The following is a 115343-nucleotide window of genomic DNA, read 5'->3' on the forward strand; positions in this document are numbered from 1 at the left end:
GAGATCTCCGTAGACTTCGGTCTGTGAGGCTCCCAGTAGATGACTGGGTTGATAGGCCAGATGTGGAAGCGCGGTAACGTGTGGAGCTGACTGGTACTAATAAGCCGATGACTTGATATTCTCCCTCCCTTGGATGGGTGGGGCATGAGTATGGAAAATCTTAAACGATATTGTTCGCGTTCACTTTGTGGTTCTTGATGTACGAGAAGCCACGCCAGACAGCATGTCTGATTCGCTCTTGAGTGGGTGGGTTGGGTATTCTGGTGTGGTTGATATGTTCATAGAGTTACGGTGGTTATAGCGTCAGGGAAACGCCCGGTTACATTCCGAACCCGGAAGCTAAGACTGACAGCGCCGATGGTACTGCACTCGGGAGGGTGTGGGAGAGTAGGTCACCGCCGGACACCTTTTGGTGGGTGAGAGGGGAACACTGTTTCAGCAATGAGTGCTGGGGCGGGGTTTCCCTTTCACTGTTTTGGGGGGTTCGCTTCCTTTGGTTTCTTTCCCTTTTTTGGGGGGAGGGGCTAGAGGGGCGGGCCCCTTTTTTGTACCCAAAACCGGGCACACGCCCACCGCACCGAGGCTTGGCGGGTTGCCGCACTGCGCCTAGTACGATTGCTATTTCGATGCCCCATGGCTCCGAAAAGGCGATAAGTGGTCGCGATGTAGCCGTCGCTCCCAGTAACACGGGTATCTGACAGGTTCGGGTTCGCTAGACTGGTAAAAATGATCTGACTTACGCCGTGGTAACGGCAGCAGGGGAGCCACGCCTATGGGTGTTATGACGTTCATGCTCTTGGGGCTGGCCCTGGTATCTACCGTCACTCACTTATTGGCTTCTCGTATTCGTTGCCGCGCGTTCTACGTGCTTGCTGCCATCATGGCGATCGTCTTCGCTGTGCTCGCGTCTTTCGGTCCCGCCGTGCTGAGTGGCGAGGTATTTGTTGAGTCCATTCCATGGGTTCCGCAGCTTGGCTTAGACATCGTATTGCGGCTTGATGCCCTCGGCTGGTTGTTCTCCTTGTTGGTGACCGGTGCGGGCGCTCTCGTGCTGTTCTACTGCGCTTCGTACTTCGACGACACAGATATTGGCCAACCTCGTTTCGCAGCTGTATTCATGGGTTTCGCCACCTCAATGCTCGGTCTGGTGCTTGCAGATAATCTGTATCTGCTCTTTATCTTCTGGGAAGGGACCACGGTCTTCTCCTTCCTGCTTATCGGCCATGTCTTCCGTCTGCGTACGGCTAATGTCGCGGCACTGCAAGCGCTCATGGTGACGACCTTCGGTGGTCTGGCAATGCTTGTTGGCTTCGTGTTGCTCGTCAATTCCACCGGTCTGACGCTGTTGAGTGAGCTCGTCGCAAACCCCCCTTCAGGGGTGCTCACGACAGTGGCTATCTACCTTGTGGTTGTCGGTGCGCTGACTAAGTCTGCTATTTTCCCAACGCACTTCTGGCTGCCCTCAGCAATGGCAGCCCCAACACCGGTAAGCGCGTATCTGCACGCCGCGGCGATGGTGAAGGCGGGCGTCTATCTGTTGATTCGTCTGAGTCCAGGTTTCAGTGATGTCCCAGGCCTTCGCTGGGCGCTCGTGATCCTCGGCGCTATTACGATGCTCAACGGTGGCATTCGTGCGCTTCGACAGAACGATATAAAGCTCATTGTCGCTCATGGCACCGTCAGCCAGCTCGGCTTGCTTGTCATGGTCGTCGGGGTTGGCGATCCCGTGACAACGTTTGCGGCCCTGGTCATGCTCTTTGCGCACGCCGCTGCGAAGGCCCCGCTCTTCTTGTCCGTTGGCATTATTGACTATGCGACCGGCGTACGTGATCTTCGCAGGCTTTCAGGCATTTCCAAACGGTTCCCGGTGCTCGCAGTAGTGAGCGCTGCCGCGGCTGCTTCAATGGCTGGGTTCCCGATCTTCTTTGGCTTCGTGGCAAAGGAGTCAGTCTTCACCGAGCTTCTCGAAGCAGCGCACCGCCAGCCAGTGGCATGGATCGCACTGAGTGTTGCCTTCGTTGGTAGCTTGCTCACGGTCGCCTACATGATTCGTTTCTTCTGGGGCGCATTCATGACGAAACCGGGCTGTGCGCCTACCCCGGTCACACACACTCCCAAGCGCTCGTTCTTCGTCGCACCGTCGGTGTTCGTAGCGATCGCTCTTGTGTTCGGCATCATTGCTCCGCTCTTGGATCCTGTGTTCCAGTTGGCAGCACCGAACACCCCAGGTGCTGACATGACTGCGGAACACCTCAGCCTGTGGCACGGATTTACGCCTGCACTGTGGATCTCGCTGGCAGTGATGATCTTTGGCACGTTGCTCTTCTTCCCCGCACGGAAATTGCAGGCGAAGTTGCCGCCTGCCTCTGAGCGCTGGTCTGCTTCGCACTTCTACTGGTTGATCACGCACTGGCTCGACGCGTTTGCTGTGCGGATGACCGCGATCACGCAGCGTGGCTCACTTCCGTTCTATCTCGCGGTAATTCTGCTTGTGCTGATCTTCGGCGTTGGTGGGACAGTTCTCACACTGCGGCCGTGGCCGCAGGAGTGGGAGCTAGTGTCATCACCAGTACAGATTCCCATCGCGATCATCGTGATTCTTGCGGCAATTTACTCGCTTCGAGCCCGTACTCGTTTTAAGGCTGCGCTACTTGTCGGTGTGACCGGCTATGGAATGGCCGTGATCTTTGCGCTGCACGGAGCTCCAGATCTTGCCCTGACGCAGCTGCTGGTTGAAACCGTCACCCTCATCGCGTTTGTGCTCGTCATTCGTCGGCTCGCCCCTCGCTTTGGGAATCGCGCGTCGGTCAAGGTGCGTTGGGCTCGCGCTGGCATCGGTATCGGAGTCGGCCTGGTACTCGGCGCGGTCGCACTCATCGCGCTTGGCTCGCGAGTCGCGGAACCGATTTCCCTGCAACTGCCAGACCTAGCCGTATATGGCGGTCACGGCCACAACGTCGTGAACGTCATGCTGGTTGATATCCGCGGCTGGGACACGCTCGGTGAGCTTTCTGTAGTGCTCGCAGCCGCCACTGGCGTTGCTTCTCTCGTCTTCTTGAGCACTCGCGTCGATACAAAGCCAAAGCTCAGCCGCCGTGAAGCGCGCAGCGCTGTGCAAGACCACATGATGCGCGTGATTGATCCGAAGGATCCCGAGCGTCGTCTGAGCTGGCTTCTTTCAGGTCGAATGCTTGATCCGGATCGCCGCTCGATCATTCTCGAGGTCGTGGTTCGCCTGATCTTCCACGCCCTCATCATCCTGTCGATCTATTTGCTCCTTGCAGGCCACAACTTGCCGGGTGGTGGGTTCGCAGGCGGTCTTGTCGCAGGTCTTGCTCTCGTCGCGCGGTACTTGGCCGGTGGCCGGTATGAGCTCAGGGCAACGGTCCCGCTTGATGCTGGTCGCATCCTCGGTACGGGGCTCGCGCTTGCCGTCACCATGGCGATCCTGCCGATGTTCTTCGGGCAGGCCGCGCTTGCTTCGGCTTGGGTAGATGTTGATCTTGGTCCATTCGGCACGCTGCCGTTCGTTACCTCAACCCTCTTCGACGTTGGCGTGTACCTCGTGGTCTTCGGGCTCGTTCTTGACGTGATTCGAAGCCTCGGCGCAGAGATCGACGAGCACGAAGAAGAAGACGAAGAGTTTGGCTTCGATTCCGGCCAAGACTTATCGGATGATGATGCCCCGACCGAAGAGACTCGAACAACTGACACGACCGCAACGGAGGTGAAGACACGATGACAATGCCACTCATTCTGGTACTTGTGATGGTGGTGCTGTACGCGTGCGGCATCTACCTCATGCTCGACCGTGCGCTCACTCGTCTGCTGCTTGGCTTCCTGATGGTGGGCAATGCGACGAACTTGCTCATCTTCCTGATGTCTGGGTCGTTTGGTGATGCTCCAATTGCCGACGGCACAGCTGCTGAAGATATGAGTGATCCGCTCCCGCAGGCTTTCATCTTGACAGCAATCGTGATCACGTTCGGAGTGAGTGCGTTCTTGCTTGCGTTGATCTACCGTTCCTGGCGTCTCGCGCAGGGCGCACATGACCGCCTGGAAGACGATGAAGCGGATCTCGGTCTTGCTGACGCAGAGATGCTTACAACTGAGGAGCTCACTGACGAAGACCTCGAGGACGCACCTGAGTTCGAAGATGAGACGCCAGAAGATTCTGACGGCCGGGATCGATTCGTGACGGGGGAGCGCAACGCATGATTCAGCTTGTCCCGCTCGTCGTCCTGATCCCGCTCGCTGGTGCTGCCCTCGCGTTGGCGTTGCCTGGCCGCCGCCGAATCCAGCAGGGCATTACCCTGCTGGTCCTGACCGCAGTCTTGGTCATTGGCATTGCATTCATGTTCTTGGTGCATGAGAACGGCACCCTCATCATGCAGGTCGGTGGCTGGGCCGCCCCGTTTGGCATCTCACTGGTCATTGACAGCGTGTCGGCGATCATGATTGCTGTGTCTGCGGTCGTATTGCTCGCGGTCTTCCTGTTTTCGATCGGCCAGGGTTTTGCCGATGGTGACGATGAGACACCGGTCTCGATTTACTACCCGACCTACATGGTCCTCGGCGCGGGCGTCTTCAACGCCTTCATCGCGGGCGACCTGTTCAACCTCTTTGTTGGCTTCGAGATCTTGCTCGTCGCCAGCTACGTGTTGATTACGCTCGGCGGTACCGCGCAGCGGATCCGCGCCGGCGTGACGTATGTGGTCGTGTCGCTCGTGTCCTCGACCCTGTTCCTTGCCGCAATCGGAGTCATTTATGGCGCGACCGGCACGGTGAACATGGCCCAGCTCACGGTGCGGATCGCAGAGCTCCCCGATGATGTCCAGCTCATATTGAACTTGCTGTTGCTCATTGCGTTCGGGATTAAGGCGGCAGTGTTCCCGCTCGCATTCTGGTTGCCTGACTCGTACCCGACGGCTCCGGCTCCCGTGACCGCGGTCTTCGCTGGCCTGCTCACCAAGGTGGGCGTCTACGCGATTCTGCGCACGCAGACGCAGCTGTTTCCTGAGTCGAGTATCGACCGCCTCCTCATGGTGATCGCGGGGCTGACCCTCCTCGTCGGAATTCTCGGCGCGATCTCGCAGCTCGATGTGAAGCGACTCCTCTCCTTTACGCTGATCAGCCACATCGGTTACCTCATCTTCGGCATCAGCATGGCGACTGGTCTCGGCTTCGGGGCCACGATTTACTACATGGTCCACCACATCATCGTGCAGACGACGTTGTTCCTTGCAGTGGGCCTGCTTGAACGGCACGGTGGCACGACTTCGCTGTCGGGGCTCGGTGGCGTGCTGCGATCCGCGCCCGTCATTGGTGTGCTCTTCTTTATTCCAATGTTGAACCTTGGCGGGATCCCGCCGTTCTCCGGCTTCATCGGCAAGATCGGTCTGTTCACCGCGGGTGCGCAGTTAGGCTCAGCCGGCGCATACTGGCTCATCGGTATCGGAACCCTCGTATCGCTCTTGACTTTGTACGCTCTCGCACGCACCTGGGTGCTTGCGTTCTGGCGCCCCAAGGCGCGTAAGGACGCGGATCGTGGCAGCGCCAAGCAGCCATCGACCGAGGCAATGATTCTGCGTCGTCGTGAAGAACAGATGTTCGAACAGCTGCAGGACGCTCCCGACGCACAGCCGACGCAGGAAGAAAAGGACATTCCGAAGCTCATGACCGGCGCGACAGCTGGCATGGTCGTCGTGAGTCTTCTGCTCACCGTGTTTGCCGGCCCGCTCATGGCGTACGCGGAACGCGGTGGCAACGACCTTATGGCGCCTAAATCGATCGTGCAGCAGGTGTTGAACGGCGACCCCGCATTGCCGGGTGGCTCAGGCGAGACTACATCGACCGATGAGGGAGGTGCCCATTGAATTCAGCGAAGCGTTCAGCAGAGCGAAACGCACGTCGCATTGAGTGGCGGATCCGCCTGCACGAGATTCCCCTCATTGTTGGCCTCGTCATTCTCTGGATGATGCTCTGGCGTGAAATTTCGCTGCTGTCAGCGGTGAGCGGTCTCGTCGTTGCTTTCGTCGCGATGCGAGTGTTTTATCTACCGCCGGTTGACCTCGCTGGTCGATTCAACCTGTGGTGGGCGATCCGATATCTGGCGCACTTTTTCTCACAGCTTGCCATCGCCTCTTGGAACGTGGCATGGCTCTCGGTGAAGCCTGGGCCCGCCCCGAAGACCTCAATCATTGAGGTACCTCTACGCACCAGGTCTGACTTCATCCTCACGATGGTGGGGCTGACGATTTCGCTCATTCCTGGCTCCCTCGTCGTTGAGGTTGATCGCTACCGATCCACGCTGTACCTCCACGCGATCGATACGCCGACCGGGGTAGAGGTTGCCGCAATGCGTGCAGAGGTTGCTCGAATTGAACGGTTGCTCATCCTGGCGGCAGGGTCGAAGGAAGAAATGGGGAAGGTGCGATGACCACATTCACGATGATCATGCTGATCGCAGTGTGCGCCGGCCTCTCGCTTACGGCCCTCGCCGCTATCATCCGAATCATGCGAGGTCCTTCAATCCTCGACCGTATGGTTGCGTCCGACGTGCTACTCACGACGGTCATGCTGGCTCTGGGCGTTGATATGGTGGTGCGCGGTCACACGCACACGGTCCCGCTTATGATCGTGATCGCAGCAACCGCAACGTTTGCCACAATCGTGGTGGCGAAGTTCGTGCGTCGTAAGGCAGAGCTCGAGACCTCGCAAGCAACCCCGATCGAACCATCGGTTCCCGAAGGAGAAGTCACTCATGATTGAAGATGTTCTCCACGTCATCTCGATGTGCTGCTTGCTGGTTGCCGCCATCCTTTCGGTGGCTGCAGGCATTGGCTTGTTGCGGTTCCCTGACGTATTGAGCCGGTTGCATGCTGCAACGAAACCGCAGATCTTTGGCCTGCTACTCGTGATTCTCGCGATCGCTCTCGAGCAGCAGTCATTTATGACTCTATTTGCATTGGTGCCGGTCTTTGTCTTCCAGTCGCTCACGGCGCCTGTTGCCGCGCACATGGTCGGTCGTGCGGCCTACCGCACCGGAGAGCTCGACGATGAGAGTCTCGTACTTGACGAGCTCGAACCAGCCATTGAACGCGCAAACGCCGAGGCATAACCAGCACCGGTTCTGCCTCGGCGTTTGCCGTGACGCGTATGGTTACGCGTCTACCAAATACCTGCTGTAAGCAGGAAGCGTGAGGAACGTCGGGAAATCGTCTCCGAGCGAGACTTCCGCGAAGAGTTCAGCTGCCGCGTCATAGCGGTCGCCATCGAAGCGCTCGAAGCCAGCGACGGCTTCGTCAAGCAGCTCTTGGACCCATGCGCGGGTGATGCGCGTGCCCTCTGCAGTGGTCTGGTCTTGGTGGATCCACTGCCAGATCTGCGAGCGGCTGATCTCGGCGGTTGCGGCGTCTTCCATGAGGTTGTCGATGGCGACGGCACCAAGGCCGCGCAACCACGCCTCGATGTAGCGGATGCCGATCGACACATTTTCGCGAACGCCAGCCTCAGTAATGTCGCGTCCGATGTGAACGTCAAGGAGCTGCGCAGCGGTAACCTCAACGTCATCGCGCTGACGATCCACCTGATTTGGGCGATCGCTGAGCACCGCATCGAATTCCGCACGTGCGACCGGAATGAGGTCGGGGTGCGCCACCCAGGTGCCATCGAAGCCGTCGGTGGCCTCGCGGCGCTTGTCAGCCGTGACCTTCTCCTCGGCACGTGCGGTGACCTCTGGGTCACGACGGTTCGGGATGAACGCGCTCATGCCGCCGATAGCGTGTGCGCCGCGCTTGTGGCACGTCTTCACGAGCAGCTCCGTGTAGGCCCGCATGAACGGCACGGTCATGGTGACTTCACTGCGGTCGGGGAGCACGAAGCGTGCGCCGCGGCCACGGTAGTTCTTGATGATCGAGAAGATGTAGTCCCAGCGACCTGCGTTGAGACCGGCGATGTGGTCGCGCATGACGTAGAGAACTTCTTCCATCTCAAACGCTGCGGGTAGCGTCTCAATCAGCACAGTTGCGCGGATCGTTCCATGCGCGAGACCGAGCTCTTGCTCCGTGTAGGTGAAGATGTCGTCCCACAGCTTTGCTTCTTCGCTCGATTCAAGCTTGGCAATGTAGAAGTACGGGCCGCGGCCGCGAGCGATGAGCTCGCGAGCGTTGTGGAAGGCGTAGAGGCCGAAGTCGACCAGGCTGCCAGAAGCCGCCCCGGCTTGACCCTGCGCGTCAACGAAGCGCATGTGCTTCTCGACCAGGTGCCAGCCGCGGGGGCGCATCACAATTGTCGGAGTTTGCTCGGCCGTCACACGGTACTGCTTGCCCTCGGGGCTTGTGTACTCGAGCTGTTCGCGGATCACGTCGTAGAGCGAAAGCTGTCCGCCGATGACGTTGTGCCAGGTGGGACTCGTGGCATCTTCCTGATCCGCGAGCCACACCTTGGCGCCGGAGTTCATCGCGTTGATCGTCATCTTGGGGTCGGTTGGCCCCGTGATCTCGACGCGGCGATCTTCCAAACCAGGACCAGCACCCGCGACCCGCCAGCTCGGATCCTCGCGGATGAGCTGGGTGTCCGCACGGAACTTCGGGTCGCGGCCGTTGCCGATTTCGTAGCGTCGACGCTGGCGGTCTGCAAGGCGTTCGTGGCGGGTGCTTGCGAACTTCTCGTGGAGGGCAGTGACGAACTCGAGTGCCTCTGGTGTGAGGATCTCATCGAATCGTGGCTGTGGCCGGCCGAGCACCTCGATGCGGGGGCCGGAGTTGGTGGCGGTGCGCTGCGGCGCGGCCGCCTGCATGGTGGTCATGATCTGTCCGTTTCTATGCGGTAAGTGTCTGCGTTGCTGAGCAAGCGGGGATTAGTGGAACTGGCCTTCCTCGGTCGAGCCCACGAGCGCGAGGGTCGATGCCGAGGGGTTGAGTGCGGTCGAGATCGCATCGAAGTATCCGGTGCCAACCTCACGCTGGTGCTTGGTCGCGGTGTAGCCGCGAGCCTCGTCAGCGAACTCACGCTCCTGGAGTTCGACGTACGCCGACATGCCGTTTCGGGCGTAGCCGTGAGCGAGGTCGAACATTGACGAGTTAAGTGAGTGGAAACCAGCCAGGGTAATGAACTGGAAGGTGTAGCCCATTGCGCCGAGCTCGCGCTGGAACTTTGCGATGGTGTCATCGTCGAGGTGCTGCTTCCAGTTGAACGAGGGCGAGCAGTTGTACGCGAGCATCTGGTCGGGGAAGTCTTTCTTGACTGCCTCAGCAAACTCGCGAGCGAGCTCGAGATCGGGGGTGCCGGTCTCCATCCAGATGAGGTCTGCGTAGGGTGCGTATGCCTTCGCGCGAGCGATCGAGGGCGCGAGACCATTCTCGACCTTGAAGAAGCCTTCCGCGGTGCGCTCACCGGTGATGAATGGGCGGTCGCGCTCATCGACGTCGGAGGTGATGAGGGTTGCTGCCTCCGCATCGGTACGAGCGATGATGAGGCTCGGTACATCTGCCACGTCGGCAGCGAGGCGGGCTGCGTTCAGGGTGCGGATGTGCTGCTGGGTCGGAATGAGGACCTTGCCACCGAGGTGGCCGCACTTCTTTTCACTCGCGAGCTGGTCCTCCCAGTGAACGCCCGCTGCGCCCGAAGCGATCATTGACTTCATGAGCTCGTATGCGTTGAGTGGGCCGCCGAAGCCTGCCTCCGCGTCCGCGACGATCGGTGCGAGCCAATCCTCAACCGTGTGGATGCCTTCCGAGAACTCGATCTGGTCGGCGCGCAGCAGCGCGTTGTTGATGCGGCGCACGACCTGGGGTACTGAGTTTGCGGGGTAGAGCGACTGATCTGGGTAGGTCTGGCCCGAAATGTTGGCGTCGGCCGCAACTTGCCAGCCCGAAAGATAGATGGCGCGGAGGCCGGCTTTGACCTGCTGAACTGCCTGGTTGCCGGTGAGGGCGCCGAGCGCGTTGGTGTAGTCTCCGGTGGCAGCCTCCTCAGCGAGCTGCTTCCAGAGCCTTTCTGCACCGCGGCGGGCGAGCGTGTGTTCTTCCTGTACGCGGCCGCTGAGCTTCACAACGTCTTCGCCTGTGTAGTCGCGGGTGATGCCCTGCCAACGTGCGTTCGTTGCCCAGTCCTGCTCGAGCTCTACTGCCCTTGCGATGTCGTTCGTCACGATGTGCTCCTTCGGTTAGCCCGCTGAAAGTGAGAGGGTTTTCTGTGCGGTACCCCCATCTTGCGTGCAATGTACGGGGGAAATATCGGTTTGGTTGGGTGAAGAATCGCAATATTTCTGCTTGCGCAAACTTTCGTGATGCTGTCACGATGAGGGGAAGCCTGAACGAAAGGACCTGACAATGCCGTCAGTAAGCCCAGACCCTTCAATAACTGAGATGAGTGACGCGCTCGTGCTTGGCCGACGCATTCGCGAACGTCGAATGGAACTCGGCATGACACTTGACCATCTTGCAAAGCGCGTGGATCGGGCCCCCTCGCAGCTTTCTGCTATTGAAAATGGCAAACGTGAGCCGCACCTGCCGCTCCTGCGCGCCATAGCGGCAGCGCTCGGCGCATCGCTCGATGAGCTACTCAGTGAGGAAGCGCCGAGCGAGCGCGCGGCGCTTGAGATCGCCGTAGAGCGAGCACAGCGCGGCCCGGTGTTTCAGGCGCTCGGGCTGCAGCCGATCCGCGTCTCAAAGACCGCGAGTGATGAGGTGTTGAAAGCGATTCTTGGCCTGCACCAGGAAGTTGAGCGGGTGCACCGTGAGCGGGCAGCGACGCCGGAGGAAGCGCGGCGTGCGAACACCGAGTTGCGTTCAGAGATGCGTGCGCTCAATAACTATTACCCAGACCTGGAACATATTGCCCGCGAGCTGTTGGAGCGGGAAGGATATACCGAGGGGCCCGTGTCTCAACGAACGGTTTCTGGAATCGCGGAACAGTTGGGATTCAGCCTGCACTATGTGGGCGGGATGCCGCACTCGACAAGATCCGTGATTGATCGCCGCAATGGCAGAATCTACTTGAGCAGCACGCTGCCTTCACGCGACGCACGCGCACCGATTCTGCGGGCGCTGGCAGGCATCGTGTGTGGCCATGAAGAGCCGAAGAGCTACGGTGACTTCCTCCGCCAGCGGGTCGAGTCAAACTATCTCGCTGGTGCGATCCTGCTGCCTGAACAGTCGACGCTGCGCACGCTGCAGGAAGCGAAGGCGGCGCGCGATATCTCCATGGAGGATCTTCGCGACGCCTACGCGGTGTCGTACGAAATGGCCGCGCACCGCTTTACAAACCTTGCTACGAGTCACCTGGACCTTGAAGTGCACTTCACCAAAGTGCATGAGTCGGGAACCTTGATCAAGGCGTATGAAAACGACGGCGTGCGATTCCCGTCAGACGCGCTCGGCAATCTCGAGGGTGCCATGATCTGCCGCAACTGGACCGCCCGCACGATCTTTGCGCAGCCAGATCGGTTCAATCCCTGGTACCAGTACACGGACATGGCGAGTGGCGGTACCTACTGGTGTACATCACGAGTTGAAAAAGCGAAGGAAGGGCTGTACTCGGTCAGTGCTGGCGTGCGATTCGAGGATGTGAAGTGGTTCCGGGGGAGAGACACCTCGCATCGGACCGCGTCCAACTGCCCAGACGATCGCTGCTGCAGGATGGCCTCGCCCGAGCTCACTGAGAAGTGGCGCGACCTTGCATGGCCGGAAGCCGCCACCCCGACAAGCCTGCTTGCTGCGCTGCCAACCGGGGCATTTCCTGGTGTTGATAACCACGAAGTATTTGCGTTCTTGGAGGCCCACGAGCGCGCGGCAACAAATATTCCGTAATATGTCCGTGATAAATGGTGTTGTGGGGTGCGCCCAGCTACTCGCCTGCGATAGCGTAGAGGGTGCAACGCATCGACGGAGTCCCGCGGTGCGAGTTCGAGCGACGAGATCGGAATGGTGAAGCCATGAGCAGCGAAAATCGCCAGCGCGCAGCAGACGACACTGAGGTGCGTGCAACGCAGCAATTCCGAGATGACCTTGGCGCGATGATTCGTGCCCGCGCTACCGACCTCACGGTCGATGAGCGTGAAGCGGTCGAAGCCCTGCCCTCGGGTGCGGCCCTTCTCGTGGTTCGCCGCGGCCCTGACCAGGGCGCTCGCTTCCTGCTTGATCAGGCAAGCACCGTCGCTGGACGTCACCCCGCGGTAGACATTTTCCTTGACGACGTGACCGTCTCGCGACGTCACGCGGAATTCACGCGCGAAGGCACTACGTTCTTCGTGGCCGACCTGGGCTCGCTGAACGGCACGTACTGTGACGGTACGCGCATCGTTGGGGCACGTGAACTCGCTGATGGTGATGAGGTACAGGTCGGTAAGTACCGCTTCACGTTCTTCGCCTCACGTTTCGACCTTTCGGACCTGATCTAGCGTGTCCGTCGCGGTTGCCCGCGAGCAGCCGGAGCGCCTGCTCAGTATTGGGCAGGTGCTTTCGGTACTTTCAGAGAGCTTTGCGGACCTCACTCCGTCAAAGCTGCGATTCTTGGAGGAGCAAGGCCTTGTCGCGCCCGAGCGCACCAAGTCGGGCTACCGCAAATTCTCTCAGGAGCACATCGAGCGGGTACGTCTCGTGCTGACTCTGCAGCGTGATCACTATCTTCCGCTCAAGGTCATTGCTGACATCCTTGAAGAGCTCGATGCTGGCGGAGACCCAGTCATCCCAGGCGCAACCGAGCGAAGCGTGTCGAGCATGCTCGCTCCAACACTCGTGCTCAGCAGTGATGAGCTCTGCCGCAAAGCTGGTACCGACATGCGATTCCTCGGTCAGGTGATCGCAGCTGGCCTGCTGCCAGCTGCAGAGGTGTTCCCCTTCGAATGCATCGCTCAGCTCACGGCACTCGTGCGTCTCGCGGAGCAGGGTCTTGGCCCGCGCCACCTTCGCGCAATGCGGATCGCGGCTGAACGTGATGCCGAGCTTATTGAGCGCGGCGTTGCGGCCCGACTCGGGAACGCGGGCGCGCATGCTGGGCATGAAGCTGCCCTCGCGCTTGCGGAAGATCTCGAAGCGGTTCGCTCTGGCGTGTTGCGACGAGCGTTGAGCGATATTTAACAGGGCAAAAATTCGCGGGAAATCGCGGGTGAAAACCCGTTGAACCGTGGGTGGGAAATATTGCCGCGTGGCGGTCGTTGCGCGGTGAGAAAAGCAGGGATACCTTTGACTGTGTCCACCCCACCCGAAAGGATCGTCATGGAGCAATCGGAGCCTTCAGTCGAAGGAATGCACTTCAGTTCGCTGGGTGCTGATCTCCTGTTCGATGACGGTCTACCCAAGCCGAACACCGACGGCGGGTTTAAGGGTGCCGTGGCGGCTCGTGCCGCTGGGATCACCTATCGCCAGCTCGACTACTGGGCTCGTACCGGTCTCGTTGAGCCGACTGTTCGTAGCGCGAAGGGTTCCGGCTCGCAGCGTCTCTACGGTTTCCGGGACATTCTCGTATTGAAGCTCGTGAAGCGACTGCTCGATACCGGCATTTCGCTGCAGCAGATTCGTACCGCCGTCGAGCAGCTGCACGAAGCGGGTGTACATGATCTCTCGCAGACGACGCTCATGAGTGATGGCGCTGGCGTATACCTCTGCACCTCGAGTGACGAGGTTATTGACCTGGTAAGCCAGGGGCAGGGCGTGTTCGGTATCGCTGTTGGCAAGGTGCTCCGTGAAGTTGAGACCACGCTCGTAGACATGGACGACCACCGTGAAAAGGGCGAGTCTGACCCCGTTGATGAACTTGCGGTGCGCCGCAAGTCACGCCGCAAGATCTCCTAGGTTTTCTGCAGCGCTGTGAGGCACCTCGCCGCACTGTGAACTGCAAGAGAAAGGCCCCGCGCTTCTGGTCGAAGTGCGGGGCCTTTCTGTGATGCCCAACGGGGCTAGAAAGCGTTTGGCTTCTAGCCCTCGGCGACAGCGGTCTCGGTAGCGCCGCGCTGCGGTGCAGCGGGTGCCTCGATCTCTGCGGCGCGCAGAACACGGTCAAGTACCTGGTCAAAGTTCGCAGCCATCTCCTGTGCAGCCTCGCCTGGCCACAGGTGAACGGGTTTTGCGGCACCCTGCGCTTGCTGGAGTGCAGGACGCTCTGGGAGCTGCGGGTTCAGTACGAGCGGGCCAAACATCTCGCGTAGCTCACGGATGCGGAACTGGTGCTCCTGCGACTGCGGCTGCGACCGGTTGATCAAAACGCCAAGCGGCTGGAGACGCGGGCTGACGCCACGGCGGATCTCTTCGATTGCGCGAAGTGCGCGGTCTGCAGCTGCGACAGCGAACAGGCTTGGCTCGGTCACGATGATGACACGGTCACTCGCGGCCCACGCAGTACGCGTCAGTGCGTTCAGCGAGGGAGCCGAGTCGATGAGGACGAGATCGTACTCGGACTCGAGCGAAGCGAGCGCTTCTTCAAGCTTCCAGATGTCGCGAGTCGAAGGATGGGGGCCGTCAAAGTTGATGGCTGAGGGGCTGCCGACGAGCAGGTCGACCTTGCCTCCCTCGTGCAAGCCATTCCAGCCACTCGGCGCGATCGCAGCGCGAACAGTTGCGGGCTTTGGGCTCTCGAGAACGTCAGCGACGTTGGAGAAACCTGCGGGATTTACTGCGAGGCCAGTCGATACGTCGGACTGGGGGTCGAAGTCGACAACCAGGGTACGTAGACCACGCGAGAACGCAGCAGAAGCCAGGCCAAGGGTCACCGTTGTCTTGCCTACGCCGCCCTTGAGGGAACTCACACTCAATACATGCACGTTGACAGTCTACTTGATCTCGGTGTGAGCGGGATGAAAACTGATTGGAATCGCTCTACGCGTAACTGATGGCTTAGCATCGTACGGTGGACTTTCCGTGGTTCACAGGAGGAGCTCAAAGGTATGGCGATCCGCGAAATTCGCGTGTTTGGTGATCCGGTGCTGCGTACGGTCTGCACTCCGATCGAGACGATCGACGAGGGCGTTCGCGCCATGGTGCAGGACCTCGTCGATACCGTTGCATTTGATGGTCGGGCAGGTTTGGCATCGACGCAGATCGGCTACACGCAGCGCGCGTTCAGCCTGCACATTGATGGCAAGGTGAGCTACGTGTTGAACCCTGAGCTTTTCGACCTTGAGGGTGAACCCGTGCCGACTGGTGAAGGCTGCCTGTCGGTTCCTGATCTCTGGTTTGACGTTTTGCGATACCCGCGTGCGTCGGTACGCGGTATCGACCTTGATGGGAACCCCGTGGTGATCCGCGGTGAGGGTCTCATGGCGCAAGCACTCCAGCACGAGTGCGATCACCTCGATGGCAAGCTCTACATTTCGCGTCTCGAGCGTGAGGCTCGTGGTGAGGCGATGCGCCAGATCCGCACATCAACCTGGTTCTAATTCTGGGTTGGCGATCCGCGCCAACACTGGTAAACGCACTGTGGGGCGGCACGAGTCATATCGTGCCGCCCCACAGTGCGTTTTGCCGGTGTCAGTGCCAGGCGGCCTTAGTGTTCGTAGATTGCGTTGATCTCGTCAGCGAAGTCGCGCAAAATCGCGTCGCGCTTGATGCTGAGCTTCGGCGTAATATGGCCGTTCTCTTCGGTGAAGGTCATCGGCAGTACCGTGAACTTGCGAATCGACTCAGCTCGCGAGACGTATAGGTTTGCGCGATCGACCGCGTTCTGAATCTCGGCCCGAACCTTTGGATTGCGTGACGCTTCGGCGAGTGACATATTTGCATCTTCGCCGTTGTTTGTGAGCCACGCAGGAAGCATCTCGGGGTCGAGCGTGACGAGGGCAGCGATAAATGGGCGCTGATCGCCAACGACGACGACCTCCCCGACAATCGTGTTGCTGCGAATCGGGTCCTCAAGCGCTGCAGGGGAGACATTCTTGCCGCCCGCGGTGACGATGATTTCTTTCTTGCGGCCGGTGATCGTGAGGTAGCCCTCGTCATCGAGTGAACCGAGGTCGCCTGTGCGGAAGAAGCCGTCGCTCGTGAATGCCTGTGCGGTCGCTTCAGGGTTCTTCCAGTACTCCTTGAATACATCGAAGCCCTTGACAAGGATCTCTCCGTCATCAGCAATGCGAATGGTGTGGCCAGGCAGGGCAGGTCCGACTGTGCCGATCTTGAAGTGATCTGGCAGGTTCACGCTCACTGGCGCCGTGGTCTCGGTGAGACCGTAGCCCTCGAGAATCTTGACGCCGAGGCTGCGGTAGAAGTGGCCAAGGTAGTTACTCAGGGGTGCAGAGCCTGAGATGGCGTAGGTGACGTGGCCGCCGAGCTTCTCACGGAGCTTCGCGTAGACGAGCTTGTCAAACAGCTTGAACTTGGCGTTCAAAACGAATGGAACCTTGCCCTCATCCAACGCCTTCGAGTGCGCCACTGCGACCTTTGCTGCCGCGCGGAAGATCTTGCCCTTGCCATCAGCCTCGGTCGACTGTTCTGCTGAGTTGTACACCTTCTCGAACACGCGGGGGACCGCGAGAATAAAGGTCGGGTGGAACGTGCCAAGCGCAGGGAGCAGCTTTGAGGTGTCAGCCTGGTGGCCGACGCGCACGCCCTCTGAAACTGCGAGCACCGAAATGAAGCGCGCGAATACGTGCGCGAGCGTCACAAACAGCAGGGTAGAAGCGCCGGGCTGCTGCACGACCTCGCTGAGGCCTGCCGAAGCGTTGTTCGAAAGGTCAACGAAGTTCGAGTGCGTGAGTACGCAACCTTTGGGCCGACCCGTCGACCCCGAGGTGTAGATAAGCGTAGCCATGTCGCCGCCGACGGCGATAGAACGGCGTCGGTCGATCTCGGCATCGGGTACCTCTGCGCCGGCGTTGAACAGTTCAGCAAGCGCGTCACGGTCGAGACGCCAGACGAGATCGAGGTTTGGGAGTTCAGATTGCACCTCGTGGAAGCGCGCAGCCTGATGCTCAGTTTCCGTCATCAGCCCTCGTGCGCCCGAATCTTGCAGAATCCAGTGCAGCTGCAGCGCGGAAGAAGTCTCGTACACGGGCACCATAATGACGCCGGCGTAGTGCAGAGCGAAGTCGACGAGTGTCCACTCGTAACTCGTCTTGGTCATGAACGCGACACGGTCGCCTGGCTGGAGGCCGCTCGCAACAAATCCCTTTGCGAGAGCGACAACCTGGCGGCGGAACGCCGAAGCCGTGATGTCATTCCAGCCCCCGACACCGTCTGGCGTTGCGAACAACACGCGGTCGGGGGTGAGCGCAACACGCTTCTCAAGAAGATCGGCAATGTTGGTCTCCGGTGAAGACGGGACCAGTGCTGGGGTTTCGGCTTGTTTCACGGCAACTCCTTGGGACGGCGTGTGTTCCGTAATGGGACGAATCTGCTAATACTCGCCCGCGTAATTGGATACAGCTTATATGTATGGCCGTATTCCGCCAGGGCTCTTGTATCCTTGGAAGCAGCGAGGAAGGGATGCCGTCGACTGTGCTCTATTGGATTTTTAAACACCTACTTATCGGCCCACTGCTGAAGACGATCTATCGTCCGTGGGTCGAGGGCTCAGAGAACATCCCTGAGAGCGGTCCGGTCATTCTGGTGGGTAACCATCTCTCGGTGATCGATTCCTTCGTGCTTCCCGTCATGGTTGACCGCCGTGTGTACTTCCTAGCGAAGAGTGACTACTTCACCGGCAAAGGTCTCAAGGGCTGGTTCGTGAAATCGTTCATGCTTGGCGTTGGCCAGCTGCCGATTGACCGCTCAGGCGGCAAAGCCTCAGAGGCCTCGCTCAACACTGGTCTTTCTGTACTGGAGCGCGGCGATGTGCTCGGCATCTATCCCGAAGGCACTCGTAGCCCTGACGCGAAGCTCTATCGCGGACGCACGGGCGTTGCACGTCTCGTGCTTGAGTCTGGCGCGACCGTCGTTCCCGCGGTCATGATCGATACCGAGAAGGCGATGCCGATCGGCGTGAAGATCCCTCGCATTCGGCGGATCGGCACGGTCATCGGTAAGCCTCTCGACTTCAGCCGTTTCGCTGGCATGTCTGCCGACCGCTTCGTATTGCGAAGTGTGACGGATGAAATCATGCTTGAGATTCAAAAGCTCAGCGGCCAGGAATATGAGGACGTCTACGCCTCGAGCGTACGCAACCGCGCCCCAGTGCGCTAAAACCTCAGCGCTCCCACTAGGCTGAGGGAAACGCATAGCTGACATCTGTGTCTGCGCGTTGATTTCAAATGTCTTTGAGCACCAAGGAGAGCAGAGAACGTGACTGGTCGACAGCAAAACGTTACCGATGAGCAAATCTTCGCGGAGCTCGATAACTATTTGAAGCTTGAGGCCAAGCAGCAGCCCAGCTGGCCGGATCTCGACGCTCTCGACGCCGCAAAGCGTGAACTCGGCACCCAGCCTCCGTTGGTCTTTGCCGGTGAGGTTGACGCGCTCCGTGCTCGCCTCGCCGAAGCAGCACAGGGCAAGGCATTCCTGCTGCAGGGTGGCGATTGCGCTGAGACCTTTGAAGCGGCTACTGCTGACAAGATTCGCGATCGCGTGAAGACGCTGCTGCAGATGGCCGTCGTGTTGACATACGGTGCGTCGCTTCCGGTGATCAAGGTCGGCCGCATGGCTGGTCAGTTCGCAAAGCCGCGCTCGAGTAACGAGGAGACCCGTGAGGGTGTCACGCTGCCGGCATACCGCGGTGATCTCGTCAACGGCTACGACTTCACTGAGCCATCGCGCACCGCTGATCCCTCGCGACTCGTGCAGGGCTACCATGTGTCGGCTTCGACCCTGAACCTCATCCGCGCGTTCACGCACGGTGGCTTCGCAGACCTGCGCCAGGTGCATGCGTGGAACCGCGGCTTTGTCGCGAACCCTGCAAACCAGCGCTACGAGTCTCTCGCGGCCGAGATTGATCGTGCGCTCCGGTTCATGGAAGCGTGCAAGGTTGATCACGCCGCACTCTCGCAGACTGAGTTCTACGTGAGCCATGAGGCGCTGCTGCTCGATTACGAGCGTCCGCTCGCGCGCATCGACTCACGTACCGGTGAGCTCTACGGCACCTCAGGACACATGCTCTGGATCGGTGAGCGTACGCGCGAGCTCGATGGTGCACACGTTGACTTCCTGTCGAAGGTGCGCAACCCGATCGGTGTGAAGCTCGGCCCGACCGCCACCGTTGAGGACGCAGTGCGCCTCATGGACAAGCTCGATCCCGAGCGCGAGCCCGGTCGCCTGACCTTCATCACTCGTATGGGTGCTGGCAAGATCCGCGACGTTCTGCCCAGCATCCTTGAGGGCGTTAAGCGTGAGGGTTCGACTCCGCTGTGGATCACCGACCCGATGCACGGCAACGGCATCACCTCGTCGACCGGATACAAGACTCGTCGGTTCGAAGACGTCATGGACGAAGTGCTTGGCTTCTTCGAAGCGCACCGCGAGGCAGGCACATTCCCGGGTGGCGTACACGTTGAGCTCACCGGTGATGACGTCACCGAGTGCCTCGGCGGTGCGGAGAACATTGACGAAGAGGGTCTCGCGACTCGCTACGAGTCGGTGTGCGATCCCCGCCTAAACCACCACCAGTCACTCGAACTGGCATTCCAGGTCGCAGAAGAACTCAAGCGCTCGGTCTAAGACCACACGCGTTTCGACGCTCGGCGCGTACCAATAGGGCGCGCGCCGAGATGGCGCTCAAGTACATGGCCTAAATGTACTTGAGCGCCACTTTCGTTCCAGCGGGATGCTTGCTGCCAGCCTTGGGTTTCGTGCCCTTGACCTCGACAAGATCGCCCGCGATGCCCTCGGGGATTACGCCCGTATCAACCTCGAAGCCGGCGCCGCGCAGCGTCTCGAGGGCCTCATTTACGCTTTCGCCCTGAACGTCGGGGATCTCGAAAAGCTCAGGACCGAGTGACAGCGTGATCGAGAAGGAGTCACCAGGGCGTACCGGATCCGCGCTCATTCGGACAGAAAGCACGCGGCCTTCCTTCATCGTGGGATCGTACGCCTCGTAGTCGTCAGAGTCGTCGTGGACGAGTCCTGCATCCTCAAGCGCTTTGACGGCTTCGTTTTCTTCCATGCCGACGATGTTTGGGAGCGGGCCAGCAGACACGACAAGGTTGATTACGCTCTGTTCAGGCAGGGTTTCGCCAACGACCTCTTTTGCCTCATTGAGGGCAGCGAGCACTGTGCCTGCCGCGGCCTCATCGAAGCGGGTATCGACGACCTCACCAAAGGTGAAACGCGCATCGGTGATCGCAGTCTTTGCCTTGTCAGTCGTGAGGCCAACGACCGAGGGGATCGGGAGTTGCTCAGGCCCAGTTGACAAGCACACTTCAACCGTAGAGTCGCGGTCTACGCGGGTCCCTGGTTCGGGAATGGAACTGACGACATTGCCAACGGGTATGTCAAGACTCGAGCACTCGGCCGTCTGCATGACAAGGTCGCGGCTTTCGAGCATCTGCTCTGCTGCCGCAGGCGTCTCGCCGACAAAGCTCGGAACAATGACGCGCGAACCAGGGCCCTGGCCGAACCAGAAGCCGAGACCGCCTGCAATCACGATGGTGGCGGCGCTGGCCAGGGCAACGGTACGGCCGCGGCGGCGGCGGCGTTCTGCGCTCTGCTGCGCTGCAGCGATCGGGGTCGCGGGAGATGTCGGGGAAGGCGTCTCGTTCGCGTGGTTCTCGACGAAAATCGGGGTGACTCCAGCGAGCGGCTCTGCGGCGACGGGATCGAGGACTGTTGTCGCAGGCGTCGGATTGTCTGCCTCAGGCAGTTCGTGGAGTACGAGGGTGTCGGGCGTGCGGTACGGATCCGCGCGCAGATCACGCAGCACCTCAAGCGCGACGCCGGCGTCAGCCGGTCGCTCTTCTGGAGTGCGACGAGTGAGCCAAACGACGAAGTCGTCAATTGCTGGCGTCGACGTTGCCGATGCCTCGGACGGGCGCGGCACGGTGGAGTGCGCGTGCTGATAGGCAATCTGCATCGGCTGGTCGCCGGTGAAGGGCTGCGCCCCGACGAGCATCTCGTAGAGCATGATGCCGAAGGCGTAGAGATCACTCCGGGCGTCGGCAATGCCGCGGGTCACGAGCTCGGGGGAGAGATACGCAATCGTGCCGAGCAGTGCCTGACCGGTCGTCGTGTTCGCGCTGACTTCGCGAGCGAGACCGAAATCACCGATCTTGATACGACCGTCATCGACGAGCATGACGTTTTCTGGTTTGACATCGCGATGCACGATGCTCGCATCGTGGGCCGCAGCGAGGCCGGCAAGCACTGCTTCAGAAATCTCGAGCGTTTCATCGAGCGTGAGACTCTTGCGGCTCTTTAGGAGATCGCGAAGCGTGATGCTCGGAAGATACTCCATGATGAGGTACGAGCGACCGAGATCTTGCCCCTGATCGAAAACATTGACCAAGTTTGGGTGTGACAGCTGGGCAGCGCTGCGCGCCTCGCGGTCGAACCGCTTGGTGAAGTTTTCGTCCTCAGAGAGGTGCTGATGCATTACTTTGACCGCAACTTTGCGATGCAGTCTGATGTCATCAGCGAGATAGACCATAGCCATGCCGCCGCGGGCGATCCTCGACAGGATCGTGTAGCGGTCCTCAAAGGTTTGCCCGATGAGCGGGTCCGTAGGGTGGGTGGTCACTGTCAAAGTCTATGGAACAATCGCACGTTCTTTGGCATGCGCGCCGCGGGTTCCGCGCGTTGCTCTAATTGCGTCATTGGGAGACGAGTGGCAAAGTTGTATCTGTGAGTGATCAACGTTATTTGGCAATTCCCGACCTTGTAGAGATGTTTGGCGTGACTCCGGGTCGTGTACGCCGGATGATTGAGGAGCGATACCTCCTCGCCGTGCGCGTTGACGGCGTGCTCAGCGTTCCAGAGGAATTCGTTCTCAACGACGAGCCCGTCGTTGGCTTGCGCGGCACCGCGCTTGTGCTGCTGGACGCTGGTTTCACGGAGACCGAAGCTGTTGAGTGGATGCTTACGCCGAACGAGGAACTTGACGCCCGTCCCATTGACGAGCTGCGACTCGGCCGTAAGGCCGGTGTGCGCCGCGCGACCCAGGGACTCGCGTTCTAATAACTTTCATATTGGCCCCGTCGCACGCTGTGCGACGGGGCTTTTGTTTTGGCGGATCGCCGACGCGCCGTCTGCCCCAACCCCGCGAGATCGGGTGTTTCTGCCGAAAAAGGTAGTTGCAGTCGGTTGAAAAGGTGGATCTCGGGAGAACGGGCCCGTTTCGAGGGGTTGACCGCTCGGCGCGGATGCGCTGGTCAGGGTTCCTCCTGACCGGCGCGAGTAGGCTTATTCGTGAGCCGAATCGGCACAGAAGTTTTGCCCATGCGGGCACCAAGAGAAGGGCAGTTCATGGCACCTGAGACTGGCACCCATCCGCGCGAGGCCGCGATCCGCGCCTACGTACGCGAGAACTTTGACGACACGATCGAAGATCTGAAGCGACTCGTGCGTATTCCTTCGGTGTCGTGGCCGGCATTCGACCATGAGCCGCTGCAGCGCACGTCGGCTGAGATCGCAGAGATGCTCCGCGAAACGGGCATCTTTGACATCGTTGACGTTCGCCGCGCGCCGGTCGATGTGCAGCCTGAGGGGGCGACCGAGCCTGAGCTCGGCCAGCCCGCAGTTGTTGCTCGCCGCGAGGCGAAGAACGGTCGTCCGACCGTGCTGCTCTACGCGCACCACGACGTCCAGCCTCCCGGAGACGAGAAGGAATGGGAGTCGCCCGCCTTCGAGCCGACCGAGCGTAACGGCCGCCTGTACGGCCGCGGCGCTGCAGACGACAAGGCCGGCGTCATGTCGCACGTTGGGGCGATCCGCGCCCTTGCCGAGACCATTGCGGCCGATGGCGGCGATCTCGATCTCGGTATTGCGCTCTTCATCGAGGGCGAAGAGGAGTGGGCTTCGCAGTCGTTCGGCACGTTCCTTCGCGAGAACCGCGACGTGCTTGCTGCTGACGCGATCATCGTCGCTGACTCGGGCAACTGGGACGAGAAGACCCCGGCGCTCACCGTCGCGCTGCGCGGTGCGGTTGCATTCAACCTGCGTGTGCGCACGCTCGGTCATGCATCGCACTCCGGCATGTTCGGTGGCGCGGTTCCCGACGCGATGCTCGCCGCAGTGAAGCTGCTCTCCACCATGTGGGACGAAGACGGCGCTGTCGCAGTCGAGGGGCTCACCTCGGCAGACATCGCATCGCCTGAGTACGACGAGGCACGCCTGCGCGAGGAGTCGGCGCTGCTTCCCGGCGTTTCGACCATCGGCCGCGGCGAAATCCTCTCGCGCATCTGGGCACAGCCCGCAATCTCGATCACCGGCATCGATGCACCGAGCATCGAGAATGCGTCGAACACGCTCATCCCCGCAACTCGCGTGCGCATCAGCGCTCGCGTCGCACCGGGTCAGGACCCGAACGAGGCGTACGCGGCTATCCGCAAGCACCTCGAGGAGCGCGCACCCTTCGGTGCAGAGCTCGAGTTCGAGGACGCGGGCCTTGGCCAGGCGTTCCTCGTCGACACGAGCGGCTGGGCCGTCTCGGAGGTACGCGGCGCGATGGCTGACGCGTGGGGCGTTGACCCCGTTGACATGGGCGCGGGCGGTTCAATTCCGTTCATCGCCGAGCTCGTCGATGAGTTCCCTGAGGCGCAGATTCTTGTCACGGGCGTTGAAGATCCCGACGGTCGCGCACACAGCCCCAATGAGTCGCTACACATCGAGGCATTCGAGAAGTCGGTCCTCACTGAGGCGCTGTTCCTCTCGCGCCTGAACGAGCGCGGCGCGTAACCCGCGCGCCCACACGACGAAGCCCCTGCTGCTCAGCTGAGCGACAGGGGCTTCGTCGTGTGGGCGCCTCGTGGGGCACGCGGATCGGCTACGCGGATCGCTTGCCAGCTTTATCTGCAAGCTGTGCGAGTCGTATCGAAGCTTCGGGGTCGATGGGGGCGGTGCGGATCGTCTTCAGCGCGCGCTCGAGGTTGCCAGCGATCATGTCTTCGACGTCTGCAACCGCGCCACTGTCGTGGATCGTACGCTGGAGCATCGAGACCTGCTCTGCGTCGAGCTCGGTGCCGAGGAGATCGTCAAAAATGCGCTGTTGCGTCGGGGCGAGCCCGCGGCGCGCAAACGCTACGAGAACCGTACGTTTGCCCTCGATCAGGTCGTCACCGCTCGGCTTGCCGGTGAGTTCCTCGTCGCCAAACACGCCAAGGATGTCGTCGCGCAGCTGGAATGCAATGCCGACGGGCAATCCGAACTCAGCGAGTGCCTGTTCTTGATCTGCTGAAGCGCCAGCAAGCGCTGCGCCAATCAGCAGGGGAGCCTCGACGCTGTATTTGGCGGACTTGTACACGAGCACGCGGGTGGAGCGAGCGATCTGTTCGTCGTGATCCGCGAACCCGGGGCGCTGTTCTTCGACGATGTCGAGGAACTGGCCAACTGCAACCTCAGACCGCATACGGTTGAAGTGGCGGCGCACGGCACGTGCAGCGCCAATGTCTTGGATGTCGTAGCACGCACGATCCATGAGCTCGTCAGACCACGACTGCAACAGATCGCCGAGCAAGAGTGCACCCGAAATGCCGAAGTGGTCGGCGGATCCGCGCCACGACTTCAACTGATGCTGCGCAGCGAACTGCTGGTGCGTCGATGGGCGGCCGCGACGGGTATCGGAGCGGTCGATGATGTCATCGTGAATAAGAGCAGCCGCGTGGAACAGCTCGAGGGAGCAGGCGAGGTCGAGCAGAGCACTGAACTCGCGGTCGATGTCCTTGTGCACCGAGAAGGGGCGTACCGCGCGGAATCCCTGCACAGCGAAGAGTGCTCGGAAGCGTTTTCCGCCGGTCAAAAAGCCGAGTGCCTCGTCGAGGAGGGGAGTCGCGTCCGGACCGAGCGCGCTAAGCGCTTCACGGTGGCCGGCGACCGTGTCATTCAGGCGCTCCTGGAGAAGGCCTGCGAGTCTCGTTGTTTCATCCACGGCAACTAGCCTAGCTGCACGTCCGCGGCGTAGACTGGTGATGCTGACATGAGTCAGCATTTACGCGGGAGGTACAGGGAGATGGCCCTTTCTGAGCACGAGCAGCGTCTGCTCGATGAGATGGAGCGTCGCTTCTATCAGAGTGAAGCAGATGTGCTTCCAACAACTGGCGCGAGCCGCCCTGCCTTGAGCTACCGGATGATTGTTCTCGGTACGCTCCTCACGCTCCTTGGCATTGGTGTCATGGTGGCTGGTGTTGCAGGGCAGATGCTCTGGCTCGGTCTCGTAGGTTTCGCCGCAATGGTTGGCGGCGTGGTGCTGTTCTTCACACGTCGCGAGAACGACCCTGAAGCGGTCGTGAGTGGCAAGGCTCGCGCAGGTGCTGCACCGAAGGCGGCCGCGGCGAAGGAAACGCTGAGCGACCGCATGGAGCGTCGCTGGAACGAACGTATGGAGGGGGAGCGCTAAGCCGCTGCCACCCTCTAGCCCGGGCAACTCGCAGGAGTTGCCCGGGCTTTTTGTTTGTCTGGAGCGCCGTAGCTGCCATAGGCGGTGCGGGCGCTGCAGTAGCCGCGAAGATACGGCTGGGCGACCTCCACTTTGCCCCACGGCCCTCCGTGAGTAGCTGGCGGAGGTGTCAACCCTTCGAAACGGTCCCCTTCTCTCGAGATCGATAGTTTCTGCACGCTGAAAGGGGTGCTTTCGAGAGAAAGGGGTGCTTTCGAGAGAAAGGGGTGCTTTCGCGTGGTTGGGGAGGGGCGGCGACAGCGCCGGCCACCGCGCCACGCGGAGGGGCGGCGTGTCGACACGGCGGCGTGTGGCGCGACCGTGTCGCGTTCCCCGAACGCCTCCACTTAGCTCCACACGTGCGCCATTGTCGAACCCGCAAAGAACCAAAACCGCGAAATTCTGCGGTTTTCATGTCACGAGATCACTGCCGAGTTGTCATGTCACGCAGCAAATTCGTGCGCCAGCACGCACTTAATTGCGCCTTGAAGCCGCACGAATTCAACCATGTTTCACTCATTTCAATTCTTATTCCCAAATGTTGGTGACTAGTGGAGTGAAGTGGAGTACTGTGGGGTCAACGCAACGGTGAGGAAGGGAGAAGGGACTATGTTCCTTGGTACTTTCACGCCGCGCTTAGATGAGAAAGGACGCCTCATTCTTCCGGCGAAATTCCGGGCTGAATTGGCTGACGGCCTCGTCATCACTCGCGGGCAGGAACACTGCCTGTACGTGTTTAGTGAGCGCGAATTTGCGGAGATGCACGACCGAATCCGGCAGGCGCCGGTGACGTCTAAGCAGGCCCGCGATTACCTGCGCGTGTTTCTGTCCGGAGCGCACCCTGACTCGCCTGATAAGCAGCACCGGGTGACGATCCCACAAAGCCTTCGTGATTATGCGGGGCTCGACCGCGAACTTGCCGTTATCGGCGCTGGTTCACGTGCCGAAATTTGGGACGCCGAAGCATGGACGCGCTACCTGTCAGCACAGGAAAGCGCCTTCTCTGAGATCGAGGAAGAGGTTATTCCCGGAATGTTTTAGCCGGGAGCTCAATCATGAACCACATCGAACAGGATCCGCGCGACCTTCATATCCCAGTCATGCTCGATCGGTGCATCGAGCTCTTGGCCCCCGCAATCGGCGCAGACGGCGCCGTCGTAGTGGATGCAACCCTCGGCATGGGTGGCCACAGCGAAGCGTTGCTGGAACGATTCCCGAACCTCATCGTCATCGGTCTTGACCGCGACACTCAGGCGCTTACGCTCGCTGGCCGTCGCTTGGAACGGTTCGGTGATCGCTCGATCCGCGTCCACGCCGTGTACAACGAGATCAGCGACGTTGTTCGCCGCCTTGGTTTCAAGCACATTGATGGCGCACTCTTCGACCTTGGCGTCTCCTCGCTGCAGCTCGACGCCGCAGAGCGTGGCTTCGCCTACGCGCAGGACGCGCCGCTCGACATGCGCATGGACCAGTCAACCGGCATGACGGCGGCAGACATTCTTGCGCAGGCCCCGGAAGGCCGCCTCCGCGAGATCTTTGAACGTTACGGCGAAGAGCCGCTCGCGGGTCGGTATGCTCGCGCAATCGTGGCGGCGCGCGAAGAGGAACCCATCGAGCGCAGCGGCCAGCTCGTCGACCTGCTCCAGGAGGCAACTCCCGCCGCAGTTCGCAGCCAGCGCCACCCGGCAAAGCGCGTCTTCCAGGCGCTGCGCGTTGAGGTGAACGCAGAGCTTCGTGTGCTGGCAGAGGCGATTCCGTCGGCAATTGACTCACTGCGCGTGGGCGGCCGCCTCGTCTCGATGGCATACCAGTCGCTTGAAGACCGCATCGTCAAGCGCGAGCTCGCACAGCGTGCGAAGTCGACCACTCCGGCGGGATTGCCCGTGGAACTGCCCGAACACAGCCCGGAGGTCAAGCTCTTGACCCGTGGTGCTGAAAAGGCAAGTGAAGAAGAACAGCAGCGAAATCCTCGTGCGATCCCCGCGCGTCTTCGTGCAGCTGAAAGACTGAGGGAGCGTTCATGAGTGCACAGCCCGCACGCCTGTCGGTAGCTTCGGTTGCCTCACTTCCGCAGCGTAGGAGCGAGGAAGCCCAGCAGCACCTCCGCTCGGTCTCGGCCGCGCCACGAAAGAAGCCATCACGCGTCGTCCTCGTGTCGGCCGTGCTTGTCGGCGTCTTTCTTGGACTGCTCGGCATTCAGCTCGCCCTGAGCATCGTTATCTCGAGCGGCGCATACGAAGCCCGTGCGCTCAAGACTGAGGAACGCGATCTCCTGCGCGTCGAGCGTGTGCTCTCGCAGAACATGGACAAGCTCTCCTCACCGCAGAACCTCGCAGCAAATGCTGCGCAGCTCGGCATGGTTGAGAACCTGCACCCTGCAACGCTTCGCTTGAGCGACGGCGCGATCCTCGGCTCGCTGGAAACAGCGACCTCTGAAGTACGTGCAAACAATGTGCCGAACGCAACGCTTTCGACGCTTACCCCCGTTGACGCCGCCGGTCTCTCTGCAGATCAGAAGCCTGCAAAGTCTCAGGCCGCAGTGACGTCAGCCCCAGTACGCTGGAAGGGCAAGCTTCCTGCGCCTGCAACTCACTAATGTGTGTCAACACACGCTGGTAACCCGCTTCAGGAGGGGAAGAGTATGAGTCGTACCTTTCGAGGTGTTCCTGCTCGGAGCGCGTCCGTGCTTGTCGTCATCGTGTTCATGGCCTTGCTGTTTGCGATCCAGCTCATCAACCTGCAGGTGGTATCAGCCGCTGCGATGAACGAGGAATCGGCTTCGAAGCGTGCGGTTCCCGATGTGATCAAGAGCGTGCGCGGCGACATTGTCGACCGCAATGGCGAAGTGCTTGCCACAACCGATGAACGTTACGACGTGCAGCTTTCCCCCAAGAACACGAAGGTGAATGGCGGGACCTTCTACCGCAAGGTAGAGGGCGGCGGCATTGGTACTGTGGAGGTCACCTCGGCGCAAGCGTTCGAGGAGATTGGGGCGATCACTGGTCAGTCGGGTGCTGAAATCCAGAAGATTGTCGACGATGCACTTGAGGAAGACCCGAAGTCAGACTTTGCCTATGTCAAGCGGGGTATCGACCTCTCGCAGCTCCAGCAGCTGAAGGCGCTCGACGTTGATTGGCTGACCTTCGCTTCGCACCACAAGCGGGTGTACCCGAACGGCGCAGTAGGCGGAAACCTCGTGGGCTTCTCTGGCGCCGATGAGGAAGCGCAGGCCGGTATTGAGCTTTCGCAGGACGAGTGCCTTGCCGGTGTTGACGGCGAGGAGCACTACGAGCGCAGCATGGACGGAGTCCCGCTGCCCGGCAGCGTCGTCACGACGCGCGAAGTGCAGAACGGTGGCACGGTCGAGCTCACGATTGACCGAGATCTGCAGTGGCAGGCGCAACAGATCATTAACACGCAGACCGAGAGCGTCGGTGCCGAGTGGGGCTATCTGACGATCATGGATGCGAAGACGGGCGAGCTTCTCGCGGTTGCAGAAGATGGCTCAGTCGATCCCAATGACGTTGACGCTTCAGAACCTGACAAGCGTGACGCACGCTCATTCATTCGTCCGTACGAGCCTGGTTCGACGTTCAAAGCGGTGACGGCCGCGGCGCTCGTTGATTCAGGCACGGCGACGCCGACTTCCCAGCACCTCACCCCGATGCGCTGGGTGCCAGAAGAGGGTGTGACGTTTGGCGACTCGACGATTCACGACGAGATGCCCTGGACGCTGACCGGAATTTTGACCGAGTCATCAAACGTCGGTACCGCGTACTTCGGCACGCAGATGTCGAATGAGGAGCGCTTCGAGTACTACCAAAAGTTCGGGTTTGGTATTTCGACGGAATCCGGTATGCCGATGGAAGATTCGGGCTTGCTGTACGAGCCAGCTGAGTGGGATCGCCAGAGCGTCTACAACATCACCTTCGGTCAGGCGATTTCGAGCACGATCATTCAGACCGCGGGTGCATACCAGGCACTTGCGAACAATGGTGTGCGGATCCCGCCGACGCTCGTCAAGAGCTGCACGTCTGGCGACGGCACGGTGACCACGTATGATCACGGCAAGCCGGTACGCGCCGTGTCCGAAGAATCTGCGGACACCGTGTTGCGGATGTTAGAAACCGTGGTGACACACGGTTGGTACAGCGACCTCGCGGTGATTCCTGGCTATCGAATCGCCGGAAAGACGGGTACGGCAGAGCAGTCTGACGGCGAGGGCGGCTACCGCCCCGACTACGTGAATTCGTTTGCGGGTATCTTCCCTGCTGACGATCCGCAGTATGTAGCGGTAGCATCTATTGCGTTCCCATCGTCGGGCGACGGCGGTACAGCGGCCATTGCTGCGTTCACTGAAAGTGCGGAGGCAACGATCCGCGCATTCCATGTACCGCCCTCGACAGGATCTCTCGATCCGTACCCCATTGAGTACTAGACCCGCGCTTCGCGCACCAGGAGATATTGATAGTGACCAGCGGACCCGCGGCAGCAGGCAATCAGACGAACGGCACGACGATCCGCCCCACGCGACAGCGTGAGACAGATCTGAAGCAGCTCGCCTCGCAATTTGAGCTTGCTATCAGTGGTGTTGAACCTACCGCCGATGCGGGGGTAGTGACCGGTATCACGCTGGACTCACGTGATGTCCGCCCCGGTGACCTGTACGCTGCGCTGCCTGGCGCGAAGCGTCACGGCGCAGAGTTCGCGGCGCAGGTGGCTGAGGCTGGCGCCGCGGCGATCCTCACCGACGCGGCAGGCCTCGCGCTCATCCAGGCAGCTGGCGTCACGCTGCCCGTGCTGGTGAGCGAAGAGAACCCGCGCGAAGTTATGGGCGATGTTTCGGCCGTGGTCTACGGCACTGCCGAGCTCAACAGCAAGTTCTTCGGTGTGACCGGCACTAACGGTAAGACAAGTGTGGTCTACCTCATCGCAGAACTACTGCGTGCGGCTGGCTATACGCCCGGCCTGAGCTCGACCGCTGAACGTCGCGCGGGCGACACCGTCATGCCCTCGGGCCTGACGAGCCCAGAGACCCCTGAACTGCACGGCCTGCTGGCTCGCATGCAGGAGGTAGGTGTCAACGCGGTAGCACTCGAGGTCTCAGCGCACGCCGTCTCACGACGCCGCATCGACGGTGTCCACTTCGACGTCGTCGCCTTCAACAACTTCTCGCAGGACCACCTCGACGACTACGGCGACATGGAGAGCTACTTCGCTGCGAAGCTCGCGCTCTTCTCGCCGAAGCACGCCGCGCACGGTGTGGTTGTCGTCGATTCCCCCTACGGTCAGCGCATCGCTCGCGAGTCGCAGATTCCTGTGACGACCCTCGCGACCGAGTTCGGCCAGACCGCTGATTGGCACCTGGCCATCACCTCGCAGACACTCGACGGTGTCGCGTTCGTGCTGCAGGGTCCCGAGGGCGCATACTTCCGCGGCCGCGTTCCGATGTTTGGCCGCTTCATGGCTGAAAACGCCGCGCTTGCGCTCATCATGTTGCACGAGGCAGGTATCTCCCTCGCAGATGTCGAGAACGGACTCGATAGCGGCCTGATTCCCGTGTATATTCCGGGCCGTCTCGAAGCGCTGAATCCCGAGCTACCAGCTGCACAGGGCCCGCGCTTCTACGTCGACTACGGACACACACCCGGCGCGTTCGAAGCAATGCTCGATGCCCTCGGTGATGTCGCACCCAGACGGATCATCTTTATGTTTGGTGCTGATGGCGACCGCGACACGACCAAGCGCGAAGAGATGGGGCGGATCGCCGCAGCCGGCTCCGATGAACTCGTGATTTGCGACTACAACCCGCGCACCGAAGACCCTGCCGCGATCCGCGCCCAGCTCATTGCTGGCGCGAAGGAGGGCAAGCGTGCAAACGTGCACGAAGTTGCCGATCCGCGTGCTGCGATTGACACGGCCATTTCGCTTGCGGGGCCGGGTGACGTTATTCTGTATGCCGGTCCCGGACACGAGGATTATCAAGAAGTTGCCGGACGGCGTGTGCCGTTCTCGGCGCGTGATGAGGTACGCGGTGCACTCCGCGAGGCAGGATTGCTTGCGTGATTGACCTGACGCTCACCGAAATTGCTGAGGCCGTCGACGGCCGACTGGTGCTTGGTGCCAGCGGAGCCGACGCGGCCACGGTGGTGACCGGAATTTCCCAGACAGACTCTCGCGAGGTTGGCCCCGGCCAGATCTTCTTCGCCCGTCGTGGCGAAGAGACTGACGGTCACCGCTTCGTTGGCTCAGCGATTGATCTGGGGGCTGCGCTCCTCGTCGTCGAACGCGAGATTGACGATCGCGTGCCGCAGATCGTCGTCGCAGACAGCACCGACGCTCTCGGTGCGCTTGCGACCGAGGTCATCCGCCGGGTTCGCGCGGCTGGTGCGCTCACGATCGTGGGCATTACCGGCTCGAACGGCAAGACCACTACAAAGAACCTTGTCGCAGCGATGGCTGAAAAGCTTGGCACCTCAGTGGCTTCCGAGAAGTCGTTTAACAACGAGGTTGGTGGCCCGCTCACCATGCTGCGGGTCGAGGCAGACACGCAGACGCTCGTCGCCGAGATGGGCGCCAGCGGCATTGGTGAGATCCGCCGTCTGACCACTATGGCCCCGCCCCACATTGGTGTCGTGCTCTCGGTCGGCCTGGCTCACGCAGGCGAGTTTGGCGGCATCGAGGGAACCTTCATCGCGAAGAGTGAAATGGTCGAAGACCTTCCCGAGACGGCAACGGCCGTGCTCAACCGTGATGATCCCCGTGTCGTGCTCATGGCAGACAAGACTGCAGCGCAGGTTCGCTGGTTTGGCTTGCATCCCGAGGCTCACGTTCGCGCGACCGATATTGAGTCGTCGGCAGCTGGCACCACGTTCACTATCCACGCTGACGGCGAATCGGCCGCTGTGACGTTCCGCGTCCTCGGTGAACATCACGTCATGAATGCACTTGCCGCGACCACGATCGGTCTGCAGCTCGGCCTCTCGCTCGAGAGCATCGTCGAGGTCCTCGAAGCGGCAACGCTCGCGGCACCCGGCCGTATGCAGGTACTCGGTGGTCGCGATGGCATCACGATCATCAATGACGCGTACAACGCGAGCCCTGACTCGATGAGTGCCGCGATCCGCACGCTCGCGCAGATTCGCAAGCCGGAGGGGCGTTCGGTCGCCGTGCTCGGCGCGATGAGTGAGCTCGGTGAATTCAGCATCCAGGAGCACCTGCGGATCGGTCTGCAGGCAGTGCGCCTCGGAATTTCAGAACTTGTTGCAGTGGGCAAGGAAGCTCGTAACCTGCACATCAGTGCCATCAATGAGGGTTCCTGGGATGGTGAGAGCGTGTACTTCGAGACGAAGGACGAAGCGTTCGACTATCTTGCCAAAACGCTCCGTCCGAACGACACCGTCCTGGTGAAGTCATCGAACGCGGCCGGGCTCCAGGCTCTCGGCGACAAGCTTGGGGAGGCTTACGCATGATCGCGCTGCTTATTGCGGGCGGTTTTTCACTGCTGTACACGCTCGTTCTTACGCCACTGTTTGTGCGTGGGTTTAAGAAGCTGCACTGGGGGCAGTTCATCCGTGAGGATGGGCCCGAGTCGCACTTCGCGAAGCGTGGTACGCCCACCATGGGCGGTCTAATTTTCATTTCCGGTGCCGTGATTGCCTACTTTGTTGGCAAGCTCGTCATGGGGGAGACGCCTTCAGCTTCCGCGCTGCTCGTGCTCCTCATGGCAGTGGGCGCCGGTGCTGTCGGCTTCATTGATGACTTCATGAAGACACGCAAGCAGCAGTCGCTCGGTCTTGGCGGCTGGGCGAAGATTGCAGGCCAGGTGCTCGTCGCCGTCGCCTTCGCTGCGCTCGCGCTGAACTTCCCGAACGAGCAAGGATTGACGCCAGCGTCGACGCACATCTCGTTCTTCCGTGATCTGCCCTTCGACTTCATGTCGCTCGGCACCGTCATCGGTATCAGCCTCTTCGTGCTGTGGGTCATCGTCATCGTGGTGTCGACCTCGAACTCGGTCAACGTGACCGACGGCCTTGACGGCCTCGCTGGCGGCGCATCAATCATGGTCTTTGGCGCGTATCTCGTTATCGGCTTCTGGCAGGCATCGCAGGCGTGTGTTGACACCGCGAATGAGGCCGGTTGCTATTTGGTCCGCGACCCCATGGACCTCGCAGTTGTTGCCGCGGCGTTCATCGGCGGCCTCGCTGGCTTCCTGTGGTGGAACACCAGTCCCGCGCACGTGTACATGGGCGACACTGGCTCGCTCGGTCTTGGCGGCGCAATCGCTGCCTTCGCGATTCTCTCGCGCACCGAGCTTCTGCTCGTGTTGCTCGGTGGTCTCTTCATCATCGAGTCGGGCTCGGTTATTATTCAGCGCGTCTACTTCAAGGCGACCAAGGGTAAGCGCATCTTCCGCATGAGCCCGATCCACCACCACTTCGAGCTGAAGGGGTGGCAGGAGGTCACCGTCGTGGTCCGCTTCTGGATCATCGCCGCGCTCTTCGTCATCGCCGGCATCGGCGGCTTCTACGCAGAATGGCTGTTGAACCAGTGACCGAACGTAACATGGCAGAGATTTCTGAGCGCGTACAGGCGCTCACGAGCTGGCACCACGACTGGACCGGCCTGCGTGTCGCTGTGCTCGGCCTCGGCGTGACCGGCTTCTCGGTTGCTGACACGCTCGTCGAGCTTGGCAGCCGTGTGCGTGTGATCTACGGCGCACCCGACAACGACCGTGAGCGCCTGCTCGACGTCATTGGTTCGGAGCGTTATCTCGCGGCAGATACCGACGAACAGCTCGTCGACCTGCGTGCCTTCGAGCCCGACCTCGTCATCGTTTCGCCAGGCTACGCACCCAACCACCCACTCACCAGTTGGGCGACGGAACAGGGCATCACTGTCTGGGGCGATATCGAGCTGGGCTGGCGCTTGCGCGATAAGACCGGTCGCATCGCCGACTGGATCTGCGTCACCGGCACCAATGGCAAGACGACGACGACGCGCCTCACCGCGCACATGCTCGTCGAGGGTGGCCTGCGCGCGACCCCCGCTGGCAATATCGGTGTACCCATTCTTGACGCGCTCCGTGACCCGCAGGGGTACGACGCGATCGTCGTTGAGCTGTCGAGTTTCCAGCTCGAGCGCATGGGCACGATCTCGCCCTACGCGAGTGTCTGCCTGAATTTCGCGGCGGATCACCTGGACTGGCACGGTAGTACCGAGGCCTACTGGGCGGCGAAGGCAAAGGTCTACGAGAACACGCAGATTGCCTGCGTCTTTAACCGCGCTGACGATGAGACCATTCGCATGGTGGAAGGCGCCGACGTCGTTGAGGGTGCTCGCGCTATCTCGTTCGGCCTCGACAGCCCGCCCCCGAGCGGATTTGGCGTCGTTGAGGGGCTGCTGGTCGACCGCGGCTTCCACGCTGAGCGTCACGGCCAGGCGTTCGAGCTTGTGACCGTTGAGGAGCTTGCCGAGCGCGGCCTCAACGCACCGCACCTCGTCCAGGACATCCTCGCAGCAAGCGCACTCGCGCGTTCGCGTGGCGTCGAGCCAGCCGACATTGCTCGCGCGGTACTGAGCTTCGTACCCGATCCGCACCGCCTGCAGCAGCTTGGCGAGACCACGCGCCGCCCAGGCGTGCGCTGGATCGACGATTCGAAGGCAACGAACGCACACGCGGCCGACGCGGCTCTGCGCGGTATGCATGATGTCGTCTGGATTGTCGGCGGATCGCTGAAGGGCGTCGACATCGCAGACCTCGTTGAGCAGCATGCTGCCCGTCTGCGTGGCGCGGTCGTCATTGGCGTAGATCGTGAGCCCGTGCTCCGCGCGTTTGTCGAACATGCTCCCAAAGTGCCCCTCGTCGAGATCGATGAGGCTGACGGTACCGCTACGATGCACGCGGCTGCGGCCGCTGCTGGCGAGATTGCGCAGATGGGTGACACCGTCTTGCTCGCGCCCGCTGCTGCATCGTGGGATCAGTTCCGTGACTACACTGAGCGCGGCCGTGCGTTCCAAGCTGGCATGATTGCCTGGGACGGCCAGGGTGGCGCCGGGGGCGAGTAGTCCCGAGCAGGGCTCGGGACGGCTGGCGCAATCACGCATCAGCCTCGGATCGTCGTTCAAACTGAGCGGCGATAAGACGACGACAGCGCTGTGGACTGCCACACTGCTGCTCGTCGGTTTCGGGCTCATCATGGTGCTCTCTGCATCATCGATCACCTCCTACCTGGACGACAAAGGCTTCCTCGGCGGTTTCAAGAGCCAGCTTCTGTACGCGGCCGTAGGCATCCCCATCATGGCGTTTGCGGCGTCGCGCTCACTCGACTTCTGGAAGAAGTGGGCCTGGGTGTTCTTCGGTGCGGGTCTTGTGCTGCAGGCACTCGTATTTACGCCTCTGGGCGTTGAAGTCTGGGGCAACCGTAACTGGATTCAGATTGGCCCCTTCAATGGCCAGCCGTCTGAGGCGCTCAAGTTGGCGTTGATCGTGTGGATCGGCGTGGTACTGCTCAAGAAAGAGCCGCTCCTCGGCCAGATGAAGCATGAGCTGATTCCAGTCATCTTCCCAGGCGCACTGCTCGCGCTCGGTCTCGTATTGCTCGGCAAAGACCTCGGAACTGCAATGATCATGGCCGCGGTGGTGTTTGGCGCGATGTACTTCGGTGGCGTCCGACTGAAGACGCTTGGTGCGTTGGTGGTAGGCGCTCTCGTGGCACTCACCCTTTTCGTGGTGACGAGTGAGAACCGCATGAATCGTCTGTTCAGTCACGCCTCAGGCAACGAAGACTACAGCGGCCTCGGATGGCAGACGAGGCACGGACTGTGGGCGATTGCCGATGGTGGCCTGTTCGGCGTCGGTCTCGGAAACTCGAAAGCCAAGTGGTCGTGGCTGCCCGCGGCAGACAATGACTTCATCTTTGCCATCATTGGCGAAGAACTCGGCTTTGTTGGTGCGTTCGGCGTCATTCTGCTCTATCTTGTCCTCGCTGTCGTCATGCTGCGTGTGATTGGTCGTGCGCGAGATCGCTTCGGTCGCGCGGTCGTCGGCGGTATCCTCGTATGGGTGGTCGGCCAGGCGTTCGTCAATATTGGGGTCGTTATTAACATCTTCCCCGTGCTGGGCGTGCCACTCCCGCTCGTCAGTTCTGGCGGTACAGCCCTCATCGTCGGTCTTGCCGCTATGGGCGTGGTGATATCGGTTGCAAAAGACAACGCGGCCTATGCCAAGGAGCTCGAGGAGGGGTCATTCGTGGGACGATAGTTCCATGACGACTTACCTGCTCGCAGGCGGTGGCACCGCCGGACACGTGAACCCGTTGCTCGCCCTCGCTGATCTCATCACGAAGCGCGACCCGAATGCGGAGATCGTGGTCCTCGGCACCCAAGAAGGCCTCGAGTCCCGTCTCGTACCTGAGCGCGGCTACGAGCTCACCACCATTGCCAAACTTCCTTTCCCGCGCCGCCCGAGTGGGTACGCACTCAAGTTCCCCGCACGCTATGCCAAGGCGGTTAAGCGCGTGCGTCAGGTGATCCGCGAGCGCAACGTTGACGTCGTTGTTGGTTTCGGCGGTTACGCCTCGGCGCCCGCCTACACGGCTGCCAAGCGTGAGGGCATCCCTACGGTCATTCACGAGGCCAACGCGAAGCCTGGCATGGCGAACAAGCTGGGTGCTCGCAGCGCGGCTCGCGTTGCCGTGACATTCGCTGGCACGCCGATTCAGGGTGCGATTGTCACCGGTATGCCGCTGCGTCCAGAGATTGAGTCACTCGACCTCGCGGCACTGCGCGCCGAGGCGCGTGCGCACTTCGGGCTCGATCCGCACCGCACGACCCTGCTCGCAACCGGTGGATCGCTCGGCGCGCGCGCAATCAACGAGGGACTGTCGGGATCGGCAGCCGAGATTGTCGCGTCTGGCGCTCAGGTGCTCCATGTTTGGGGTGGCCTGAACGAGCTCGTAGATCCCGGCGTTGAAAGCTACAACGTGATCGAGTATTGCGACCGCATGGATCTCGCGTTTGCGGCGGCGGATCTCGTAGTTTCGCGCGCGGGTTCCACTACGGTGAGTGAGATTGCTGGCCTCGGACTGCCCGCCGTGTTCGTGCCCTATGCCGTCGGCAACGGTGAGCAGCGATTCAACGCTGCCGGTGTTGTCGAAGCCGGGGGAGCACTGCTCGTTGAGGACGAAGAGATCACTGCAGCATGGGTGTCGTCTGAGCTCATCCCGTTGCTGCAGAACGAAGCCCGACTCACCGAGATGTCGAGGCGTGCGAGCGCCGCGGGCAGCCTTGACGGCACGGCACGACTTCTTTCGCTTGTAGATGAAGTCCTGCGCGAACGCGCAACCGGCAACGGTAGTCTGTAACGCGAACACCCACCGCTAAGGAGCGCAGATGATCTATCCCGATCTCGACCTGGAAATTCCTGAAGACCTCGGCCGCGTACATTTCGTTGGCATTGGCGGATCAGGAATGAGCGGCATCGCGCGCATGATGCACGAAGCCGGCGTCCAGGTGACGGGCTCTGACCGCAGTTCGACCTACTCGACCGCTGCGCTCGAAGCGATTGGTATCCCCGTGAAGATCGGCCACGACGCCGCACACGTCGGCGACGCAGATACACTCGTCGTGACTGGCGCACTGTGGCAGGACAACCCCGAGTACCAGCGCGCGCTCGCAGAGGGCAAGCCCGTACTCCACCGCTCACAGGCACTCGCGTGGCTCGCACGCGGTCGTCGCGTGGTCTCGGTTGCTGGTGCGCACGGGAAGACGACGTCGACAGGCATGGTCGTGACCGGTTTGCTCGGCACTGGCGCTGACCCCAACTTCGTCAACGGTGGCATCATCGAGTCGCTCGGCGTCAGCTCGAGCGCTGGTCAGGACGACCTGTTCGTCATCGAGGCCGACGAGTCGGATAAGTCGTTCTTGCTTTACGACACCTCGGTCGCGCTCATTACCAATGTCGATCCCGAACACCTTGACTTCTACGGTTCGCGTGAGGCGTTCATGCAGGCGTTCGTCGACTTCGCAAGCGCGGCTCGCGAGCTCGTCGTGATCTCGTCGGACGACCCTGGTGCGCTTGAGGTGCTCGCCACCCTGCGTGCGAACGGGGTTGAAGTGCCAATCCGCACCTTCGGCGAGGCGGTAGACGCTGACGTGCGGATCGTGTCCGTCGATGATTCTGGTCCCGTGAAGTTCACCGTTGAGGTTGCCGGGGAGCGCTACGACGCTCAGCTCTCGGTCTTTGGCAAGTACAACGCGATCAACGCGGCAGGCGCACTCGCCGTGCTCGTCGGCCTTGGTGTGGAGCCTGGCCCAGCCCTCGAGGCAATCGCAACGTTTGGTGGCACCAAGCGACGTTTTGAATTCCATGCAGAGGTTGCTGGCGTGCGCGTCTACGACGATTATGCACACCACCACACCGAAGTACAGGCGCTGCTCGAGGCGGCTCGCGCAGCAGCCGGTGCCGGACGCGTGATCGCGATCCACCAGCCGCACCTGTACAGTCGCACGTCACTCTTCCACAAAGAATTTGCGCAGGTGCTCGAAGCTGGTGCTGACCACACGGTTGTACTTGCGGTTGACGGGGCGCGTGAAGATCCCGTTGCAGGAGTCACCGGAGAGCTCGTTGCGAACGACTTCGTTGATCCTGCCAACGTCGCGTACCGCCCCGAATGGCAGGACGCTGCTGATTACCTCGCAGAAATCGCGCAGCCTGGTGACCTCATGGTCACGATGAGCTGCGGCACGGTCTACCAGATCATTCCGCAGGTGGTTGAAGCATTGACTCGTCGTTTCGAGACCGAACGCGCGTGAAGCGACCCGACGGCTTCGATGGGGGTTTCCATACGGAACCCGGAGACCAGCGGGCGCACGTAGCGCCGCCGGTCAGCGAAGCCGTGCCCGAAACACCTGTCGCGCCCCAGCGATCGGCTGACTCGGGGCCAGTTTCTGGTGTCGGTGAATCTTCGCCTGGCTGGGACGCTGAATCACCGGCACCCGCCACTGCGCCCACCGCGATCGCAAAAGCCTGGCTTGGAGATGTGGTGCAACGTGGGACGCAGGCGCTCGAGGCGCGTTCGGCGGATCCGCTGCGCGATGCCAAACGACGCGTGCGCGACGCCGAGCGGAGCGTAAAGCGCCGCGAGCGCCGGGAGCGAAAGCGGTTCTCAGCGGCCGGCCGCCGCAAGCGGATCAGGCTCATGATCGTTGGTGGGTCGGTCGTCGCGCTTGCGCTCTTCGTACTGATTGGGGTGTTTACGCCCATCATGTCGGTGCGCAATATTGAGGTGACCGGCACGACAACGCTTGATCCGGTCGCGGTCACTGAGCAGCTGTCGAAGCTGCAAGGGGAGCCGCTCGCGCTCGTCTCGAAGGGCGACGTGTTCGCTGTGCTCGAAGAGTTCCCGCTCATTGAGCGCTTCGGTATCGAGCTCATCCCGCCGAGCACGATGATCGTGCGCATTCAGGAACGTACGCCCGTGATCTCACTCAAGGGTGACGGTGGATTCACGCTGTACGACGCCGCTGGCGTCGAGGTCGGTACTGCTGCCGAACGCCCCACCGGCGTGCCGCTCGGCAGTGAGCAAGTAAGCGATGTCACCACGCCGGCGTTTTCTGAGGCCGCACGCATCGTTCGTGATCTGCCGGATGATCCGCGCAACCGCATTGTGTCGGTAGCGGCAAAGGGTGCACAAGACGTCAGGTTCACGCTTGATAGTGGTGTCGAAGTCTTCTGGGGCAATCGAGAGCGTTCGCAGGCGAAGGCAGCAGTGCTCGTGAAAATGCTCGCATCACTTCAGGATCGCGGCGTGTCTTACATTGATGTCTCATCTTCGGAGGCTCCGGTCTTCCGTTGATCCGGCAAATCGGCGTGTCGATAGAAGCAGAACGCAGTACCCGCATAACTTTGGTGAGAAGCGTATACGTCAATACTAACTTTAAGGTTCAGGTTGAACTTTAAGGTTTGAGCGGAGGAACTCAGGTGGCAACCAACCAGAACTACCTTGCGGTCATCAAGGTCGTAGGTGTCGGCGGCGGTGGCGTGAATGCCGTAAACCGCATGATTGAGCTGGGTCTTCGCGGTGTTGAGTTCATCGCCGTGAACACCGATGCGCAGGCGCTTCTGCTCAGTGACGCTGATGTAAAGCTTGACGTCGGTCGCGAGCTGACTCGTGGTCTTGGCGCAGGTGCCGACCCCGAGGTTGGCCGTCGCGCGGCAGAAGACCACGCTGAAGAGATCGAAGAGGCTCTCGCAGGCGCAGACATGGTCTTTGTTACCGCAGGTGAGGGTGGCGGCACCGGTACCGGCGCTGCTCCCGTCGTCGCGCGCATCGCAAAGTCGATCGGCGCGCTGACCATCGGCGTCGTCACTCGTCCCTTCAGCTTCGAAGGAAAGCGTCGTGCGGCTCAAGCGGACAACGGCGTGAACACGCTTCGCGAGGCAGTCGACACGCTTATCGTTGTGCCCAACGACCGACTGCTTGAGATCAGCGATCCCGGAATCAGCATGATCGAGGCATTTGCCGCAGCCGACCAGGTGCTTCTTGCCGGGGTTTCGGGCATTACTGACCTCATCACGACTCCCGGCCTCATCAACCTTGACTTCGCAGACGTCAAGTCTGTCATGCAGGGGGCTGGCGCAGCGCTCATGGGTATCGGTTCGGCGCGGGGTGCGGATCGCGCAATCAAGGCGGCAGAGCTCGCGGTTGCCTCGCCGCTTCTTGAGGCCTCGGTTGAGGGAGCGCACGGCGTGCTGCTCTCGATCCAGGGTTCCTCGAACCTTGCCCTGAGTGAGATCTACGAAGCGTCCACCCTTGTGCAGGACGTCGTCCACCCAGAGGCAAACATTATCTTCGGTACGGTCATTGATGACACCCTGGGTGATGAGGTCCGCGTGACGGTTATCGCTGCAGGATTCGATGCTGATAACGGTGTTTCGAAGCAGGTCAACGATCGCGGCCGCCGCGGCAGCCATCACGAGACACTCGATGAAGCAAAGAGCAACGGACGTTCGGCCGATGCCGGCGGTGAAGCGACTGGCCTTGGGTTCCCCGGCTTCTCTGCAGCACGCGAGCCTGCCGTTGCGGCAGAGCCCACGCTCTCGTCGCAGTTCGGCGAGGTGCTCTCGAGCCCGCCCGTTGAGGCGCAGCTCAACGACCCCGCGTTCGATGGCGATGATGACGATGATCTCGACATCCCGGAGTTCCTGAGGTAATCAGTGGAACAGCAGATCGATACCGTAGCTCTCGCGGAACGCCTGACGGGCGTTCAGTCTGATGTGGCTTCCGCTTGTGCGGCTGCTGGCCGAGTAGCAGAGGATGTCACGTTGATCGTCGTGACGAAGTTCCATCCGGCTGCTCTCGTAACTGCGCTCGCCGATCTTGGAGTACGTGATGTTGGTGAAAATCGCCATCAGGAGGCCCGCGATAAGGCGGCAGAGCTTGCCGCCCTTGATCTGAACTGGCACTTTATTGGTCAGTTGCAGACCAAGAAGGCGCGCCAGGCTGCGCAGTACGCAAGTGCGATCCATTCGATTGATAGCGAGCGCCTAGTAGAAGCACTTGCCCGGATTGAGCGCAAGGTCGATGCGTTTGTGCAGATCAACCTCACCGACGACCCTGGACGCGGTGGGGTGGCACCTGAGGGTATTGAGTCGCTTGCTGAGCGAATTCTCGAAACACCCTCATTGAACCTTCGTGGTGTGATGGCTGTTGCGCCGCTTGAAGAAGACCCCGCTCGTGCTTTTGAGCGTCTCGCCGGCTACTCCGAGCGTGTGCGCTCGCTTGACGCCGGTGCCACTGCGATTTCTGCGGGCATGACCCACGATTTCGCAGAAGCGATCGCCGCAGGGGCGACACACCTGAGAATTGGAAGCGCAATTACCGGGAATAGGCCGCCCCAGCGGTAACCTCGGAGCAAGCATTGTAGGGAGTAACAAATGGGTAACCCGCTGAAGAAGACGATGGTATTCCTGGGTCTCGCCGAAGAGGACCTTGCTGCAGAGGCAGCTGAGCAGGCTGCGCCTGTTCAGCGTCCCACCACTGCTGCGGAGACCACCCCGGCGAAGGCTGCACCGCGCCCGACTGTCGCGCCATTGCGTCGCGTGACGCCGGTCCGTCACCAGCCTGCTCAGCCGATGAGTGAAATCCTCACGGTGCATCCCACCGAGTACAAGGACGCTCGCGCAATCGCTGAGAGCTTCCGCGAAGGTGTTCCCGTGATTCTCAATCTCTCCCGCATGGGGGAGTCGGAGGCAAAGCGCTTGATCGACTTCGCGAGCGGTTTGACGCTCGGTTTGCACGGTCGTATCGAGCGTGTGACGAGCAAGGTCTTCCTGCTGACCCCAGAGCACATCGAGGTTGGTAGCGATGAGCCGGTCCGTGAAGAGACCGGTTCGTTCTTCGTGAGCCCCAGCGCTTAACCAAGTGGAGCTTTTTTACATTCTCACCACTGTGATTCGGGTATTCCTCCGAATCTATGTGCTGTTCCTCTGGGCTCGACTCATTATTGACTGGGTCGTCGTATTCAACCCACGATTCCGACCACGCGGCTTTGTCGCTGTGCTGGTTGAACTCGTGTTTAGTGTGACCGATCCTCCTCTGAAGGCGATTCGCAAGGTCCTCCCGCCGATCCGACTTGGCCAGGTGTCAATCGATATGGGCTGGATGATCGCAATGTTTGTTTGTTGGATTGCGCTCGGTCTAATTCCGGGTTACTTCTAATCAACTGAGCGGTATTGCCACTTTGTTTGCTAGCGTAAGTGTGACGATCATGCGAATGGTCCCCAATCGAAAGAGACGGTAACGATGGCTTTGACACCTGAAGACGTGGTGAATCAGAAGTTCACGATCACAAAGTTCCGTGATGGCTACGACCTTGATCAGGTCGATGATTTCCTCGACACGATTGTCGAAGAGTTCCGCCAGCACGAAGCTGAGAAGGCTGAACTGCAGGCCAAGATTGACGAGCTCACCGCGCAGCTCGAAGAGGCTCGTGCAAACGCCGGCCAGGCTGCTGCGGCTCCCGTAGCTGCTGCACCGCAGCCCGTTGCTGCTGCACCTGCTCCCGCAGCGACCGAGTCCTCGACATCGCTCGAGGCTGACGCGGTCAAGTCGAGCGCGATGTTGCAGATGGCTCTCGAGCTTCACGACAAGTACGTTCGTGAAGGCGAAGAGACCCGCGACCAGCTCGTTGGTGATGCAGAGAAGAAGAGCACTCAGCTCGTCACCGATGCTGAGCGCACCGCAAAGAAGCTCACGCAGGACGCACAGACTAAGCGCGAAGCAGAGATGCGCGTACACACCGACGAAGTTAAGGACATCAAGGGTCGCATCGTTGACCTGCGTCAGTTCGAAGCTGAGTACCGTACCACGCTCCGCTCGTACATTCAGTCGCAGCTTCGTGGCCTTGACACCACGAACGAGCCTGAGGGCATTCCCGAGGGCGTCGAGTAATACTTACGGTGGCTGAAGACATTACTCCCGCCACCGAACCTTCGCAGACCGCGGGGGCATCACGGCGATCCATTTGGATCCCTGTGTTGCTCATCGCGGTCGCGTTGGTTGTGGCCACAATTGACCAGGTTTCGAAGAACTGGGTCGTCGCAAATCTGCCTCCTGGTGAGCCGATTCCGGTTGTCGGCGAAGCTTTGCAATGGCTGTTTGTTCGTAATCCTGGTGCTGCGTTCTCCATGGCGAGCGGTGCGACCTGGGTCTTCACGATTCTCGCAGCGGTTGTCGCTGGCGTAATCGTATGGCAGATTCGACGGCTTCGCTCTGTGCCCTGGGCGCTCTTCCTCGGCTTGCTGCTCGGCGGCGTGCTTGGTAACCTCACGGATCGTCTGACGCGTGCGCCAGGGTTCCCAGAAGGTCACGTGATCGACTTCATCTACACGCCGTGGATGATGCCAGCGATCTATAACGTTGCTGACGTCGCAATCGTTTCCGCAATGTGCATCTTCGTGCTTGTGACGCTGCTCGGTCTCCCCATCACTGGCGGGCCGCGTGAGCGCACACGCAAAGAGCTTGAAACAGTAGAAGCTGACCAAGTAAACGATGCAACTGAGCCTGCTGCCGATGCGCAGCCGACGGCTCCTGGAGAAGAGAACGAGGTCCGAAATGGAACAGCGTAGTCTTCCGGTTCCACCGGGACTCGCAGGGGAGCGCGCTGACGCTGCGCTCGCCAAGTTGCTGGGGTTTTCGCGGACCTTTGCGCAGTCGGTACTTGCTGACGGCGGCGTGGAGCTCGACGGCGTAGCGCTCGGGAAGTCTGATCGCCTCGCTGAGGGCGGTTGGCTTTCGATCGAGTGGACGGAGCCGAAGGGCCCCGAGGTGATTCCCGTTGATGTTCCTGAACTCGGCATCATCTACGACGATGAAGATCTGGTCGTCATCGATAAGCCCGCAGGCGTTGCTGCGCACCCCTCTATTGGTTGGACCGGCCCCACGGTGCTCGGCGCACTCGCCGGTGCGGGTTACCGCATCGCTACCTCTGGTCCGCCTGAGCGTCAGGGCATCGTGCACCGCCTCGACGCTGGCACGAGTGGGCTTATGGTCGTTGCGAAGAGCGAGCGCGCGTACAGCCTGTTGAAGCGTGCATTCAAGGACCGTGAGGTGCACAAGATCTACCACGCTGTCGTCCAGGGGCATCCTGACCCTTCGGCTGGCACCGTCGAAGGTGCGATCGGCCGCGCCCCAGGCAACGAGTGGAAGTTCGCGGTGACGAGCGACGGCAAGCCGTCGATCACCCACTACGAGACCGTGGAGGCGTACCCGTACGCGACGCTGCTCGAGATTGAGTTGGAAACTGGTCGTACGCACCAGATCCGCGTACACATGTCTGCACAGCGCCATCCGTGCGTTGGCGACGCAATGTACGGGGCTGACCCTTCGCTCTCTGAGCGTCTCGGGCTTGACCGCCAGTGGCTCCATGCAAAGCGCCTCGGCTTCCGCCATCCTGGCACGGGACTTCCCGTTGAGTTCGAGTCTGAGTACCCGGCAGACCTCGCACACGCCCTCAAGGTGTTGGACGTCTAGTTCGCGCGATCCGCACACATTGCACTGATCCGCTCATTGAGTACGTGGGTTTCCGCTCGGAATCCATGCTCGATGGGCGGATCACGCATGTTCACCGCACGAGACCCACGCAGTGTTCAGCGCGTGGGGCGAACTCCGGGGCACAGCAGGGTACCCTGGAGAACGTCGAAAGGGGCCTGACCGGTGTCAGATAAAGACGGGTTTGTTCATCTCCACGTGCATAGCGAGTATTCGATGCTCGATGGTGCGGCGCGAGTCGGACAACTCATGGACGCGGTCGAGGCACAGGGTATGCCCGCCGTCGCGGTCACTGACCACGGCAACATGTTTGGTGCGTTCGACTTCTGGCGGCAGGCCAAGGATCACGGTCTCAACCCGATTATCGGTATTGAGGCATATCTCACGCCGGGTACGCATCGAACCGATCGCACCCGTGTGCGCTGGGGCAACGGTGGCGGCGACGATGTCTCTGGTGCTGGCGCGTATACCCACATGACGATGCTGTCGGAGACCACGCAGGGCATGCACAATTTGTTCCGGCTGTCATCGCGCGCGTCGATGGAGGGTTACTACTTCAAGCCTCGCATGGACCGTGAGCTGTTGCAGACGTACGGTAAGGGCCTCATCACGACCACCGGCTGCCCCTCCGGTGAGATTCAGACGCGACTGCGCCTCGGTCAGTACGACGAAGCGCGCAAGGCTGCTGGTGAGTTCCAGGACATCTTTGGCAAAGAGAACTTCTTCTGCGAGATCATGGATCACGGCCTCGATATCGAGCGCCGCGTGCAGAACGATCTCATGCGTCTCTCGAAGGACCTCGCCATCCCGCTCGTCGCGACGAACGACTTGCACTACGTGCACGAGGCCGACGCTGAGGCGCACTCGGCACTGCTCTGTGTGCAGTCAGGCTCGAGGCTGGACGATCCAAACCGTTTCAAGTTTGACGGCTCGGGCTACTACCTGAAGAGTGCCGCCGAGATGCGCCACATTTTCCGGGATCATCCTGAGGCCTGTGACAACACGCTGCTCATCGCCGAACGTTGCAACGTTGAATTCAACACCAAGGCCAACTACATGCCGGTCTACCCCGTTCCTGCGGGGGAGAGCGAGGACAGCTGGTTCGTGAAGGAAGTGGAAGACGGACTCCACTACCGCTACCCGGCCGGCATCCCCGATGATGTGCGTAAGCAGGCGGAGTACGAAATCGGCGTCATCACGCAGATGGGCTTCCCCGGCTACTTCCTCGTCGTCGCTGACTTCATCAACTGGTCGAAGAAAAACGGTATCCGCGTGGGTCCCGGACGCGGTTCGGGCGCAGGTTCGATGGTGGCGTATGCAATGCGTATTACCGACCTTGACCCGCTGCAGCACGGCCTGATCTTCGAGCGCTTCCTCAACCCCGATCGTGTGTCGATGCCTGACTTCGATGTCGACTTCGATGATCGCCGCCGTGGCGAGGTCATTAAGTATGTGACTGAAAAGTACGGCGACGAGCGCGTGGCACAGATTGTGACCTACGGCACCATTAAGTCGAAGCAGGCGCTGAAGGATGCGTCTCGCGTGCTCGGCTTCCCGTTCGGCATGGGTGAGAAGCTCACCAAGGCGATGCCGCCTGCCGTCATGGCGAAGGACATCCCGCTCTCTGGCATTACTGATCCGAAACACCCGCGGTACAAGGAAGCGTCTGAGTTCCGCGCGGTGATCGATGTCGATCCTGAGGCGAAGCAGGTCTACGAAACCGCGCTCGGCCTCGAAGGTCTGAAGCGCCAGTGGGGTGTGCACGCGGCAGGCGTGATCATGTCGAGCGATCCGCTCATCGACATCATCCCGCTGCAGAAGCGTGAGCAGGACGGTCAGATCGTCACGCAGTTCGACTACCCGACCTGCGAGGGCCTCGGCCTCATCAAGATGGACTTCTTGGGCCTGCGAAACTTGACGATCATCTCGGACGCGCTCGAGAACATTCGGCTGAACCGTGGCGAGGAGCTTGACCTCGAACACCTCGAGCTTGATGACCATGCGTCATATGAGTTGCTTGCCCGTGGCGATACGCTCGGTGTCTTCCAACTCGATGGCGGTCCGATGCGTGGCCTGCTGCGCCTCATGAAGCCGGATAACTTTGAAGATATTTCGGCAGTCCTCGCGCTATACCGTCCGGGCCCGATGGGTGCCGATTCGCACACCAACTACGCCCTGCGTAAGAACGGTCTGCAGCCGATCACTCCGATTCACCCGGAGCTAGAAGAGCCGCTCAAAGACATTCTCTCGACGACCTACGGCCTGATCATTTATCAGGAGCAGGTGATGTCAATCGCGCAGCGAGTGGCTGGCTTCTCGCTCGGCCAAGCAGATATCTTGCGTCGCGCGATGGGTAAAAAGAAGAAGTCAGAGCTGGATAAGCAGTACGCGGGCTTTGCCGGCGGCATGAAGGAACGTGGCTTCTCTGAGGCTGCCATCAAATCGTTGTGGGACATTCTGCTTCCATTCTCGGACTACGCGTTCAACAAGGCACACTCCGCAGCGTATGGCGTCGTGAGCTACTGGACGGCATACCTGAAAGCGCACTACCCGGCCGAGTACATGGCTGCGCTGCTGACCAGCGTCGGCGATTCCAAAGACAAGCTCGCGTTGTACCTCAACGAGTGCCGCCGTATGGGTATCAACGTGCTGCCGCCAGCGGTCAACGAGTCGTTCTCGAACTTCTCGGCAGTTGGCGATGACATTCGCTTCGGCCTTGGCGCGATTCGCAACGTGGGTACAAACGTCGTGGAGGCGATCCGCGAGGGGCGTGAAGCCAACGGACGCTTTGAATCGTTCCATGACTTCTTGAAGAAGGTGGCAGTCGCCGCGTTGAATAAGCGAACGGTGGAGTCGCTCATCAAGGCAGGTGCGCTCGACAACATGGGCGGCACGCGCCGCGCACTGCTTGAGATTCACGAGACTGCAGTTGAAAGCGCGGTCAAGGACAAGCGTGACGCCGAGATGGGCAACGTCGGCTTCGACTTCGACAGCCTGTTCGCTGAGGTTGCTGAAGACACGGGTGCTGCGCCAGTCTCCACGATCCCTGATCGCCCAGAGTGGACGAAAAAGGACAAGCTCGCATTTGAGCGCGAAATGCTCGGTCTGTACGTCTCGGACCACCCGCTGCGCGGCCTTGAGACGGCTCTCGCGAAGGAATCCTCGACCAACGTCGAGCACGCCACCAACCCCGATGCAAACATGGACGGCGAAACCGTCGTGCTTGCGGGGCTCCTGACGAGCGTGCAGCATCGCACCGCAAAGTCGGGCAACCTTTACGGCATGGTGACGCTCGAAGATTTTACCGGCGAGATTCAAGCGCTCTTCATGGGTAAGTCTTACCAGGAGTTCGGCCACATGCTCGTGCCAGACTCGATTGTTGCGTTGCGAGGAAAGCTCAATTCTCGCGATGATGGCATGTCCATGCATGCGTATGGCGTGCGTCCGGTTGATGCAGTTGTGCAGGACGACTCGCAAATGCTCACGATTTCAATGCTTGATACCCGTGCGACGGAGCGTGTCATGGACGAACTCCGCAACACGTTGAAGCGTCACTCCGGAGACAGCGAGGTGCGGATGCACCTCGCAACCTCGCACGCGATTCGTGTATTTGAGCTGCCAATGAAGGTGCGCGTGAGTACTGAGCTGTTTGGTGAGCTCAAGGGGATCCTTGGACCGCGCTGCTTGTCTCCTATTGAAGAGCTTGTGGGTGGCGGCGAGCGGAGTAGCCTGTAACCATGCGTGCGATGCAACAACCCATCATCACTGCCCTCGGTGTGCAAGCCGAGATTGATGCTTCGGCTGAGATTGAAGCGCGGATCGCGTTCCTCGCTGATTACCTCGGCTCAGTGCCCGGTATCGGTGGCTACGTCCTGGGAATTTCCGGTGGTCAAGACTCCTCTCTTGCTGGCAGGCTCGTGCAGCTGGCTGTCGAACGCGTGCGAGCAGCAGGTCAGGATGTGCAGTTCATCGCCGTGCGCTTGCCCTATGGCGTACAGCACGACGAAGCCGATGCTCAGCTCGCGCTCGAATTCGTCAGCGCAGATCGCGTACTGACGGTAAACGTCGCGCCCGCTGTGGACGCAATGGTGAATGAGCTTGTTGCTACCACGGGGGAGCCCGTGACTGACTTCAACAAGGGCAATATCAAGGCGCGAGCCAGGATGGTCGCACAGTATGGCATTGCTGGTGACCGTCGCATGCTCGTAGTCGGTACCGACCACGCCGCGGAGGCGGTGACCGGCTTCTATACGAAGTTCGGTGACGGTGCCGCCGACGTGACGCCGCTTGCTGGTCTGAATAAGCGGCAGGGTGCTGCCATGCTCGAAGTATTGGAAGCGCCGCATCGCCTATGGGAGAAGATTCCCACTGCGGATTTGCTCGACGGGAACCCCGGGCAGACCGACGAGGACAACCTGGGCGTCTCATACGCACATATTGATGACTACCTGGAGGGTCGTGAGATCCCTGACGCTGCTGCCGAACGGATCGAACACCTGTATCGCGTGAGTGAACACAAGCGTCGGATGCCAGTGGCCCCCATTGACACCTTCTGGAGGAACGCACGATGAGTAACGTACAAACCTGGGTGGTTGCGGGCGGCTGCTTCTGGTGCCTCGATGCTGCATACCGTGCGCTGCGTGGCGTGCAGGAAGTGGAATCGGGATACACAGGCGGTACAACGCCAAATCCCACGTACCCTGCCGTTTGCACGGGGCAAACCGGCCACGCAGAGGCGGTCCGTGTCACCTTTGATGCGGACGTGATCCCGGAAGATGTCATCCTCGATGCGTTCTTTACGATGCATGACCCGACACAGCTGAACCGCCAGGGCAACGATGTTGGCACGCAGTACCGTTCAGCGCTGTTCGTCGCAGACGAGCATCAGCGCGAGGCTGCACTCGCCGCCCTGAGCCGCGCAGACGAGATCTGGCCCGGAGACGTAGTCACCCAGCTCAATGAGCTCGGTGAGTGGCACCGCGCCGAGGAATCTCACCAGGACTTCTTCGCGAAGAACCCCACACAGGGATATTGCATGGCGGTCGCCGTGCCGAAGGTGAACAAAGTGCGCGCTCGATTTACTGAGTACCTGCGGGACTAACTCAGACGGATTCACTGTCTGGCTGTGCCCCGTGCTGCGTTCACTTGCACGGGGCACAGCCGTACCTGCCGCGGGGGAGCGGCATCTGCTCAGAACGGAGCCGTAGCCAGCTCCCTGGTCTCTGAAGGGCTGAGTTCAGACGAGCGAGCGGGGGCGTCCTTCACCGCTGGCGCCTGATTCGCAGTGACAGCTGCTTCGTGAGTTGGCGTGTCAGCTGCCCCGCCGTCGATGGCGTTAGTTTCAGCCTCGCCGTCGAGTGGGCGCCTGTTGAATCGTGACGTGCCCCACAGCAGGTCGTGCCCCGCAGAATCAGCGTCGATCTCCACCGAGGTGCCTGACTTCTCTTCGTTCTCCCACTGCCGAATGCGGAGTCGCCCTTTCACCATGACACGTTCCCCCTTTGCAAATGATTCCCGTGCGTGGGCGGCAAGACGACGGAACAAATGAATCGTGTACCAGTTCGTATCGGCATCCACCCACTTGTTCTCTTCACGGTCGAACCTGCGATCGGTGCTCGCCAATCGAAATGAACAGAACTCAGTTCCATTGGCAGAACGGTGAAAGCGCGGCACCGTTGCGATCTGGCCGACGACGGTGAGTGTTTGAGACAAGGGGGTTCCTCGTTTCAATTCGGGAGGTGCTGGGAAAGCCAGCATCGCGTCAACGTGCCACCGGTAGCAGGCAATCGGGGAGATTGTGGAGAGATCCGCGCCCCTGAGCGGAAATGACTTCTGTGAACAACACTGCATTCGCAGGGAAGCACCTCATATGATGGGTCGCGTGAAGACTTCAAACCGCGCGAAGATGATCCGCCGCACCGGAGCAGGCATAGTTGCCGCGCTCGCCGCAGTCACACTCAGCTCCTGTGCGTTGCTCGCCGGCCCGGTACCCAACACGCCTGAGCGTGAAACGGTGCCTGTGCCCGAGGTTGCCCCTGAACTGGTGCCCGATGGTACCGCGGAGGAGAATCTGCCGTACTTCACTGAAGTGCTGCGCGGCTTTTCCGAAGGCGCTGAGGAAGTTCGCGGTCAGCAGGTCTCCACAGCGGTCATTAACGCGGGATTCCCGCGCGAAAACATGCAGGTATCGTTCGACAAGACGAAGACCGACCTCGTAGCCGACGCGATCTACGTGTCGGTGAAGATCGATGACTCATGCCTCCTGGGGCAGGTCATGACCGAAGATCGCACGTTCGTTACGCGTGTTGACCCCGCACTCGGCCCGAACAATGACATTTGCCTAATTGGCCAGACTCGCGTAATCGATTGGTAGGCTTGTGAACCATGGCTGAGTACATTTACCAGATGGTCCGCGCGCGCAAAGCGGTCGGCGAAAAGCTCATTCTCGATGACGTGACGATGTCGTTCCTGCCCGGCGCGAAGATCGGTATGGTCGGCCCGAACGGTGCCGGTAAGTCGACGATTTTGAAAATCATGGCCGGGCTTGACACTCCCTCGAATGGTGAAGCAATGCTCACCCCGGGGTACACGGTCGGCATCCTCATGCAGGAGCCCGAGCTTGATGAGACGAAGACCGTTCTGGAGAACATCCAGGACGGCATCGCGATCAAGGCAAAGGTTGACCGTTTCAACGAGATCTCGGCGCTCATGGCTGAGCCTGACGCTGACTTCGATGCGCTCCTCGCTGAGATGGGCACGCTGCAGGAAGAGATCGACGCTGCTGACGGCTGGGATCTTGACAACCAGCTTGCACAGGCAATGGACGCACTGCGTACCCCGCCTGCTGAGGCGTCGGTTTCGAATCTCTCGGGCGGTGAGAAGCGTCGCGTCGCACTGACCAAGCTTCTCCTCCAGAAGCCCGACCTGCTCCTCCTCGATGAGCCTACGAACCACCTTGACGCTGAGAGTGTGCTCTGGCTTGAGCAGCACCTGCAGAAGTACCCCGGCGCAGTCATCGCGATTACGCACGACCGGTACTTCCTCGACAACGTTGCTGAGTGGATCGCAGAGGTCGACCGCGGTCGTCTCTACCCCTACGAGGGCAACTACTCGACTTACCTGGAGAAGAAGGCTGAGCGTCTTGATATCCAGGGTAAGAAGGACGCAAAGCTTGCAAAGCGCCTGAAGGAAGAGCTTGAGTGGGTTCGCTCGAGCGCAAAGGGTCGCCAGACCAAGTCGAAGGCACGTCTTGCTCGTTACGAGGAGATGGCGGCAGAGGCTGAGCGCACCAGGAAACTCGACTTCGAAGAGATCCAGATCCCCGTTGGCCCCCGCCTCGGCAACGTGGTCATTGAGGCAAAAGACCTCGTCAAGGGCTTCGACGGCCGCACCCTCATCGATGGACTGTCGTTCAGCCTGCCGCCGAACGGTATCGTCGGCGTCATCGGCCCGAACGGTGTGGGTAAGACCACGCTCTTCAAGACCATCGTCGGCCTTGAACCCCTCGACGGCGGCGAGCTGAAGATCGGCGAGACCGTTCAGATCAGCTACGTCGATCAGAACCGTGCAAACATCGACCCCGAGAAGAACCTCTGGGAAGTTGTGTCGGACGGACTCGACATCATCACTGTTGGCAAGACCGAGATCCCGTCGCGTGCATACGTGTCGAAGTTCGGCTTCAAGGGACCGGACCAGCAGAAGAAGGCTGGCGTGCTCTCGGGTGGTGAGCGCAACCGTCTGAACCTCGCGCTCACGCTGAAGCAGGGTGGCAACCTCCTGCTCCTCGATGAGCCGACGAACGACCTCGACGTTGAGACCCTGCAGTCGCTTGAGAACGCGCTGCTCGAGTTCCCCGGCTGTGCAGTAGTCATTACGCACGACCGTTGGTTCCTCGATCGCATCGCGACGCACATTCTCGCGTACGAAGGCACCGAAGAGAACCCGTCTGACTGGTACTGGTTCGAGGGTAACTTCGAGGCGTACGAGGCAAACAAGGTAGAGCGCCTCGGCGCAGACGCTGCAAAGCCCTCGCGCAGCCACTACCGCAAGCTGACCCGCGACTAATCAGCCGCACGGATTGAGCACAGAAGATGGCGCGCGCGCATATCGACCTTGAACTGAGGTGGGCAGACCAAGATGCCTACGGCCACGTGAATAACGTGACCTTTGCTCGGTACCTTGAGGAAGCGCGCGTGCGCCTCTTCTGGCTTGGCTCCGGTCGGGAACAGACCGGCATGGAAAAGCATTTCCGCGGGGATACCCCCGACGGCCCCAAGATGCTTGTAGCCGGCCAGCAGATCGAATTTCTGCGAGTGCTTGAGTACTCGGAGCACCCGGTCACCATTGAGATGTGGATCGGCAAGCTCGGGGGTTCAAGCCTCGAAGTGCACTATGAGGTGCTTGATGGTGCACAGCCAGAACGCACCGTTGTAGCCCGCGCGATCACCACCGTGGTGATCGTCGACGGGCTTACCCTGCGGCCCACCCGCCTGTCCGCTGAAGGGCGCGCATCGGTGGAGCCGTGGACAGATACGCCGCTCACGCTGCGCCGATAGGCGAGCGGAGCGGCGTTGCCGTTTCTCCGGGCAGTGAGCTGCGTGCGCGCGAGTGTCACCTCGCGCGCTCACGCCTAGCGCTGCGGGAGGCGGATCGTTGACTCCTGTGCGACCGTAGCCACAAGTTCACCGGCCGTGTTGTAGAAGCGGCCCTGCGTGAGGCCGCGGCCGCTGCTCGCGACGGGGGTGTCGAGCTCGTAGAGCAGCCACTCGTCGACACGGAACGGGCGGTGGAACCACACTGCGTGGTCGAGGCTTGCTGCTTTGAAACCTGGCGTCGCCCAGGGAATACCATGGCGACGCAGCACCGGCTCAATCAGCACGTAGTCACTCGCGAAGGTGAGAGCGGCAGCGTGCAACATGTCTCCGTCTGGCATCGTGTCGCGTGCGCGCATCCAGACGCGCTGGTATCCCGTCTTTTCTTCTACCTTCAACAGGGTGTCGCTCTCGACGTACCTGAAGTCGAAGGGGCGTGCGAGGATCCACGAAGCGCGACCGCTGTCAGCGAGGTGACCGTACTTCTCCCACACCGACGGCAGCTCCTCAGGGGGAGTGATGCCGGTCATGTCGTAGGGGGTCTGGTGTTCAAGGCCCTCAGATTCGATCTGAAATGATGCGATCATTGCCATGACCTCACGGCCGTCCTGATACGCCTGCACGCGACGGGTCGCAAACGAGCGGCCGTCATGCAGCGGCGTGACCTCGAAGGTCATGCGCTCATCGGCAACTCCCGGGCGCAGGAAATAGCCGTGCATGGAGTGCACGCGGTGATCCGCGCTCGTGGTCGTGCCTGCGGCCGCGATTGCCTGGCCCATGACCTGGCCGCCGAACGCGCGTCCGTGTGGTGTGGGGAACGGTGGGCCGGTGAGGATGTCTGAACTCGTGCGGGCTCCCGCATCGACGACACTGAGCATCTCGACGAGATCTGGAACAACGAATTGCGTCATGACGTTTCTCCTTGTTGCCGCGCGGTTGCTGGTGCGTGAAGCGCGAGATGTAGCCAGTTTATCGGCTGGTATGCGGGAAAGATGCGTGGCTGAAACGCAGAAGGCGAGGGTGGCGCGTCGACGTTTACGGTTTGACTCGGCTAGAATGTCAAGGTCTACCAGAGGAGAGTGTCCCCATGGCCAATGTGAACGGCATTATCGACCCACCCATCGACGACCTTCTCGAGAAGGTCGATTCGAAGTACGCACTGGTGATCTTCGCCGCACAGCGTGCGCGCCAGATCAACGATTACTACTCCGATCTCCACGACGGCAACCTGTTCGACAATGTCGGACCGCTCGTTGAGTCGGCAGTTGACGACAAGCCGCTCTCGATCGCGCTGCACGAGATCGTTGAGGACAAGCTCGAGATGAAGCGTCGTTCGGCGTAACATTTCTTCGTCTTGTGGCGCTCTGAGCGTCACTGTCAGTGGCGCCGGATACCCTTGAGGTACCGGCGCCACCGGCTTTTCAGCGGGCGGCGTCTCGCACCCACCACCTATCTAAGGAGCACCGTGCTGCGTCAGTTCACTTCGGAATCGGTTACCGAAGGACACCCCGACAAGATCTGCGATCGTATCTCTGACACGATCCTTGATGCCATGCTCGAGCAGGACTCCGGCGCGCGCGTCGCTGTTGAGACCCTCGTGACCACCGGCCTCGTGCACGTTGCGGGTGAAGTGAACACCACCGGGTACGTCGAGATTCCGCAGCTCGTGCGCGACGCTGTGCGTGAGATCGGTTACACCAGCTCCGACATGGGCTTTGACGGCTCGTCGTGTGGCGTTTCGGTTTCGATCGGCCAGCAGTCGCCTGACATTGCTGACGGTGTTGACACCTCGCTTGAAGCTCGTGAGGGTGCAGAGGTCGACGAGCTGAGCCGCCAAGGCGCTGGTGACCAGGGCATCATGTTCGGTTACGCGACCGACGAGACTCCTGAGCTGCAGCCCCTTCCGAGCTGGATCTCGCACCGTCTTGCAGAGCGCCTCGCGTTCGTGCGCAAGGAGGGCATCATTCCCGAGCTGCGTCCCGACGGTAAGACTCAGGTCACCATTGGCTACGACGGCGATCGCGCTGCGTCGATTGAGGCTATCGTTGTCTCGACCCAGCACGGCGCAGATATCTCGCAGCCAGCACTGCGCGATGCGGTGATCCGCGAGGTGATCCGCCCGGTGCTTGGCCGCGTGGAGCTGCCGAGCGAAGACGCAACTCTCTTCATTAACCCGGCTGGCCCCTTCGTTGTTGGTGGCCCCATGGGTGATGCCGGCCTCACCGGCCGCAAGATCATCATCGACACCTACGGTGGCGCGAGCCGTCACGGCGGTGGCGCGTTCAGCGGTAAGGACGCGTCGAAGGTTGACCGTTCGGCGGCGTACGCAATGCGCTGGGTAGCGAAGCACGTTGTGCGCGCTGGCCTCGCGAAGCGTGCAGAGCTGCAGGTTGCATACGCAATCGGCGTTGCTGAGCCCGTCGGCCTCTACGTCGAGACCTTCGGCACCGAGACTGTGCCACGCGAGCGCATCGAGGCGGCTGTGCGCCAGGTCTTCGATCTACGTCCGCTCGCAATTATTCGTGACCTCGACCTGCTCCGCCCGATCTTTGCACAGACGAGCGCCTACGGCCACTTCGGCCGCGAGCTGCCCGACTTCACGTGGGAAGCAACCCCGCGCGTTGACGAGCTGCGAGCAGCTGCGGGTCTCTAGTCAGCATGACCGGGTGTTCATGTCAGCTGGCAGAGGCGCCCGGCACGAGACGGGTTGCGCAGGTACTGCTGGATTCAGCGCTGCCGCAACTCGACCATCTCTTTGACTACGGCATCCCGGAGGAGTTAGTCGACACCATCAAGGTCGGCCAGCGAATCCGGGTGCCGTTCAGGTCAAGCAGTCGCAACACGTTTGGGTGGGTCATTGGGTTCGCTACAGCAAGCGAATTCAAAGGCCAGCTCTCACCCATCACCGATCTCGTCGGTGATGTCCCGTTGCTGACGCCCGAGGTGTGGCAACTTACACGTGCAGTAGCGGATCGCGCAGGCGGATCCGCTGGTGACATTCTGCGACTCGCGATTCCCGGGCGTCAGGTGCGCGTGGAGAAGAAGCACATCGCGGCAGGCATTGCGGCTGCTGAGGCCGCCGCCGCGAGCCCAGAGGGCGAGGCCGGTACCGCCGCCCAGGGCGCTCCCGCAGCTCCGACTGCTCCCGCGGAGCTGCCGCTCGGTGGTGACGTGACCGCCGAAGCCGAAGCCTCCACGGAGGCGCGGATCGCGACCCAACTGTGCTCTGGTGCTCGGCTCGCGATGACTGTTTCGCACGGCCCTGAACGCCTCGAAACTGGCGAGTGGGTTGGTGGTTGGGCGCTGCAGCTCGCCAAGCTCGCGGTAGAGGTCTACGCGCAGGGCAAGAGCATTATTCTGGTCGCTCCCGACTACCGTGATCAAGATCAGCTGCTCGATGCGCTCGCGGCGATCGGCCACGACGAGACCGTGCGCGTTGACTCCCGGCAGTCGAACGGTGAGCGATACGCGAGCTTCTTGCGCGCGCTCGACAAGACCCCTCGAATTATCGCGGGCAACCGATCCGCCGTGTATGCGCCGGCACATGATCTTGGTGCCGTGGTCTTCTGGGACGACGGCGACCCTCTGCTGGCCGAACCGCTATCGCCCTACGTGCACGCGCGTGACGCCGCACTCGTGCGTGCAGGTCAGAGCGGTGCAGGCCTGTTCTTTGCCTCGCACGCCCGTAGCACCGATGTGCAGCGACTCATCGAGATTGGCTACGTTGACGCGCAAGTTAATCCGCCGCGGCGTACGCGTGTTGTGCACGCCGACTCTGCGCTCGCGCCTGACGCATTTGCCGGTCGTGTGCCAGAGTTTGTCGCGCGCGAAATCCGTAAGGCCTTACGCACCGGTCCAGTGCTCGTGCAGGTGGCGACCGCGGGCTACGCGCCCGTCGCCGTGTGCGCCGACTGCAATGACCTTGCGCGCTGTGGGGCGTGTGCGGGGCCGATTGGCTTCCGCGCCGCCGGTCGTGCCGCGTGCCGCTGGTGCGGTGAGCCTCCGGTGAAGTGGCAGTGTCCGACCTGTGACGGTCGCCAGCTGCAGGAACGCGGCATGGGTTCAGGCCGCACGGTCGAGCAGTTTGAACAGCAGTTCAAGGGCTTCCGGGTGCTGCTGAGTGACGGTGAACACCCGCGCGAGAGCGTTGATGCGCGCCCGGCGCTTGTCGTTGCGACGCGCGGTGCTGAGCCGCTCGCTGCAGGCGGCTACCGTGCGGTAGTGCTGCTTGACGCTGAGCGCCTGCTCGGTCTCCCGCACCTGCGCGCGGGCGAAGACTGCCTGCGCTGGTGGGAGAACGCCGCTGCGCTCGCGAGCCCCGACGGGGTGTGCATCATGGCGTCAGGTGGTGGCGATGTCGTGCAGGCGTTCGTGTCTGGACGTACCGAGGAGTGGCTCCGGCACGAGCTGCGCGATCGCCAGCAGTTGCGGTATCCGCCAGCGGTGCGCGTCGTGAGCGTGTCTGGTGGCCGTGCCGAAATTGACCGCGCGCTCGACACCCTTGAGAAGAATCCCGCGGTCACCGGCTACGACGTGCTCGGCCCAACTGCGCTGCCGCCTGAGCCTGGCTCGCCGCAGCTCAGCCGCGCGATCGTGCGTTTCGATTACAACCGGGGCGGCGAGATCGCAAAGCGGTTGCGTGGTGCATTGGTCGCAGATGCGGCTGGTGGGTCGTCAAAGGCCCGCGGCAAAAGCGCTCCCGGTCGCGCTCGACCCGAGGCGCTGCGTCTGCGCTTTGATGATCGAGGCGTCTTCGATGGCTAACGTTGACGGTCGTCCCGTCTGCCGTGATAGTCTTCACGCATGCTTATGAATCGTCAGTGGTGGCACGCCTGAAGGCGTGCCCGTTCGTGAGCTAAAAAACAACGAAACCGACACCGCCTCGCCAGGGGCGGTGTTTTCTTTTTGTTACGCGACCCGGTGGCGGGTCCCAACAACAAGGAGTCATCGATCATGGTCGATACGACATCAACTTCCATCTACCGCGCAGACGCAAGTGGTTTCTTCGGCGACTTCGGCGGGGCAGAGCTGCCTCCCTTCCTCGTTGAGCCCATCGCTGAGGTCGCACGTGCATACGACGAGGCCAAGAATGACCCGGCCTTCATAGCGGAGTATCAGGCGCTTCTTTCAAAGTACGTCGGCCGCCCCTCACTGCTGTACTTCGCAGGTAACCTCACCGAAAAGCTCGGTGGTGCAAAGGTGTACCTCAAGCGTGAAGATCTGAACCACACCGGTGCACACAAGATCAACCACTGCCTCGGCGAAGCACTTCTCGCGAAGCGTATGGGTAAGGAGACCCTCATCGCTGAGACCGGTGCGGGGCAGCACGGCGTCGCGCTCGCGACCGCGGCTGCGCTCACCGGTCTGAAGTGCGAGATCCACATGGGTGCGGTCGATATTGCAAAGCAGCACCCGAACGTCGTGCGCATGGAGCTGCTCGGCGCAAAGGTTGTCTCGGTTGAAGCAGGCGGCAAGACCCTGAAGGAGGCCGTTGACTCGGCATTTGGCGTCTTCGCTGCAAACCCCGAAGAGTACTTCTTCGCAATCGGCTCGGTCGTTGGACCCCACCCGTACCCGTCGATGGTGCGCGACTTCCAGTCGGTGGTCGGCCGTGAGGCACGCGAGCAGATTCTCGCTGAAGAAGGCAAGCTTCCTGACTACCTCGTTGCTGCAGTCGGCGGCGGATCGAACGCTATGGGGCTCTTCGACGCCTTCCTGAATGACGAGTCGGTCAAGATCCAGGGCGTCGAGCCCGCAGGTGAGGGCCTCGACTCTGACCGCCACGCAGCAACCATGACGCTTGGCACTCCCGGTGTGCTGCACGGCATGCGCACGGTCGTGCTCCAGGATGCGGATGGTGAGCCCTCAGCCGTGCACTCGATCGCGTCGGGCATCGACTACCCGGGTGTCGGCCCGCAGCACGCGCACCTCGCAGAGCTCGGCCGCGTCGAGTACGTGTCGGTCACCGACGCTGAGGCGCTCGATGCGTTCCAACAGCTCACCCGCACGGAAGGCATCATCCCCGCGCTTGAGTCGTCGCACGCACTCGCACAGGTGATCAAACTCGCACCGACCCTCGGCAAGGACCAGGTCATCATCGCGAACCTCTCGGGTCGCGGCGACAAGGACGTTGACTTCGTTGCGGAGCGTCTGCGCCAGGCATAGTTCAGCGCCCTGGCGCTCGACCCTGCGAGATCGGCAGTTTCTGTCGAGACGGGCCGTTTCATGTGTATGAAACCCCCTGTTTCGGGAGAACGGCCATGTCTCGACGAGGTGACTCGTGCACGCGCACGTATGTGGGGCGCGGATCCGGAAACTCGGACCCGCGCCCCACGTGTATGTCCGGACTCCGCGTTGCGGGGTGGTACCCCACACCCCGCACATCCCGCCAACCCGCACATCCCGCCAACCCCGTGAGGCGGCTCCGTTCTGCCGAGATGGGCCCTTTCATGCGTCGGAAACCCTCGATCTCGACAAAACAAGGGTGTTTCGACGGTGCGGCCTCCTGCGGCGGCCGCCATCCCTATGGGGAAGCGGCGCTATCGCGCCACCAAACTCTCAACACGCAGTCGGTGCGACCTGTATCGATGACCCGAACACCGCCACAGGCCCTCGAATACACTCGAACAACGCCGAAAAGGGGCGTTTCTCTCGAGATGGGGTGTTTCTCGCGTATGAAACGGCCCGTCTCGACAGAAAGTGCCCATTTCGGCAGGTTGGCATGTGGCAGGTGCCTGTTTCGAGTGGTTTGCCCGTGGGAGCGGCCCTGTTTCGCGGGGTTTGGGCAGGTGGGCAGAGGCGACCGGGGAAGACCTGAGACAATAGAACAATGCGCATCATCTTTGCTGGAACCCCAGAGTTCGCAGTCCCGAGTCTCCGCGCCCTTGTGGCTGCGGGTCACGACGTTGCGGGTGTCATCACTCGTGAGGACGCCCCGCTCGGTCGCAAGCGCGTACTCACGCCGTCGCCCGTCGCAGCAGTGGCTGAGGAGCTCGGGCTCCCGGTGCTGAAAGCGAACCAGCTCGGTGATGCAGAGACCGAGTGGGCGAAGACCCTCGAAGCAGATCTCGGTGTCATCGTCGCGTATGGCGGACTTGTCCGTCAGGCGTTGCTCGATACGCCCACCAATGGGTGGATCAACCTGCACTTCTCTGACCTCCCGCGGTGGCGTGGAGCTGCACCCGTGCAGCGTGCGCTCATGGCAGGGGAGCAGGATCTCGGAGTGACCGTGTTCCGCCTCGTCCCAGCACTCGACGCGGGTGATGTCCTCACCCGTGACGCAAAGACTTTCCCGCAGGGCACCTCCGCTGGAGAAGCGCTGACCGAGCTCGCTGAGTTTGGCACTGCAGCGTTGATCCGCGCCGTACAGGTGTTGGCAGAGACCCCAGGGGCAGGTACACCGCAGGAGGGGGAGGCCAGCTACGCGCATAAGCTCACCCGTGAAGACGGCAAACTTGACCTGAGCCAGCCCACAGCCGCAGTACTGGCTAGGTGGGCGGGTGTCACCCCCGAGCCGGGTGCATATGCCCTCCTGGGGGAGCATGCAATCAAGCTGAAGGCGATCCAACCCACTACACTCACCGCACAGGGAGAGCCAGGCACCGTCACCCTCGTGAACGGCACTGCACTTCTCGCGCTCACCGATGGCGCACTCGAACTCGTAACCGTACAGCCAGCGGGTAAGCCCGCCATGGCAGCAGATGCTTGGCTCCGTGGCCGACAGGAAGCAACGATCCTCGCATGAACCAGCGAAACAACGACCGCAACGACCGCCCCGCACGCAACGATCGTCAGCGACGTGACGACCGAAACCAGCGCGACGACCGCCCGGCCCGCAAGCCCCGCATCTCGCCAGCACGACTCGTCGCATACGACGTACTCCGAGACGTCGAAGATCGCGAGGCATACGCCAACCTTGCGCTCCCAGCACGTATCCGCGAAGCAGAACTCGACGGCCGCGACGCAGCACTCGCAACCGAGCTCGTGTCAGGCACGCTCCGCTGGCGCGGCCGCTACGACGCAATCATCGCGCTCGCCGCAAAGCGCAAGATCGAAGACATCGACCCGCGCACCCGCAACGTCCTTCGTCTCGGCGCGCACCAAATGCTTGGCATGCGCACGGCGGCACACGCAGCCGTCAACGAAAGCGTCGAACTCCAGCGCCACGTCGCCAACCGCGGCGCAGACGGATTCGTTAACGGCGTCCTCCGCCAAATCGGCCGCGCAGACAACCCAGAGTGGGACGAACGCATTACCGCAGACGCCCCCAACGCAGACGAAGCACTCGCCGCACGCACCTCACACCCGGTATGGATCGTCCGCGCACTCCGCGACGCCCTCACCCTCGAGGGCCGCGCAGACGAAATCAACACCCTTCTCGAAGCAGACAACGCATCACCCCGCGTCAGCCTCGCCCTCCTGCCAGGCGCAGACGTCACGCCCGACGCGCTCGCCGCAGAGCGTGAGGATCTCGAGACCGTTGGCTTCGCGCCGACCGGGCTCGAACTCGCTGGTGGCGATCCCGGCCGCGTGATTGCGAAGGCTGGCGTTCGCGAGGGCTATCTCCGCGTACAGGATCAGGGCTCGCAGCTCGCTGCACTCGCGCTCACGCGTGTGCGTCCTATCGAGACGGGGGAGCGCTGGCTCGATCTGTGCGCCGGCCCCGGCGGCAAGACCGCACTTCTCGGCGCAGAGGCACTCACCGCTGAGAATGTCACCGTGCGCGCAAACGAGGTATCGCCCCACCGTGCCGATCTCGTGCGCCGCTCAATTGCAGGCGTTGAGGAAGCCGTCGAGGTTGTTTCGCACGACGGCCGCGACCATTCGGCATACGGCGGATCCGAAGCTCGTTTCGACCGTATCCTCGTCGACGCGCCGTGCTCTGGCCTGGGGGCGCTTCGCCGCCGCCCGGAGGCGCGCTGGCGCAAGGCGCCCTCAGATATTCCCGAGCTCGCAAACCTGCAGGGCGAACTGCTCGACGCGGCATTCGAGCACCTCGCTGTTGGCGGTGTACTCGCGTACGTGACCTGCTCACCGCACCTTGCGGAGACCCGCGTCGCGATCAAGCGCTGGAGCGGTCGCCACGAGAACATCTCGGAACTCGATGCGAAGGAAGTGATCCGCCGAGAGTCACGCGGTGAGATCGATCTCGCAGGTGCAACGAAGAGCGTGCAGCTGTGGCCGCACCGTCACGGCACCGATGCGATGTTTATCGCGCTGTTCGAGCGCACGGCGTAAGTCGGGAAGGCCTGCCGTGTGAGAAGTGCGGACGTGGGTGTACCCGCGTCCGCACTTTGCTATTCCACGGTAAGATTGATCCCGTGACTGAGCAGCGCATCAATCCCAGCATCCTTTCGGCCGACTTCGTGAACCTGCAGTCCGAGCTCGAGGCAATCCGTTCAGCGGATCTCGTGCACGTTGACGTCATGGACAACCATTTCGTTCCGAACCTCACGATGGGCCCGCCCATTGTTGAGCGCATTCAGGCGGTGTCGCCGATTCCGCTCGATGTGCATCTCATGATTTCCGATGCTGATAAGCACGCTCCTGCATACGCAGAGCTCGGTGCGTACTCAGTGACGTTCCACGCCGAAGCCGCGACTGATCCCGTTGCGCTCGCGCGCCGGATCCGCGACATCGGTGCTCGCGCAGGCATCGCCCTGAAGCCCGGCACTGACCCCGAGCCCTACCTTGAGCTCCTTCCCGAGTTCGATCAGGTGCTCGTTATGACCGTTGAGCCCGGTTTCGGTGGACAGTCATTCATGCCCGACATGATGCCCAAGCTGCGTCGCTTTGCAGAGGCAAAGAAAAAGCTTGGTCTTGATGTCTGGCTGCAGGTCGACGGTGGCATTTCGGTCGATACGATCGGCATTGCAGCAGAGGCTGGAGCAGACACCTTTGTGGCTGGCTCGGCAGTGTACGGTGGCGTTCCTGAGGCGCGGATCGCAGACCTCCGCGTCGCGGCTGCGGCACACCGCCACTAAGCTCGCGGTACCCACTGTCAAATTTCTGAATCCGACTGCGATACGCTGGTGACTGTGAAAACCTTCGAAACACTCTTTACCGAGCTCTCAGAAAAGGTTGCTGCCCGCCCAGAAGGCAGTGACACCGTCGCACGCATTGATGCGGGCGTCCATTCGATCGGTAAGAAGATCGTTGAAGAAGCGGCAGAGGTCTGGATGGCTGCTGAGTATGAGTCGGATGACGAGTGCGCGGAAGAAATTAGCCAGCTGCTCTACCATCTGCAGGTACTCATGCTCGCGAAGAACATCAGTCTTGAAGACGTCTACCGTCACCTCTAAACACACGAAAGAAGCGCTGTAACTCATGCTTCGCATTGCTATTCCCAATAAGGGTTCGTTGTCCGAAACCGCTTCTGCAATGCTCGCAGAAGCCGGCTACAACGGCCGCCGTGACAGCCGCACACTCGTGCAAGCTGATCCGAAAAACGACGTTGAGTTCTTCTACCTGCGTCCCCGCGACATCGCGACCTACGTCGGTTCAGGCGCACTCGATGTTGGAATCACCGGCCGCGACCTGCTCCTCGATTCGGCATCGGCCGCAACCGAGATCGCAGAGCTCAACTTTGCTGACTCGACCTTCCGCTTCGCGTCGCCCGTTGGCAGCGAGATCTCAGAGATTGAGCATCTCGAGGGCAAGCGCGTTGCGACGAGCTACCCGGTACTCGTAGGTAACTTCCTCGCAGAGCGTGGCATCAACGCCACCACTGTGAAGCTTGACGGTGCCGTTGAGTCGGCTGTGCAGCTCGGCGTTGCAGACGCTGTTGCAGACGTCGTGTCAACCGGTGCAACGCTGCGCGCTGCCGGTCTCTCGATCTTCGGTCCGGTTATTCTCGACTCGACCGCGCTAATTATCGGCGGCCCGACCGAGCACCCCGGCATTGAGCGCCTGCTGCGCCGCCTCCGCGGTGTGCTCGTCGCACGCAAGTACGTCATCATGGACTACGACCTCCCGGTTGCAAAGCTTGAGGCTGCAGTCGAGATCGCTGGCGGCATCGAGTCGCCGACCGTCTCGCCGCTGCGGAACGAAGGCTGGGTTGCTGTGCGAGTCATGGTGCCGTCTGCTGACGCAAACGAAATCATGGACAAGCTGTACGACCTTGGCGCACGCGCCATTCTCGTGACCGCAATCCACGCAGCACGTCTGTAAGAAGGGCACCTCGTATGGCTACGACTGTTCGCGTCATCCCGTGTCTCGACGTGGCTGCCGGCCGCGTCGTGAAGGGCGTCAACTTCCTCAACCTGCGCGATGCGGGTGACCCGGTCGAGCTTGCGGCAAAGTACGCGCTCGAGGGTGCTGACGAACTCACGTTCCTCGACGTGACGGCAACGGTCGATGACCGTTCGACCACGTACGATGTCGTGCGTCAGACCGCAGAACAGGTGTTCGTTCCCCTCACCGTAGGTGGCGGTGTGCGTTCAGCTGAAGACGTTGCTCGACTGCAAGACGTCGGTGCCGACAAGGTTGGCATCAACAGCGGCGCTATCGCCCGCCCAGATGTCATCGGCGAAATCGCCGACCGCTTCGGCTCACAGGTCATCGTGCTGTCGCTCGACGTGCGCCGCAGCGAGCGGATGCCCTCTGGCTTTGTGGTCACGACACACGGTGGCAAGCGAGAGACCGACCTCGACGCAATCGAGTGGTGCCGTAACGCCGTAGAGCGTGGCGCTGGCGAGCTGCTCGTTAATTCGATGGACGCCGACGGTACGGGTGACGGGTTCGATCTCGAGCTCATTCGCGCTGTGCGTGAGGTCGCGAGCGTTCCGCTCATCGCCTCGGGCGGCGCGGGCAAACTTGAGCACTTCGCACCCGCGGTTGACGCTGGTGCAGACGCAGTGCTTGCTGCGTCGGTCTTCCACTACGGCACGTTTACGATCGCTGAGGTCAAGCAGGCGCTTGCTGATGCAGGACACTTGGTGCGACTGTGAGCGCACAGATGACCGCGGCTGAACTGCTCGAGGTTACCGTCTTCAATACTGACGGCCTACTCCCGGCGATCATCCAGGACGACGAGTCGGGCGCCGTGCTCATGCTTGCGTGGATGGATGCTGAGGCGATCCGCCGCACTTGCGAGTCAGGCCGCGTGACGTTCTGGTCGCGGTCGCGCCAGGAATACTGGCGAAAAGGCGATACCTCCGGGCATCGTCAGTACGTGAAGAGCGTGGCGGCAGACTGCGATAACGACACCCTCCTCATTCGGGTTGAGCAGATTGGTGCTGCGTGCCATACAGGCAGTCGCACCTGTTTTGACGACCGCGACGTCGAAGTTGTCGTTGGTGACTCTTCTGTTGCGTAACTCTGCGATTTAAGAGCATGGTCCGCGCTAGGCTGGAGCCGTGAACTCGACGACCACCCGCGCAGCGTTTGATGTAGCGCGAGCTACCCAGTCCGTAATCCCCGTTCGCCGTGAGATCTTCGCAGACGCAGACACTCCCGTCAGCATCTACCGAAAGGTCGCGGCTTCGCGCCCCGGCACGTTCCTCCTGGAATCTGCCGAACAGGGTGGCGTATGGACTCGCTTTAGTTTCGTAGGAGCAGGCTCCTTCGGCGTGCTGAGCGAGCGCGACGGCAAGGCTGCCTGGCATCCGCGCGGGTCGGAGCTGACCGAGGAGCGTTTGCTTCCTGGCGGCGTATCGACGCTCGCCCCCGTTGCCGCGCTGAGCGCGGTCTACGATCGTTGGCGCGCGCCGCACGATCCCGACCTTCCCCCGCTCGCGAGCGGCTTCGTCGGATACCTCGGCTGGGAGACCGTTCGCCAGTTCGAGAATCTGCCAGAGAATACGAAGCCAGGATCGAACCTGCCCTCACAAGGGTTGAGTTTCGTTTCCGAACTCGTGGTGATTGATCACCGCGAAGGATCGGTCGTGTTGCTCGCCAACGTGCTGAACGATTCGGTGCTGGGGGAGTCGGGCGCTGGCATTGATGCTGATGCTGATGCGCAGTGGGCTGACGCGCAGGCACGACTCGACGCGTTGCAGGCTGCGCTCGCTGAGCCGCTCGCCTCGCCGCTCAATACGATTGACCGTGATGCAGTGGCGGATCCGGCACGCCTCACCACCAGCCCCGAGTTTGAGGCCGCGGTACTGCAAGCTAAAAAGCACATCGTTGACGGCGATATCTTCCAGGTCGTACCGTCGCAGCGTTTCGATCAGGAGTGCACTGCTGACCCGCTCGATGTCTATCGCGTGCTCCGCCATCTCAACCCGAGCCCGTACCTGTACCTACTGCAGCTCGAGGATTCCGACGGTGAACCCTTTGCCGTCGTTGGCTCGAGCCCGGAGGCGCTCGTGACCATTCAGGCCTCAGGCGATGTAATGACGCACCCGATTGCTGGTTCGCGACCGCGTGGTGCGACCGTTGACGAGGACCAGTTCTTTGAGCGCGATCTACTCGCCGATGAAAAGGAACGAGCGGAGCACCTCATGCTCGTCGATTTGGCGCGCAATGACCTGGCGCGAGTGTGTGATCCGGCATCGGTCGAGGTCACTGAGTTTATGCGTGTCGAACGATTCAGCCACATCATGCACATTGTGTCGAGCGTCGAGGGCAAGATCGCTGATGGCAACAGCCCGATTGATGTCTTCCGATCCACATTCCCCGCGGGAACCCTTTCTGGCGCACCCAAGCCGCGCGCGCTCGAGATCATCGATGAGCTCGAGCCGGTGCGACGCGGAGTGTACGGCGGTGTCGTTGGGTACTTCGGCTTCGGTGGGGCGGCGGATCTTGCTATCGCGATCCGCACTGCCACCATCAAGGACGGCGTCGCAATGATTCAAGCTGGCGCAGGTATCGTGGCAGACTCCGTTCCCGCAAGCGAGGACGAGGAATGCCGAAACAAGGCAGCTGCGCCTCTGCGCGCCGTTGCCATCGCGAACTCGCTGCGTGCAGCAGCGGAGGAGAAGGCGCAGCATGCGGAATAAGTGGACACTCATCCTGGCGATTGCCGTTCTCGGTGGCGGATCGCTCATCGTCGGTTCGCAGGGATGGGTCCAGTTCGACATCACCCAGCTCGGTGTCGATAGTGAGATCGGCATCGGAACTGTTTCTGGGCATAATGCCAACCCGGCGCTTTCGCCCGTAGGTGTTGCTGCGCTTGTCGCGGCATTGGTCTTGGCGATTGCTGGATCGGTGTTCAGACGCGTGCTTGCGGTACTCATCGCGCTGCTCGGGGCTGGAATTGCTTACGGTGGATTCAGTGTGCTGAATGATCCGATTGCCGCGGTGCGGGGTACCGCAACCGAGCTCACCGGTCTCTCTGGCGACGCTGTTGAGACCGTGATCGTCGCCTCGACAACGGTCTGGCCCATCGTGGTCATCGTCGCTGGCGTGCTTATTGCCATCCTCGGAATCGTGGCGTTGTTCGTCTCGGGGAACTGGGGCGCAGGGGACCGGAAGTACGCGAGTGGGGCAGAAAAATCGCGCAAGCCCGAGGTAAAGAAGTCAGCCGGCCCCGACCGCATCTCTGATTGGGACGCGTTGAGTGACGGCGAAGATCCCACGCTTTCCACGCCATAAGTGACCATAGATGTGGGGCGAAAATGACGCGCCGCCGCAACTTTGGGAGAAAGCTGGGAGTACCGATAGACTGACCCAGTACGTATCCGCCCGGGTACGAGCTTGTCTACAAGGAGATTCATGAGCACCCAGAACGGTGACCCTGGTCACGGAGATTCCCCCGCAGCATGGACTGCGGTAATTGTGATGCTGCTTGGCATTGCTGCCGGAACCGTGTTCTTCTTCCTGCACATGCCCACCATGGTGTGGGTCAGCGCAGGCGTTGTTGCCTTCGGCCTGATCCTCGGCTGGATCATCTCGAAGGCGGGCTACGGAGTGAACGGCCCTAAGTACGTTCCGAAGTCGCACGACTAACAGTGCTTGAGCAGCTTCTTGCGGGTTCCCTCGAGGACGCGGCTACGCGCCGCCTCACTCGACCGCTCTCGGTTGTTGAAGCCGAAGCACTCGCACGCGTGCCCGCGCTTGACGCGCTCGCAGCGCTCGCCCCTGCTGATCACATCAAGGTGATTGCAGAGGTGAAGCGCGCGAGCCCGTCGCGCGGGCCTCTTGCTGACATTCCCGAGCCGCATGCTCTTGCCGCACAGTATGAAACTGGTGGCGCGAGTGTAGTGAGCGTCCTCACTGAGGAGCGCAAGTTCAAGGGTTCGCTTGCCGACCTTGAGGCTGTGCGTAAGGCAGTAAGTATCCCGGTGCTCCGTAAGGAGTTCATCGGTGAGGAGTACCAGATCCTCGAAGCCCGCGCAGCGGGTGCCGACCTGGTGCTCTTGATTGTGGCTGCGCTTCCGCAGCCGCTTCTTGAACGACTGTATGCGTTCACCCTTCAGCTCGGCATGACGCCGCTTGTGGAGGCCCATTCGGCCGACGAGGTGGCACGTGCGGTTGATCTGGGCGCCCAGCTCATCGGCGTAAACGCGCGTGATCTGCGTACCTTCGAGCTGGACCGCGATCTTTTCGGTCGTGTTGCGGATCAGATTCCCGCTGGGGCAGTACGCCTCGCAGAATCTGCGGTTCTCAGCGTCGCTGACGTGGAGCACTACCGGCAGGCCGGAGCTGACGCAATCCTTGTTGGCGAGGCCCTCGTGACGAATGACCCAATCGCTACGCTGCAGTCATATTTGAACGTTTAAAGCTAGACCAATGGGGCAACTCTAGATGACAGACCAGGCACCTGGTAAGGCTCGCGAACCGCGTAGCCTTCGTGATGAACACGGACCATTCTTCGGCGAATACGGCGGGCGGTTCATGCCTGAGTCGCTCATCGCCGCGATTGACGAGCTGAGCGCAGCGTACGAGGAGGCGAAGGCTGATCCTGCCTTCCAGGAAGAGCTCCTTGAGCTTCTCCTCTCGTACGCTGGGCGCCCTTCGCCAATCACGGAGGTTCCCCGCTTTGCGGCGCTTGCGGGCGGCGCGCGTATCTTCCTCAAACGTGAAGATCTAAACCACACCGGATCGCACAAGATCAACAATGTTCTTGGCCAGGCGCTGCTGACTAAGCGGTTGGGCAAGACTCGTGTGATCGCTGAGACCGGGGCTGGCCAGCACGGCGTTGCAACGGCGACAGCCGCGGCACTCTTCGGCCTTGACTGCACCGTCTACATGGGCGAGGTCGATACCGAACGCCAGGCGCTCAACGTTGCACGTATGCGCCTTCTCGGTGCGGAGGTTGTCGCGGTGACTGCAGGTTCTCGCACCCTCAAGGACGCCATTAATGAGGCGTACCGAGATTGGGTTGCCACGGTTGAGCGTACGAACTACATCTTCGGCACTGCGGCTGGCCCACACCCGTTCCCTGGAATGGTTCGCGATTTCCAGAAGATTATTTCCGAGGAAGCTCGCGCTCAGTTGCAGGAGAAGACTGGCAAGCTGCCTGCTGCCGTTGTCGCCTGCGTCGGTGGTGGATCGAACGCAATTGGTATGTTCGACGCATTCCTCGATGATGCTGATGTGAAGCTCTACGGCGTCGAGGCTGCAGGCGAGGGAGTAGACACCGACCAGCACGCTGCCTCGATTGAGCGTGGGACGCCCGGTGTTCTGCACGGCGCACGTACCTATGTGCTCCAGGACGAGGATGGCCAGACCATCGAGTCCCATTCAATTTCCGCTGGTCTTGATTACCCCGGTGTTGGCCCCGCTCATGCGTGGCTTGCTGATATTGGTCGCGCAGAGTACATCCCCGCCACCGATGCCGAGGCAATGCATGCGCTTCGCGCCTTGAGCCAGACTGAAGGCATTATTCCTGCGATCGAGTCGTCGCACGCACTCGCGGGTGCGCTTCGCCTTGCTGCTGAACTGCCGGCTGATGAAATCGTGCTTGTGAGCCTTTCTGGCCGCGGCGACAAAGACATGGTTACTGCAGGCCGGTACTTTGACCTGCTCGACGCTTCTGATTCGGAGGTCATCGGTTGAGCACTTCGACTGATCTGAATGGCGGATCTCAGGTTTCTGAGGCAATTCGCCGTGCAAACGTTGAGCGACGTGGCGCCCTTATCGGTTACCTGCCCGCCGGCTTCCCTGATCTCGATACCAGTGTCGAGGCCGCAATTGCGCTCGCTCGTAATGGCGCAGACGTGCTTGAAATTGGCGTTCCATACTCGGACCCCGTCATGGATGGTGAAATCATCCAGGCAGCGACTCGTCAGTCGCTTGCAAACGGGTTTAAGCTACGCGACCTCTTCTCGGCCATTCGCCGAATCACCGATGCTGTCGATACGCCGGTACTGGTGATGACATATTGGAATCCCGTGATGCAGTACGGCGTCGAGCGCTTCGCAGAAGACCTGAAGGCTGCTGGTGGAGCCGGGCTGATTACGCCTGACATTACGCCTGATGCGGCAGCAGAGTGGATCGCTGTCAGTGAGCGGATCGGTCTTGATCGCGTGTTCCTTGCGGCACCGACCTCGACAGATGAGCGCATCGAACTTATTCGTGACAGTTCGACTGGCTTCGTGTACACCGTTTCGACGATGGGAATCACTGGTGAGCGCGCATCGCTCGATGCCGCGGCCCGTGTCCTCACCGGTCGTCTTCGTGCCGCTGGTGTTGAACTCCCGTGCGTTGGTATCGGCATCTCAAATGCTGACCAGGTGTCTGCTGCTCTCGACTACGCGAGTGGCGCAATCGTGGGCACCGCCCTTGTGCGCGCGCTGCGTGACGGGGGAGTCGAAGGGCTTTCTGAGGTAGCTCGCGAGATTTCGCAGGGCACGCTGCGATAAGCTGAAACTGTTCCGCTGCGGGAAAGCTCCTTGCAGCCCGACGTAAGATCCCGGCGAACCGTTCGTCGGTGAAAGAGGAGTCAATGATTCTCCCGCTGAGCATTCCCAGCCCCGATTTTCAGTTCATCGAACTCGGTGTCTTCCAGATTCGGATGTACGCGCTGTGCATTCTGATTGGCATCATTCTTGCGGCCATCTGGACCGGCCGTCGTTTGAAGGCTCGCGGCGGTGAAGGCGGTGCAGTGCTCGACTTCGTCGTTTGGGCGCTCGTGTTCGGCATTGTCGGAGCACGCGTCTATCACGTGCTTACGCACTTCGGTGACTACTTCGGCCCTGGCAGTAACCCGCTCGATGCGCTTGCCTTCTGGAAGGGTGGCATCGCTATCTTTGGCGCGCTGATTGGTGGCGCCTTCGGTGTGCTTATTGCGTCGCGACTTACTGGTATTCGCTTCCTGTCATTTGCAGACGCGCTGGTCCCTGGCTTGCTACTCGCGCAGGCAGTTGGGCGCCTGGGTAACTGGTTCAACCATGAGCTCTTTGGTGGCCCCACGACCCTGCCTTGGGGCCTTGAGATCAGCCCGCTGAATCCCGCATTCCCGATTGGACTGCCCGAGGGAACCTTGTTCCACCCGACCTTCTTGTACGAAGCGCTCTGGAACATCCTTGGCATCGTCGTCCTGTTGGCGATCGAGAAGCGTGCGCAGCTCCGTTGGGGCAGCTTCTTCGCGCTCTATCTCGTGTGGTACGGCCTTGGTCGCGTCATCGTCGAGAGTTTGCGCGTTGATCCGAGCATGCAGTTCCTGGGCATGCGTACCAACGTTCTTGCGGCTTGGGTAGCAGTTCTCGCCGGAGTGGTCCTCTTCTTCGTCATCCGTCGTCGTCACGTCGGCCTTGAGACCTCGGTATACCTGCCGGGTCGCATGAACCCGACCGACGCGGTGCTTGCCTCGACCAATGATGCTGAGGCATACCACCACATTCTTGACCATGGCTCCAACGAAGCCGTGGCCGCAAGTTCGCAGAACTAAGGGAGGCCCTCTCATGCGCCACGCCAAGATTGTTGCAACCTGGGGACCAGCTGTCTCCAACTATGACAACACCCTCGATCTCATTCGAGCTGGTGTGAATGTTGCTCGACTGAATATGTCTCACGGCACATACAATGTGCACGAGGGCGTGTATCGAAACATCCGTCGGGCCGAGATCGAGGTCGGACGCCCGATTGCGGTTCTCGCTGATCTCCAAGGACCGAAGATTCGCCTTGGCAAGTTCGAGGGCGGTCCGTACGAGCTCGAGGTTGGCGATGAGTTCGCGATTACGACCCGTGACATTATCGGCGACCGCACGATTTGCGGCACCACACACAAGGCGCTGCCTGGCGATGTGAGTGTCGGTGATCCGCTACTCGTTGACGATGGCAAGGTTCTGCTGCGTGCGACTCAGGTGACCGAGGACACCGTGCACACGGTAGTTGAGATCCCTGGCGCTGTCTCCAACAACAAGGGAATCAACCTTCCCGGTGTTGCTGTGAACGTTCCTGCACTCTCCGATAAGGATGAAGAAGATCTTCGTTGGGCTATGAAGCTCGGCGCCGACTACATCGCGCTCTCGTTCGTTCGTGACGCCGCAGATATCACCCGTGTTCACGAGATCATGGACGAAGAAGGCTACCGACTTCCCGTGATCGCGAAGATCGAAAAGCCGCAGGCCGTTGAAAACCTGCAGGAGATCGTTGACGCGTTTGACGGTGTCATGGTGGCTCGCGGCGACCTTGGCGTAGAGCTTCCGCTTGAACAGGTTCCGCTTGTGCAGACTGAGGCCATCGCGATGGCACGTCGTAGCGCGAAGCCGGTCATCGTGGCAACTCAGGTATTCGAGTCGATGATTGAGAACCCGCGTCCGACGCGTGCGGAAGCATCAGACTGCGCGAACGCGGTCCTTGATGGTGCCGACGCAGTCATGCTTTCGGGCGAGACGAGTGTTGGCGCGTACCCGGTCGAAGCAGTCGCGACGATGGACCGCATCATTAGTGCTACCGAGGACCATGCGCTTGATCGCATCGAGCCGCTCGGTACGCAGCCCCACACCCAGGGCGGTGTTCTCGCGAAGGCGGCAGGCGATGTCGCTCGCGGCATCGAGGCTCGCGCAATCTGCGTCTTTACGGAGTCTGGTGACACCGTACGGCGCATCTCGCGCCTGCGTCTTCCGGTGCCCATCTTCGGTTTCACACCCAGCCCAGATGTGCGTCGCCGCATGGAGCTGACCTGGGGTGCACGTAGCTACGAGGTACCCCGCGTTGACAGCACGGACCGCATGTTCGAGCAGGTTGACGAGGTGCTCCTAGAAGTTGAGCGCTTGAATGTCGGCGACAAGGTCGTCATTGTTGCTGGTTCCCCTCCTGGAATCATTGGCAGCACGAACACCCTTCGTATTCACCGGATGGGTGAGTCTACGGGTGCATTGCCCGAAGCGCGTCCGCGCAAGCATGTGATTGGTCGCGGGAAGTAATTAGGCAAGATTTCTTGCAGGGGTCGTACACAGAGTGTGCGGCCCCTTTTTCTTTTGCCCTGGGAATGCTGAGAACAAGGGTTGACGCAACGCGAGTCGAGGCGTGTAATAGTGAACACCCGAAAGGAGAAGGAAACATGGGATTTTTCGCATTTCTGATTCTGGGCTTGATCGCTGGTGCAATCGCCAAGGCGATCCTTCCTGGGGAGCAGGGCGGTGGGTGTTTTGCGACACTGCTACTCGGAGTAGTCGGGGCCATGCTCGGGGGCATGCTCGGCTCGTTCCTCTTTGGCGCGCCGCTCGAGGAGTTTTGGTCATTGCAGACCTGGGCACTGGCTATTGGCGGCGCTATCCTCGTGCTATTGATCTGGGGACTATTCTCTGGTCGCAAGAAAGCCGAGTGAACGCCACTTGGTGTGAATCGTAAATTTGTTCTCAACGAAAGCAGGCAACAATGGGGTTTCTAGAAGACGCAAAGGATGCCGTAGAAGGGGCAGCCGAAAAAGTCGGCAAGGCTGTTGAAGACGGCGTAGACCGCGCAAAAGACAAGATGGAAGAACTCAAGTCAGAAGCTGAAGTGAAAAAGGCTGAGGCTCATCGCGATGCGGTTCGAATGAAAAACGAGGTGAAAAAAGAAATTCGTGATTAGCGGCCATTCAGCGTGTCGCGTCGAACGGATGGTCGACACGACCCCTCAATGAGTGAAATTTTCGCAAGGTTTAGTAGCGCTTCACTCGCCTCATGGCCGGAGAAACGACTCAGGGCTCCTGTACGTAACTTCGTGTTACGCACAGGAGCCCTGAGTATTTTGTACCGGATAAGGGACTCGAACCCTTACACCTTTCGGCAACGCATTTTGAGTGCGTCGTGTCTACCAATTCCACCAATCCGGCCTATGGAAAATACTGTATCGCATTGGCGCACCGGTTTTGCGCAGACTGAGGGAGTAAGATTGTGCGCATGACTGAATTGAGCAGCACTCCGCGTCGCGTCGTCGTCGCGGAAGATGAATCACTGATTCGCTTGGACATCGTCGAGACGCTGCGCGACAACGGCTATGACGTTGTTGGCGAAGCTGGCGACGGTGAGACCGCGGTGCAACTCGTCAAGGAGCTTCGTCCCGACCTCGTGGTCATGGACGTGAAGATGCCTCAGCTTGATGGCATCTCGGCCGCTGAGCAGATCAACAAGGAGAACATTGCTCCTGTTGTGCTGCTCACCGCATTCAGCCAGCGCGAGCTGGTTGAGCGCGCAACGGAGGCAGGCGCGCTTGCTTACGTTGTGAAGCCCTTCACTCCTGCTGACCTGATTCCCGCGATTGAGATCGCACTTTCGCGCTTCCAGCAGATTGTCACCCTGGAGAACGAGGTTGCCGATCTTGCTGAGCGTTTCGAAACGCGTAAGCTCGTTGACCGCGCCAAGGGTATTCTGAACGACAAGATGGGCCTGTCGGAGCCCGAGGCATTCCGCTGGATCCAGAAGGCATCAATGGATCGCCGGCTGACCATGCAGGACGTCGCAAAGACCATTATCGATCAGCTTGGTGCCAAGAAGGACTAATCCTCGAAATGAAAAAGCCCCGCACATCAGCGGGGCTTTTTCATTTCTACAGTTCCTTGTAGACGTTTGTGATCCGCACGGTTGAACACCGGCGACCACGCTCATCAGTGACGACAATTTCGTGAACGGTCAGCGTTCGTCCGAGACGAATCGGCGTGCAAACGGCGGTTACCAATCCGCTCACCGCAGAACCTGTGTGGGTGGCGTTGATATCGACGCCAACTGCGACTTTGCCAGCAGGCGCTACGTAGTTCGCGTGCATGGATCCCAGAGTCTCGCCGATCACGACATACGCGCCACCGTGCATGAGATTGATTGGCTGTGTGTTGCCCTCGACCGGCATCGTTGCAACTGCACGGTCGCGGGTGAACTCGGTCACCTTGATGCCCATTTTGTCAGCGAGGGCGCCGAGGCCTCGCCAGGCGATAAAGTTTTCTCCTGCGCCCTCTGGTTCTGGAATGAGGTTGTTCTGCTCGCTCAAAGGCTTCCTCTCGGCGTTGCGTCGCGTCACCGTTTCGAATGTCGGCGGTGACTTGTAGGCTGTATTTGTGTCGAAAACTCAGCCTACCCTCATGGTCGTAGATGGTCACTCGCTGGCCTTCCGTGCGTTCTATGCGCTTCCCGTCGATCGTTTCCAGACTCAGACGGGTCAGCACACGAACGCAGTGCACGGCTTCATTGCGATGTTCATCAACCTGTTGACCAACGAGAAGCCTGACGCGGTCGCGGTCGCGTTTGACATCTCACGTCACTCCTTCCGCACGGAGGAGTACCCCGAGTACAAGGGCACGCGTGGTGAAACGCCGCCCGAGTTCAAAGGACAGATACCGCTGTTGCAGGAGGCCCTGCACTCGATGGGAATCGTGACCATTGAGAAAGAGGGTTACGAGGCCGACGATATTCTCGCGACGCTCTCGACGACGGCCTCCGCTGCTGGGTATCGTGTGCTTGTGGTGAGCGGCGACCGCGACACTATTCAGCTTGTCGATGACAATGTCACGTTGCTATACCCGTCGAAGCAGGGCGTGACCGAGCTCACGCGGTACGACGCAGAAAAGGTGATGGAGCGATACGGCGTCCGGCCAGAGCAATATCCCGAGATTGCGGCGCTCGTCGGTGAGACCAGCGACAACCTGCCGGGCATTCCTCGTGTTGGCGAAAAGACTGCAGTGAAGTGGATCAATCAGTTTGGTTCGCTTGAAGAGATCTTGCGTCGGCAAGACGAGGTCACTGGCAAGGTCGGAGAGAGCCTGCGTGAAAACGCGCACTTGGCTGAGCGTAATCGCCGACTGAACCGGCTCGTGCGTGACGTTGAGCTGCCGGTCACGCTTCCCGAGCTCGACCGCGGTGAACTCGACATTGCCCAGGTGCAGCCCGTATTTGCGAAGCTGGAATTCCGAACTTTGCTTCAGCGAGTTGCAAAGCTTGCCGGCACCGAGGTTCCAGTCGGGGCTGCCGCGACCACCATTGAACTTGCTCCTCAGCTGCCTGAGGCGAAACTGCTCATCGACGAAGAGCTGGGGGACTGGCTCGCGAAATCCGACTCTCCCGCAGTTGAGTTCGCTCCGCTTGATAGCGTGATTGAAGTGGGTCTGGCCACGACTGAAGCGACGGTGAAATTCACCTGGCAGCCTGGCGGTCGTGACTACTGCCAGTTTGAGGAGTGGCTGTCGTCTGACGCTCCCAAGGTCTTCTTTGACGCGAAGGCACACATGCGCATCGCAGCAGGCGTCGGCGTGGAGCTTTCGGGTATCTCTGGAGATGCGCTTCTTGCTGCGTGGCTTTTCCGGCCGTCAGCTGCTGAGAAGACCCTCGCTGAAGCGGTGTTCCGCTACCTCGGGGAAGAGATTCCTACACCTGATCCGAACCAGCTGGTGCCTAACGAAGACGAAAATGCCGGCGTCGACGCGCGTGCCTGGTATGTCGCTCGCGTGCATCAGGCAATTGTCGGTCGTTTCTCGGAGGGCACCGGTTCGGTCTACCGCGACATCGAGCTCCCGCTGCTGCCGATTCTTGTTGCGCTTGAGACTCGAGGTGTCGCAGTTGATCTGCCGCTGTTTGAAGCGCATGACACCGAACTCCGTGCTCGAGTTGCTGAACTTGAACAGCGCGCGTTCACTGCAATTGGGCATGAGGTGAATCTTTCTTCACCGAAGCAGCTGCAGCAGGTGCTTTTTGAAGAACTCGACATGCCAAAGACCCGAAAGACTCGCACGGGTTACACCACCGATGCGGCCGCACTGCAAGATCTGCAACAGCGACAGCCGCACCCGTTCCTTGACGCGCTCCTCGAGCATCGAGACGCGAACAAGCTTCGCCAAATCGTTGAGACCCTCATGAAGGCCGTTGACGACGACTCTCGTATCCACACCACCCTTGTTCAGGTGGGGGCGAGTACGGGCCGTCTGGCTTCGACGGATCCTAACCTCCAGAACATCCCGGTCCGCACTGCAGAGGGCCGTCGGATTCGTGAAGGCTTCATCCACGAGCCGCAGGACAGCACGCTCATGACTGCTGACTACTCGCAGATTGAAATGCGAATCATGGCTCACCTGTCGGGCGATGAAGGGCTCATCGAAGCCTTCAACGCAGGTGAAGATCTGCACCGCTTTGTTGGTTCACGCATCTTTGGCGTCGAACCAGCAGAGGTGACGAATGAAATGCGTTCAAAGGTGAAGGCTATGTCGTATGGCCTTGCCTACGGTCTCTCCGCGTTTGGGCTTTCGAAGCAGCTCGGTATTACTGCGGGCGAGGCGAAGCAGCTGATGACTGACTACTTCGAGCGATTTGGTGGAGTGCGAGACTACCTGCGTGCGGTTGTAGAACAAGCGAAGGCCGATACGTACACTGAGACGATCTTCGGTCGCCGACGTCCATTCCCGGATCTTGCGAGTCCGAATCGAATCCTCCGTGAGAATGCGGAACGGGCTGCCCTGAACGCACCAATTCAAGGTTCGGCCGCCGACATCATCAAAATCGCTATGATTCGCGTGGAGCAGGCAATCGCAGAGGCTGGACTGCAGTCGCGCATGCTCCTGCAGATTCATGATGAATTGATGTTTGAGGTCGCTCCTGGTGAAGAAGCACAGCTGGAAACGCTCGTTCGCGAGGCAATGGCAAATGCCGCAGATCTCTCGGTACCGCTCGAAGTGCAGGTCGGAACCGGCCCCAACTGGAATGCCGCAGCACACTAGAGATAGTCACATTTTCGTGTCGGCTGTGAGGGAAGAAATCTGTAGCCTCTCACAGCCCCTTTCTCGATAGACTGAAATGGACCGTGCGTTTGCGCGGAATTCTTTTCTCGGAAGGACCTTCAGGGTGGATCCCATTTCAATCGTGATGTTCGGCCTCATTGCCGTGCTCATCTTCTTCATGTTCCGTAACGGGAAGAAGCGTCAGGCAGCCGCAGCGCAGATGCAGAACGACATGCGCCCCGGCGCTGAGGTAATGCTTTCGAGCGGCATCTACGCAACCATCGATTCGATTGATGAAGAGAACAACCGGGTTACGGTAACGAGCGGTTCGACCACGCTCGTAGTTCACCGTCAGGCGGTAAGCCAGATCATTGCTCCCACTGAGGCAGCACCGGTTGACGCGGCAGAGAGCGAACTCGCTCCTGACGATGATCCTGCATTCGGTGAGCGTATCGAGAACTCTGAAGCAGCTCAGCCTGAGAACGGTGATACGACCTCAGGCAACGACGACAGCGCCGATCAGGCGAAGTAACTCTTGATGCCGGGCTTCGGCCCGGCATCTCCTATTGAAAGCGAAAGCGCACTCATGGCGTCATCCCCTGCCGTCAAGAAGGCGAGGCGTTCGCTCGTCTTCCTTCTCGTCCTCATTGTTGGTCTGTCTGGCCTGATCACGCTCGGAGTTTTCCGTAGTGACGCGACGTGGACCCCGAAGCTTGCCCTTGATCTCCAGGGCGGCACCCAGATTTTGCTCGCTGCAAATCAAACCGATGGCCAGGCGGTCAGCGGTGAGCAGCTGAGCCAGGCTGTCTCGATCATCCGCCAGCGCGTTGACGCCTCTGGCGTTTCCGAGGCTGAAATCACTACTCAGGGCAGCAACCACATTTCGGTTGCGATCCCCGGTAAAGCTGACGAAGCTACGCTGAAGCGTATTGAAGCATCGGCAAACCTTGAGTTCCGGCCGGTGCTTGCAATCGCCGCAGGCCTCACGGAAGATCAGCTTGCAGAGTTGCAGACTGATCAGACCGCTGAGGCTGCTGACACCGAGGTAAATGCTGCGGTAGATGGTGAAGAAGCAGACGCGCCGAAGCCGACGACTGAAGAGCAGATCGCTGCCCGAGACCCGGAGCAGATCCCTGAAAGCGCAGGCGACACTGCCTGGCTTACCGAGCAGCTACAGGCCGACTTCCTCGAGTTCACCTGTATGGATGACTCAGTTCTGAACGCGGCAGAGATGCCAAAGGATCGTCCGCTCATTACCTGTGATTCGAACGGTCTCCAGAAGTACATTCTTGGCCCTGTCGAGCTCAGCGGCGACGTCATCACTGATGCGACTTCGCAGATGGGCACTACGAACTCGGGCGCATCGAACGGCCAGTGGGTTGTTCAGATGACCATGAACAAGAAGGGGGCCAAAGTCTTTGGTGAGATCAGCACCCGCCTCTTTGGTCAGCCTGCTCCCATGAACCAGTTCGCATTTGTGCTTGATGGTCGTGTGCTTTCCGCGCCTGCAATGCAGGCACAGATTCTCGATGGCCGGCCTTCTATTTCGGGTGACTTCACCCAGGAAGACGCTGCAACGCTCGCAGATCAGCTGAAGTTTGGCGCGTTGCCGATTGGCTTCACCGTGCAGAGTCAGGAAGATATTTCTGCAACGCTCGGTGCGAACCAGCTCCAGGCAGGCCTGCTCGCAGGCCTCATCGGTTTGCTCCTTGTCGTCGTTTACTCGCTGTTCCAGTACCGTTTGCTCGGTACCGTGACGATTGCTTCTCTCGCGATCGCAGCCGTGCTTACGTACCTGCTTCTCACGTTCTTCTCGTGGCGTCAGGGGTACCGACTCTCGCTCGCGGGCGTCGTGGGTATCGTGGTCGCGGTCGGCTTTACTGCAGACTCGTTCATTGTCTACTTCGAACGCATCCGTGACGCGCTACGCGATGGTCACCCGATCGAGCGTGCGGTAGAGAACGGCTGGAAGCGCGCGATCCGGACGGTTCTTGCTTCTGACGGCATCAACTTGCTTGCCGCGCTTATTCTGTTCATTCTCGCTGTCGGCAACGTCAAGGGCTTCGCGTTCACGCTCGGTCTGACGACCATTGTCGACGTGCTCGTAATCGCATTGTTCACCCACCCGATGCTCGTGCTACTCTCGCGGACGAAGTTCTACCAGTCGGGTCATCCCGCATCTGGTTTGAACCCCCAGCAGCTTGGCGCGGTATACCGAGGGCGCGCGCAGTTCCGTGAGCCAGTGGTGGCAGCTAAGGGCGCAGGTAAAAAGGTTGCGAAGAGCCGTAACGAAGCAGAACGGCGTCAGACGATCGCAGAACGCAAGGCTGCTGATCTTGCAGCTGCTGGTAAGGAGGGCTAAACATGGCTCGTTCATTCTCTGAGTTTGGTAACGCGCTCTACACCGGTGAGAAGTCGATCAACTTCATCGGCAAGCGCAAGATTTGGTACACGCTTTCGATCATCCTGATTGCACTCGCAGTCATTGGCCCGATCGCGCGCGGTGGCTTTAGCTTTGGCATTGAGTTCACCGGTGGTAGCCAGTTCCAGGTGCACCTCGCCGAATCCGCAAAGCAGGACCCGAAGATTGCCGAACAGGCCGTCGCGGAGGTCCTTCCGAATGCTGTTCCGAAGATCACGAAGCTCGGTCCGACCGATATTCGTGTGCAGACGGAGGCACTCAAAGAGTCAGAAAACATCGCGGTAACTGATGCACTTGCTACCGCCTACGATGTGAAGTCTGAAAAGGTCACGTATTCGTACGTGGGTCCCGCATGGGGACAGGACATCACGAAACAGGCGATCATCGCGCTTATCGTGTTCATTCTGCTAGCCGCGCTCGTGATGGCGATCTACTTCCGTACTTGGAAGATGTCGCTAGCGGCGCTGACCGCCCTGCTGCACGACCTCATCATCACCGCAGGTATCTACGGCCTCGCTGGTTTCGAGATCACCCCAGCAGCAATGATCGGCTTCCTGACGATCCTTGGCTATTCGCTGTATGACACCGTTGTGGTCTTCGATAAGATTCGCGAGAACACGACGCCCGGCGAGCTCAACGAGTCGCGTACCTTTGGTGAGTCGGTCAACCTTGCAGTGAACCAAACGCTTGTCCGTTCGATCAACACCTCGGTGGTTGCGTTGCTCCCCGTTGGCTCGATCCTCTTCATCGGCGCGTTCGTGCTCGGTGCCGGTACGCTCCGCGACATTTCGCTCGCGTTGTTCATCGGTATTCTCGTTGGCGCGTACTCGACGATCTTCATCGCTGCTCCTGTCTATGCGCAGTTGCGTGAGAAAGACAAGATCATTGTTGAGCACGACAAGAAGGTGCTTCGTCAGCGTGCGCGCGAGGAAGAGGTCGTAGCTGCGGAGGCATCCGAATAGCGGCTAAATGAAACTCGCGCACCCGCGGGTTCGTTAATTCGATCCCCCGTGGTGTAGCGTTCAATCAGTTCGAGGGAGAGTGCCATGAACGCGACTGACGCTACACCCGGGGGATCGACTGCCCTCCGCCGCCTTGTTCCGCGGATTTTTTCCCGGGGCTCAGGACACGGAGCGGTAGATGATTTGATCCGCACGGTCAAGGCCAACCATCCACGCGGTGACGTTGGCCTCATCGAGCGGGCCTACGCAGTGGCTGAGAAGGCTCACCGCGGGCAAAAGCGTCGGAGCGGTGAGCCATACATCACCCATCCCATCGCCGTCGCCCAGATCTTGGCTGATCTTGGCGTCGCCCCGGTTGCAATTGCAGCGGCACTTCTGCACGACACGGTAGAGGACACCGATTACACACTCGAGCAACTCACCGCAGACTTTGGCTCTGAGATTGCCATGCTCGTTGACGGTGTGACGAAGCTTGACAAAGTCAAGTACGGCGATTCAGCGCAGGCAGAAACCGTTCGCAAGATGGTAGTAGCGATGTCGAAAGACATTCGGGTGCTCGTTATTAAATTGGCGGATCGCCTCCACAATGCGCGCACCTGGGGATTCGTGCCGAGCGAGTCTGCAAAGCGGAAAGCGCAGGAGACTCTCGAGATCTTTGCGCCGCTCGCACACAGGCTCGGAATTCAGTCGATGAAGACTGAACTCGAAGACCTGTCATTCGCGGTGCTCAAGCCAAAACTGTATGCCGAGATCGACAATCTCGTGCAGCAGCGCAACCCACAGCGTGATGAGGTTGTCGGGAATGTGATCGGCGCGATCGAGTCTGACCTCCGAGATTCGAAGATCCGCGGGGAGGTGACTGGTCGGCCGAAAGAGTTGTACTCGATCTATCAAAAGATGATCGTGCGTGGGCGTGACTTTGATGACATCTACGACCTCGTCGGTATTCGAGTGCTTGTGAACTCGATCCGCGACTGTTATGCGGTGCTTGGCGCTGTACATGCGCGTTGGACTCCGATTCCTGGCCGTTTTAAGGACTACATCGCGACGCCCAAGTTCAACCTGTATCAGTCGTTGCACACGACGGTAGTGGGTCCTGACGGGCGCGCGGTCGAGATTCAGATTCGTACGTACGAGATGCACCAGCGTGCAGAGTACGGTGTTGCAGCGCACTGGAAGTACAAGCAACGGCAGCAGCGCCCCGAAGAGACCAAGTCGAACGATATGGCCTGGCTGGCACACATCTCTGACTGGCAAGCCGAAACGGAAGATCCGAGTGAGTTCCTCGATGCGCTCCGCTTCGAGATCGGCGCGAAAGAGGTTTACGTCTTCACTCCCAAGGGGCGAGTTATCGGACTCCCCGAGGGTGGTACGACCGTGGACTTTGCGTACGCAGTCCACACCGAGGTCGGCCACCGTACGATGGGTGCGCGCGTGAACGGCCGCCTGGTCCCGCTTGAGACCACCCTGCAGAACGGTGATGTCGTAGAGGTCTTTACCTCAAAGGATCCGGATGCGGGCCCGAACCGCTCCTGGCTCACGTTTGTGAAGAGCAAGCGTGCGCAGAACAAGATCCGCCAGTGGTTCTCGAAAGAACGGCGAGATGAGGCAGCCGAGGCCGGCAAGCTCGAGCTCACCAAGGCCCTGCGGAAGCAGAGTCTCCCGCTGCATCGACTGCTGAACTCCGAGGTGCTCCTGCAGGTCGCTGCACAGAACAACTTCGCAGATGTGACGACGCTCTACGCTGCGATCGGTGAGGGTCGTATTTCGGCCGCCAACGTGATCGATCGTGCGACCGCTCTCACTGCGGCAGACCGCGGGACAGTTGATGCGGAGAGCATCGCCGTGCAGGGCATTGACGCGCCAAAGCCGCGCCGTCACACCACCTCAGCAAGCGGGGTAATTGTTAAGGGCGCGACTGACGTACTCGCCAAACTTGCAAAGTGCTGCACTCCGGTTCCTGGCGATGATGTACGAGGCTTCGTGACCAAGGGGCAGGGCGTCTCGGTACATCGAATTGACTGCCCGAACTTTATTTCTCTCTCCACCCAGGTTGAGCGTCTCGTTGATGTCGAGTGGGCGCCGAACTCGAAGAGTATGTTCCTCGTTCAGATCCAGGTGGAAGCGCTTGACCGTTCCGGTTTGCTCTCCGACGTCACCAAGGCGCTCTCTGAGCACCACGTCAACATCCTTTCTGCCTCTGTGAACACATCGAGTGCGCGTCTGGCGGTGAGTCGCTTCGTGTTTGAGATGGCAGGGACGAACCACCTCGACCACGTACTCAACGCTGTGCGTCGAATTGAGGGCGTCTACGACGTCTATCGCGTTACGAACTAGGGGAGAGGCCTGGCTGCCCCGTATAGGGCTTCGAGTCGTGTGCGGATCAGCTTGCCCTCACTCGGTGAGCAACGCGAGGCCCTAGCACGGAGCTCTTCCAAGCGGCCGAACGCAAGCAATCGAACGGCTGCGCGCTCACGGGTATCGAACCTGCCTTGAGTGCGTAAGAGATCGTACGCTGTGCGCAACGGTGTGCTTACTGAGAAGCCGGCAAGCGTGTGGATCTCTGACTCAGCTATTCGACCGATGCGGTATGTAGCGCCAGAACGCTCCCGACCGGAGCTGATCCGCCCGCCGCGAGTGAGGACGGTCGGTTCGCCCGGCTGATAGCAGGCACCCCAGATCCATGCTGCCGTCATGTGAACAGCGATATAGCGCGGCGAAATGAGCCATCTGGAGAGCGCTGTAATGCGGGTGGCCGGCACGTCTGGCCACGACGCGAGCCGGAACCCAGGGCCACAAGCCACGACGGTGCCGCGGAGCCGTTCTGCGTACTGCTGGGCGATCGGCCAGTCTGCGATACGCGGCGGAACGGACTTACGGGTTTTGAACGTTGGTGTGGGGTACATGCGCCCCATCATGCGGGAACACGAAGGGCGGACGCCACTCGGTGACGCCCGCCCTGTGTATAACTCAGTTGACCTTAGTCACCGATTGCATCAAGCCACGACTTCTGGGTCGCGAGCTTTGCCTCAGCGGCTTCAGCCTTCTTGGCGTTACCAGCAGCCTTCGCAGCGCTGATCTCGGCCTCGAGCTCAGCAATCGATGCCTCAAGCTGTGCGCGGAGGCCGGTTGTGCGGGCCTGGGTCTCAGGGTTTGTGCGCGACCAGTGATCCTCTTCGAGCTGCTTCACGTGATCTTCAATACGGCGCAGGCGACCCTCGATGTCACGGAGTGACTCGCGGGGCACGCGGCCGACCTCGTCCCAGCGAAGCTGGAGCGCGGTGACCTGCTTGCGTGCTGCAGCGTGGTCGGTGATTTCGAGGATCGAAACGCCGTCGGCAAGGATTGCTTCCTTTGCCTCGAGGTTTGCGGTGTACTCCTCGTTGGTCTGTGCAGCGGCCTCGGCCTTTGCCTGGTACAGCACATCGCCTGCCGCCTTGAAGCGGGCCCAGAGCTGATCGTCGAGCTTGCGGCTCGCGCGGCCGGACGCCTTCCACTCATCGAGGAGGTCGCGGTATGCGGGGATACCGTCGATGCCGCGGCTAGCGAGCGCCTCAGCCTGAGTGATGAGGCGTTCCTTGCGGTGCTTGACCTCTTTGTTGTTTGCGTCGAGCTGCGAGAAGTGTGCGCGGCGAGCCGTGTCAAACGACTGGCGTGCGTTGCGGAAGCGCTTCCACAGGCCGTCAGCAACGGGCTTCGCGATGTGCAGGCCAGTGCGCTGTGCGGTCTGCCAGTCGGTGAAGAGCTTCTCGAAAGCGAGGCTCGTGTCCTTCCAACGGATCGATGCCTCAGGCTGTGCAGCAAGGCGCTCAGCCTCAACCACGATTGCCTCGCGTTCAGCGAGTGCAGCCTTCTTCGCTTCTTCGCGCTCCTGCTGCTGCTTTTCGGTGAGCTCTGCGGCGCGACCGTCAAGCTTCTCAACACGTGCGCGAAGTGCTGCGATGTCGCCGACCGCTGCGGGCTCGACGAGCTGCTCGCGCAGCTTGGTTACTGCCTCTGCGGCTGAACCGTCAGTTGTGCCTCGCGCGACGCGGGCCTCGAGGAGCGTAATCTGCCCCGCGAGATCGTTGTACTTGCGCTCGAAGTAGGCCAGGGCCTCTTCAGGGGTGCCGTCAGGGAAAGAGCCTACGACGCGCTCGGCGTCACCCTCGCGCACGTAAACCGTGCGGTCCTCATCGACTCGTCCCCAAGGGGTTTCGTTCGTAGCTTCGCTCACCGTGTTGCTCACCTGCCGTGCGGGATCGACGTTGTCCGCCGACCGTGGAATAGACGGTATCCACTATAGCCATAGTGTGGCGATAAAAGCGGGGGAGTTCGACGCTTCATTGAATCCGAAGATACGATGGCAGCGTGTCAGGATCCGCGCCCTTCTCCGTAACCGCCCCGCTCGCGGTGCGAATGCGGCCGCGTTCACTCGATGAAGTCGTCGGCCAACGAAAGCTGCTGCGGCCCGGATCTCCCTTGCGTCAGCTTGCGAGCGATAGCACTGGCTCGGCCGTGTCTCTCATTCTCTGGGGGCCGCCCGGCACCGGCAAAACCACCATCGCGCAGGCAATCGCGCACTCGAGTGGGAGACGGTTCGTGGAGCTTTCCGCGGTCACGGCTGGGATCAAAGACGTTCGCACGGTCATGGAGCGTGCGCTCAATGACCGTGATTTGTATGACATTGCAACCGTGCTCTTTTTGGATGAGATTCACCGTTTCACGAAGGCGCAGCAGGATGCGTTACTTCCCGGCGTAGAAAACGGCTGGGTGACGCTCGTCGCCGCAACCACCGAGAATCCCTCTTTCTCGGTGATTAGTCCGTTGCTGTCTCGTTCACTGTTGCTCACACTCGAGCCACTCACTGACGATGATCTTCGGGAATTGTTGACGCGCGCTGTCGCGGATCCGCGTGGCCTTCGAGGTGCTGTGGAACTCGCACCCGAAGCGCTTGATGCGCTCGTGCAACTTGCTTCTGGCGACGCTAGACGCGCACTCACTGCGCTGGAGGCTGCTGCGGCGTCTGCGATGACCCCGGTCGATCTTCTTGCAACCGACGACGAAGACGATGATGACGATGATGACGATGATGAGGACGATGACCGGGGCCTCGATGAGGCGCCCGCCAGTGACGCAGAATCCGACGCGCCGGCGTCCCTTCCGCTCGTCACCTTCGAGATCGTCGAGGCGTCGGTTGATCGCGCACTTCTTCGGTACGACCGCAACGGCGATCAGCACTATGACGTGGTGAGCGCCTTCATTAAGTCGATGCGCGGCTCTGATCCCGATGCCGCCATTCACTACCTTGCACGAATGCTTGAGGCGGGGGAGGACCCGCGCTTTATCGCCAGGCGACTCATGGTCCATGCGGCAGAAGATGTTGGAATGGCGGATCCGCAGGCGCTCCCTATTGCAGTCGCAGCAGCCGAGGCAACTCAGATGATTGGCCTGCCAGAGGCGCGGATCCCGCTTGCAGAAGCGACGATCTACATTGCGACGGCGCCCAAGTCTGGTGCGGTCATCGCTGCCATTGACTCGGCAATCGCTGACGTGAAGGCTGGCCGCTTCGGACTTGTTCCGAAGCATTTGCGTGATGCGCACTATCCCGGCGCGAAACGCCTCGGTCACGGCAAGGGGTACCTGTACCCGCACAACGACCCGCGCGGAGTGTCGACGCAGCAGTACCTTCCCGATGAACTGAAAGATCGTGTCTATTACTCGCCAACGACGCACGGAAATGAGCGCGACGTGTCGGAGCGCCTGGAGAAGATTCGACGTATCACGCGGGGCTCGTGATACGATAGACGCTGGCCAACACCGCGCCAAAGATTTTATCTTGGGCTGAACGGTGGCAGTGGGCCCCTCGTTGGGTTTCTGCAATGGTCGTTCCCTCACCGAGAAATCGGTTCGCTGCGTCGCGTGCGTCACTTGTTGGCGCGGGCGCAGCATAGCCGGGAGAACGCGTGGCTTCACCGAAGCTGCGATGTAATCAGAAACCGAAAGGATCCACGTGTCAACCACGTCGCGTACCCGTTCACAGACTCGCCTGAGCCGCTCGCTCGGCATTGCTCTGACCCCCAAGGCTACTCGTTACCTCGAGAAGCGCCCCTACGGTCCCGGCCAGCACGGCCGCACCAAGCGTAAGAGCGACAGCGACTACGCGGTTCGCCTTCGCGAGAAGCAGCGTCTTCGCGCTCAGTACGGCATCCGTGAGAAGCAGCTCACCATTGCGTTCAAGGAAGCTCGTCGTCTTGACGGCCTGACCGGTGAGAACCTGGTCGAGCTCCTCGAGATGCGTCTCGACGCACTCGTGCTCCGCGCAGGCTTCGCACGCACCACCGCTCAGGCTCGTCAGATGGTTGTGCACCGCCACATCCTCGTTGACGGCAAGATCGTTGACCGCCCGTCGTTCCGCGTCAAGCCCGGTCAGCTCATCCACGTCAAGGAGCGCTCGGAAGCTACTGAGCCCTTCCAGATCGCTGCTGCAGGTGGCCACGCTGAGGTTCTTCCCGCAGTTCCGGGTTACCTCGAGGTTGAGCTCGAGAAGCTCCAGGCTCGCCTGGTTCGCCGCCCCAAGCGCGCTGAGGTCCCCGTGACCTGTGAAGTTCAGCTCGTCGTCGAGTACTACTCGGGTCGCTAAGCTTCCGCTTACATTCAGGCGGGTGTCGGTTTTTCCGGCACCCGCCTTTTTGCATCATCGCCCGAGAGGGTATGTGCGACCGGATAGACTGGGACGATGTGCAGGTGCCAAATGGCACCGTGCAAGATGCATACGCGACGAGAGGCGAATCGATGCGCAAACTGAACTGGCTGGTAAGTGGCGTTGTGATTGGCTTTGTTGCCGCCCACTTCGTGAACTCCACCGAGGGTGGTCGCCGTTTCTTCGGCCGCGTGAACCGCGGAATGGAAGAGTTTAGCCGCGCGTTCTCGACCGGCTACCACGACGCTGAAGCGGCAGGGCGTCCGGCTGATTCCGAGCAGGCGCTCGACAGCCAGACCGAACAGCACTAATTTTTAGATTTTAAGAGGAGCAGCACCCGCATGCAGACCGCAGAGATCCGACGCCGTTGGCTTGATTTTTTCGCACAGCGCGAGCACACGGTAGTCCCGTCGGCCTCACTGGTAACTGACGACCCGAGCCTGATGTTCACGGTTGCCGGCATGGTCCCGTTCGTGCCCTACCTCTCGGGCATGGTGCCTGCTCCTTACAACCGTGCGACGAGTGTGCAGAAGTGCATCCGCACGAACGACATCGAAGAGGTCGGCAAGACCCCTCGCCACGGCACCTTCTTCCAGATGTGTGGCAATTTCTCGTTCGGTGATTACTTCAAGGACGGCGCAATTCGTTACGCCTGGGAGTTCCTCACCACTTCCGAGACTGATGGCGGTCTCGGTTTCTCAGCAGACGACCTCTGGGTCACTGTCTACGAAGAGGACGATGAGGCATTCGACCTCTGGTCGCAGCACTCGACCCTGCCTGCAGAGCGCATTCAGCGCCTCGGCAAGGAAACCAACTACTGGTCGACCGGTCAGCCCGGTCCCGCTGGTCCCTGCTCCGAGATCTTCTTCGACATGGGTCCCGAGTATGGCATCGACGGCGGCCCCGCGACCGACGACGACCGCTACGTCGAAATTTGGAACCTCGTGTTCATGGAATACCAGGTCACCGATGTGAAGTCGAAGATTGACTTCACCATTGAGGGTGAGTTGCCCAAGAAGAACATCGATACCGGCATGGGTCTTGAGCGCGTTGCGTTTATCAAGCAGGGCGTCGAGAACATGTACGAAATCGACGAGGTACGCCCCGTTCTTGACCGTGCAGCAGCACTTGCTGGCAAGACCTATGGCGAAAATAAGGCTGATGACATCCGCCTGCGCATCATCGCCGATCACGTTCGTTCGTCACTCATGCTCATCGGTGATGGCGTTACGCCGTCGAACGAGGGCCGTGGTTACATTCTGCGTCGTCTGCTGCGCCGTGTGATCCTCTCGATGCGTTTGCTCGGCGTGAATGGCACCTGCTTCGCAGAGCTGTTCGAGGTATCGCGCAACGCAATGGCGAGTTCGTACCCCGAGATTGCAGAGAACTACGACTTCATCTCGCGTGCAGCGCTCGCAGAGGAGAAGACCTTCCTGCGTACCCTTGCCTCGGGTATCGAGGTACTTGACGACGCAATCTCATCGGCGAAGCAGTCAGGTGGCGTCGTTACCGGTGACGCTGCGTTCCTGCTGCACGACACCAAGGGTTTCCCCATCGAGCTCACACTCGAGCTGGCTGAAGAGGCTGGCGTCTCGGTCGACCGCGAGGTCTTCACCACGCTCATGACCGAGCAGCGCGAGCGCGCAAAGGCCGATGCGAAGGCGAAGAAGGGGCAGCGCGCAGACCTTTCTGTCTACAAGGAGCTGCGTGGCCTCGGCGAGACCAAGTTTGTCGGTTACGACGAGCTGCAGCACGAGAGTCGTGTGCTCGGCATCGTTGTTGACGGCGAATCGCGCCAGGAGGCTCTCGAGGGCGAGATCGCAGAGGTTGTCCTCGGTGAGACCGCGCTCTGGGCTGAGTCCGGTGGTCAGGATTCCGATCAGGGCCTCATCGTCGGAGACGGCTTCGAGGCAGAGGTACTCGACGTGCAGAAGCCGGTTCCCGGTCTCATCGTGCACACTGTTCGCGTGAAGCTCGGCGTACTCGGTCTCGATGCACGCGCTGAGAGCCGTGTCGATGCAAACTACCGCCGCGGTGCAACGCAGGCACACTCGGCAACGCACATCGTGCATGCCGCCCTGCGCGACGTACTTGGCCCCAACGCGCATCAGGCGGGTTCCTACAATAAGGCCGGCTACATGCGACTCGACTTCACCCAGTCGGAGGCGCTCTCGAACGAGACGAAGAGCGAGATCGAGGAGATCTCGAACCTGGCAATCCGTTCGAACTACGAGGTTGTTACCCGGGAGATGGGGCTCGATGAAGCCAAGTCGCTTGGCGCGATGGCACTCTTCGGTGAGAAGTATGGCGATCGCGTGCGCGTGGTCGACATCGGGGGCCCGTGGTCGCGCGAGCTCTGCGCAGGCACCCACGTGGGGAGCTCGGCGGAGGTCGGCATGATCAGCCTCGTGAGCGAGAGCTCGGTTGGCTCGACCAATCGCCGTATCGAGTCGCTCGTCGGCTTCGAAGCATTCCAGAACTTTGCGGCAGAGCGTGCAATTGTGCAGCAGCTCAGCAGTGGCCTCAAGGTTCCGCGTACCGAGCTCATCGCACGCGTGCAGGAGCTTGGCGCACAGCTGAAGACGGCAGAGAAGAAGATCGCGTCGATGGAAGCAGCACAGCTTCAGCAGCGCGTTCCCGAGCTCATTGCGGGCGCTGAAGACCTCAACGGTGTTCACGCGGTACTCGTTTCGCTCGGCTCGGCAGCTGGCGGCGATGACCTGCGTACCCTCGCAATCGATATCCGTGAGCGCCTTGGCAGCGATGCTGCAGTTGTGGTGCTCGCTGGTGAGGCAGGTGGCAAGCCCGTTCTCGTTGCGGCAACCAACGCGGCTGCGCGTGAACGCGGTGTGAAAGCAGGCGACCTCGTGAAGCGCGGTTCGCAGATCCTCGGCGGCGGCGGCGGCGGCAAGCCCGATATGGCGCAGGGCGGCGGAACTGACGTGGCGCAGGTTCCGGCGGCTCTCGCCGAGATCCGCGCACTGATTGGCGCGTAAGCGCGTGCGAACTGGAACGAGACTCGGCATCGACGTCGGCAAGGCGCGCATTGGTGTTGCGCGCTGCGATCCGCATGGCATGCTCGCGACCCCGGTCGAGACGGTGGCGCGTGATCACGACGGCACTGCCGATCTCGCGCGTATCGGTGCGATTGCCGATGAATACGACGTTATGGAGTTTGTGGTTGGTCTTCCCCTGAATATGCAGGGAAAGGCCACCCCCTCCACCGAGGACGCACGCGAGTTTGCGGAATCGCTTGCACGGTTGCATCCTGCGCGTAGTGTGCGCCTCGTAGACGAGCGTCTTTCGACGGTGACGGCGCAAGCCCAGCTGCATCAGACCGGTCGGAACACGAAGAAGAGCCGCTCGGTGATTGATCAGGCTGCTGCGGTAATTATTTTGCAACAGGCGCTCGACTCCGAGCGCGCACAGGGCCGTGGGCCTGGCACTCCTGTGACTGCGGAAGACTGAGAGTAGGGAGCCCGACGTGAATCGACGAGCACGGACTCAAGCGCGAAAGAAGCGGAAAACGATCGGATGGTCGATCGCTGCCGCAATCGTCGTGCTGCTCGGTATTGGTGGCGGCGTCGCGTGGAGCCAGTATGGCGATCGCATCTCGCTGGCACTTGGCTGGACCAGCAACGACTATGAGGGCGCTGGCACCGGCGAAGTGACCGTCATCATTCGCTCCGGCGATGATGGCACGGACCTCGCGCAACAGCTTGCAGAGCTTGACGTGGTAAAGACCCCGGAAGCGTTCATCTCGACGCTCGTGGCGCAAGATGAGGAACCCATGTTCCATCCTGGTGCGTTTTCCCTGCGTCTGCAGATGAGCGCGCAGGCCGCGCTCGACGCGCTGCTCGACCCTGAAAACGAACTTGACCTTCGCGTGACGATCCCAGAGGGCAAGACCGTCGAACAGACGATTCGCATCATTTCGGAGCAGTCAACCGTTCCGCTTGCAGACATGCAGGCAGCGGCTGCAGACCTCGAAGCATTTGCGCTTCCCGCGGGCGTCGACAGCCTCGAAGGCTGGCTTTTCCCGGCGACCTACGAGTTCGAAATTGATACGACGGGTAAGGAAGCAGTGCACTTGCTCTTCGATACTCAGCTCGACGTTCTTGACGAATTTGGCGTTGCCGAGGCAGATCGTGAGCGCGTACTCACCATCGCTTCGATCGTGCAGCGCGAGGCTGGCCAGGTTGAAGACTTTGGAAAAGTGTCTCGAGTCATCGCGAACCGTCTGGAAAAAGACATGAAGCTTGAGATGGACTCGACTGCTCACTATGGCTTCGGTGCGCATGAAGACGGCGACGTTTGGACCTCCGATGAGGCTCGCGCAGACGAAAACGCCTGGAACACTTACGCTCACACCGGTCTGCCAGTCGGTCCGATCGCGAACGCAGGTCGCGACGCAATCAATGCTGCGCTGAATCCGACACCGGGCGACTGGATCTACTTCGTGAACGCTCCCGGCAATGACGGTGCGTTGTCGTTCAACTCGACGCTTGAGGCGCATGAAAAGTCGGTCGATGAATTCCGTGAGTGGTGCAACACCACTCCAGATAGCGGGTGCTAAGTGAGCGACACAGACAAGATCACTGCTGCCGATGCGGCCACCGAATTTCTCGGCGTTGTTGGGTCGCCAATTTCGCACTCGAAGTCGCCCGATATTCACGCTGCAGCGTACGCCGAGCTTGGTCTTGCGTGGCGCTACGGCCGCGACGAATTGCAGTCGGCTGACCTCGCAGGTTACCTCGCTGAGCGATTGGCGAACTGGCGAGGGCTTTCCCTGACGATGCCACTGAAAGAAGAGGCATTTCGCCTCGCCTCGCTCCGTGACCCAGTCGCGGAGGAGAGTGGCGTCGTGAACACCCTGCTTCGTCTCGACAGCGAAAAGCAGCCGTGGGCGGGCTTTAACACCGACGTTCCCGGGCTTGCAGCAGCGATTGAACACGCCGGGCTTGATGCTTCAGACGTTCTCGTGCTTGGCTCGGGTGCTACGGCCGTTTCGGCGGTTCTTGCCGCACGAAAGCTTGGCGCAAAAACCGTGCGAGTGCTTGCTCGAAATGCGAGCGCTGTGGAGAAGCTCGTTGGGCGCTTTGACGGAACTGTGGAGCCTGGCTTTGCGGTGCCGGTTCGCGTGCTCGCAGCAGGTGCTGAGAGTTCTGTGTCTCGTGACCTGTCGCTGACCGCGGCATACTCGGCCGATGTTGGTATTGCTGACGCGACGCTTGTCATATCAACGCTTCCGGCGGACGCAGCTGCCAAGCTCGAGGTCCCCGCGGATCTCGCACAGGTGCCGCTGTTTGACGTCGCCTATGACCCATGGCCGTCAGGACTAGCGACAGCTTGGACTGCGGCCGGCGGCGTCGCCCACCCCGGTGTGGCAATGCTCGTAGAGCAGGCACTGTTGCAGGTGCGAATTTTCGTCAATGGTGATCCGAATTTCCCCGTCGATGGGGAAGATCGCGTGTATGCGGCAATGCGCCAGGCCGGTGGCCTGAACGCACCCGACGTACAGAATGTGGAAAGATAGGGCTTATGCTTCGCTGGCTTACTGCAGGGGAATCTCACGGCCCTGAACTCATCGCAATGATCGAAGGGATGCCCGCTGGCGTCCCTATCTCACTCGACGCGATTCGCGAGGATCTCGCGCGTCGCAAGCTCGGCTATGGCCGCGGCTCGCGCATGAAGTTCGAACAGGATGAGCTGAATATCTCGGGCGGCGTTGTACAGGGCGTCACCATTGGTGGGCCGATCGCGATCCGCGTCGGCAACACCGAGTGGCCCAAGTGGACCGAGGTGATGTCGGCCGAAAAGACCGAGCTCTCGGAGAAGTCACGTGGCCGTGGTGCGCCTCTCACGCGTCCCCGTCCGGGGCATGCTGACCTCGTAGGTATGCAGAAGTACGGTTTTGATGAGTCTCGTCCCGTGCTCGAGCGCGCGAGTGCTCGCGAGACTGCGGCTCGTGTCGCACTTGGTGCGGTCGCTCGTTCGTTCCTCGGCGAGCTCGGTATTACGCTCGTTAGCCACACCATTTCAATGGGTGACGTCGAGGTTCCCGCCGGTTCGCCGTTGCCGCGTCCGACCGATGTTGCTGCACTCGATGCTGATCCGCTGCGTTGCTTCCACGCGGAAACCAGCGCGCGCATGGTCGAAGAGGTAGACGACACGAAGAAGTCGGGCGATACGCTTGGCGGCATCGTTGAGGTGCTCGTGTACGGCCTCCCTGCCGGTCTTGGTTCATACGTGCACTGGGATCGTCGTCTCGATTCGCGTCTTGCCGGTGCGCTCATGGGCATCCAGGCGATCAAGGGTGTTGAGGTTGGCGACGGCTTCGAAACCACGCGTCGCCGTGGTTCGGTCGCGCATGATGAGCTGCACCTTGCAGACGGTCAGATCATTCGCCACACCGGCCGTGCAGGCGGTATCGAGGGCGGCATGACCACCGGACAGGTGCTCCGTGTGCGCGCTGGCATGAAGCCGATCGCTACGGTTCCGCACGCGCTTCCCACGATTGACACCGCGACTGGCGAAGAAGCGAAGGCTCATCACCAGCGCAGCGATGTGACCGCGGTTCCTGCGGCTGGTGTCGTGGCCGAGGCGATGACCGCGCTCGTGATCGCGGATGCGGTTGTCGAGAAGTTCGGTGGCGACAGCGTTGCTGAGACCAAGCGTAATTTGCAGGCGTACCTCGCGGCGATTCCCGAGCAGCTGAACACAGCGATCGAGTCGTGAGTAAGTCGCGGCGCGCTGCACGACCTGCCGGTCCGCCCAGCGCAGTTGCCGAAGAACGGCCGAAGCCGGCGCCGCCCGTACAGCGGGCGATGACGGCTCCGATCGTCGTGCCTACGCGAAAGGTAGTGCATTCGGCAACGGCCGCGTCTGACGCTCCCGGCCTTGCCAAGCATGACGCGGCCGCATCGAGCGGTGCGGCCGCGCAGCAGCAGGGAGGAAAGCCAAACCCTCGCCGTCGTCGGCGACGTGGCGGCGGAAAGCGGTTGCCAGATCGCGCCATCGTTTTCGTTGGTCCGATGGCCGCCGGAAAGACGAGCCTCGGAAAACGAGTTGCGCGTGATCTTGGCATTCCCTTTGTCGATAGCGATGCGGTCTTCGTTCGCCAGTATGGCGTCATTACCGAGTTCTTTGCTGAGCACGGTGAAGCGGAGTTCCGTCGTCTCGAGGCGGAAATTATTGCGGCCGAGCTCGCTGAACAGGGCACGAAGGTGCTCGCGCTTGGTGGCGGTGCGGTGCTTACCGACTCGACTCGTGCATTGCTCGCGGAACACCCCACGATTCTGCTCATGACGACGCAGGAAGCGGTGCTTCGTACCGCAAATCTTTCGCGCCGCCCCCTGCTGCGCGACGATCCCAACGCCTGGGGACGCATTCTTGAGTCGCGTAAGCCGCTGTACCTAGAGGTCGCCCAGGTGACATTCCGGACAGACCGCGCCACTAAGGAACAGCTTTCGCGCCGCGTCACTCAGTGGGTGCGCGGATACGCCCGTAAACAGCAGGCAGCAGCTGGTGACTCGGGGGAGAAGCCCCCTGTGAGCGCGTCAGAATCTCAGGCGCCCCTCACACACGCACAGCGTGCGGCAGCAAAGAATGCGAATGCCCGCAGTGGCGGATCGCGAGCAGCAGCACGACGTCGCGCGGCACGAAACAATGCCGCAAAGAATTCACAGCCAAGGAGTGAAGCATGACCGCCGAGCCAACCATTATCCAGGTCACGGGAGAAACCTCGTATGAGGTCACTGTCGGGCGTGGAGTGCTCGATCGTGTACCCGCCGCGCTTGGTGATCGCGTGGCCAAGGTCCTCATCGTGCACACCGCGACTGTTGGGCGTCTCGCCGAGAATCTCCGTAACGACCTCGCTGAGCAGTACGAACAGGTACTCCTGGCAGAGGTGCCTGACGCTGAATCGGCGAAGCGCGTAGAGGTTGCCGCGTTCATTTGGGGAATCCTCGGTCAGGCTGACTTCACTCGCACCGATGCCGTCATCGGCCTCGGCGGCGGTGCTGTGACTGACCTTGCTGGCTTTGTTGCTGCGACCTGGCTGCGCGGTGTGCCGCTCGTCCAGATCCCCACGACCGTGCTCGGCATGGTCGATGCTTCCGTCGGTGGTAAGACCGGTATCAACACGGCAGAGGGCAAGAACCTTGTGGGCGCATTCTACGCGCCCCAGGCTGTCATCTGCGACCTCGCACTGCTCGACACGCTGCCGCAGAACGAGATTCTCGCTGGCTTCGCAGAGGTCGCTAAGTGCGGTTTCATCGCTGAGCCGGAGATTCTTGACATCATTGAAGCCGACACTGCGAAAGCAACGACTCCGACGACGCCTGAGTTCCAGCGCGTTGTCGAGCTTGCGATCGGTGTGAAGGCCAACGTCGTCTCGCAAGACTTCAAGGAATCGGGCCTGCGCGAAATCTTGAACTACGGCCACACCCTCGGTCACGCGATCGAGCATGCTGAGCGCTACCAGTGGCGTCATGGCGTCGCGATCTCGATCGGCATGATGTATGCGGCAGAGCTTGGTCGAATGGCTGGCGCACTTTCGGACGCAGACGTTGAGCGCCACAAGCGAGTGCTTTCGCTGCTCTCGTTGCCGCTCTCTTACCCCGCCGGCCGTTGGCCAGGCCTGCTTGAAGCTATGCAGCGCGATAAGAAGGCGCGTGCTGGCATGCTCCGCTTCATCGTGCTCGACGAGATCGGGAAGCCGCGTGTGCTCGCTGGCACCGATGCGTCAATGCTGCAGTTCGCGTACCAGGAGATCGCTAACTAACTCGAGCGATACGAGCGGAGGCCCGCACCCTGACTTGGGGTGTGGGCCTCCGTGTTTCTCCGCAGTGTTGAGTCCGCGGCTATGGTCGTGTGAATCCCTGGCTCTGCAATATGAGCGTGAGCACTTGCCGGTCGCCGGTGTGCATGACGCCATCGACGAATCGGTAAAGCGCGTGGGGGAGTGACACTCGCCCGCCGCTACCGGCCGCCTTACGCAGAATCGCGACGAGCGTGCGGGGTGCGAGTACCGCCTCCTCGAGGCCGGGACGGCCGTCAATTTCGCGCTCAGTGGAAACGAAGTCGCTGAATCCATCGCCCGTGATACCCGCGAACACCTGCTGGCTGATGAAAGCGACACGACAGACCCGTTCGAGTTCATCAGCACTGAACGGAATGGTGCCGTAGCGATCGGCAGTTGCCGCGGCGGCAAGTAGCGCGTTTTCAATGGGCGGATCGACGAATCGGTTTCCCGCATCGGGATAGTGCACACGATATGTGTTGGCGCCAAACCTGTTCACGAGTTCGGCGCTCAAGCGATCAATGCCGCGGTAGCGGTGAGGGGTTTGTTCGTTTGCCGTCGCGAGGATTGCGAATCCAGGTGCGATCGTCACCGGACGGCCTCCGTCTTCCTGCACGGCAAATTGGTCACCGGGTCGCAGCTGCAGGATGCGGTTGAGGCGTTTGAGGAACTCGGGTGGCATCGCGTTGACCTCATCGAGGATCAGCGGGTGGCCGGTCTCCATCGCGCGTAAGAGCGGGCCAGGAACGAATCGGCTTACCGTCGCTCCCTGGTCTGCAAGTAGCTCGTGCGCGCCAATGAGCTGAGCACTGGTGATGTCACCGTAGCCGGAAATGAGTTCGGGTTCATTCCCGAGCTCGGTACGTGACAGGTATTCTGCGAGGGCCGTCTTTGCGCCGCCAGTTTCACCGATGAGGAGCAGCGGTTCGCCACGCAGGAGCGCTGGCGTCGACTCCTCAATGATGTTGCGCATCTGTGCCGTGAGCAGCAGCCCGGCGTCGAGCTCGCGTTTCGCCTTGCGCACACGGAGTGTTGCGAGTGCGACAGTGACGCGGTCGCGCGTGTCCGCATCGCGCACATCAGCGTGCCAGCTGGGGGTGCCTGTAGCCCCAGCTATGAGTTCGTCGCGGATCTCTTCCTCTGCGCGAATGAGCCCACGGTTGGCGCGGGCAGCCGCCGCCGAGATTTCGGTAGCTCGTGCGAGCTGCTGTTCGCGCGCGCGCTCCGCTTTGTGGGCATTGACCGCAACCCGGAGTGCCCGTGCGCGGGCATCGAACTCGGCATTGATACGATCCCGATCGTCTGGGGCAGCGTAGAGCTCTTCCCACCGTGCATCGAGCGCTGCGAGCGCCGTCTGTAGCAGCGATGCGAGGCCGACCGGCGTGTCAGATGCTGCGCGAAGTGCACGAAGCACCTCTCGCCGTTCGTCACGAATCTCGAAGGCCTCGAGTAGGACGGGATGGGCAGCAGGGGTGAGCATATCGTCACGCTATCACTCCGCTGCGGCTTGTAGCCAGGCTCGCTAGGGTGGAGCTATGTCGATGGCTGCGCATGAACCAGAAGCGCAGTTTCGCGCGCGTCTTACCGCTGCGGCGGCGCTCGCTGGAATAGCTGTTGACGTGACTGACGGTGAAACCTGGGAGGTCGTCGACGGCCGCGTGCTCGTGGGAACGGCCTGGTTTGCGTTGCGTGGGATTCCACAGGAGCAGGCCGTGCCACTCGCGCTGTTACTCATCTGGGAGTCGGTGCGCGAAGCCCGGGGCGCACGGTCGCGATGGCACCGCACACAGTCGATGGCTGCACGGAGAACAGAACTTGCACCACTGTTGGCTGGTCTGATCCGCGCACTTGCCATCGCGGAGTTGACCGCGGCCTTCCCTGCCTTCCGGAGCCAGATCGCGCGCGCCGTTACGATGCTCGCGCCGGCACACCCCCTCGAACTGCCACGTCATCTCCAATTTGTTGCAGCTTGCGTGCAAGAGATTGCTGGGGCTGCCCCGCTGTCGCTCGCGCCAGAGGTGTCTGAGGAGCTTGCAACGCTCACGACCTCACCGCAGCATGATCTGTTGCGCCTCGCGATGGACCCGACAGCGGGCGAGATTGAGCGGCTCGAACGAGCGCTTGCGGTCACTCTTCCGGTGTATGACCGGTTGCTCGCGCATGACGCAGCGGATCGCGGACTCGGTCAGCAGGGCGACGCTGCGTCCCCACCGCCAGCCGAGGACGGGGGAGAGTCGGGCCTGGAATCTGGTGCGAGCGATGGTCAGGGGGAGGCCGAGCGGGAAGCGGAAAGTGCAACCGGTACTGCGGGTGACAGTGAGCCTGCGCGCGCCGGGGATCGGCCCGAAGATGCAGAGGGGTCTGACCTGTTCGAGGCTGAACAGGCGGGCTTCGTGCGGACGGTGCTGGCCACCCCACTGCCTGCGAGTGGCGCCTGGATTGATGGTGTCGAAGTTCCTGAAATTGATCGCGCTCAGCACACGGAGCAATCGGCGAGCGAGGCTCCCGGCGGGGCAGGGCCGGCCGCTCGGCTCGAGATCTCGCGCGCGAACTATCGCGACAGGCTGAGCGCGCAGCGGGAGGCCGTGGAGCGGGTGCGGCTCGTGTGGGAGCGGATCATTGCCGAGCGAATTGGCGTACACCGTTCGCTTTCGCGTCGAGCGGAAGCTGAAGGCGACCTGCTCGACCAGAACTCGCTGGTGAGCGCAGTCACTGAAGCGCTGTCTGGTGTGCGTAGGCCGCGCGCGTTTCGCTCGCCAGAGAGGCGACCACGCACTGCTTCCCGAACGGGAAGCACCGACTACGTGCTTTTGATTGATCGGTCGGCATCGATGCAGGGAGCGACCGCGGAAGCTGCGGCCGACGCGGCGATCATCGTACTTGAAGCGCTCGCGGGCGTTGAACGCGACATCGCGCACAAGGAAGCACAGCTTGGCATTGATCTCGAATTGAGCATTCGTACGTCACTCTTGCTGTTCGACGCGGAACCCGTGGTTGTCAAGCCGCTGGCTGGTGCACTCGATGAGGGGATGCGGCAGCGCATGTTCGCTGAAATTCGCAGCCCGCGTGGTTCCACGAACGACGCTGCGGCCCTTCGCGCTGCGGCCGGTGAGCTACGCCTCGCTGAGTCATCAGCGGACGGTATCGCGCGCAAGCGAATCGTCATCGTAATCGGCGATGGCGGCACGAATGACGCTGGTGCTGCGGCTCATGAGATTCGTCGTCTCCGTTCACTCGGCGTCGCGGTGCTCGGCGTGGGAATCGGATCGGCAGATCTTGCGCTTCGGTACGCCCCCGACGGGCATACCGTGCGGAGGCTTGATGACCTCGCGCCCGCGCTCGAAGCACTGGTCGAAGCGGCGGGACTCACGCGATAGGGACGTATCGCGGTAGTGTCAAAGGAAACAAAGGGGGAGCGCCAATGGGTGCACGTGCGGGCGACGAGCTGAAGCTGGCGCAACTGCTGTTCCCTGATCTTGTGCGAAATGTGCAGGCCGCGCTCGATGCAAACGGTGACGGGGCGGGTCAGGCGACTGCGGCAGAGGCCACGCTCGCTCATGCTGTGCAACAACTGAAGTCTTCGTCACTTGGCCATGCCGGCTTTGACGCGTTCGAGGTCCCTGGCCACCATAGTGGTACCGGCGCCGCGGTCGCGGACGCATTTGATGAGGTCCGTCGCATTATGACGTGGATTGGTGGTTCGGTACCCGAACCGGAGGCCTTTCTTGCCGCGGGGGTTGATGCATCGAAGCTTGCCATTGCACTTTCCAGTGATGCTGACCTCGCGATCGTTCCCGCTCCCCATGGGATTGGTGCAAGCGGTTGGCGAAGTCTGTATCGCGGTGCAGCACGTCAACCGGGGAGCCCGCTGTCGCTTGCAGAACCGCTCGTACTCGCAGAAGAAATTGCGCAGTCGTTTGCGACGCTCGACGACGTCCCTGATGACGTCCCCACTGTCGCTTCAGGGGAAAGCTCAGGGGGGACCAGTGGCGAGGTTCGGTGGACGCTGCGGCTCATTCCTGCGGGCGCAACCCCAGCCGTGCTTGGGCTGAGTCACCTTCACGGACCGCACGTCACAATTGCAGAGATGCTCATGCTTCAGCTCATGCGCATGACACGGGGCGCTGATCCTCTCGACGCCCGCTCATTCACCTGGCTGAACGGCGTGTTGAGCGACGGTAGGTTCGCCGCGCGGCATGTGTTTGACGCTGGGGAGCGAAATGTCCGGGTGACCAGTCGTGAGGTTGGCAACCAAGGGCCACACCTTGGTGCCCGGCCACCGGTTGGCTAGAACACTCGCCGGAAGAAGTTTTCAGGCAAACACCTTGTTGCGCGTGTAGACTGAATCGTCGCAAATTTGCGCTCGTACTTTATAGAATCCGGAGAATAACTGGTATGGCAACCTCGAACGACATCAAGAACGGCACCGTCATCAAGGAGAACGGCCAGCTGTGGAGCGTGGTTGAGTTCCAGCACGTGAAGCCGGGCAAGGGTGGCGCATTCGTCCGCACCAAGCAGAAGAACGTTGTGTCGGGCAAGATCATCGACAAGACCTACAACGCTGGCGCGAAGATCGAAACCGCAAGTGTTGATCGCCGCGATTTCCAGTACCTCTACCAGGACGGCGCTGACTTCGTCTTCATGGACAAGAGTGATTACGATCAGATCACCGTTCCGGCAAACGTTGTCGGTGACGCTTCGAAGTACATGCTCGAGAACCAGGACGCGCAGATTGCGCTCCACGAGGGTGAGCCCCTCTACGTTGAGCTCCCCGCTTCGGTAGTTCTCGAGATCACCTACACCGAGCCTGGCCTGCAGGGCGACCGCTCGACCGGTGGCACCAAGCCTGCAACCGTTGAGACTGGCGCTGAGATTCAGGTTCCCCTGTTCCTCGAGACCGGCACCCGCGTCAAGGTTGATACCCGCACGGGTGACTACCTCGGTCGCGTCAACGACTAAGCGCCGTTGTCAGCCCGTACTAAGGCGCGCAAGCGCGCGCTTGACATGTTGTTCCAGGCCGACGTGCTTGGTGTTCCTCTCTCTGAGGTGCTCACTGCCGAGGCACGTCGTGCGGCAGGCGAGCCTGACCGTGCGGCTTCGTGGGTATACGCGAGAGAGATCATCGATGGCGTCACGGACCACCGTGACCAGATCGATGACCTGATCTCGACGTATGCGCAGGGGTGGACGATTGAACGCATGCCGAACGTAGACCGAGCAGTTCTGCGTCTCGCTGCATGGGAGATCCTGCACAACCCTGAGGTTCCGACCGCAGTGGCAATTGATGAAGCAATCGAGCTAGCGAAGAACTACTCGACTGATGATTCGAGCCGCTTCGTCAACGGTGTCCTTGGCAAGATCGCGGATCACGCCGACTCGTAGGCCGGCGCCAATGCAAGAACCCCGCATCTCTTTCTGAGAGGTGCGGGGTTCTTGCATTTCTACGGGGCTGGCGAAACACTCCACTCACAGCTTGAACGTGCATGGGGATTGAAAAATGCGGTAGGCTTACAGGCGTTTACAGCACTTCTTTAAACCCGTCCAGTGAGGCGGAGAAGGGGGGCGAAGCGTGGGAGCGATTACGGTACTGGAAAGTGCTGAGATTTCGCGGGCGCTCACCCGTATCTCGCACGAGATCATCGAAGCCAACCGTGGTGTCGATAACCTCGTCATTGTTGGAATCCCCACGCGTGGTTCAACCCTCGCCCACCGCATTGCTGATCGCATCGAACAGATCGAAGGCACCCCGATCGAGGTCGGCATCCTTGACGTGACGATGTACCGCGATGATCTCGCAAACCATCCGACGCGCACACCTCAGCCAACGATCATGCCCGCAGAAGGTATTGACGGCGTGACCGTGGTGCTCGTTGATGACGTGCTCTATTCAGGGCGCACGGTCCGTGCTGCCCTTGATGCGCTGAACGATCACGGCCGCCCGCGCGCTGTCCGCCTTGCGGCTCTTATTGACAGAGGCCACCGAGAGCTGCCGATCCGCGCCGACTATATTGGTAAGAATCTGCCGAGCGCGAAGCACGAACGAATTTCCGTACGACTCGAAGAGCTCGATGGCGTTGATGAAGTCACGATCTCTTCTGGCGAGACTGAAGGACCTCAGGAAGTAACCGCATGAGACACCTCCTCGATACGAAGACGCTGACCCGTGATGAGGTGCTCCTCATTCTCGATACGGCCGAAGATATGGCGGCGACGCAGCAGCGTGAGGTGAAGAAGCTCCCGACGTTGCGCGGCAAGACCGTGGTCAACCTCTTCTTCGAAGATTCGACCCGCACCCGCATTAGCTTTGAGGCTGCTGCCAAGCGGCTGAGTGCCGACGTCATCAACTTCAGCGCCAAGGGCTCCTCAGTCTCGAAAGGCGAGTCGCTCAAAGACACCGCACAGACGCTCCAAGCCATTGGTGCTGATGGTGTGGTGATCCGCCACCCGGCGTCTGGCGCGCCGAACAAGCTTGCGAACAGCGGGTGGATCAACGCAGGCGTCCTGAACGCCGGCGACGGTACTCACGCGCATCCCACTCAGGCGCTCCTGGACGCCTTCACGATGCGTCGCCGAATTCATGGTGATGCGAGCCGCGGTCGTGACCTCGACGGCGTCAACGTCGTTATCGTTGGTGACATCTCACACTCGCGCGTTGCCCGCTCAAACCTGTGGCTGCTGAACATTCTTGGTGCGAAGGTGAGCTTTGTTGCTCCCGAAACACTCATTCCATTCGGCGCACGCACCTGGCCCGTCAGCATCTATCACGATCTCGACGAAGCGCTTCGCATGGAGCGTCCGGACGTCGTCATGATGCTCCGCATTCAGACCGAGCGTATGCACGCAGCGTTCTTCCCGAACGAGCGTGAATACGCACGCAACTGGGGTCTCGACGACCGCCGGCTGCAGCTCCTCACCGATGAGGCAATCATCATGCACCCCGGCCCGATGAACCGTGGCCTGGAAATTTCTTCGGCAGCCGCCGACTCACCCCGCTCCACCGTGCTCGAACAGGTCGCCAACGGCGTATCGGTTCGCATGGCGGCGCTGTACCTGCTGCTTTCAGGCGAACGAGGAGATGCCTAATGACCGAGAACCCTGACATTCTGATCCGCGGTGCGCGTCTTGCGACCGAGCTCACTGAGCGCGGCGCAGACGTGAGCGCAGCCGCGCCCGTCGACCTTCGCGTCTCGGGTGGCCGCATTGTCGAGCGTGCCGCGCAGGCTGAGGGCGGCCTTGAAGCTCGCGCAGGGGAGCGCGTCATTGAGGCTGATGGCCTCGTTGCGTTCACCGGTTTCGTTGATCTGCACACGCACCTGCGCGAGCCTGGCTTCGAGCAGTCGGAGACGGTACTCACGGGCTCGCGTGCTGCCGCAGCTGGCGGCTTCACGAGCATCTTCGCGATGGCGAACACGATGCCGGTGCAGGACACCGCGGGCGTGGTCGAGCAGGTACAGGCGCTCGGCGACTCGGCCGGTTACGCAACCGTCCGTCCGATCGGTGCTGTGACGGAGGATCTCGCAGGCGAGCGCCTGAGCGAGATCGGAGCGATGGCCAAGTCTCGCGCTGAGGTTCGCGTTTTCTCGGACGACGGCAAGTGCGTCCACGATCCGCTGCTCATGCGCCGCGCCCTCGAATACGTGAAGACGTTCGACGGCGTGATTGCACAGCACGCTCAAGATCCGCGCCTGACCGAGGGTTCGCAGATGAACGAGGGCGTGCTTTCGAGCGAGCTCGGCCTCAAGGGCTGGCCCGCTGTCGCAGAAGAATCGATCATTGCGCGTGACGTGCTGCTTGCTGAGCACATCGGTGCCCGTCTGCACATCTGCCACCTCTCGACCGCTGGCTCGGTCGAGGTGATCCGGTGGGCTAAGGCTCGCGGCATTGCAGTGACCGCAGAGGTCACCCCGCACCACCTCATCCTCACGGAAGAGACCGCGCGCACCTTCGACGCGCGCTACAAGGTCAACCCGCCGCTCCGCCGTGACAGTGATGTTCTCGCTCTCCGTAAGGCAGTGGCCGAGGGGCTCATCGACATCGTCGCAACCGATCATGCTCCGCACCCGGTTGAGATGAAGGACTGCGAGTGGGACCAGGCCGCATTCGGCATGGTCGGTCTCGAGTCGGCATTCCCGATCGTGCTCCACACGCTCATCAACGATGGCAACGCGAGCTGGGCCGAGGTGCAGGAGCTGCTCTCGCAGCGTCCGGCACGCATCGGTCGCCTCGCTGGCCACCCTGAGTCGCTCGAGGCTGGCCAGCCGGCAGACATCACCCTGGTCGATCCGTCCGGTGTCAGCACCTTCGACACCGGACGCCTTGAGGGCTTGAGCGTGAACTCGCCCTTCTTGGGCATGGAGCTTCCCGGCCGAGTACACACCACCATTCGCCGCGGGTACGAAACGCTCGCAAACGGCGAGCTCGTTGACATCGAAACCGTCAACGCTGCGGCACGCAACGCGGAGGCACAGACCGCATGAGCCCGTTGCAGTATGTCCTGGTGATGGCAGCGATCGCGGTGGTCGCAGTCGGCGCGATGCTGCTTGGTTGGCGCGCCCGCTTCCGTCAGAACCGTGATCTCGTGACAGACGTTGAGGAGCTTACGGGTGAACTCATCGACCACCTCGAAGAGGTGAGCTACGTCTCCACCACCGCAGTGGGTGCACCGTTCGAGCGTATTGCGCTGAAGGGACTCACCTATCGCGGCAAGGCCGACCTGGAGATTCGCACCGATGGTGTGCGGATCACCGTCACTGGTGAACCGACCTTCACCATCCCGGGCGACCGCGTGCAGGGCTTCGCAGAGGCTGCAGCGCGTGCGGGAAAGGCTGTCGAATCTGGCGGCCTGTCGTTGCTGGTGTGGCGTTCACTGAACGCAGACGAACAGCTCCTTGAAACTACTTTCCGGTTTGCGGGCGTACACATCCGTGATCGATTCGAGTCAGCAATTACGCGCCTCGTTGACATGACTTCCGACGCCGCTGCAGACAACCACAGCATCTAATACACCCACGAAACAGGAGGACGCGTGACCGCGACAAATAACGAAGTATCGGTGCCGCCGGCATCAGCCCGCACCGAGGGTGCGGCGGTACTCGTACTTGAAGATGGCGCTCGTTTCGAGGGGCGCGCATACGGCGCGACCGGCCAGGCAATCGGCGCAATGGCATACACCTCGGCAATCGTCGGCTACCAGGAGGTCCTGACCGACTCGGCTAACGCTGGCAAGATCGTGCTCTTCGCAGCACCCCACGCAGGCATCACCGGCGCGAACTCGGAAGATGCTCAGGCAGAGTCAGTTCTCGCCTCAGGCCTCATCGTTCGTGACCCCTCGCGCCGCGCTTCGAACTACCGCGCAACCCGCACCCTCGACGAGGAGCTCGTGAACAACGGCACCGTCGGCATCGCTGGCGTTGACACCCGCGCACTCAGCCGCCTGGTTCAGGGCGGCAAAGAGATTCGATGCGGCATCTTCTCGGGCGCATCGCTCGAACTTTCGAATGACGAACAGCTGGCACTCGTGACCGGCGCAACCACTGGAGAGGCGAACTAATGCCCAAGCGCCAAGACATTAACTCAGTTCTCGTCATCGGCTCTGGCCCGATCGTTATCGGCCAGGCGTGCGAGTTTGATTACTCGGGCACCCAGGCCTGCCGCGTGCTTCGTGAAGAGGGCGTTCGCGTTATCCTCGTGAACTCGAACCCCGCGACGATCATGACCGACCCTGACTTCGCTGACGCGACCTACGTTGAGCCGATCACCTCCGAGGTCATCGAGTCGATCATTATCAAGGAAAAGCCTGACGCAATCCTCGCGACGCTCGGTGGCCAGACTGCACTGAACGCTGCGATGGAGCTCGACGCAAAGGGCATTCTGACGAAGCACAACGTTGAGCTCATCGGCGTGAATATTGACGCGATCGAGCGTGGTGAGGATCGTCAGATCTTCAAGGAGCTCGTGCTCGAGTGTGGTGCTGACGTTGCTCGTTCGCACATCGCGCACACCCTTGAAGAGGCGAAGGAATTCGCGAAGGATCTCGGCTACCCGCTCGTCGTTCGCCCCTCGTTCACCATGGGTGGCCTTGGCTCTGGCTTCGCGTACAACGAAGCAGACCTCGTCCGAATTGCTGGCGACGGTCTGCATTACAGCCCGACCAATGAGGTGCTCCTTGAAGAGTCGATCCTCGGCTGGAAGGAATTCGAGTTCGAGCTCGTTCGTGACCCCAGCGACAACATCGTTGTCGTCTGCTCGATCGAGAACTTCGATCCGGTTGGTGTGCACACTGGCGACGCGATCACGCTTGCTCCCGCTCTCACTCTGACCGCGCCTGAGTACGCGAAGATGGTTGACATCTCGAAGCAGATCATCCGCAAGGTTGGCGTCGAGACCGGTGGCTGCAACATTCAGCTTGCGCAGGACCCGAAGACGGGCCGCATCATCGTGATCGAGATGAACCCCCGCGTCTCGCGTTCGTCGGCACTCGCATCGAAGGCAACCGGTTACCCGATTGCAAAGATCACCGCGAAGCTCGCACTCGGCTACCACCTGCCCGAGATCGACAACGACATCACCGGCGTCACCAACGCAAACGTTGACCCCGCCGTTGACTACGTCGTCGTCAAGGTTCCCCGCTTCGCGTTCGAGAAGTTCCCTGCTGCTGATGACACCCTTACCACGACCATGAAGTCGGTCGGCGAGGCCATGGCGATCGGTCGTAACTTCTCGACTGCACTGCAGAAGGCGCTCCGTTCGCTTGAGAAGCGCGGCACCTCGTTCCACTGGGGCGAAGACACCCGTTCGCTCGAGTCGCTCCTCGAGGGCATGGCTCGTCCGACCGACGGTCGTATCGTCGATATCCAGCAGGCGCTCCGTAAGGGTGCAACGATCGAGCAGATCAACGCTGCGACCGACATCGACCCCTGGTTCGTTGACCAGATTGTCCTCATCAACGAGGTTGCTGACCGCGTCGCAGCCGCGTCGCAGCTCTCCGCTGACGTGCTCAGCGAGGCAAAGGATCACGGCTTCTCTGACGTGCAGATCGCTCAGCTGCGTGGCTCGAGCGAGTCTGAGGTTCGCGGCCTTCGCCACGGCCTTGGCTTGCGCCCCGTGTACAAGGCAGTCGACACCTGCTCAGCTGAGTACTCGACCACGGTGCCCTACCTCTACTCGTCGTATGACTTCGAGAATGAGGCTCAGCCCTCGGACCGTCAGAAGGTCATCATCCTCGGCTCTGGCCCGAACCGAATTGGTCAGGGCGTCGAGTTTGATTACTCGTGTGTGCACGCATCGTTCGCGCTGGCTGAGGCTGGCTACGAGACCGTCATGATCAACTGCAACCCTGAGACTGTTTCGACGGACTATGACACCTCTGACCGTCTGTACTTCGAGCCGCTGACGCTTGAGGACGTGCTCGAGGTCATCCACGCTGAGCAGGCTTCTGGCGAGCTCGTTGGCGTTGTCGTCCAGCTCGGCGGCCAGACCGCGCTCGGTCTCGCGCAGCCCCTGAAGGATGCTGGCATCCCGATCCTCGGTACCACCCCTGAGGCGATCGACCTCGCTGAAGAGCGTGGCGCATTCTCGAACATCCTCGACAAGGCAGGCCTGCTCGCACCGCGCAACGGCACTGCTATTGACAAGGAAGGCGCGATCCGCGTCGCAGAAGAGATCGGTTACCCGGTTCTCGTGCGTCCGTCGTTCGTGCTTGGTGGTCGTGGCATGGAGATCGTGTACGACACTGAGTCGCTGCACGGCTACTTCGAGCGTATTGAAGGCCACGCGCTGGTCGGCCCCGGCCACCCGCTCCTCGTCGACCGTTTCCTTGACGACGCAATTGAGATCGACGTTGACGCGATCTTCGATGGCGAGCAGCTCTACGTTGGCGGCATTATGGAGCACATCGAGGAAGCCGGAGTTCACTCGGGCGACTCGAGCTGCACCCTGCCCCCCATTACGCTCGGTCACGACCAGATCGCTCGCGTCCGTGAGGCAACTCGTGGCATCGCAGAGGGTATCGGCGTTCGTGGTCTGCTGAACGTGCAGTTCGCAATCGGCCAGGGCGTGCTCTACGTGCTCGAGGCAAACCCTCGCGCATCGCGCACGGTTCCCTTCGTGTCAAAGGCACTCGGTATTTCGCTCGCAAAGGCGGCTTCGCGCGTCATGGCTGGCGAATCGATCCAGTCGCTCATCGACTCGGGACTGCTGCCCGAGCGTGATGGCTCGCGCACCCCGATCGATGCGCCGATCGCCGTGAAGGAAGCCGTGCTTCCCTTCAAACGCTTCCGTACCAACGAGGGCCTGGTCGTTGACTCGCTCCTCGGCCCGGAGATGCGTTCGACCGGTGAGGTCATGGGTATGGACCGTGACTTCCCGACCGCGTTCGCAAAGAGCCAGTCGGCCGCGGGCAGCGAGCTCGCTACCTCGGGAACCGTCTTCCTTTCGGTGGCGGATCGCGACAAGCGCTCCATCGTCCTCCCCGCACTACGTCTGCAGGAGCTCGGCTACCGAATCCTCGCAACCCAGGGCACCTCGGTGGTCCTCGCGCGTAACGGCATCACCTCGGAGGTCGTACGGAAGAACTCGGCTTCGGCTGAGGGTGAGACCATTGTCGACCTCATCAACAACAACGCGGTCGACATGATCATCAACACGCCTTCGGGCAGCTCGGCGCGTGCAGACGGCTACGAGATTCGTGCGGCTGCTGTCGCTGCGGGCAAGCCCATCTTCACGACCGTGTCGGAGCTTTCGGCAGCGGTTGGTGCGATCTCGGCTCAGAAGACCGGCTTCGATGTGAAGTCGCTGCAGGAGTACGAACTCGATCGTGTTGCTGCACGCGAGGCATCGGCTTGAGCCAGGTGACCTTTGGTGATCGGCTCGCTGCGGAGTTCGCAGCGGGCCGTCACCTGTGCGCCGGCATTGATCCCCACGCGGGTCTGCTCGCAGACTGGGGTCTTGCCAATGACGCAGCGGGCGCTGAGCGGATGGGCCGCGACGTAGTCGCGGCCGCCGCTGGCGTTGCCGCATGCGTCAAGCCGCAGATCGCGTTCTTTGAACGCTTCGGATCAGCTGGCTTTGTCGCTCTTGAACGCGTGTACGCTGACGCTCGTGAGGCTGGCGTGCTCATCGTTACCGACGCGAAGCGTGGCGACATCGGATCGACGTTCGCGGCGTATGCCGATACGTGGCTCGCTGAGGGTTCACCTCTCGAGTCCGACGCGTTGACGGTGAGCCCGTACCTCGGGTTTGGGGCACTGTCTGGTGCGTTTGACTACGTCAACTCACACGGCAAGGGCCTGTTTGTGCTCGCAGCGACTTCGAACCCCGAGGCTCGGGAGTTGCAAACCGCGAAGCAGGCTGACGGTCGCACCCTTGCCAACGTCATGATCGATGAAGCGATTGCGCATGGTGCGCCCGCAGACACCGCCGTGAATTCGGTCGGTGTCGTCCTAGGAGCAACGCTCACGCTTGCCGACTTCGGGATCGACGTGCAGGCTGAACGTGGCGGCGCTGCACTTCCGGTGCTCGCACCTGGCTTCGGTCACCAAGGTGGTCGCATCGAAGATGCCGGTGAGATCTTCGGCAATCTCGGGAAGGCGCTCCTCGCAAACGAATCACGCAGTATCCTCGTAGGAGGAAGCGCCACACTCGCGACGCGTGTGCGGGATCGAGCGGATGCCATCGCGCATGCCCTCGCCTAAGACAAATAGCTGATTCAAGGAGATAAATGAACAGCAATGCCCAGCCCGCAGCGGGAGAAATGCCGGCGGTTGACCGTCGTGCGGCGACCGAAGCGGCAGTAGCAGCACGGCGTGCCCGTGCAGCCCTCAAGCAGCGACTTCGGAGCGGCGAGCTTTCGCCACTGAAGGCACTTGAGTTTGCTCGCGTGCCTGGGCACGCCGCATCCACTCTTCGTATTACGGACTACCTGCTCTCATTCCCGGGAATTGGTGCTGTGAAAGCAGAGCGGATCCGCGATGATCTGAAAATCTCCGAGCGGAAGCGTCTTGGTGGTCTTGGTGATCTGCAGCGTGCGCGCCTCGAGTCGTTCGTTCGCGAGCGCTCGGGCGCGCTCCCGACAGGGGAGAAACCTCCACTGACCGTGCTCGCTGGCCCGACCGCAGTTGGCAAGGGAACCGTCGTGCAGCATCTGCGCGAGCACTACCCGAACATCAAGTTGTCGGTGTCTGCGACGACTCGTGATCCGCGCCCCGGTGAGGTCGATGGCGAGCACTATTTCTTCGTCGATCAGGAAGGCTTCGACCGCATGCTTGCGGGCGATGAACTACTTGAATGGGCCATGGTGCACAACAAGCATCGGTATGGCACCCCCCGCGGCCCGATCGCTGAGGCGAGCGATCGCGGCGATCTCGTGCTCCTAGAGATTGATCTCCAGGGCGCACGCCAGGTGCGTAAGTCGATGCCCGATGCCAAGCTCGTGTTCCTGGCTCCGCCGAGCTGGGACGAACTCGTCAATCGCTTGGTTGGTCGTGGCACCGAAGACGAGGAAGAACGCGCGCGTCGTCTCGAGACAGCAAAGACTGAGCTCGCTGCGGCTGACGAGTTTGACGAGATCATTGTGAACGATGAAGTGCCCAAGGCTGCTGCTCGGCTCTACGAGCTGATGCGTGGCGAGGAATACACCGCATGATGCTTGCGGCAGGGGAGACTGTATCGCCACTACTCGGCGCGGTTTTCTCCGCTGCCGAACTCGCTGGTCACGATGGCGCATCAAAATTCCTGGGCATCCCGCTGGCGCTCGTTGGAGCAGTGCTCTTGGCCTTTGGGGCGCAGTACCAGTCGCGTGGCGTCACGAAGATTGAGAATACGCTCGGTAAGAGTGCTGGAGGCCTGTCCTTTAAGCACCTCGTGAGCATGCTTCGCCGCCCGTCATGGGTGGTAGGCACGCTGCTTCTCGGCCTGGCAGTTGTCTTTCAAATTGGGTCACTTTCGCTCTCACCAATCACCATCGTGCAACCGATCGGCGTGGTTGGCCTGGTAGTGACTTCCGTGTTGAATTCGCGGATCGCGAAAGTGCGCCTGGGTAAGCGCGTACGTGCGTCCATCGCATTGGCGGTCGTGGGGATTACTGCCTTTGTTACCATCGCGTCATTCACGACCTTTGATCGGGTAGTGACTGACAAGATGCTCGTTGTTATTCTCATCACCTTCGGTGTCATCTTGGTGGCGTCACTTGTAATGTATGCCGTGACACGGCACAGTGCGATTGCGCTGCTGCACATCGTGAGCGCAGGTATCCTTTACGGCTTCGTTGCTACGTTCGCCAAGGTGCTTATTAGTCGTTTCCAGCAGGAACAATTCGAGGCGTTGACCTGGATCTGCGTGGCGGCACTCGCCATCGGTGGTCTCGCAGGCATGCTGTTCGTACAGAACGCGTATTCATCAGGACCACCTGATTTGGTCGTTGCCGGACTCACCGTCATTGACCCGATGGTGGCTGTCATGATCGGTATCGTCATTTTGCATGAGGCTGCCGGAGCGTCCATTTGGGCTTACGTCGGTTTTGCCGTGACTGGCTTAGTCAGCATGCTGGGTGTGCTCGGGCTCGCGAAATACCATCCCCAGGCGAGTAGCCAATCGGCGTAGCTCACCGCTGTGAGCACGGGCCCATCGATTGTGCACGTGCTGTGTAACGTTTGGCTTGTCTACATGACAATAATGCCCCTTGGGTACTCGGTTTCAGTGCCGAGTACCCAAGGGGCATTATTCGTCAGTGCTAGTCCTCTGTTGACTGCGTTTTTTCTTGCGCATTCTTACGCTTGCGAAGGCCAGCGAATGCTAATCCACCGCCAACGAGTACGAGTGCACCAATGCCAATCCAGACGCCAACCGGAACACCTGCACCGCCGGTGTGCGTGAGTCCACCAGGTGTTGTGGGATGGGTGCCAGTCGTACCTCCGGTTGCTCCGGCATTGCCACCGTTCACGTCAACAGAAGGTTCGTTCGCTTTCCACCCTGCGTACAAAGTAAACGCTTGGGTTACGGACGAGGTGAAGTCATACTTCGTGCTTGCCTTCTCATCAGTGAACCAGCCCACGAATGAGTAACCATTGCGATGCGGCAGCATGGGAATGGGGAGACGGCCACCGTAGTCCACCGAAGCCGGCTCAACTGAAGAGCCTTCCCCTGTGTTAAAGGTGATCGTGAATGCGTCGATTTTCCACCCTGCGTAGAGGTGTATCGGCCCGGTAACAGGCTGGTCAAAGTCATAGAGAGCTGTAGCGTCCGAATCAGTGTGCCAACCTGTAAAGCTGTAGTGTTCGCGGATCGGTGGCTCTGGCGCCGGAATCAATTCTCCGTAAGTAACCGTCATCGGAGGCAGCGCTGAGCCGCCGTCAGTGGAGAAGGTCACCTCGTACGTTTCTGCCGTCCATCCGGCGTAGAGCGTGAGCGCGCTGGTGACTGGGGTGTCGAACTTGTACTTCGTTTTGGTGTCTTTGTCGGTGTACCAGCCGGTGAAGGTGTGGCCTTCGAGGGTCGGGGCAGCGGGTTCGGTGACGGGCTTGCCGTGGTCGATGGTTGCTGCTGCGACGGCTGATCCGCCTTGGCTGTCAAAGGTGACGGCGTACGCGTTCAGTGACCATCCGGCGTAGAGCGTGAGCGCGCTGGTGACTGGGGTGTCGAACTTGTACTTTGTCTTGGTGTCTTTGTCGGTGTACCAGCCGGTGAAGGTGTGGCCTTCGAGGGTTGGGGCAGCGGGTTCGGTGACGGGCTTGCCGTGGTCGATGGTTGCTGCTGCGACGGCTGATCCGCCTTGGCTGTCAAAGGTGACGGCGTACGCGTTCAGTGACCATCCGGCGTAGAGCGTGAGCGCGCTGGTGACTGGGGTGTCGAACTTGTACTTTGTCTTGGTGTCTTTGTCGGTGTACCAGCCGGTGAAGGTGTGGCCTTCGAGGGTTGGGGCAGCGGGTTCGGTGACGGGCTTGCCGTGGTCGATGGTTGCTGCTGCGACGGCTGATCCGCCTTGGCTGTCAAAGGTGACGGCGTACGCGTTCAGTGACCATCCGGCGTAGAGCGTGAGCGCGCTGGTGACTGGGGTGTCGAACTTGTACTTTGTCTTGGTGTCTTTGTCGGTGTACCAGCCGGTGAAGGTGTGGCCTTCGAGGGTTGGGGCAGCGGGTTCGGTGACGGGTTTGCCGTGGTCGATGGTTGCTGCTGCGACGGCTGATCCGCCTTGACTGTCAAAAGTGACGTTGTAGGTGTCGACCTTCCAACCTGCGTAGAGCGTGAGCGCGCTGGTGACGGGGGTGTCGAACTTGTACTTCGTTTTGGTGTCTGTGTCGGTGTACCAGCCGGTGAAGGTGTGGTTCGCACGCGTGGGCTGCGTCGGCTCCGAGGCTGTTTTGCCAAACTCGACGGATTG

Annotated in this window: 104 protein-coding genes, 1 tRNA gene and 2 rRNA genes (1 of these 107 running past the window's edge); 93 read left to right on the plus strand and 14 right to left on the minus strand. The window is 60.9% G+C overall.

The features are described from left to right. The 8 genes from ICL81_RS09940 to mnhG form a co-directional block, all read left to right on the plus strand. Positions 1–120, plus strand: a 23S ribosomal RNA gene (locus ICL81_RS09940); the annotation flags it as partial. Between the two features lie 167 nt (positions 121–287). Then, positions 288–404, plus strand: a 5S ribosomal RNA gene (gene rrf, locus ICL81_RS09945). Between the two features lie 386 nt (positions 405–790). Then, complete coding sequence (locus tag ICL81_RS09950) at positions 791–3742, plus strand: Na+/H+ antiporter subunit A (RefSeq protein ID WP_353055505.1); 2952 nt, start codon at positions 791–793, stop codon at positions 3740–3742. Beyond that, on the plus strand, positions 3739–4218 hold the full coding sequence (locus ICL81_RS09955) for a Na(+)/H(+) antiporter subunit C (RefSeq protein ID WP_188034744.1): 480 nt from the start codon (positions 3739–3741) through the stop codon (positions 4216–4218). Before ICL81_RS09950 ends, ICL81_RS09955 begins: the two co-directional genes overlap by 4 nt. Further along, entirely contained in the window at positions 4215–5876 is a 1662-nt protein-coding gene (locus ICL81_RS09960; protein WP_188034745.1) for a Na+/H+ antiporter subunit D, read from the plus strand. The genes ICL81_RS09955 and ICL81_RS09960 overlap by 4 nt, the downstream gene beginning before the upstream one ends. Beyond that, positions 5873–6439, plus strand: coding sequence for a Na+/H+ antiporter subunit E (locus tag ICL81_RS09965; RefSeq protein WP_188034746.1), 567 nt, complete (start codon positions 5873–5875; stop codon positions 6437–6439). Before ICL81_RS09960 ends, ICL81_RS09965 begins: the two co-directional genes overlap by 4 nt. Then, positions 6436–6771, plus strand: a complete 336-nt coding sequence (locus tag ICL81_RS09970) for a monovalent cation/H+ antiporter complex subunit F (protein ID WP_188034747.1) — start codon at positions 6436–6438, stop codon at positions 6769–6771. Before ICL81_RS09965 ends, ICL81_RS09970 begins: the two co-directional genes overlap by 4 nt. Next, positions 6764–7120: a monovalent cation/H(+) antiporter subunit G gene (gene mnhG / locus ICL81_RS09975; protein ID WP_188034748.1), complete on the plus strand. Its 357-nt coding sequence runs from the start codon at positions 6764–6766 to the stop codon at positions 7118–7120. Before ICL81_RS09970 ends, mnhG begins: the two co-directional genes overlap by 8 nt. Positions 7121–7162: 42 nt before the next feature. Here the strand turns inward: mnhG and aceB are convergent, their stop codons facing one another. Together aceB and aceA are read right to left on the minus strand one after the other, a co-directional pair. After that, positions 7163–8809, minus strand: coding sequence for a malate synthase A (gene aceB, locus ICL81_RS09980; protein WP_188034749.1), 1647 nt, complete (start codon positions 8807–8809; stop codon positions 7163–7165). A 51-nt stretch (positions 8810–8860) separates the two neighbouring features. Continuing rightward, the gene (aceA, locus tag ICL81_RS09985) at positions 8861–10153 is read right to left on the minus strand and encodes an isocitrate lyase (RefSeq protein WP_188034750.1); all 1293 of its coding nucleotides are present in this window, start codon (positions 10151–10153) and stop codon (positions 8861–8863) included. Positions 10154–10370: 217 nt separating this feature from the next. Between aceA and ICL81_RS09990 the strand changes: the two genes are divergently transcribed. The 4 genes from ICL81_RS09990 (at position 10371) to ICL81_RS10005 (ending at position 13796) form a co-directional block, all read left to right on the plus strand. Beyond that, positions 10371–11813, plus strand: coding sequence for an XRE family transcriptional regulator (locus ICL81_RS09990; protein WP_251382080.1), 1443 nt, complete (start codon positions 10371–10373; stop codon positions 11811–11813). 125 nt (positions 11814–11938) lie between these two features. Further along, the gene (locus ICL81_RS09995; protein WP_188034752.1) at positions 11939–12403 is read left to right on the plus strand and encodes an FHA domain-containing protein; all 465 of its coding nucleotides are present in this window, start codon (positions 11939–11941) and stop codon (positions 12401–12403) included. Position 12404: 1 nt separating this feature from the next. Next, positions 12405–13082 (plus strand): MerR family transcriptional regulator, encoded by a 678-nt coding sequence (locus tag ICL81_RS10000; RefSeq protein ID WP_188034753.1) that lies wholly within the window; start codon positions 12405–12407, stop codon positions 13080–13082. A 138-nt stretch (positions 13083–13220) separates the two neighbouring features. Next, a complete protein-coding gene (locus ICL81_RS10005; RefSeq protein ID WP_223160675.1) occupies positions 13221–13796 on the plus strand; it encodes a MerR family transcriptional regulator in 576 nt (191 codons plus the stop codon). Between the two features lie 122 nt (positions 13797–13918). On the opposite strand, the gene ICL81_RS10010 is transcribed toward ICL81_RS10005, so the two are convergent. Beyond that, on the minus strand, positions 13919–14746 hold the full coding sequence (locus tag ICL81_RS10010; protein WP_353055493.1) for a ParA family protein: 828 nt from the start codon (positions 14744–14746) through the stop codon (positions 13919–13921). 138 nt (positions 14747–14884) lie between these two features. Between ICL81_RS10010 and def the strand changes: the two genes are divergently transcribed. Then, on the plus strand, positions 14885–15376 hold the full coding sequence (gene def / locus ICL81_RS10015; protein ID WP_188034755.1) for a peptide deformylase: 492 nt from the start codon (positions 14885–14887) through the stop codon (positions 15374–15376). 107 nt (positions 15377–15483) lie between these two features. Here def and ICL81_RS10020 read toward each other — a convergent pair whose 3' ends face one another. Beyond that, on the minus strand, positions 15484–17283 hold the full coding sequence (locus tag ICL81_RS10020) for an AMP-dependent synthetase/ligase (RefSeq protein WP_188034756.1): 1800 nt from the start codon (positions 17281–17283) through the stop codon (positions 15484–15486). Positions 17284–17429: 146 nt separating this feature from the next. Here ICL81_RS10020 and ICL81_RS10025 point away from each other — a divergent pair, with 146 nt between their 5' ends. Continuing rightward, on the plus strand, positions 17430–18113 hold the full coding sequence (locus ICL81_RS10025) for a lysophospholipid acyltransferase family protein (protein ID WP_188034757.1): 684 nt from the start codon (positions 17430–17432) through the stop codon (positions 18111–18113). A 135-nt stretch (positions 18114–18248) separates the two neighbouring features. Continuing rightward, positions 18249–19580, plus strand: coding sequence for a class II 3-deoxy-7-phosphoheptulonate synthase (locus ICL81_RS10030; RefSeq protein WP_188034827.1), 1332 nt, complete (start codon positions 18249–18251; stop codon positions 19578–19580). A 70-nt stretch (positions 19581–19650) separates the two neighbouring features. On the opposite strand, the gene pknB is transcribed toward ICL81_RS10030, so the two are convergent. Then, entirely contained in the window at positions 19651–21594 is a 1944-nt protein-coding gene (pknB, locus tag ICL81_RS10035; RefSeq protein WP_353055494.1) for a Stk1 family PASTA domain-containing Ser/Thr kinase, read from the minus strand. Positions 21595–21698: 104 nt separating this feature from the next. Here pknB and ICL81_RS10040 point away from each other — a divergent pair, with 104 nt between their 5' ends. Together ICL81_RS10040 and ICL81_RS10045 are read left to right on the plus strand one after the other, a co-directional pair. Then, positions 21699–22031 carry an Rv2175c family DNA-binding protein gene (locus ICL81_RS10040; RefSeq protein WP_353055495.1) on the plus strand — a complete coding sequence of 111 codons (333 nt, stop codon included), beginning with the start codon at positions 21699–21701 and terminating at the stop codon, positions 22029–22031. A gap of 288 nt (positions 22032–22319) precedes the next feature. Then, the gene (locus ICL81_RS10045) at positions 22320–23750 is read left to right on the plus strand and encodes a dipeptidase (RefSeq protein WP_188034758.1); all 1431 of its coding nucleotides are present in this window, start codon (positions 22320–22322) and stop codon (positions 23748–23750) included. A gap of 88 nt (positions 23751–23838) precedes the next feature. Here ICL81_RS10045 and ICL81_RS10050 read toward each other — a convergent pair whose 3' ends face one another. Beyond that, positions 23839–24939: a polyprenyl synthetase family protein gene (locus tag ICL81_RS10050; protein WP_188034759.1), complete on the minus strand. Its 1101-nt coding sequence runs from the start codon at positions 24937–24939 to the stop codon at positions 23839–23841. Between the two features lie 81 nt (positions 24940–25020). On the opposite strand from ICL81_RS10050, the gene ICL81_RS10055 reads away from it, so the two are divergent. From ICL81_RS10055 to msrA, 23 genes are all read left to right on the plus strand, one after another. Further along, complete coding sequence (locus ICL81_RS10055) at positions 25021–25407, plus strand: DUF3040 domain-containing protein (protein ID WP_188034760.1); 387 nt, start codon at positions 25021–25023, stop codon at positions 25405–25407. Between the two features lie 648 nt (positions 25408–26055). Continuing rightward, positions 26056–26487, plus strand: coding sequence for a division/cell wall cluster transcriptional repressor MraZ (gene mraZ, locus ICL81_RS10060; RefSeq protein WP_188034761.1), 432 nt, complete (start codon positions 26056–26058; stop codon positions 26485–26487). A 14-nt stretch (positions 26488–26501) separates the two neighbouring features. Continuing rightward, entirely contained in the window at positions 26502–27470 is a 969-nt protein-coding gene (rsmH, locus tag ICL81_RS10065) for a 16S rRNA (cytosine(1402)-N(4))-methyltransferase RsmH (RefSeq protein ID WP_188034762.1), read from the plus strand. After that, the gene (locus ICL81_RS10070; RefSeq protein WP_188034763.1) at positions 27467–28042 is read left to right on the plus strand and encodes a hypothetical protein; all 576 of its coding nucleotides are present in this window, start codon (positions 27467–27469) and stop codon (positions 28040–28042) included. The genes rsmH and ICL81_RS10070 overlap by 4 nt, the downstream gene beginning before the upstream one ends. Positions 28043–28087: 45 nt before the next feature. Further along, positions 28088–29884: a penicillin-binding protein 2 gene (locus ICL81_RS10075; protein WP_188034764.1), complete on the plus strand. Its 1797-nt coding sequence runs from the start codon at positions 28088–28090 to the stop codon at positions 29882–29884. Positions 29885–29916: 32 nt separating this feature from the next. Beyond that, positions 29917–31512, plus strand: coding sequence for a UDP-N-acetylmuramoyl-L-alanyl-D-glutamate--2,6-diaminopimelate ligase (locus ICL81_RS10080; protein WP_353055496.1), 1596 nt, complete (start codon positions 29917–29919; stop codon positions 31510–31512). After that, the gene (murF, locus tag ICL81_RS10085) at positions 31509–32918 is read left to right on the plus strand and encodes a UDP-N-acetylmuramoyl-tripeptide--D-alanyl-D-alanine ligase (RefSeq protein WP_188034765.1); all 1410 of its coding nucleotides are present in this window, start codon (positions 31509–31511) and stop codon (positions 32916–32918) included. The genes ICL81_RS10080 and murF overlap by 4 nt, the downstream gene beginning before the upstream one ends. Further along, positions 32915–34000: a phospho-N-acetylmuramoyl-pentapeptide-transferase gene (gene mraY, locus ICL81_RS10090; RefSeq protein ID WP_188034766.1), complete on the plus strand. Its 1086-nt coding sequence runs from the start codon at positions 32915–32917 to the stop codon at positions 33998–34000. Before murF ends, mraY begins: the two co-directional genes overlap by 4 nt. Next, the gene (gene murD / locus ICL81_RS10095) at positions 33997–35514 is read left to right on the plus strand and encodes a UDP-N-acetylmuramoyl-L-alanine--D-glutamate ligase (protein WP_353055497.1); all 1518 of its coding nucleotides are present in this window, start codon (positions 33997–33999) and stop codon (positions 35512–35514) included. Before mraY ends, murD begins: the two co-directional genes overlap by 4 nt. Then, a complete protein-coding gene (gene ftsW / locus ICL81_RS10100; RefSeq protein WP_188034768.1) occupies positions 35495–36709 on the plus strand; it encodes a putative lipid II flippase FtsW in 1215 nt (404 codons plus the stop codon). The genes murD and ftsW overlap by 20 nt, the downstream gene beginning before the upstream one ends. Positions 36710–36713: 4 nt before the next feature. Next, on the plus strand, positions 36714–37811 hold the full coding sequence (murG, locus tag ICL81_RS10105) for an undecaprenyldiphospho-muramoylpentapeptide beta-N-acetylglucosaminyltransferase (RefSeq protein WP_188034769.1): 1098 nt from the start codon (positions 36714–36716) through the stop codon (positions 37809–37811). A gap of 28 nt (positions 37812–37839) precedes the next feature. Further along, positions 37840–39261, plus strand: coding sequence for a UDP-N-acetylmuramate--L-alanine ligase (murC, locus tag ICL81_RS10110; protein WP_188034770.1), 1422 nt, complete (start codon positions 37840–37842; stop codon positions 39259–39261). Beyond that, positions 39258–40304 (plus strand): FtsQ-type POTRA domain-containing protein, encoded by a 1047-nt coding sequence (locus ICL81_RS12220; RefSeq protein WP_215394786.1) that lies wholly within the window; start codon positions 39258–39260, stop codon positions 40302–40304. Before murC ends, ICL81_RS12220 begins: the two co-directional genes overlap by 4 nt. 125 nt (positions 40305–40429) lie before the next feature. Beyond that, the gene (gene ftsZ / locus ICL81_RS10120) at positions 40430–41662 is read left to right on the plus strand and encodes a cell division protein FtsZ (protein WP_188034772.1); all 1233 of its coding nucleotides are present in this window, start codon (positions 40430–40432) and stop codon (positions 41660–41662) included. Between the two features lie 3 nt (positions 41663–41665). Continuing rightward, entirely contained in the window at positions 41666–42355 is a 690-nt protein-coding gene (locus tag ICL81_RS10125) for a YggS family pyridoxal phosphate-dependent enzyme (RefSeq protein WP_188034773.1), read from the plus strand. A gap of 30 nt (positions 42356–42385) precedes the next feature. After that, positions 42386–42868 carry a cell division protein SepF gene (locus ICL81_RS10130; protein ID WP_188034774.1) on the plus strand — a complete coding sequence of 161 codons (483 nt, stop codon included), beginning with the start codon at positions 42386–42388 and terminating at the stop codon, positions 42866–42868. A gap of 31 nt (positions 42869–42899) precedes the next feature. Further along, positions 42900–43169, plus strand: coding sequence for a YggT family protein (locus tag ICL81_RS10135; RefSeq protein WP_353055498.1), 270 nt, complete (start codon positions 42900–42902; stop codon positions 43167–43169). 84 nt (positions 43170–43253) lie between these two features. After that, positions 43254–43901 carry a DivIVA domain-containing protein gene (locus tag ICL81_RS10140; protein ID WP_188034776.1) on the plus strand — a complete coding sequence of 216 codons (648 nt, stop codon included), beginning with the start codon at positions 43254–43256 and terminating at the stop codon, positions 43899–43901. Positions 43902–43909: 8 nt separating this feature from the next. Then, positions 43910–44578, plus strand: a complete 669-nt coding sequence (lspA, locus tag ICL81_RS10145; RefSeq protein ID WP_353055499.1) for a signal peptidase II — start codon at positions 43910–43912, stop codon at positions 44576–44578. Next, a complete protein-coding gene (locus ICL81_RS10150; protein WP_188034777.1) occupies positions 44565–45482 on the plus strand; it encodes an RluA family pseudouridine synthase in 918 nt (305 codons plus the stop codon). Before lspA ends, ICL81_RS10150 begins: the two co-directional genes overlap by 14 nt. Before the next feature lie 234 nt (positions 45483–45716). Further along, complete coding sequence (gene dnaE, locus ICL81_RS10155) at positions 45717–49235, plus strand: DNA polymerase III subunit alpha (protein ID WP_223160691.1); 3519 nt, start codon at positions 45717–45719, stop codon at positions 49233–49235. Between the two features lie 2 nt (positions 49236–49237). Beyond that, on the plus strand, positions 49238–50071 hold the full coding sequence (nadE, locus tag ICL81_RS10160; protein ID WP_188034779.1) for an ammonia-dependent NAD(+) synthetase: 834 nt from the start codon (positions 49238–49240) through the stop codon (positions 50069–50071). Further along, complete coding sequence (msrA, locus tag ICL81_RS10165) at positions 50068–50601, plus strand: peptide-methionine (S)-S-oxide reductase MsrA (protein ID WP_188034780.1); 534 nt, start codon at positions 50068–50070, stop codon at positions 50599–50601. Before nadE ends, msrA begins: the two co-directional genes overlap by 4 nt. 89 nt (positions 50602–50690) lie before the next feature. Here the strand turns inward: msrA and ssb are convergent, their stop codons facing one another. Then, positions 50691–51212 carry a single-stranded DNA-binding protein gene (ssb, locus tag ICL81_RS10170; RefSeq protein WP_188034781.1) on the minus strand — a complete coding sequence of 174 codons (522 nt, stop codon included), beginning with the start codon at positions 51210–51212 and terminating at the stop codon, positions 50691–50693. Between the two features lie 169 nt (positions 51213–51381). Here ssb and ICL81_RS10175 point away from each other — a divergent pair, with 169 nt between their 5' ends. Genes ICL81_RS10175 through ICL81_RS10185 form a run of 3 tightly spaced genes read left to right on the plus strand, consistent with a single transcriptional unit; the run spans position 51382 to position 54055 of the window. Then, positions 51382–51873: a hypothetical protein gene (locus tag ICL81_RS10175; RefSeq protein ID WP_353055500.1), complete on the plus strand. Its 492-nt coding sequence runs from the start codon at positions 51382–51384 to the stop codon at positions 51871–51873. 11 nt (positions 51874–51884) lie between these two features. Further along, positions 51885–53564, plus strand: a complete 1680-nt coding sequence (gene ettA, locus ICL81_RS10180; protein ID WP_188034782.1) for an energy-dependent translational throttle protein EttA — start codon at positions 51885–51887, stop codon at positions 53562–53564. Positions 53565–53590: 26 nt separating this feature from the next. Further along, on the plus strand, positions 53591–54055 hold the full coding sequence (locus ICL81_RS10185; RefSeq protein ID WP_188024853.1) for a thioesterase family protein: 465 nt from the start codon (positions 53591–53593) through the stop codon (positions 54053–54055). Between the two features lie 74 nt (positions 54056–54129). Here the strand turns inward: ICL81_RS10185 and ICL81_RS10190 are convergent, their stop codons facing one another. Then, positions 54130–55002: an acyl-CoA thioesterase II gene (locus ICL81_RS10190; RefSeq protein ID WP_188034783.1), complete on the minus strand. Its 873-nt coding sequence runs from the start codon at positions 55000–55002 to the stop codon at positions 54130–54132. Between the two features lie 176 nt (positions 55003–55178). Between ICL81_RS10190 and rpoZ the strand changes: the two genes are divergently transcribed. From rpoZ to ICL81_RS10295, 21 genes are all read left to right on the plus strand, one after another. Continuing rightward, on the plus strand, positions 55179–55433 hold the full coding sequence (rpoZ, locus tag ICL81_RS10195; protein WP_188024851.1) for a DNA-directed RNA polymerase subunit omega: 255 nt from the start codon (positions 55179–55181) through the stop codon (positions 55431–55433). A 126-nt stretch (positions 55434–55559) separates the two neighbouring features. Continuing rightward, entirely contained in the window at positions 55560–56744 is a 1185-nt protein-coding gene (gene metK / locus ICL81_RS10200; protein WP_188034832.1) for a methionine adenosyltransferase, read from the plus strand. A 5-nt stretch (positions 56745–56749) separates the two neighbouring features. Then, positions 56750–58855, plus strand: a complete 2106-nt coding sequence (locus ICL81_RS10205) for a hypothetical protein (RefSeq protein ID WP_188034784.1) — start codon at positions 56750–56752, stop codon at positions 58853–58855. Positions 58856–59044: 189 nt separating this feature from the next. Then, a complete protein-coding gene (gene trpB / locus ICL81_RS10210) occupies positions 59045–60256 on the plus strand; it encodes a tryptophan synthase subunit beta (RefSeq protein ID WP_188034785.1) in 1212 nt (403 codons plus the stop codon). 664 nt (positions 60257–60920) lie between these two features. Next, positions 60921–61835: a methionyl-tRNA formyltransferase gene (gene fmt, locus ICL81_RS10215; RefSeq protein ID WP_188034786.1), complete on the plus strand. Its 915-nt coding sequence runs from the start codon at positions 60921–60923 to the stop codon at positions 61833–61835. Further along, positions 61832–63328 (plus strand): transcription antitermination factor NusB, encoded by a 1497-nt coding sequence (locus tag ICL81_RS10220; RefSeq protein ID WP_188034787.1) that lies wholly within the window; start codon positions 61832–61834, stop codon positions 63326–63328. Before fmt ends, ICL81_RS10220 begins: the two co-directional genes overlap by 4 nt. A gap of 83 nt (positions 63329–63411) precedes the next feature. Further along, positions 63412–64074, plus strand: coding sequence for a ribulose-phosphate 3-epimerase (rpe, locus tag ICL81_RS10225; RefSeq protein WP_188034788.1), 663 nt, complete (start codon positions 63412–63414; stop codon positions 64072–64074). A 54-nt stretch (positions 64075–64128) separates the two neighbouring features. Next, positions 64129–64392, plus strand: coding sequence for a phosphoribosyl-ATP diphosphatase (locus ICL81_RS10230; protein ID WP_188024277.1), 264 nt, complete (start codon positions 64129–64131; stop codon positions 64390–64392). Between the two features lie 25 nt (positions 64393–64417). Then, the gene (gene hisG / locus ICL81_RS10235; RefSeq protein ID WP_188024278.1) at positions 64418–65260 is read left to right on the plus strand and encodes an ATP phosphoribosyltransferase; all 843 of its coding nucleotides are present in this window, start codon (positions 64418–64420) and stop codon (positions 65258–65260) included. 14 nt (positions 65261–65274) lie between these two features. After that, positions 65275–66039 carry an imidazole glycerol phosphate synthase subunit HisF gene (gene hisF / locus ICL81_RS10240; RefSeq protein WP_188024279.1) on the plus strand — a complete coding sequence of 255 codons (765 nt, stop codon included), beginning with the start codon at positions 65275–65277 and terminating at the stop codon, positions 66037–66039. Positions 66040–66047: 8 nt separating this feature from the next. After that, the gene (gene hisI / locus ICL81_RS10245) at positions 66048–66407 is read left to right on the plus strand and encodes a phosphoribosyl-AMP cyclohydrolase (RefSeq protein ID WP_188034833.1); all 360 of its coding nucleotides are present in this window, start codon (positions 66048–66050) and stop codon (positions 66405–66407) included. A 40-nt stretch (positions 66408–66447) separates the two neighbouring features. Continuing rightward, positions 66448–68031 carry an anthranilate synthase component I gene (locus tag ICL81_RS10250; protein WP_188034789.1) on the plus strand — a complete coding sequence of 528 codons (1584 nt, stop codon included), beginning with the start codon at positions 66448–66450 and terminating at the stop codon, positions 68029–68031. Beyond that, positions 68021–68626, plus strand: a complete 606-nt coding sequence (locus ICL81_RS10255) for a Trp biosynthesis-associated membrane protein (protein ID WP_188034790.1) — start codon at positions 68021–68023, stop codon at positions 68624–68626. Before ICL81_RS10250 ends, ICL81_RS10255 begins: the two co-directional genes overlap by 11 nt. A 120-nt stretch (positions 68627–68746) precedes the next feature. Then, positions 68747–68980, plus strand: a complete 234-nt coding sequence (locus ICL81_RS10260) for a DUF6704 family protein (RefSeq protein ID WP_188024282.1) — start codon at positions 68747–68749, stop codon at positions 68978–68980. Positions 68981–68982: 2 nt separating this feature from the next. Then, complete coding sequence (gene trpC / locus ICL81_RS10265; protein ID WP_188024283.1) at positions 68983–69753, plus strand: indole-3-glycerol phosphate synthase TrpC; 771 nt, start codon at positions 68983–68985, stop codon at positions 69751–69753. Positions 69754–69778: 25 nt separating this feature from the next. Then, positions 69779–71032 carry a tryptophan synthase subunit beta gene (gene trpB / locus ICL81_RS10270; RefSeq protein ID WP_188034791.1) on the plus strand — a complete coding sequence of 418 codons (1254 nt, stop codon included), beginning with the start codon at positions 69779–69781 and terminating at the stop codon, positions 71030–71032. After that, positions 71029–71838 (plus strand): tryptophan synthase subunit alpha, encoded by an 810-nt coding sequence (trpA, locus tag ICL81_RS10275; RefSeq protein WP_251382082.1) that lies wholly within the window; start codon positions 71029–71031, stop codon positions 71836–71838. Before trpB (ICL81_RS10270) ends, trpA begins: the two co-directional genes overlap by 4 nt. 83 nt (positions 71839–71921) lie before the next feature. Continuing rightward, a complete protein-coding gene (gene lgt, locus ICL81_RS10280; RefSeq protein ID WP_188034792.1) occupies positions 71922–72866 on the plus strand; it encodes a prolipoprotein diacylglyceryl transferase in 945 nt (314 codons plus the stop codon). Between the two features lie 13 nt (positions 72867–72879). Beyond that, complete coding sequence (pyk, locus tag ICL81_RS10285) at positions 72880–74346, plus strand: pyruvate kinase (RefSeq protein ID WP_188034793.1); 1467 nt, start codon at positions 72880–72882, stop codon at positions 74344–74346. Positions 74347–74483: 137 nt separating this feature from the next. Continuing rightward, positions 74484–74750 carry a GlsB/YeaQ/YmgE family stress response membrane protein gene (locus ICL81_RS10290; RefSeq protein ID WP_188034794.1) on the plus strand — a complete coding sequence of 89 codons (267 nt, stop codon included), beginning with the start codon at positions 74484–74486 and terminating at the stop codon, positions 74748–74750. A 50-nt stretch (positions 74751–74800) separates the two neighbouring features. Then, positions 74801–74995, plus strand: coding sequence for a hypothetical protein (locus ICL81_RS10295; RefSeq protein ID WP_188034795.1), 195 nt, complete (start codon positions 74801–74803; stop codon positions 74993–74995). Positions 74996–75157: 162 nt separating this feature from the next. On the opposite strand, the gene ICL81_RS10300 is transcribed toward ICL81_RS10295, so the two are convergent. Further along, a tRNA-Leu gene (locus tag ICL81_RS10300) sits at positions 75158–75239 on the minus strand. 67 nt (positions 75240–75306) lie between these two features. On the opposite strand from ICL81_RS10300, the gene ICL81_RS10305 reads away from it, so the two are divergent. Next, positions 75307–75906 (plus strand): ANTAR domain-containing response regulator, encoded by a 600-nt coding sequence (locus ICL81_RS10305; protein WP_188024289.1) that lies wholly within the window; start codon positions 75307–75309, stop codon positions 75904–75906. A 46-nt stretch (positions 75907–75952) separates the two neighbouring features. On the opposite strand, the gene ICL81_RS10310 is transcribed toward ICL81_RS10305, so the two are convergent. Then, positions 75953–76366, minus strand: coding sequence for a hotdog fold thioesterase (locus ICL81_RS10310; protein ID WP_353055506.1), 414 nt, complete (start codon positions 76364–76366; stop codon positions 75953–75955). A 112-nt stretch (positions 76367–76478) separates the two neighbouring features. On the opposite strand from ICL81_RS10310, the gene polA reads away from it, so the two are divergent. The 5 genes from polA (at position 76479) to ICL81_RS10335 (ending at position 84821) form a co-directional block, all read left to right on the plus strand. Continuing rightward, positions 76479–79100, plus strand: coding sequence for a DNA polymerase I (gene polA, locus ICL81_RS10315; RefSeq protein WP_188034836.1), 2622 nt, complete (start codon positions 76479–76481; stop codon positions 79098–79100). Positions 79101–79224: 124 nt separating this feature from the next. Beyond that, on the plus strand, positions 79225–79632 hold the full coding sequence (gene yajC, locus ICL81_RS10320) for a preprotein translocase subunit YajC (protein WP_353055501.1): 408 nt from the start codon (positions 79225–79227) through the stop codon (positions 79630–79632). 54 nt (positions 79633–79686) lie between these two features. Beyond that, entirely contained in the window at positions 79687–81462 is a 1776-nt protein-coding gene (secD, locus tag ICL81_RS10325) for a protein translocase subunit SecD (RefSeq protein ID WP_188034797.1), read from the plus strand. A gap of 2 nt (positions 81463–81464) precedes the next feature. After that, positions 81465–82484, plus strand: coding sequence for a protein translocase subunit SecF (secF, locus tag ICL81_RS10330; protein ID WP_188034798.1), 1020 nt, complete (start codon positions 81465–81467; stop codon positions 82482–82484). Positions 82485–82568: 84 nt separating this feature from the next. Continuing rightward, positions 82569–84821, plus strand: a complete 2253-nt coding sequence (locus tag ICL81_RS10335; RefSeq protein ID WP_188034799.1) for a bifunctional (p)ppGpp synthetase/guanosine-3',5'-bis(diphosphate) 3'-pyrophosphohydrolase — start codon at positions 82569–82571, stop codon at positions 84819–84821. On the opposite strand, the gene ICL81_RS10340 is transcribed toward ICL81_RS10335, so the two are convergent. Together ICL81_RS10340 and ICL81_RS10345 are read right to left on the minus strand one after the other, a co-directional pair. Continuing rightward, positions 84818–85390, minus strand: coding sequence for a hypothetical protein (locus tag ICL81_RS10340; protein WP_188034800.1), 573 nt, complete (start codon positions 85388–85390; stop codon positions 84818–84820). The two genes, ICL81_RS10335 and ICL81_RS10340, sit on opposite strands and share 4 nt — an antisense overlap. Before the next feature lie 74 nt (positions 85391–85464). Next, positions 85465–86700 (minus strand): DUF349 domain-containing protein, encoded by a 1236-nt coding sequence (locus tag ICL81_RS10345; RefSeq protein ID WP_188034801.1) that lies wholly within the window; start codon positions 86698–86700, stop codon positions 85465–85467. A gap of 182 nt (positions 86701–86882) precedes the next feature. On the opposite strand from ICL81_RS10345, the gene ICL81_RS10350 reads away from it, so the two are divergent. From ICL81_RS10350 to aroB, 10 genes are all read left to right on the plus strand, one after another. Continuing rightward, positions 86883–88262, plus strand: a complete 1380-nt coding sequence (locus tag ICL81_RS10350) for a replication-associated recombination protein A (RefSeq protein WP_188034837.1) — start codon at positions 86883–86885, stop codon at positions 88260–88262. Between the two features lie 214 nt (positions 88263–88476). Beyond that, the gene (rpsD, locus tag ICL81_RS10355; RefSeq protein WP_188034802.1) at positions 88477–89106 is read left to right on the plus strand and encodes a 30S ribosomal protein S4; all 630 of its coding nucleotides are present in this window, start codon (positions 88477–88479) and stop codon (positions 89104–89106) included. 104 nt (positions 89107–89210) lie between these two features. Then, the gene (locus ICL81_RS10360; RefSeq protein WP_353055502.1) at positions 89211–89477 is read left to right on the plus strand and encodes a hypothetical protein; all 267 of its coding nucleotides are present in this window, start codon (positions 89211–89213) and stop codon (positions 89475–89477) included. A gap of 30 nt (positions 89478–89507) precedes the next feature. Further along, entirely contained in the window at positions 89508–92162 is a 2655-nt protein-coding gene (gene alaS, locus ICL81_RS10365; RefSeq protein ID WP_188034803.1) for an alanine--tRNA ligase, read from the plus strand. A gap of 4 nt (positions 92163–92166) precedes the next feature. Continuing rightward, on the plus strand, positions 92167–92634 hold the full coding sequence (ruvX, locus tag ICL81_RS10370) for a Holliday junction resolvase RuvX (protein ID WP_188034804.1): 468 nt from the start codon (positions 92167–92169) through the stop codon (positions 92632–92634). 16 nt (positions 92635–92650) lie between these two features. Then, on the plus strand, positions 92651–93742 hold the full coding sequence (mltG, locus tag ICL81_RS10375) for an endolytic transglycosylase MltG (protein ID WP_188034805.1): 1092 nt from the start codon (positions 92651–92653) through the stop codon (positions 93740–93742). Further along, a complete protein-coding gene (locus tag ICL81_RS10380) occupies positions 93743–94702 on the plus strand; it encodes a shikimate dehydrogenase (protein ID WP_353055503.1) in 960 nt (319 codons plus the stop codon). Between the two features lie 5 nt (positions 94703–94707). Then, positions 94708–95904 (plus strand): chorismate synthase, encoded by a 1197-nt coding sequence (gene aroC, locus ICL81_RS10385; protein WP_188024299.1) that lies wholly within the window; start codon positions 94708–94710, stop codon positions 95902–95904. Then, positions 95901–96872, plus strand: coding sequence for a shikimate kinase (locus ICL81_RS10390; RefSeq protein WP_353055504.1), 972 nt, complete (start codon positions 95901–95903; stop codon positions 96870–96872). Before aroC ends, ICL81_RS10390 begins: the two co-directional genes overlap by 4 nt. After that, a complete protein-coding gene (gene aroB / locus ICL81_RS10395; protein ID WP_188034806.1) occupies positions 96869–97951 on the plus strand; it encodes a 3-dehydroquinate synthase in 1083 nt (360 codons plus the stop codon). The genes ICL81_RS10390 and aroB overlap by 4 nt, the downstream gene beginning before the upstream one ends. 79 nt (positions 97952–98030) lie before the next feature. On the opposite strand, the gene ICL81_RS10400 is transcribed toward aroB, so the two are convergent. After that, positions 98031–99449, minus strand: coding sequence for an AAA family ATPase (locus tag ICL81_RS10400; protein WP_188034807.1), 1419 nt, complete (start codon positions 99447–99449; stop codon positions 98031–98033). A 61-nt stretch (positions 99450–99510) separates the two neighbouring features. Between ICL81_RS10400 and ICL81_RS10405 the strand changes: the two genes are divergently transcribed. The 13 genes from ICL81_RS10405 (at position 99511) to ICL81_RS10465 (ending at position 113566) form a co-directional block, all read left to right on the plus strand. Further along, positions 99511–101346 (plus strand): VWA domain-containing protein, encoded by a 1836-nt coding sequence (locus tag ICL81_RS10405; protein ID WP_188034808.1) that lies wholly within the window; start codon positions 99511–99513, stop codon positions 101344–101346. A 44-nt stretch (positions 101347–101390) separates the two neighbouring features. Beyond that, on the plus strand, positions 101391–102260 hold the full coding sequence (locus tag ICL81_RS10410; RefSeq protein WP_188034809.1) for a hypothetical protein: 870 nt from the start codon (positions 101391–101393) through the stop codon (positions 102258–102260). A 104-nt stretch (positions 102261–102364) separates the two neighbouring features. Beyond that, the gene (efp, locus tag ICL81_RS10415) at positions 102365–102928 is read left to right on the plus strand and encodes an elongation factor P (RefSeq protein ID WP_188034810.1); all 564 of its coding nucleotides are present in this window, start codon (positions 102365–102367) and stop codon (positions 102926–102928) included. Between the two features lie 6 nt (positions 102929–102934). Beyond that, positions 102935–103351, plus strand: a complete 417-nt coding sequence (gene nusB / locus ICL81_RS10420; protein ID WP_188034811.1) for a transcription antitermination factor NusB — start codon at positions 102935–102937, stop codon at positions 103349–103351. A 187-nt stretch (positions 103352–103538) separates the two neighbouring features. Then, the gene (gene pyrR / locus ICL81_RS10425; protein ID WP_188034812.1) at positions 103539–104102 is read left to right on the plus strand and encodes a bifunctional pyr operon transcriptional regulator/uracil phosphoribosyltransferase PyrR; all 564 of its coding nucleotides are present in this window, start codon (positions 103539–103541) and stop codon (positions 104100–104102) included. Next, positions 104099–105052 (plus strand): aspartate carbamoyltransferase catalytic subunit, encoded by a 954-nt coding sequence (locus ICL81_RS10430; protein WP_188034813.1) that lies wholly within the window; start codon positions 104099–104101, stop codon positions 105050–105052. The genes pyrR and ICL81_RS10430 overlap by 4 nt, the downstream gene beginning before the upstream one ends. Beyond that, on the plus strand, positions 105052–106446 hold the full coding sequence (locus ICL81_RS10435; RefSeq protein ID WP_188034814.1) for a dihydroorotase: 1395 nt from the start codon (positions 105052–105054) through the stop codon (positions 106444–106446). Before ICL81_RS10430 ends, ICL81_RS10435 begins: the two co-directional genes overlap by 1 nt. Next, the gene (locus ICL81_RS10440; RefSeq protein WP_188034815.1) at positions 106443–106970 is read left to right on the plus strand and encodes a hypothetical protein; all 528 of its coding nucleotides are present in this window, start codon (positions 106443–106445) and stop codon (positions 106968–106970) included. Before ICL81_RS10435 ends, ICL81_RS10440 begins: the two co-directional genes overlap by 4 nt. A gap of 24 nt (positions 106971–106994) precedes the next feature. Next, a complete protein-coding gene (locus ICL81_RS10445) occupies positions 106995–107519 on the plus strand; it encodes a carbamoyl-phosphate synthase domain-containing protein (protein WP_188034816.1) in 525 nt (174 codons plus the stop codon). Then, entirely contained in the window at positions 107519–110812 is a 3294-nt protein-coding gene (carB, locus tag ICL81_RS10450) for a carbamoyl-phosphate synthase large subunit (protein ID WP_188034817.1), read from the plus strand. Before ICL81_RS10445 ends, carB begins: the two co-directional genes overlap by 1 nt. Beyond that, on the plus strand, positions 110809–111660 hold the full coding sequence (pyrF, locus tag ICL81_RS10455; RefSeq protein ID WP_188034818.1) for an orotidine-5'-phosphate decarboxylase: 852 nt from the start codon (positions 110809–110811) through the stop codon (positions 111658–111660). The genes carB and pyrF overlap by 4 nt, the downstream gene beginning before the upstream one ends. Before the next feature lie 26 nt (positions 111661–111686). Beyond that, on the plus strand, positions 111687–112610 hold the full coding sequence (gene gmk, locus ICL81_RS10460; RefSeq protein ID WP_188034819.1) for a guanylate kinase: 924 nt from the start codon (positions 111687–111689) through the stop codon (positions 112608–112610). Further along, positions 112607–113566 (plus strand): multidrug DMT transporter permease, encoded by a 960-nt coding sequence (locus ICL81_RS10465; RefSeq protein WP_251382086.1) that lies wholly within the window; start codon positions 112607–112609, stop codon positions 113564–113566. Before gmk ends, ICL81_RS10465 begins: the two co-directional genes overlap by 4 nt. A gap of 130 nt (positions 113567–113696) precedes the next feature. Here ICL81_RS10465 and ICL81_RS10470 read toward each other — a convergent pair whose 3' ends face one another. Continuing rightward, a protein-coding gene (locus tag ICL81_RS10470) for an InlB B-repeat-containing protein (RefSeq protein ID WP_188034820.1) crosses the window boundary here: on the minus strand, positions 113697–115343 show its 3' portion. The gene runs 1149 nt beyond the window's last position; the window shows 1647 of its 2796 coding nt (coding positions 1150–2796); the start codon falls outside the window, past its right edge — the gene reads right to left on this strand; its stop codon occupies positions 113697–113699.

It is taken from the genome of Leucobacter sp. cx-328, from assembly GCF_014530035.1.
Lineage (GTDB): Bacteria > Actinomycetota > Actinomycetes > Actinomycetales > Microbacteriaceae > Leucobacter.

What these genes read in the sequence shown, in the direction of transcription:
- ICL81_RS10340 (WP_188034800.1), bottom strand. Translation starts at nt 85,390, where the DNA reads ATGTACCCCACACCAACGTTCAAAACCCGTAAGTCCGTTCCGCCGCGT.
- ICL81_RS10220 (WP_188034787.1), top strand. Translation starts at nt 61,832, where the DNA reads ATGAACCAGCGAAACAACGACCGCAACGACCGCCCCGCACGCAACGAT.
- ICL81_RS10430 (WP_188034813.1), top strand. Translation starts at nt 104,099, where the DNA reads ATGAGACACCTCCTCGATACGAAGACGCTGACCCGTGATGAGGTGCTC.
- ICL81_RS10045 (WP_188034758.1), top strand. Translation starts at nt 22,320, where the DNA reads ATGGCACCTGAGACTGGCACCCATCCGCGCGAGGCCGCGATCCGCGCC.
- ICL81_RS10410 (WP_188034809.1), top strand. Translation starts at nt 101,391, where the DNA reads ATGGGTGCACGTGCGGGCGACGAGCTGAAGCTGGCGCAACTGCTGTTC.
- ICL81_RS09960 (WP_188034745.1), top strand. Translation starts at nt 4,215, where the DNA reads ATGATTCAGCTTGTCCCGCTCGTCGTCCTGATCCCGCTCGCTGGTGCT.
- dnaE (WP_223160691.1), top strand. Translation starts at nt 45,717, where the DNA reads ATGCTCGATGGTGCGGCGCGAGTCGGACAACTCATGGACGCGGTCGAG.
- secF (WP_188034798.1), top strand. Translation starts at nt 81,465, where the DNA reads ATGGCTCGTTCATTCTCTGAGTTTGGTAACGCGCTCTACACCGGTGAG.
- ICL81_RS10305 (WP_188024289.1), top strand. Translation starts at nt 75,307, where the DNA reads ATGACTGAATTGAGCAGCACTCCGCGTCGCGTCGTCGTCGCGGAAGAT.
- hisI (WP_188034833.1), top strand. Translation starts at nt 66,048, where the DNA reads ATGACCGCGGCTGAACTGCTCGAGGTTACCGTCTTCAATACTGACGGC.
- ICL81_RS10335 (WP_188034799.1), top strand. Translation starts at nt 82,569, where the DNA reads ATGAACGCGACTGACGCTACACCCGGGGGATCGACTGCCCTCCGCCGC.
- ICL81_RS10295 (WP_188034795.1), top strand. Translation starts at nt 74,801, where the DNA reads ATGGGGTTTCTAGAAGACGCAAAGGATGCCGTAGAAGGGGCAGCCGAA.
- ICL81_RS10400 (WP_188034807.1), bottom strand. Translation starts at nt 99,449, where the DNA reads ATGCTCACCCCTGCTGCCCATCCCGTCCTACTCGAGGCCTTCGAGATT.
- ICL81_RS10255 (WP_188034790.1), top strand. Translation starts at nt 68,021, where the DNA reads ATGCGGAATAAGTGGACACTCATCCTGGCGATTGCCGTTCTCGGTGGC.
- ICL81_RS10185 (WP_188024853.1), top strand. Translation starts at nt 53,591, where the DNA reads ATGGCGCGCGCGCATATCGACCTTGAACTGAGGTGGGCAGACCAAGAT.
- def (WP_188034755.1), top strand. Translation starts at nt 14,885, where the DNA reads ATGGCGATCCGCGAAATTCGCGTGTTTGGTGATCCGGTGCTGCGTACG.
- msrA (WP_188034780.1), top strand. Translation starts at nt 50,068, where the DNA reads ATGAGTAACGTACAAACCTGGGTGGTTGCGGGCGGCTGCTTCTGGTGC.
- ICL81_RS09990 (WP_251382080.1), top strand. Translation starts at nt 10,371, where the DNA reads ATGAGTGACGCGCTCGTGCTTGGCCGACGCATTCGCGAACGTCGAATG.
- trpB (WP_188034785.1), top strand. Translation starts at nt 59,045, where the DNA reads ATGGTCGATACGACATCAACTTCCATCTACCGCGCAGACGCAAGTGGT.
- aroC (WP_188024299.1), top strand. Translation starts at nt 94,708, where the DNA reads ATGCTTCGCTGGCTTACTGCAGGGGAATCTCACGGCCCTGAACTCATC.
- ICL81_RS10205 (WP_188034784.1), top strand. Translation starts at nt 56,750, where the DNA reads ATGACCGGGTGTTCATGTCAGCTGGCAGAGGCGCCCGGCACGAGACGG.
- ICL81_RS10290 (WP_188034794.1), top strand. Translation starts at nt 74,484, where the DNA reads ATGGGATTTTTCGCATTTCTGATTCTGGGCTTGATCGCTGGTGCAATC.
- ICL81_RS09995 (WP_188034752.1), top strand. Translation starts at nt 11,939, where the DNA reads ATGAGCAGCGAAAATCGCCAGCGCGCAGCAGACGACACTGAGGTGCGT.
- ICL81_RS10140 (WP_188034776.1), top strand. Translation starts at nt 43,254, where the DNA reads ATGGCTTTGACACCTGAAGACGTGGTGAATCAGAAGTTCACGATCACA.
- aroB (WP_188034806.1), top strand. Translation starts at nt 96,869, where the DNA reads ATGACCGCCGAGCCAACCATTATCCAGGTCACGGGAGAAACCTCGTAT.
- hisF (WP_188024279.1), top strand. Translation starts at nt 65,275, where the DNA reads ATGGCTACGACTGTTCGCGTCATCCCGTGTCTCGACGTGGCTGCCGGC.
- mnhG (WP_188034748.1), top strand. Translation starts at nt 6,764, where the DNA reads ATGATTGAAGATGTTCTCCACGTCATCTCGATGTGCTGCTTGCTGGTT.
- fmt (WP_188034786.1), top strand. Translation starts at nt 60,921, where the DNA reads ATGCGCATCATCTTTGCTGGAACCCCAGAGTTCGCAGTCCCGAGTCTC.
- aceB (WP_188034749.1), bottom strand. Translation starts at nt 8,809, where the DNA reads ATGACCACCATGCAGGCGGCCGCGCCGCAGCGCACCGCCACCAACTCC.
- mraY (WP_188034766.1), top strand. Translation starts at nt 32,915, where the DNA reads ATGATCGCGCTGCTTATTGCGGGCGGTTTTTCACTGCTGTACACGCTC.
- murG (WP_188034769.1), top strand. Translation starts at nt 36,714, where the DNA reads ATGACGACTTACCTGCTCGCAGGCGGTGGCACCGCCGGACACGTGAAC.
- secD (WP_188034797.1), top strand. Translation starts at nt 79,687, where the DNA reads ATGGCGTCATCCCCTGCCGTCAAGAAGGCGAGGCGTTCGCTCGTCTTC.
- ICL81_RS10435 (WP_188034814.1), top strand. Translation starts at nt 105,052, where the DNA reads ATGACCGAGAACCCTGACATTCTGATCCGCGGTGCGCGTCTTGCGACC.
- gmk (WP_188034819.1), top strand. Translation starts at nt 111,687, where the DNA reads ATGAACAGCAATGCCCAGCCCGCAGCGGGAGAAATGCCGGCGGTTGAC.
- ICL81_RS10190 (WP_188034783.1), bottom strand. Translation starts at nt 55,002, where the DNA reads ATGACGCAATTCGTTGTTCCAGATCTCGTCGAGATGCTCAGTGTCGTC.
- ICL81_RS10405 (WP_188034808.1), top strand. Translation starts at nt 99,511, where the DNA reads ATGGCTGCGCATGAACCAGAAGCGCAGTTTCGCGCGCGTCTTACCGCT.
- hisG (WP_188024278.1), top strand. Translation starts at nt 64,418, where the DNA reads ATGCTTCGCATTGCTATTCCCAATAAGGGTTCGTTGTCCGAAACCGCT.
- ICL81_RS10070 (WP_188034763.1), top strand. Translation starts at nt 27,467, where the DNA reads ATGAGTGCACAGCCCGCACGCCTGTCGGTAGCTTCGGTTGCCTCACTT.
- alaS (WP_188034803.1), top strand. Translation starts at nt 89,508, where the DNA reads ATGCAGACCGCAGAGATCCGACGCCGTTGGCTTGATTTTTTCGCACAG.
- ICL81_RS10465 (WP_251382086.1), top strand. Translation starts at nt 112,607, where the DNA reads ATGATGCTTGCGGCAGGGGAGACTGTATCGCCACTACTCGGCGCGGTT.
- carB (WP_188034817.1), top strand. Translation starts at nt 107,519, where the DNA reads ATGCCCAAGCGCCAAGACATTAACTCAGTTCTCGTCATCGGCTCTGGC.
- ICL81_RS09950 (WP_353055505.1), top strand. Translation starts at nt 791, where the DNA reads ATGCTCTTGGGGCTGGCCCTGGTATCTACCGTCACTCACTTATTGGCT.
- ICL81_RS10350 (WP_188034837.1), top strand. Translation starts at nt 86,883, where the DNA reads ATGCGGCCGCGTTCACTCGATGAAGTCGTCGGCCAACGAAAGCTGCTG.
- nadE (WP_188034779.1), top strand. Translation starts at nt 49,238, where the DNA reads ATGCGTGCGATGCAACAACCCATCATCACTGCCCTCGGTGTGCAAGCC.
- ICL81_RS10130 (WP_188034774.1), top strand. Translation starts at nt 42,386, where the DNA reads ATGGGTAACCCGCTGAAGAAGACGATGGTATTCCTGGGTCTCGCCGAA.
- efp (WP_188034810.1), top strand. Translation starts at nt 102,365, where the DNA reads ATGGCAACCTCGAACGACATCAAGAACGGCACCGTCATCAAGGAGAAC.
- murC (WP_188034770.1), top strand. Translation starts at nt 37,840, where the DNA reads ATGATCTATCCCGATCTCGACCTGGAAATTCCTGAAGACCTCGGCCGC.
- rsmH (WP_188034762.1), top strand. Translation starts at nt 26,502, where the DNA reads ATGAACCACATCGAACAGGATCCGCGCGACCTTCATATCCCAGTCATG.
- lgt (WP_188034792.1), top strand. Translation starts at nt 71,922, where the DNA reads ATGATTCTCCCGCTGAGCATTCCCAGCCCCGATTTTCAGTTCATCGAA.
- ICL81_RS10055 (WP_188034760.1), top strand. Translation starts at nt 25,021, where the DNA reads ATGGCCCTTTCTGAGCACGAGCAGCGTCTGCTCGATGAGATGGAGCGT.
- polA (WP_188034836.1), top strand. Translation starts at nt 76,479, where the DNA reads ATGGTCGTAGATGGTCACTCGCTGGCCTTCCGTGCGTTCTATGCGCTT.
- ICL81_RS10075 (WP_188034764.1), top strand. Translation starts at nt 28,088, where the DNA reads ATGAGTCGTACCTTTCGAGGTGTTCCTGCTCGGAGCGCGTCCGTGCTT.
- ICL81_RS10005 (WP_223160675.1), top strand. Translation starts at nt 13,221, where the DNA reads ATGGAGCAATCGGAGCCTTCAGTCGAAGGAATGCACTTCAGTTCGCTG.
- ICL81_RS10150 (WP_188034777.1), top strand. Translation starts at nt 44,565, where the DNA reads ATGGAACAGCGTAGTCTTCCGGTTCCACCGGGACTCGCAGGGGAGCGC.
- ettA (WP_188034782.1), top strand. Translation starts at nt 51,885, where the DNA reads ATGGCTGAGTACATTTACCAGATGGTCCGCGCGCGCAAAGCGGTCGGC.
- ICL81_RS09955 (WP_188034744.1), top strand. Translation starts at nt 3,739, where the DNA reads ATGACAATGCCACTCATTCTGGTACTTGTGATGGTGGTGCTGTACGCG.
- mraZ (WP_188034761.1), top strand. Translation starts at nt 26,056, where the DNA reads ATGTTCCTTGGTACTTTCACGCCGCGCTTAGATGAGAAAGGACGCCTC.
- ICL81_RS09970 (WP_188034747.1), top strand. Translation starts at nt 6,436, where the DNA reads ATGACCACATTCACGATGATCATGCTGATCGCAGTGTGCGCCGGCCTC.
- rpoZ (WP_188024851.1), top strand. Translation starts at nt 55,179, where the DNA reads ATGGCCAATGTGAACGGCATTATCGACCCACCCATCGACGACCTTCTC.
- ICL81_RS10260 (WP_188024282.1), top strand. Translation starts at nt 68,747, where the DNA reads ATGAGCACCCAGAACGGTGACCCTGGTCACGGAGATTCCCCCGCAGCA.
- trpB (WP_188034791.1), top strand. Translation starts at nt 69,779, where the DNA reads ATGACAGACCAGGCACCTGGTAAGGCTCGCGAACCGCGTAGCCTTCGT.
- ICL81_RS10440 (WP_188034815.1), top strand. Translation starts at nt 106,443, where the DNA reads ATGAGCCCGTTGCAGTATGTCCTGGTGATGGCAGCGATCGCGGTGGTC.
- pyk (WP_188034793.1), top strand. Translation starts at nt 72,880, where the DNA reads ATGCGCCACGCCAAGATTGTTGCAACCTGGGGACCAGCTGTCTCCAAC.